This is a genomic window from Arthrobacter sp. P1_B11 (genome assembly GCF_056406715.1).
Genome location: NZ_JBFTZQ010000011.1, coordinates 1 through 111,181 on the forward strand (window position 1 = coordinate 1; position 111,181 = coordinate 111,181).

General features: G+C 64.0%; 95 protein-coding genes and 3 pseudogenes. 46 read left to right on the forward strand and 52 right to left on the reverse strand.

The annotated features are described in order from the left end of the window. The 4 genes and pseudogenes from aspA to AC1D14_RS11230 all read right to left on the reverse strand — a co-directional run. Positions 1-195, reverse strand: a pseudogene (gene aspA / locus AC1D14_RS11215) (aspartate ammonia-lyase); the annotation flags it as partial. A 320-nt stretch (positions 196-515) separates the two neighbouring features. Continuing rightward, positions 516-1,226 carry a FadR/GntR family transcriptional regulator gene (locus AC1D14_RS11220; protein ID WP_230117436.1) on the reverse strand — a complete coding sequence of 237 codons (711 nt, stop codon included), beginning with the start codon at positions 1,224-1,226 and terminating at the stop codon, positions 516-518. A 66-nt stretch (positions 1,227-1,292) separates the two neighbouring features. Continuing rightward, complete coding sequence (locus AC1D14_RS11225; protein WP_476875855.1) at positions 1,293-1,739, reverse strand: SRPBCC family protein; 447 nt, start codon at positions 1,737-1,739, stop codon at positions 1,293-1,295. A 71-nt stretch (positions 1,740-1,810) separates the two neighbouring features. Beyond that, the gene (locus AC1D14_RS11230; protein ID WP_476968488.1) at positions 1,811-3,607 is read right to left on the reverse strand and encodes a RecQ family ATP-dependent DNA helicase; all 1,797 of its coding nucleotides are present in this window, start codon (positions 3,605-3,607) and stop codon (positions 1,811-1,813) included. A 248-nt stretch (positions 3,608-3,855) separates the two neighbouring features. Between AC1D14_RS11230 and AC1D14_RS11235 the strand changes: the two genes are divergently transcribed. The 4 genes from AC1D14_RS11235 to AC1D14_RS11250 all read left to right on the forward strand — a co-directional run bounded on the left by AC1D14_RS11235 (position 3,856) and on the right by AC1D14_RS11250 (position 11,512). After that, the gene (locus tag AC1D14_RS11235) at positions 3,856-4,191 is read left to right on the forward strand and encodes a cupin domain-containing protein (RefSeq protein WP_476875857.1); all 336 of its coding nucleotides are present in this window, start codon (positions 3,856-3,858) and stop codon (positions 4,189-4,191) included. 419 nt (positions 4,192-4,610) lie between these two features. Then, positions 4,611-5,696 carry a TM2 domain-containing protein gene (locus AC1D14_RS11240; protein ID WP_476875858.1) on the forward strand — a complete coding sequence of 362 codons (1,086 nt, stop codon included), beginning with the start codon at positions 4,611-4,613 and terminating at the stop codon, positions 5,694-5,696. A 547-nt stretch (positions 5,697-6,243) separates the two neighbouring features. Beyond that, complete coding sequence (locus AC1D14_RS11245; RefSeq protein WP_476968489.1) at positions 6,244-8,448, forward strand: hypothetical protein; 2,205 nt, start codon at positions 6,244-6,246, stop codon at positions 8,446-8,448. Beyond that, a complete protein-coding gene (locus AC1D14_RS11250) occupies positions 8,435-11,512 on the forward strand; it encodes an FAD-binding and (Fe-S)-binding domain-containing protein (protein ID WP_476968490.1) in 3,078 nt (1,025 codons plus the stop codon). The genes AC1D14_RS11245 and AC1D14_RS11250 overlap by 14 nt, the downstream gene beginning before the upstream one ends. Before the next feature lie 112 nt (positions 11,513-11,624). Here the strand turns inward: AC1D14_RS11250 and AC1D14_RS11255 are convergent, their stop codons facing one another. From AC1D14_RS11255 to AC1D14_RS11305, 11 genes are all read right to left on the reverse strand, one after another. Further along, complete coding sequence (locus AC1D14_RS11255) at positions 11,625-12,320, reverse strand: hypothetical protein (RefSeq protein WP_230117428.1); 696 nt, start codon at positions 12,318-12,320, stop codon at positions 11,625-11,627. A gap of 47 nt (positions 12,321-12,367) precedes the next feature. Beyond that, a complete protein-coding gene (locus tag AC1D14_RS11260) occupies positions 12,368-12,799 on the reverse strand; it encodes a DUF3592 domain-containing protein (protein ID WP_230117427.1) in 432 nt (143 codons plus the stop codon). Between the two features lie 120 nt (positions 12,800-12,919). After that, positions 12,920-14,269, reverse strand: a complete 1,350-nt coding sequence (locus AC1D14_RS11265; protein ID WP_476968491.1) for a hypothetical protein — start codon at positions 14,267-14,269, stop codon at positions 12,920-12,922. 137 nt (positions 14,270-14,406) lie between these two features. Further along, positions 14,407-15,540, reverse strand: coding sequence for a glycerophosphodiester phosphodiesterase family protein (locus AC1D14_RS11270; protein WP_476881674.1), 1,134 nt, complete (start codon positions 15,538-15,540; stop codon positions 14,407-14,409). A gap of 133 nt (positions 15,541-15,673) precedes the next feature. Continuing rightward, the gene (locus tag AC1D14_RS11275; protein ID WP_476968492.1) at positions 15,674-16,366 is read right to left on the reverse strand and encodes a GntR family transcriptional regulator; all 693 of its coding nucleotides are present in this window, start codon (positions 16,364-16,366) and stop codon (positions 15,674-15,676) included. 35 nt (positions 16,367-16,401) lie between these two features. Next, on the reverse strand, positions 16,402-17,856 hold the full coding sequence (locus AC1D14_RS11280) for an NAD-dependent succinate-semialdehyde dehydrogenase (RefSeq protein ID WP_476968493.1): 1,455 nt from the start codon (positions 17,854-17,856) through the stop codon (positions 16,402-16,404). A gap of 89 nt (positions 17,857-17,945) precedes the next feature. Continuing rightward, positions 17,946-19,199: an aspartate aminotransferase family protein gene (locus AC1D14_RS11285; RefSeq protein ID WP_476968494.1), complete on the reverse strand. Its 1,254-nt coding sequence runs from the start codon at positions 19,197-19,199 to the stop codon at positions 17,946-17,948. A 70-nt stretch (positions 19,200-19,269) separates the two neighbouring features. Further along, positions 19,270-20,403 carry an N-methyl-L-tryptophan oxidase gene (solA, locus tag AC1D14_RS11290; RefSeq protein ID WP_476968495.1) on the reverse strand — a complete coding sequence of 378 codons (1,134 nt, stop codon included), beginning with the start codon at positions 20,401-20,403 and terminating at the stop codon, positions 19,270-19,272. Positions 20,404-20,405: 2 nt separating this feature from the next. Continuing rightward, entirely contained in the window at positions 20,406-21,173 is a 768-nt protein-coding gene (locus AC1D14_RS11295; RefSeq protein WP_476968496.1) for an amino acid ABC transporter ATP-binding protein, read from the reverse strand. After that, positions 21,170-22,066: an amino acid ABC transporter permease gene (locus AC1D14_RS11300; RefSeq protein ID WP_476968497.1), complete on the reverse strand. Its 897-nt coding sequence runs from the start codon at positions 22,064-22,066 to the stop codon at positions 21,170-21,172. Before AC1D14_RS11300 ends, AC1D14_RS11295 begins: the two co-directional genes overlap by 4 nt. Positions 22,067-22,113: 47 nt before the next feature. Beyond that, positions 22,114-23,040, reverse strand: coding sequence for an ABC transporter substrate-binding protein (locus tag AC1D14_RS11305; RefSeq protein WP_476968498.1), 927 nt, complete (start codon positions 23,038-23,040; stop codon positions 22,114-22,116). Positions 23,041-23,469: 429 nt separating this feature from the next. On the opposite strand from AC1D14_RS11305, the gene AC1D14_RS11310 reads away from it, so the two are divergent. The 9 genes from AC1D14_RS11310 to AC1D14_RS11350 all read left to right on the forward strand — a co-directional run bounded on the left by AC1D14_RS11310 (position 23,470) and on the right by AC1D14_RS11350 (position 32,452). Beyond that, positions 23,470-24,144, forward strand: a complete 675-nt coding sequence (locus tag AC1D14_RS11310) for a haloacid dehalogenase type II (protein ID WP_476968499.1) — start codon at positions 23,470-23,472, stop codon at positions 24,142-24,144. Positions 24,145-24,170: 26 nt separating this feature from the next. Continuing rightward, the gene (locus AC1D14_RS11315) at positions 24,171-25,448 is read left to right on the forward strand and encodes an NAD(P)/FAD-dependent oxidoreductase (protein ID WP_476968500.1); all 1,278 of its coding nucleotides are present in this window, start codon (positions 24,171-24,173) and stop codon (positions 25,446-25,448) included. 17 nt (positions 25,449-25,465) lie between these two features. Further along, positions 25,466-27,031 carry an aldehyde dehydrogenase family protein gene (locus AC1D14_RS11320; RefSeq protein ID WP_476968501.1) on the forward strand — a complete coding sequence of 522 codons (1,566 nt, stop codon included), beginning with the start codon at positions 25,466-25,468 and terminating at the stop codon, positions 27,029-27,031. Beyond that, entirely contained in the window at positions 27,028-28,122 is a 1,095-nt protein-coding gene (locus AC1D14_RS11325) for a tartrate dehydrogenase (RefSeq protein ID WP_476968502.1), read from the forward strand. Before AC1D14_RS11320 ends, AC1D14_RS11325 begins: the two co-directional genes overlap by 4 nt. A gap of 4 nt (positions 28,123-28,126) precedes the next feature. Continuing rightward, entirely contained in the window at positions 28,127-29,170 is a 1,044-nt protein-coding gene (locus AC1D14_RS11330; RefSeq protein ID WP_476968503.1) for an NAD(P)-dependent alcohol dehydrogenase, read from the forward strand. Positions 29,171-29,382: 212 nt separating this feature from the next. Further along, a complete protein-coding gene (locus AC1D14_RS11335) occupies positions 29,383-30,057 on the forward strand; it encodes a haloacid dehalogenase type II (protein WP_476968504.1) in 675 nt (224 codons plus the stop codon). A 51-nt stretch (positions 30,058-30,108) separates the two neighbouring features. Next, on the forward strand, positions 30,109-30,825 hold the full coding sequence (locus AC1D14_RS11340) for an SDR family oxidoreductase (protein WP_476968505.1): 717 nt from the start codon (positions 30,109-30,111) through the stop codon (positions 30,823-30,825). 31 nt (positions 30,826-30,856) lie between these two features. Beyond that, positions 30,857-32,020, forward strand: a complete 1,164-nt coding sequence (locus AC1D14_RS11345; protein ID WP_476968506.1) for an alanine racemase — start codon at positions 30,857-30,859, stop codon at positions 32,018-32,020. A gap of 51 nt (positions 32,021-32,071) precedes the next feature. Continuing rightward, on the forward strand, positions 32,072-32,452 hold the full coding sequence (locus AC1D14_RS11350) for a RidA family protein (protein ID WP_476968507.1): 381 nt from the start codon (positions 32,072-32,074) through the stop codon (positions 32,450-32,452). An 80-nt stretch (positions 32,453-32,532) separates the two neighbouring features. On the opposite strand, the gene AC1D14_RS11355 is transcribed toward AC1D14_RS11350, so the two are convergent. Then, positions 32,533-34,692: an amylo-alpha-1,6-glucosidase gene (locus AC1D14_RS11355; RefSeq protein ID WP_476968508.1), complete on the reverse strand. Its 2,160-nt coding sequence runs from the start codon at positions 34,690-34,692 to the stop codon at positions 32,533-32,535. Positions 34,693-34,958: 266 nt separating this feature from the next. Between AC1D14_RS11355 and AC1D14_RS11360 the strand changes: the two genes are divergently transcribed. Continuing rightward, the gene (locus AC1D14_RS11360; protein ID WP_476968509.1) at positions 34,959-35,390 is read left to right on the forward strand and encodes an ester cyclase; all 432 of its coding nucleotides are present in this window, start codon (positions 34,959-34,961) and stop codon (positions 35,388-35,390) included. Between the two features lie 122 nt (positions 35,391-35,512). Here AC1D14_RS11360 and AC1D14_RS11365 read toward each other — a convergent pair whose 3' ends face one another. Next, a complete protein-coding gene (locus tag AC1D14_RS11365) occupies positions 35,513-36,595 on the reverse strand; it encodes a hypothetical protein (RefSeq protein ID WP_476968510.1) in 1,083 nt (360 codons plus the stop codon). Positions 36,596-36,849: 254 nt separating this feature from the next. Between AC1D14_RS11365 and AC1D14_RS11370 the strand changes: the two genes are divergently transcribed. Further along, the gene (locus AC1D14_RS11370; protein ID WP_230117421.1) at positions 36,850-38,214 is read left to right on the forward strand and encodes an MFS transporter; all 1,365 of its coding nucleotides are present in this window, start codon (positions 36,850-36,852) and stop codon (positions 38,212-38,214) included. A 64-nt stretch (positions 38,215-38,278) separates the two neighbouring features. Here AC1D14_RS11370 and AC1D14_RS11375 read toward each other — a convergent pair whose 3' ends face one another. The 3 genes from AC1D14_RS11375 to AC1D14_RS11385 all read right to left on the reverse strand — a co-directional run bounded on the left by AC1D14_RS11375 (position 38,279) and on the right by AC1D14_RS11385 (position 40,496). Continuing rightward, positions 38,279-38,863 carry a histidine phosphatase family protein gene (locus AC1D14_RS11375; protein WP_230117420.1) on the reverse strand — a complete coding sequence of 195 codons (585 nt, stop codon included), beginning with the start codon at positions 38,861-38,863 and terminating at the stop codon, positions 38,279-38,281. A gap of 116 nt (positions 38,864-38,979) precedes the next feature. Continuing rightward, complete coding sequence (locus AC1D14_RS11380; protein ID WP_230117419.1) at positions 38,980-39,303, reverse strand: hypothetical protein; 324 nt, start codon at positions 39,301-39,303, stop codon at positions 38,980-38,982. Positions 39,304-39,629: 326 nt separating this feature from the next. Continuing rightward, positions 39,630-40,496: a PhzF family phenazine biosynthesis protein gene (locus AC1D14_RS11385; RefSeq protein ID WP_230117418.1), complete on the reverse strand. Its 867-nt coding sequence runs from the start codon at positions 40,494-40,496 to the stop codon at positions 39,630-39,632. 108 nt (positions 40,497-40,604) lie between these two features. On the opposite strand from AC1D14_RS11385, the gene AC1D14_RS11390 reads away from it, so the two are divergent. Next, a complete protein-coding gene (locus AC1D14_RS11390; protein ID WP_230117417.1) occupies positions 40,605-40,949 on the forward strand; it encodes a TfoX/Sxy family protein in 345 nt (114 codons plus the stop codon). A 25-nt stretch (positions 40,950-40,974) separates the two neighbouring features. On the opposite strand, the gene AC1D14_RS11395 is transcribed toward AC1D14_RS11390, so the two are convergent. After that, positions 40,975-41,145 (reverse strand): VOC family protein, encoded by a 171-nt coding sequence (locus tag AC1D14_RS11395; protein WP_230117416.1) that lies wholly within the window; start codon positions 41,143-41,145, stop codon positions 40,975-40,977. A 33-nt stretch (positions 41,146-41,178) separates the two neighbouring features. Continuing rightward, entirely contained in the window at positions 41,179-41,991 is an 813-nt protein-coding gene (locus AC1D14_RS11400; RefSeq protein ID WP_476881675.1) for an AraC family transcriptional regulator, read from the reverse strand. Positions 41,992-42,065: 74 nt separating this feature from the next. Between AC1D14_RS11400 and AC1D14_RS11405 the strand changes: the two genes are divergently transcribed. Next, entirely contained in the window at positions 42,066-42,578 is a 513-nt protein-coding gene (locus AC1D14_RS11405) for a VOC family protein (protein ID WP_230117414.1), read from the forward strand. Positions 42,579-42,596: 18 nt separating this feature from the next. Here AC1D14_RS11405 and AC1D14_RS11410 read toward each other — a convergent pair whose 3' ends face one another. Continuing rightward, a complete protein-coding gene (locus tag AC1D14_RS11410; RefSeq protein ID WP_476875878.1) occupies positions 42,597-43,070 on the reverse strand; it encodes an MFS transporter in 474 nt (157 codons plus the stop codon). Between the two features lie 232 nt (positions 43,071-43,302). Here AC1D14_RS11410 and AC1D14_RS11415 point away from each other — a divergent pair, with 232 nt between their 5' ends. Both AC1D14_RS11415 and AC1D14_RS11420 read left to right on the forward strand, forming a co-directional pair. After that, on the forward strand, positions 43,303-43,887 hold the full coding sequence (locus AC1D14_RS11415) for a hypothetical protein (protein WP_230117413.1): 585 nt from the start codon (positions 43,303-43,305) through the stop codon (positions 43,885-43,887). Between the two features lie 225 nt (positions 43,888-44,112). Next, positions 44,113-45,627 carry an MFS transporter gene (locus AC1D14_RS11420; RefSeq protein WP_476875879.1) on the forward strand — a complete coding sequence of 505 codons (1,515 nt, stop codon included), beginning with the start codon at positions 44,113-44,115 and terminating at the stop codon, positions 45,625-45,627. Between the two features lie 56 nt (positions 45,628-45,683). Here AC1D14_RS11420 and AC1D14_RS11425 read toward each other — a convergent pair whose 3' ends face one another. Continuing rightward, positions 45,684-46,934, reverse strand: a complete 1,251-nt coding sequence (locus tag AC1D14_RS11425) for an MFS transporter (RefSeq protein ID WP_476875880.1) — start codon at positions 46,932-46,934, stop codon at positions 45,684-45,686. A gap of 379 nt (positions 46,935-47,313) precedes the next feature. Between AC1D14_RS11425 and AC1D14_RS11430 the strand changes: the two genes are divergently transcribed. The 3 genes from AC1D14_RS11430 to AC1D14_RS11440 all read left to right on the forward strand — a co-directional run bounded on the left by AC1D14_RS11430 (position 47,314) and on the right by AC1D14_RS11440 (position 51,266). Further along, entirely contained in the window at positions 47,314-48,207 is an 894-nt protein-coding gene (locus AC1D14_RS11430; RefSeq protein ID WP_230117410.1) for a VOC family protein, read from the forward strand. A gap of 230 nt (positions 48,208-48,437) precedes the next feature. After that, positions 48,438-49,760 carry an MFS transporter gene (locus AC1D14_RS11435; RefSeq protein WP_230117409.1) on the forward strand — a complete coding sequence of 441 codons (1,323 nt, stop codon included), beginning with the start codon at positions 48,438-48,440 and terminating at the stop codon, positions 49,758-49,760. Between the two features lie 198 nt (positions 49,761-49,958). Beyond that, positions 49,959-51,266 (forward strand): NtaA/DmoA family FMN-dependent monooxygenase, encoded by a 1,308-nt coding sequence (locus AC1D14_RS11440; RefSeq protein ID WP_476875881.1) that lies wholly within the window; start codon positions 49,959-49,961, stop codon positions 51,264-51,266. Between the two features lie 11 nt (positions 51,267-51,277). Here the strand turns inward: AC1D14_RS11440 and AC1D14_RS11445 are convergent, their stop codons facing one another. Further along, positions 51,278-52,228 (reverse strand): LysR family transcriptional regulator, encoded by a 951-nt coding sequence (locus tag AC1D14_RS11445; protein WP_230117407.1) that lies wholly within the window; start codon positions 52,226-52,228, stop codon positions 51,278-51,280. Between the two features lie 149 nt (positions 52,229-52,377). Between AC1D14_RS11445 and AC1D14_RS11450 the strand changes: the two genes are divergently transcribed. Beyond that, positions 52,378-53,970, forward strand: coding sequence for an FAD-binding oxidoreductase (locus AC1D14_RS11450; RefSeq protein ID WP_476968511.1), 1,593 nt, complete (start codon positions 52,378-52,380; stop codon positions 53,968-53,970). A gap of 127 nt (positions 53,971-54,097) precedes the next feature. Here the strand turns inward: AC1D14_RS11450 and AC1D14_RS11455 are convergent, their stop codons facing one another. Further along, positions 54,098-55,603, reverse strand: a complete 1,506-nt coding sequence (locus AC1D14_RS11455) for an aldehyde dehydrogenase family protein (RefSeq protein WP_476875883.1) — start codon at positions 55,601-55,603, stop codon at positions 54,098-54,100. A 137-nt stretch (positions 55,604-55,740) separates the two neighbouring features. On the opposite strand from AC1D14_RS11455, the gene AC1D14_RS11460 reads away from it, so the two are divergent. Genes AC1D14_RS11460 through AC1D14_RS11475 form a run of 4 tightly spaced genes read left to right on the forward strand, consistent with a single transcriptional unit; the run spans position 55,741 to position 59,257 of the window. Beyond that, on the forward strand, positions 55,741-56,754 hold the full coding sequence (locus tag AC1D14_RS11460) for an ABC transporter substrate-binding protein (protein ID WP_476875884.1): 1,014 nt from the start codon (positions 55,741-55,743) through the stop codon (positions 56,752-56,754). Between the two features lie 37 nt (positions 56,755-56,791). After that, positions 56,792-57,571, forward strand: a complete 780-nt coding sequence (locus AC1D14_RS11465; protein ID WP_476881679.1) for an ABC transporter permease — start codon at positions 56,792-56,794, stop codon at positions 57,569-57,571. Beyond that, positions 57,564-58,415, forward strand: coding sequence for an ABC transporter permease (locus tag AC1D14_RS11470; RefSeq protein ID WP_476968512.1), 852 nt, complete (start codon positions 57,564-57,566; stop codon positions 58,413-58,415). Before AC1D14_RS11465 ends, AC1D14_RS11470 begins: the two co-directional genes overlap by 8 nt. A 35-nt stretch (positions 58,416-58,450) precedes the next feature. Continuing rightward, complete coding sequence (locus AC1D14_RS11475) at positions 58,451-59,257, forward strand: ABC transporter ATP-binding protein (RefSeq protein ID WP_476968513.1); 807 nt, start codon at positions 58,451-58,453, stop codon at positions 59,255-59,257. A 110-nt stretch (positions 59,258-59,367) separates the two neighbouring features. Here the strand turns inward: AC1D14_RS11475 and AC1D14_RS11480 are convergent, their stop codons facing one another. Beyond that, a complete protein-coding gene (locus AC1D14_RS11480; protein WP_230117400.1) occupies positions 59,368-60,075 on the reverse strand; it encodes a GntR family transcriptional regulator in 708 nt (235 codons plus the stop codon). A gap of 221 nt (positions 60,076-60,296) precedes the next feature. Here AC1D14_RS11480 and AC1D14_RS11485 point away from each other — a divergent pair, with 221 nt between their 5' ends. Continuing rightward, positions 60,297-62,288, forward strand: a complete 1,992-nt coding sequence (locus tag AC1D14_RS11485; protein WP_476881683.1) for a flavin-containing monooxygenase — start codon at positions 60,297-60,299, stop codon at positions 62,286-62,288. After that, the gene (locus AC1D14_RS11490) at positions 62,285-63,781 is read left to right on the forward strand and encodes a carboxylesterase family protein (RefSeq protein ID WP_230117398.1); all 1,497 of its coding nucleotides are present in this window, start codon (positions 62,285-62,287) and stop codon (positions 63,779-63,781) included. Before AC1D14_RS11485 ends, AC1D14_RS11490 begins: the two co-directional genes overlap by 4 nt. 103 nt (positions 63,782-63,884) lie before the next feature. Here the strand turns inward: AC1D14_RS11490 and AC1D14_RS11495 are convergent, their stop codons facing one another. Continuing rightward, entirely contained in the window at positions 63,885-64,976 is a 1,092-nt protein-coding gene (locus AC1D14_RS11495) for a Zn-dependent alcohol dehydrogenase (RefSeq protein WP_476968514.1), read from the reverse strand. A 197-nt stretch (positions 64,977-65,173) separates the two neighbouring features. Here AC1D14_RS11495 and AC1D14_RS11500 point away from each other — a divergent pair, with 197 nt between their 5' ends. The 4 genes from AC1D14_RS11500 to AC1D14_RS11515 all read left to right on the forward strand — a co-directional run bounded on the left by AC1D14_RS11500 (position 65,174) and on the right by AC1D14_RS11515 (position 70,524). Beyond that, positions 65,174-66,259: a zinc-binding dehydrogenase gene (locus AC1D14_RS11500; protein ID WP_476968515.1), complete on the forward strand. Its 1,086-nt coding sequence runs from the start codon at positions 65,174-65,176 to the stop codon at positions 66,257-66,259. A gap of 133 nt (positions 66,260-66,392) precedes the next feature. Further along, entirely contained in the window at positions 66,393-67,901 is a 1,509-nt protein-coding gene (locus tag AC1D14_RS11505; RefSeq protein WP_476968516.1) for a 4-hydroxyphenylacetate 3-hydroxylase N-terminal domain-containing protein, read from the forward strand. A gap of 8 nt (positions 67,902-67,909) precedes the next feature. After that, positions 67,910-69,376: an MmgE/PrpD family protein gene (locus AC1D14_RS11510; RefSeq protein ID WP_476968517.1), complete on the forward strand. Its 1,467-nt coding sequence runs from the start codon at positions 67,910-67,912 to the stop codon at positions 69,374-69,376. Beyond that, positions 69,373-70,524, forward strand: a complete 1,152-nt coding sequence (locus AC1D14_RS11515) for a flavin reductase (RefSeq protein ID WP_476968518.1) — start codon at positions 69,373-69,375, stop codon at positions 70,522-70,524. The genes AC1D14_RS11510 and AC1D14_RS11515 overlap by 4 nt, the downstream gene beginning before the upstream one ends. A 181-nt stretch (positions 70,525-70,705) precedes the next feature. Here AC1D14_RS11515 and AC1D14_RS11520 read toward each other — a convergent pair whose 3' ends face one another. Together AC1D14_RS11520 and AC1D14_RS11525 are read right to left on the reverse strand one after the other, a co-directional pair. Continuing rightward, positions 70,706-72,331, reverse strand: coding sequence for an FAD-dependent monooxygenase (locus AC1D14_RS11520; protein WP_476968546.1), 1,626 nt, complete (start codon positions 72,329-72,331; stop codon positions 70,706-70,708). Positions 72,332-72,382: 51 nt separating this feature from the next. Next, a complete protein-coding gene (locus AC1D14_RS11525; RefSeq protein ID WP_230117391.1) occupies positions 72,383-73,234 on the reverse strand; it encodes a fumarylacetoacetate hydrolase family protein in 852 nt (283 codons plus the stop codon). Positions 73,235-73,862: 628 nt separating this feature from the next. Between AC1D14_RS11525 and AC1D14_RS11530 the strand changes: the two genes are divergently transcribed. Beyond that, positions 73,863-77,336: an Ig-like domain-containing protein gene (locus tag AC1D14_RS11530; RefSeq protein WP_476968519.1), complete on the forward strand. Its 3,474-nt coding sequence runs from the start codon at positions 73,863-73,865 to the stop codon at positions 77,334-77,336. Between the two features lie 54 nt (positions 77,337-77,390). Here AC1D14_RS11530 and AC1D14_RS11535 read toward each other — a convergent pair whose 3' ends face one another. The 3 genes from AC1D14_RS11535 to AC1D14_RS11545 form a co-directional block, all read right to left on the reverse strand. Continuing rightward, on the reverse strand, positions 77,391-77,792 hold the full coding sequence (locus AC1D14_RS11535; protein WP_230117389.1) for a hypothetical protein: 402 nt from the start codon (positions 77,790-77,792) through the stop codon (positions 77,391-77,393). 205 nt (positions 77,793-77,997) lie between these two features. Next, complete coding sequence (locus tag AC1D14_RS11540; RefSeq protein ID WP_230117388.1) at positions 77,998-78,471, reverse strand: DUF4383 domain-containing protein; 474 nt, start codon at positions 78,469-78,471, stop codon at positions 77,998-78,000. A 157-nt stretch (positions 78,472-78,628) separates the two neighbouring features. After that, positions 78,629-78,865, reverse strand: coding sequence for a hypothetical protein (locus tag AC1D14_RS11545; protein ID WP_230117387.1), 237 nt, complete (start codon positions 78,863-78,865; stop codon positions 78,629-78,631). 37 nt (positions 78,866-78,902) lie between these two features. Between AC1D14_RS11545 and AC1D14_RS11550 the strand changes: the two genes are divergently transcribed. The 3 genes from AC1D14_RS11550 to AC1D14_RS11560 all read left to right on the forward strand — a co-directional run bounded on the left by AC1D14_RS11550 (position 78,903) and on the right by AC1D14_RS11560 (position 80,998). Further along, positions 78,903-79,394, forward strand: a complete 492-nt coding sequence (locus AC1D14_RS11550) for a nitrilase-related carbon-nitrogen hydrolase (RefSeq protein WP_476968520.1) — start codon at positions 78,903-78,905, stop codon at positions 79,392-79,394. A 249-nt stretch (positions 79,395-79,643) separates the two neighbouring features. Continuing rightward, positions 79,644-80,234 carry a hypothetical protein gene (locus tag AC1D14_RS11555; protein WP_476968521.1) on the forward strand — a complete coding sequence of 197 codons (591 nt, stop codon included), beginning with the start codon at positions 79,644-79,646 and terminating at the stop codon, positions 80,232-80,234. A 95-nt stretch (positions 80,235-80,329) separates the two neighbouring features. Then, entirely contained in the window at positions 80,330-80,998 is a 669-nt protein-coding gene (locus AC1D14_RS11560; RefSeq protein WP_476968522.1) for a S1 family peptidase, read from the forward strand. Positions 80,999-81,014: 16 nt separating this feature from the next. Here AC1D14_RS11560 and AC1D14_RS11565 read toward each other — a convergent pair whose 3' ends face one another. From AC1D14_RS11565 to AC1D14_RS11620, 12 genes are all read right to left on the reverse strand, one after another. Further along, complete coding sequence (locus AC1D14_RS11565) at positions 81,015-81,632, reverse strand: 4Fe-4S single cluster domain-containing protein (RefSeq protein ID WP_476968523.1); 618 nt, start codon at positions 81,630-81,632, stop codon at positions 81,015-81,017. After that, on the reverse strand, positions 81,625-82,287 hold the full coding sequence (locus AC1D14_RS11570; protein WP_476968524.1) for a ComEA family DNA-binding protein: 663 nt from the start codon (positions 82,285-82,287) through the stop codon (positions 81,625-81,627). Before AC1D14_RS11570 ends, AC1D14_RS11565 begins: the two co-directional genes overlap by 8 nt. Positions 82,288-82,430: 143 nt before the next feature. Then, positions 82,431-82,652 (reverse strand): hypothetical protein, encoded by a 222-nt coding sequence (locus AC1D14_RS11575; RefSeq protein WP_476968525.1) that lies wholly within the window; start codon positions 82,650-82,652, stop codon positions 82,431-82,433. Continuing rightward, positions 82,652-83,080 (reverse strand): hypothetical protein, encoded by a 429-nt coding sequence (locus AC1D14_RS11580; protein ID WP_476968526.1) that lies wholly within the window; start codon positions 83,078-83,080, stop codon positions 82,652-82,654. The genes AC1D14_RS11575 and AC1D14_RS11580 overlap by 1 nt, the downstream gene beginning before the upstream one ends. A 10-nt stretch (positions 83,081-83,090) precedes the next feature. Further along, a complete protein-coding gene (locus AC1D14_RS11585; RefSeq protein ID WP_476968527.1) occupies positions 83,091-84,722 on the reverse strand; it encodes an AAA family ATPase in 1,632 nt (543 codons plus the stop codon). Positions 84,723-85,022: 300 nt separating this feature from the next. Further along, a complete protein-coding gene (locus tag AC1D14_RS11590; protein WP_476968528.1) occupies positions 85,023-85,667 on the reverse strand; it encodes an excalibur calcium-binding domain-containing protein in 645 nt (214 codons plus the stop codon). Between the two features lie 501 nt (positions 85,668-86,168). Further along, positions 86,169-86,837, reverse strand: coding sequence for a class F sortase (locus AC1D14_RS11595; protein ID WP_476968529.1), 669 nt, complete (start codon positions 86,835-86,837; stop codon positions 86,169-86,171). Positions 86,838-86,864: 27 nt separating this feature from the next. Continuing rightward, the gene (locus AC1D14_RS11600) at positions 86,865-87,260 is read right to left on the reverse strand and encodes an excalibur calcium-binding domain-containing protein (protein WP_476968530.1); all 396 of its coding nucleotides are present in this window, start codon (positions 87,258-87,260) and stop codon (positions 86,865-86,867) included. Between the two features lie 422 nt (positions 87,261-87,682). Next, complete coding sequence (locus AC1D14_RS11605) at positions 87,683-87,922, reverse strand: VOC family protein (RefSeq protein ID WP_476968531.1); 240 nt, start codon at positions 87,920-87,922, stop codon at positions 87,683-87,685. Continuing rightward, positions 87,816-88,058, reverse strand: a complete 243-nt coding sequence (locus AC1D14_RS11610) for a VOC family protein (RefSeq protein WP_476968532.1) — start codon at positions 88,056-88,058, stop codon at positions 87,816-87,818. The genes AC1D14_RS11605 and AC1D14_RS11610 overlap by 107 nt, the downstream gene beginning before the upstream one ends. Beyond that, entirely contained in the window at positions 87,977-88,303 is a 327-nt protein-coding gene (locus AC1D14_RS11615) for a VOC family protein (RefSeq protein WP_476968533.1), read from the reverse strand. Before AC1D14_RS11615 ends, AC1D14_RS11610 begins: the two co-directional genes overlap by 82 nt. 471 nt (positions 88,304-88,774) lie before the next feature. Then, entirely contained in the window at positions 88,775-89,413 is a 639-nt protein-coding gene (locus AC1D14_RS11620; protein ID WP_476968534.1) for a hypothetical protein, read from the reverse strand. A 437-nt stretch (positions 89,414-89,850) separates the two neighbouring features. Between AC1D14_RS11620 and AC1D14_RS11625 the strand changes: the two genes are divergently transcribed. After that, a complete protein-coding gene (locus tag AC1D14_RS11625; RefSeq protein WP_476968535.1) occupies positions 89,851-90,927 on the forward strand; it encodes a methyltransferase in 1,077 nt (358 codons plus the stop codon). A gap of 414 nt (positions 90,928-91,341) precedes the next feature. Next, on the forward strand, positions 91,342-91,629 hold the full coding sequence (locus AC1D14_RS11630) for a hypothetical protein (RefSeq protein ID WP_230117379.1): 288 nt from the start codon (positions 91,342-91,344) through the stop codon (positions 91,627-91,629). Positions 91,630-91,982: 353 nt separating this feature from the next. On the opposite strand, the gene AC1D14_RS11635 is transcribed toward AC1D14_RS11630, so the two are convergent. From AC1D14_RS11635 to AC1D14_RS11645, 3 genes are all read right to left on the reverse strand, one after another. After that, the gene (locus tag AC1D14_RS11635; protein WP_230117378.1) at positions 91,983-92,879 is read right to left on the reverse strand and encodes a ketopantoate reductase family protein; all 897 of its coding nucleotides are present in this window, start codon (positions 92,877-92,879) and stop codon (positions 91,983-91,985) included. Positions 92,880-93,044: 165 nt separating this feature from the next. Then, a complete protein-coding gene (locus AC1D14_RS11640; RefSeq protein ID WP_476968536.1) occupies positions 93,045-94,718 on the reverse strand; it encodes a thiamine pyrophosphate-binding protein in 1,674 nt (557 codons plus the stop codon). A 120-nt stretch (positions 94,719-94,838) separates the two neighbouring features. After that, positions 94,839-95,342: an Lrp/AsnC family transcriptional regulator gene (locus AC1D14_RS11645; protein WP_476968537.1), complete on the reverse strand. Its 504-nt coding sequence runs from the start codon at positions 95,340-95,342 to the stop codon at positions 94,839-94,841. A gap of 93 nt (positions 95,343-95,435) precedes the next feature. On the opposite strand from AC1D14_RS11645, the gene hisC reads away from it, so the two are divergent. After that, positions 95,436-96,533, forward strand: a complete 1,098-nt coding sequence (gene hisC / locus AC1D14_RS11650; RefSeq protein ID WP_476968538.1) for a histidinol-phosphate transaminase — start codon at positions 95,436-95,438, stop codon at positions 96,531-96,533. Positions 96,534-96,586: 53 nt separating this feature from the next. Continuing rightward, the gene (locus AC1D14_RS11655; RefSeq protein WP_476968539.1) at positions 96,587-97,999 is read left to right on the forward strand and encodes an amino acid permease; all 1,413 of its coding nucleotides are present in this window, start codon (positions 96,587-96,589) and stop codon (positions 97,997-97,999) included. A 94-nt stretch (positions 98,000-98,093) separates the two neighbouring features. Here AC1D14_RS11655 and AC1D14_RS11660 read toward each other — a convergent pair whose 3' ends face one another. Together AC1D14_RS11660 and AC1D14_RS11665 are read right to left on the reverse strand one after the other, a co-directional pair. Then, positions 98,094-98,288, reverse strand: a complete 195-nt coding sequence (locus tag AC1D14_RS11660) for an LGFP repeat-containing protein (RefSeq protein WP_476968547.1) — start codon at positions 98,286-98,288, stop codon at positions 98,094-98,096. Beyond that, positions 98,222-98,386 (reverse strand): annotated as a pseudogene (locus tag AC1D14_RS11665) (hypothetical protein); the annotation flags it as partial. The gene AC1D14_RS11660 and the pseudogene AC1D14_RS11665, both read right to left, overlap by 67 nt. Before the next feature lie 873 nt (positions 98,387-99,259). Here AC1D14_RS11665 and AC1D14_RS11670 point away from each other — a divergent pair. The 5 genes and pseudogenes from AC1D14_RS11670 to AC1D14_RS11690 all read left to right on the forward strand — a co-directional run bounded on the left by AC1D14_RS11670 (position 99,260) and on the right by AC1D14_RS11690 (position 106,486). Beyond that, complete coding sequence (locus AC1D14_RS11670) at positions 99,260-102,952, forward strand: hypothetical protein (RefSeq protein WP_476968540.1); 3,693 nt, start codon at positions 99,260-99,262, stop codon at positions 102,950-102,952. A gap of 231 nt (positions 102,953-103,183) precedes the next feature. Then, positions 103,184-103,963 (forward strand): annotated as a pseudogene (locus tag AC1D14_RS11675) (DEAD/DEAH box helicase); the annotation flags it as partial. Between the two features lie 143 nt (positions 103,964-104,106). After that, positions 104,107-104,583 (forward strand): hypothetical protein, encoded by a 477-nt coding sequence (locus AC1D14_RS11680; RefSeq protein WP_476968541.1) that lies wholly within the window; start codon positions 104,107-104,109, stop codon positions 104,581-104,583. After that, a complete protein-coding gene (locus AC1D14_RS11685) occupies positions 104,580-105,719 on the forward strand; it encodes a Mu transposase domain-containing protein (RefSeq protein ID WP_476968542.1) in 1,140 nt (379 codons plus the stop codon). Before AC1D14_RS11680 ends, AC1D14_RS11685 begins: the two co-directional genes overlap by 4 nt. Next, on the forward strand, positions 105,719-106,486 hold the full coding sequence (locus AC1D14_RS11690) for an ATP-binding protein (RefSeq protein ID WP_476968543.1): 768 nt from the start codon (positions 105,719-105,721) through the stop codon (positions 106,484-106,486). Before AC1D14_RS11685 ends, AC1D14_RS11690 begins: the two co-directional genes overlap by 1 nt. Positions 106,487-108,025: 1,539 nt before the next feature. On the opposite strand, the gene AC1D14_RS11695 is transcribed toward AC1D14_RS11690, so the two are convergent. After that, positions 108,026-109,087 carry an amidohydrolase family protein gene (locus AC1D14_RS11695; protein WP_476968544.1) on the reverse strand — a complete coding sequence of 354 codons (1,062 nt, stop codon included), beginning with the start codon at positions 109,085-109,087 and terminating at the stop codon, positions 108,026-108,028. 298 nt (positions 109,088-109,385) lie between these two features. Beyond that, positions 109,386-110,720, reverse strand: a complete 1,335-nt coding sequence (locus AC1D14_RS11700) for an MFS transporter (RefSeq protein ID WP_476968545.1) — start codon at positions 110,718-110,720, stop codon at positions 109,386-109,388. Positions 110,721-111,181 lie beyond the last annotated feature (461 nt).

Sequence of the window (111,181 nt, forward strand, 5' to 3'; positions counted from 1 at the left end):
GCGGGCGGCGGCGAGTTTCACGGCGGCCAAGCCGCGGACCAGGTGCATGTTCGTGGACAGCGGCTGGCCGGTGATGGGGAAGTTCTCCACGGCCCGGAGCGTGTGCACACCCCAGTACGCGGCGGCCGGAACGTCCCGGTCGCCCAGGAGATCATGCTCGGAACGGACGTCCGGAGCGGTATTGGTGATGGTCATGATGGGTCCTCACGGCTTCATTGACGGGATTGGACAGAAGTTATTGGTCTGCGGTGGAAGTTATTGGTCTGCGGTGGAAATCAGTGGTCTGTGGGGCCTGGGTGATGGCCGCCGCCCAGGACGCCGAACAGCGGTGCGCCGCATCATGGAGTAGCCGGGCATGCGCCACCGTCAGCAGCTGTTCAGGCAGCAGCGTCCCGGCAAGGTGGCCCGGCAAAGTGGTCCGGGCGGGGCGGATCAAGAACGTAGTTCAAGCAAGGCGGTCCAGACAACAGTGGTTGAGGCAACGCGGAGGCAGAAGGATTCAGCCGTCTCGATGGTTATTTCTCGCCGCCGGGGACGATGCTGACCAGAGCGCACTCCACCCCGTGGAGGTGCCTTGTCATTGCCCGGGACGCTTCCTGTGCGGATCCCCGCTCAATGGCATTGAAGATGCGCGTGTGTTCGGCGTCAGATGCCTTGCGCCGGTCAGCTACCAGGTTGAGGGTGTTCGACTGGTCCGCCATGGCCTCGCGGATGTCTGACAACACGCCTGCAAAGACGCCGTTGCCGCTGCACCGGGCTATGGTGGCGTGGAACTCGGCGTTCAGAAGCACCCAGTGCTGGAGGTCGTCCTCGTCCGCCATCGCATCAAGGATTTCGCGCAGTGCCTCCACATCCTCGGGAGTCCGGCGTTCGGCAGCCAGGGCAGCGGCCGGCACCTCGATGTGGGGGCGCGCCTCCACGAGGTCACGTGCCGAATACTTGCCGAGCTTGAGGTCCTGGGCAACGCGGTCGGCGATGACGAACGTGCCTTTTCCCGTGTACGTTGCCGTCAGCCCGAGTGCGTTGCACGAACGAAGTGCTTCACGGACCATGGACCGGCTCACGCCGTACTGCTGTGCCAGGGATGCCTCGGAATCCAGCCTGGCGCCGACGGGGATCTTGCCGCCTTCGATGGCGTTTCGGAGGGAGGTGAACACGGCTTCGGCGGCGCCGACCCGGATCACCTTGTCTTGTCCAACTGTCCAGCTGTCCAACAGGTTGCTCATGCAAGAAATATGGCACGGGTCACGTCTCCCTGTCAACGTGTGACGGCGCGCCCTGTCGTCGATTTCCTAGGCCCTGGCCAGCATCCGGAGTTTATCGAAGCTCTCGGTCCAGCCGTCCCGGTGCAGGGTAAGGCGCTCCTCCGTCGCGAACCCAGTCTGCGAGAGCGTGAGAAGCATGGCGTTACCTGCGGTCTCAAGGGACAGTGTGACGACGGTTTCACGGTCGTCCGGAGTGGGTTCTTCCCAATGGAACGTATAGACGAGTCGATTCGGCGGGTCGATCTCGAAAAACTCGCCGGCCAGGTGGAACAGATCGCCGTCCGGCGGTTGCATCGACAGGCGGTAAGCGCCGCCCTCGCGGAGGTTGACTTTCGCTTCAGGCGTCGTGAAGCCGCGCGGCCCCCACCATTTCACCAGTTCCGGCGGTTCGGTCAGCAGGCTGAAGATGCGCTCACGGGGCGCATCGAGAGTACATTCCAAGGTCAGAACCAGTCCGCCTGGCTGTTCAGTCATGTTCCGACTCTGGCACCGGACGGTCCCGGGAGTAAGTGGCCTTCCCCTTCCTGATTCGGCGGGGCTGGCTGTCACTTCGCGAGTGTCAGCAGCTTGCCCTCCTGGACGGCCTGCCGGGACAGCGTCTTGTAGCCTTCCTGCTCGAACAGCACGGTGATCACGTCCTCCTCGTGCCGCATCACCAGGCCCGGCCCCCACTCCTTGTGAACAACAGAGGCCTGGAGCGGGAACGGTTCCCCGCCCGCGGCGGCCGCGGCGCCGTCGTCGTAATCCTCCTCGTAGGCGGAGCCGTCGGCGCAGTTGTCGCAGTTGCCGCAGGGCTCGGGGAGGTCCTCGCCGAAGTAGCCCAGCAGGAACTGGCGCCGGCAGGAGTCAGTCTCGGCATAGCCGCGCATCATCTCGATGCGCGAGCGGTCCACGCGCTGGCGCGCTTCGGCGAGTTCGACGGCGCGCTCCACCACCGCGGRCAGCTTGGCGCCGGATTCCAGCCGGATGCCGCGCTTGCCGGTCTTCACGGCGCGCGTCTCCTGCAGCTGGTTCAGCAATCCGGTGAGCTTCCGCGGGGAAAAGCCGGTCTGCTCGGCAAGGGCTTTCTGCTTCAACGGTCCGTCAGCGGCGCGCAGGACAACAAGAACAGCCAAGAGCGATTCCTCGTCCGGAGTGTGCGTGCCGAAGAATTTGCGCAGGCCCAAGTCTTCGAGCCGGTAGTGCAGGACGGCGGCGGCCGGTTCGCCGTCGCGCCCCGAGCGGCCGATCTCCTGGTAGTAGCTGTCCAGGGAATCGGGGATGTCGGCGTGGATGACGAAGCGGACGTTGGGCTTGTCGATGCCCATGCCGAACGCGGTGGTGGCCACCACGAGGTCGAGCCCGTCGTCGAGGAACTGCTCGTGGGCGCGGTCCCGCTCACTCTGTTTCCGCCCGGCGTGGTAGGCCTCTGCGCGCAGCCCGCGCTCGGTGAGCTCAGCGGCGTACGCCTCGGTGTCCTTGCGGGTGGCGGCGTAGAGCAGGCCCGGACCCTTGAGTTCAGCCACCTGCTCCACCACGGCGCGGCGCTTGTCCCGGTCCTCAAGGTGGCGGACCACGTCGAGCCGGATGTTGGGCCGGTCGAAGCCGTGGACCAGGACCAGCGCGTCCTTCATGCGCAGGCGCTGCTGGATTTCGTCGCGGACCGGGGGAGAGGCGGTGGCGGTGAGGCCGACGACGGGCGGGTTGCCCAGCTGCCCACGGACCTCGCCGAGTCGGAGGTAGTCGGGGCGGAAATCGTGGCCCCAGGACGAGACGCAGTGGGCCTCGTCCACCACGAACAGCGAGACGTTCAGGGCGGCGAGGCGCTCCACGGTTTCGGTCTTGGCCAGCTGCTCGGGGGCGAGGAAGAGGAAGACGGCGTCGCCGCGTTCGGCGGCTTCCCAGGCGCCGTTCACTTCGGAATCGCTGCGGCCCGAGTTGATGGCGACGGCGGCGTCCCCGCCGAGGTCCTCGAGCAGGCCGTCCAGCTGGTCCTCCTGCAGCGCGATCAGCGGGGAAACGACGACGGCGGGACCGCCTGCGGGGGCATCCGGGCTTCCGCTGTGGCCGGCTCGGTTTTGGTGCAGGTGCAGCGCGGCCACCTGGTAGATGGCCGACTTTCCGTAGCCGGTGGGCATCACGGCGAGGACGTCGCGGCCGGCGGCGAGCGCGCGCATCCCGGCGAGCTGGCCTTCGCGGAGGTGGGGGAGTCCGAAGGTTCCGGCAGCGAGCTGGCGGAGGCCGGCGTCGTAATCGGTGGTGTTTTCGGTGGGGGTGGCGTTGGTGTCACTGGCGTGGGTGTCACTGGCGGCAGCGGCGGCGAGGGCCTCGGTCATGGTGGCAGCTCCGTGGGTGCGATCCATTGGCCGGGTGTCTTCAGCCGTGGAATCTACCCTAGTCCCAGGTTCGCCGGGCGTCATGTCGGTCCCAGCTCCGGCCGGCACCTCCCTGCCGGCCGCAGTTCATCGGTTCAAGGGTCAGCGGTCAGAGGGGCCGTGGGCTTCGGACTGGGGCGGGGAACCGCCTGTGGGCGTGAACTCTTACGGTGGCCTGGGCGGGCCTGGAGCGATTGCCCATTTCCCTGCGCCCCGCCGGTGGGTACGGTTGCCCCATGCAGAAGATTTCGATTGACGCACTGGCCACGCAGCAGCTCCAGGCTGCAGTTTCGGCCGGCAGCGGGCGGGCTGCCGACACCGTGTTCGGCGGGCACGAGAAGGTGATGCGCCAAACGGTCATGGCGCTCAAGGCGGGGACGAGTCTCAGTGAGCACCAGAACCCCGGCGAGGCAACCATTTTTGTCCTCCGCGGCTCGCTTTGGCTGCGGTCCGGCGGCGAATCCTGGCAGGGCAAAACAGGTGATTTGCTGATCATTCCGGACGGGCTGCACAGCCTGGACGCGGAGGAAGATTCAGCCTTTTTGATGACGGTGGCGAAGATCAGGCAGTAGGCACTGGTGACGTTGGCCGCACCGGCGTGGACAGTGCTGTTTGGACTGTCCGGGCACGTGTAATATCCCTTCAGGGGGCGGAGACGCCGGAGCGTCAAACTGGGGGACATCAGCGCATGTGCAAGCGATAAAGCCGTGTGAAATCAGCCGTGAAAACACTCAAGTGGGATCACTCGTGTCACTTCCGGTGAACTCACTCCTGTGACTCACTGCGCCGTCCTGACTCAATGCGACGTCCGGAACCAGCCAGCCCTCAAAAGCTGAGAGTCCGGACGGTCCCCAGCGCTACCTGCAACCTCCCCTTCCCGCCGAGCCGATGGTCCGCCAAACGGCTCAGCAGCCACCCGCGGCACTCGCCGCAAACCCATCACCCCGCCCAAATCGGTGACCCCTGCCGTCGCCAGCCCGAAAGGACAGCCATGAGCCAGCCCGGCCAGACCCCGCCTCCACCTCCGCCGGCGCCCGACTACACCACCTATGGTGCGCCGGGGTTTTTTGAAGGCCAGCAGAGCCCCGGCGGGTTTGGGCAGGGGCAGTACGCGGGCAAGCAGTATGCTCCGCAGTTCGGGGCGGCTCCGGAGAAGTTCTTCGTCACCACCTGGCTGCTGTCCCTGTTCCTCGGCGGCCTGGGCGTGGACCGCTTCTACCTTGGCAAGATCGGCACAGGCATTGCCAAGCTGCTGACTGCCGGCGGCTTGGGCTTCTGGACCCTCATTGACCTGATCCTCATCCTGGCGGGGAAGCAGCGGGACAAGGCCGGCCGGCCGTTGGCTGGCTATGCGCAGCACAGGGTGGTGGCGATTGCCGTCTCCGCGGTGCTCGTGGTGGGCGGCAGCCTCGTGGGTGCCGTCATCGGGGCCGGCGCGGCACTGGCCATCAACAGCGCCGGCACGTCGCCGATCGTCTCGGCTGCGCCTCTCACGGACGAGTCCGCGGCTCCGTCTCCTTCCGCGTCGGCTGGGGCATCCGAGGAAGCTGTTGCCGGCGATGACCGTCCCCGTCTGATTGCGCAGTCCTTCGCGGGAACCGGCGACGACGTCAAGACTGTGGACCTGAAGGGGATACCGGCGCTGGTGACCTTCACCTGCAAGGCGTGCTCGGGCAACACGGTTCTGGAGACGAACGGGGCCGAAATCATGCTCGTGAACACCGTCGGCGGCTACACCGGCTCCCACCTTGTGGACACCAGCACCGGTTCCGCAACCTCCGAGTTCGCCATCAGCGCCGACGCAGCCTGGACCCTGAAGGTGGAGGATGTGGACGCCGTCCCCACGGCCACCGGCAAGGCAAGCGGGCACGGTGACAAAGTCATCTACTGGGACGCGCCCACCGACAAAGCTGCCATTACCAACAAGGGCGAAGGTCAGTTTCTGGTGGAGGGCTTCGGGGCCGACGCTCCGGAACTGCCGGTCGACGAGGATGGCACCTACAGCGGCACGGTCCAGCTGACGCCCGGCTTCGTGCAGATCAAGTCCGAGGGTGACTGGACGATTACGGCGAAGTAGCGCCTCCGAGCGGCCTCCGCCAGGGTGGATGCCCTGACCTTAACGACGAATGGCCCCGACAGACCTCTGAGTCTGCCGGGGCCATTTTGCATGTCGGAGTCGCAGGCCATCGCCTTTATCGACCGTCAGCAGGCACATTCAACCTGCCAAAACCGCTCTTTCCCTTTATCCGTTACGAGCGCAAAATTAGCCACAACGGCTCCTAAGGTCGGCGAAAACCATGAGCAGAGAACTTTCGAATGCAGCTGCTTCGATACCTGTGGCAATTTCAGAAACCTTCCTCGATCGACACCGGCTGCGAAAAGCCAGGGCCTTACTCCTAGGCATGTTGCTGTCACTTGCCGTGCTATTCGTCCCTGCCGGACCAGGGTTCGTCGTGGGCCGGGCGGACGCAGCACGTGAGACGGCGGGCGCAATCGCCGCACCAGCGCAGCCCCTTCAAGACGCGTGCAAAAAGGCCCAGGAGCTCACGAGCAACAAGAGACCCGCGGATGCGCTGGCGCTTATCGACAAGATTCGCGGGCCAGCGCCTCAACAGGCCCAGACCATGAGCACGGCGTGCGAGGAACAACGGCTCAACGCCATCCTGAAGGCCCAGCAGATGGCAGACGAGCCCCAGAAACCCGAGACCAACCCTGCGAAGCAGGCGGCCAATGACTGGGACCGCTTTGTGAAGAACGTTGCTACCCCGTTGTCAGGTGCGGGGCTGGCGTTGCTTGGCCTTGTGGTTTTCTTTCTGCTCATCGGGAGGCTTCTCGCCTTTGTCCCGAAGATGCCTTTTTTCAAAGTTACTTCTGTGCTGCGGGCAGTGCTGCTATTTGCCGGTCTGGGACTGATATTCGGGGGTTCCTATTGGATAGTTTCCGTGCTGGCGGCGCTGAAAGCAGAGAGTTTAGACGCAGGCACCTTCTGGGCGCTCGCCGGCGTGTGCCTGGTCCCTTTCGCCGGTGCAGCGTCCCTGGCCTTCTATCTCAGCAGCAGGCTTCGCATCTCGCTGGAGGTTCGCGGCGACGACGACGAGCCAAGCAAAGCTGACGCCTCTTATGTTGCCGCACTCCTCGACGAACTTGGCGCCGCACCTCCGCGCGGAATCGAGGTCCCTCAGGGCACAGATGTGTCGGCACTGGGAGACAGCGCCCTCACCGTCGCACTCAGCAACAAGGTTCTGGCGGCGGCCCAAAAGATACTGACTTCAATATTTGGTGTCACGCCGTGGAACGTGGTGGTTTCGCCTGCCAACGAGAATTCGATAACGGTTGCCATGACGCGCAACAGTTGGGCGGTGGCCGCGGCCACCATAGACCGGACGGCACTTGGCCTGCCGGGGAAGGCGGGGGGAGGAGCGGCGCCGGCCGGAAAGGGATCGCAGGCGAAACCGGGCTCTGGAACAGCGTCGGAGCTGCACAAAATGGCTGCCGCCTTCGTGCTCGTCACGCTGGCAGGCAAGCACCACGGATTCGAGGGATTGTGCGGTGCGACGGACTGGCGGAGTCTCGGTTTGCATGACATAGCGACCACGGAGGAATGGGCAGCAGGGGATCCTGGGAGGACGCTCTTGGGTAAGGCCATTGATTTGGACCCGGAGAACATGCTGGCAGAAATAGCGCTGCAAAACCGAATGTACCGGCACGCTACTGACTCACAAACATTCAAGAAGTATGCGGATTGGCTGTCTCACAAGGCCAAAGCGATGAGAAACGACATGGACGCCGAGACCAAGTCGGCGGCGGGCTACACGTGTCTGCTGTACCGGATTGAAATGACCTTCCTGAGCGCAGTTCTCAACTTGCCCGTGACGGACGAATTCAAGGCGCTACGTTCACAAGCCCGGGCACGTGCCCATGATCTGCTGAACTCGCTCGAGCCCGGCAGGCGCGTTCGCGTCCCCGGACCACTGGCTCACGGCATGCGCCTGCATGCTGCACTCGCTTACCACGACCTTTTCGGAGCCGGCAGCGGCGTAGCATCCGACGCGGAAGCCGACGCGGGCGCCAAAGCCTGGGAGAAAATAGCAAGCCCGTCCACTGGCCACCCGCTCCCGTACTTCGTCACTTGGTACAACGAGGCATGCGCCTCACTCGCGCCCGGCGCGGCTTACGCTGCCGCCTGCAGCATTGCCAGGAAGGGCGGACTGGCTAGCGAAGCCGAAGTCACGGAGAAGCTGAGGTATGCCTTTACGATCCCGGGACTCAAGGTATGGGCGCGGCAGGATCCCGAGCTGAAGGACCTCCGTTCCAGCCCGGCCTTTCTTCAGTTTCTGGGCGTGACGGCCCGGCAGGACTTCTGGAAGCTGGAGGCATTCGCGCCCTATGAGAAGCAGCTCCGGGAAGCAGGCCTAGCAAAGCCCGGTGACCTGCACCAGAAGGAAGTGGGGCAGAGTGACATCAGCGCCTACCTTCAGGTAAGCCCCTTGGTCCTCAAACGGCTGTGCAGGCTGGCGGCGCTTGTGCGCCGGGCGGAAGCCGTGCCAGGCAGCGGAGATGCCTGGCACATCTACCCGTTCCGGGTGGAAGTGGTGGGCGCGCTGGTGCACGCAGGGATTGAATCGCCGAAGACCATCCAGGATCCATGGATAGCGGAGAATGCCTCGGACGCGGCTGGCTCCGGCGACCCGGGCCCGTTCATCACAGGGCTAAGGGAAGGCATCAAACAGCGGGTCCTGATGGCACCGGACGCCAGCCAGCTGAAGGCGTGGCTGCGCCAGCTGAAGGAGACACCTGAGGACTACGCTGGCCAATATGAAGCAGACTGACGCTACCGCCGCTACGGACGTCGCCGCCGTCGTACCTTCCGCTGAAGAGTCCGGCACGGTGCATAACGCCGCACAGCAGAAGGTGCTGGAAAGGTTGTCCGCAGCGGGGATCAGCGCCGACAGTTCGCCGCGCCGCCTGGCCGAGTACGCGTACGACGCCTCCAACTACCGGGTGCCGCCGCTGGCCGTGGTGTTCCCGCGGTCCGTGGAGGACGTGGAGGCAGCGCTCGCGGTGTGCCGGGAGACCGGGACCCCGCTCATCAGCCGCGGCGGCGGAACGTCGATGGCGGGCAACGCGATCGGGCCCGGCGTGGTGCTGGACTTCTCCCGGCACATGCACCGGATCCACGGGATCGACGAGGCGGCGGGCACCGTGGCCGTGGATCCCGGCGTGGTGCTCGCCGTGCTTTCGCGCGAGGTGGAGAAAGCCACCGGCAACCGGTTCACCTTCGCCCCGGACCCGTCGTCGAAGAACCGCGCCACCGTGGGCGGCTCGCTGGGCAACGACGCGTGCGGGAACCACTCCGTCCGCTACGGCCGCACATCGGACCACGTGGTGGAGCTCGACGTCGTCACTTCCGACGGCGCCCGGCTCACCGCCACCGCCACGGGCCTGCGCGCCACGGACGCGGCGGACAAAGTTGCGGCGACGCGCGCCGCCGCCCTGACCGACTCGCTTCAGGAGCTGGCGCACAACAATATGGCCGACTTCCGCGTGGAGCTGGGCCGGATCCAGCGGCAGGTCTCGGGTTACCACCTGGACAATCTGCTGCCGGAGAAGGGCTTCAACGTGGCCCGTGCCCTGGTGGGCTCCGAGGGCACGTGCGTGATCGTCACCGGAGCCCGGATGAAGCTGGTGCCCAAGCCGGCCAGTGCCCTGCTGGTGTGCCTCGGCTACGCGGACGTGGTGGACGCGGCGCGGGACATCGAAACCATCCTCGAATTCTCCCCGGCCGCTGTGGAAGGCATTGACGAGGCGATCGTGGACACCATGCGCTTCCGCCGCGGCGAGGGCGCGGTGCTGGGGCTGCCGGAGGGCAAGGCCTGGCTGTACGTGGACCTCGACGGCGACGACCCCGCCGAAGTCGCGGCCGAGGCCAACAGGCTGCTCGAGCGGCTGCGGCAGAACGGGCGCCTCGTGGCGGGCCGGCCCGTTCCCGACCCAACCCAGCGGGCATCGCTGTGGCGCGTGCGCGAGGACGGCGCCGGGCTGTCGTCCCGTCTTTCCACAGGCGGTGAGTCCTGGCCCGGGTGGGAGGATTCCGCCGTCGCGCCGGAGAACCTGGCCGACTATCTGGCGGACTTTCGCGGACTGCTGGACAGCTACGGCCTGCAGGGCGTCATGTACGGGCACTTCGGCGCCGGTTGCATGCACATCCGCATCACGTACGACCTGCGCGCGGCGGAGGGCCGGGACGTGTTCCGTCGGTTCTCGGCCGACGCGGCGCGGCTGGTGGTGCGGCACGGCGGCTCGCTCTCCGGCGAGCACGGCGACGGCCGGGCCCGGTCGCAGTTGCTGCCGCTCATGTATTCGCCGCGGATGCTGGAGGCGTTTGCCGCCTACCGCAGCCTGTGGGACCCGGCGGGCATCCTGAACCCGGGGTCACTCACGGACCCGGACCCGATGGATGAGAACCTGTCGCTGGACGGCGTGCCGGAGCGGGAGTGGCGTACCAGCTTCGACCTCCGGCCGCTGCACTCCGGCGGCGGGTCGGCTGCGGAGACGGACAACCCGGCGCACGCCGGTGGTAGCGGGATCGACCCGTGGGTCCACGCCGTCCAGGGTTGCATCGGCGTGGGCCGCTGCCGCACGGACGCCGGCGGCGTGATGTGCCCCAGCTACCGAGCCACCCGCGACGAGAAGGACTCCACCCGCGGCCGTTCCCGGGTGCTGCAGGACATGGTCCGCGGGGCGCGCACCGTGGAGGAGGGCTGGAAGTCCGAGGAGGTCCGCGAGGTCCTGGACCTCTGCCTGTCCCGCAAGGCGTGCTCCAGCGACTGCCCCACGGGCGTGGACATGGCCAGCTACAAGTCGGAATTCTTCGACCACTACTACCGGGGCCGGATGCGTCCGATCTCGCACTTCTCCCTGGGCTGGCTGCCTCGCTGGCTGAAGATCACCGGCCGCACGGCGCCGCTGGTCAACGCCGTACTGGCCACGCCGCTGGCGAAGGTGGCAGCCACGCTGGGCGGGATGACCACCGAACGTTCCATGCCACGGTTCGCCGGCGGCAGCGAATGGCGCAAGCAGGTTGCCGCGGCCGGCGTGGTGATGCCGGGCAGGAACGGCAGGAGGCACGACGGCGGGACTCGCCTGAGTGCCGGCGGTGCCGGTGCAGTCAATACAGACGACGGCGTGGTGCTGTTCGTGGACACGTTCACCAGGGGTTTCCGCCCCGAGGTCGCAGGCGCAGCTGCCCGCGTGCTTACCGCCGCGGGGGAGCGGACCGAGTGCTCGGCCGACGCGTGCTGTGGTCTGACCTGGATCTCCACCGGCCAGCTCGACACCGCAAAGAAGCTGCTGGGCAAGGCCGCCGAAGTGCTCGACGACGGCACGGACCGCCCCATTGTGGTGGTGGAGCCCAGCTGTGCGGCCGCGCTGCGCAAGGATCTGCCGGAGTTGGTCCACACGGACCAGGCCAAACGGGTGGCGGCACGGGTGCGGAGCTTCGCTTCGCATGTGGACCAGCTGGCACGGGCCGGCTGGTCGCCGGCGCCGTCCGAACCGCTGCCGGAGCAGGTGGTGCTGCAGACGCACTGCCACGAGTACTCGGTTTTTGGTGCCGGAACACAGCGCGCCGCGCTGACCGCCGTCGGCATCACCGACGTGGTGGACGCCACCGGGTGCTGCGGCGTGGCAGGCAACTTCGGCTTCGAGAAGGAGCACTTCGAAGTGAGCATGCTGGTGGCCGAGCAGGCGCTGGCGCCGGCACTGCGCGAGACCAGCGGGGAGTCCGTGGTGCTGACGGACGGCTTCTCCTGCGCCATGCAGGTCAAGCACCTGGACACCGAGCGGCCCGGACGCCACCTCGCCCAGCTGCTCGACCCCGGCATCGCTGGTTGAGCTTGTCGAAACCACCGCTGGTTGAGCTTGTCGAAACCGCATAGGTGACGCCCCTGGGCTGGTCGCCGGATCCCTAACGGAGCTCGCGGGCACTCCTCCCGCTGCGTCGCGGTTAGGCGGCGGGGTGGACGTGGACGATGATGACCTGGACGCCCTTGGCCCCGTTGTAGCGGAGGTCGTAGTTCACCTCAAGGCCAGTGGCGAAGCCCGACGTGATGGAAAAGTCGCTCTTACTGGCCGGGTCGCTCTCAGTGGAGCTGATCCAGCCTTCGGCGGATTCCTTGGCGATGCCGTAGCGCTGCACGCCGTCACGGATGAGCTCGTAGAACTCCTCCCTGGATCCCGCTGTGAGGAAGTACGTGACCTCGCTGAAGTCCGCCCGTGTTTCCCCCGAAAGGAAGCGGATCCTGTCCGTCTTTCCGGTGACCTCCCCGGCCGGACCCACGATCGTGAGATCGATCTTACCGGCACCCTTGGTGTTGATCTCGGGCCCGAAATTTTCGCTGACGCCCACGTTGACGGCAGCTTTCTCCAGAGTCCCAGAACTCATGTCCAGCCGGGCGGTCCGGCTCGCCTTGATCTGCTCGACGCCTGCGTCATCGAGCATGGAGAAGGCGCCGGGGGCGAGTGTAGCCGTCGTTGTGGACGTCCTCGGCCCGCTGGTCACGGTGCAGCCGGTCAGGAGCAGGCTGAACGCCAGCAGAGCGGCCGGGACGGGCGCTCTCCCTCGGAGGCCACCAGCCAGATGCTGTCGGCGCCTGAACTTACGCAGTGCGACTACGGCTGCTGCCGCCAGGATTTTGTTCACGATGTTGCTCCACGAGTTCGCTGTGCTTACGGGTGGCGGAAGGCGGATCAGCCCAGCGGGAAGACGCCGATGAACCAGAACAGGGCGACGGCAAAGACGGCGAAGAACAGACTCAGGCAGCCCAGCGCGGTTCTTGTCTGGGAGGAGACATGGAAAGACTCGTTGGGGTCGGCCGGGTTGTAGGCGACCTCCACCGGCGATCCGGGTACCGGCTGCTCCGCAAACGAGACCTCGGATTCTCCTCCGAACGGCCTACCGTGCTCGTCGGTGAACTGGTACGTGGGCCAGAAGCGCCGGTTGGGCGTCATGTTGCCGGTACCGCCGCTCCAGCCGGCGCGGCTGCCGGTCACGGTGGCCTGCACGCGCGGCCAATCGGCTGCCATCTGCTCGTGCTGTCTGTTCTTCCTGACCGCGTGGATGACGGAGTAAATGACGCCGGCAACGAACAGCGCCCAGATGACGTACAGCACGATTTTCAAGTGATCCCCCAAGGCTCACAAAGCAGTATGTCAGCTTGCCCTGCCTTCGGCAGCCTGCCGCGCCAACGGATGCCCGAGCCTGGCCACGGCACAAAGGCCTGGACAGGCCAAGCCGGGATGTCAGGGTTCTGGTCTGGCGGCGAAAGGCGGCGCGGTCTCAAACCATGCTCTGCCATGCCGGTATCGGAATGCGGATCGGGTATAGCCGGCTGGTCGGAGATCGATGATGTCCTGCGCCCCTGCCTCGGGGCGTAGTGGTTTGTCCCACCACGGGCCGAAGATTGCCGGATCGGCTTCACGCACAGGGGTGACTCCTGGGAAGTCCGCGTCGATGCGGCCGCCGTGCTTCCGGACGGGAATACCGGCAAAGGTGTGCCCGGCAAGGCCGTACAGGAGCAACCGTCTGGCATCCGGGTCTGCAGGTTCCGGCAGATCGGAGCCTGCATCCCACAGCCAGGTTTCCTCAGCGAGTGCGGTGAACTCCGTGGGAGTCAGCTCGTTGATCCGGTCGAGGCCATGTATTGGGCAGTAGTCCGCGGCAGGCACTCCTTCGTTCCACATGAGATCGTTCTCCCCATCGGGGAAGGCCCGGCGGAACTCCGCCAAACAGTTGCAGCCGGGCGCTTCAGCGGCCTCCATCGGCACCTGCCCGGCATCGTTTCTTGCGTATGGCCACCATGACGCCACGCCGCGGCCGGAGGGTATTTCCCAGACCAAGCTCCGTCCCACCCGGCCATAGGCGTACGTCCGCCACACCTGACTGACCGCTTCGGCGATGGCGACGACGCTCGCCGCGGTTCCCGCCGCCGCAAAAAAGCTAGACGACGACGCTTCCCCCAGTTCCTCGTAGGTATGGCCAAGCTCCGTGGGCAACACCCCGAAGGCCAGTGCCCAGCCGCCGCACGCCGCAGCCAGAAACAGCGGAAGCCTCAGCAGGCCACGTAGAAGCGCCCGGTTTCCTGCCCGTACGGCGTTAGGGCCCACCGCCGTCGTGCGTCCCGTGAGGGAAGCCTGCGCGAGACGACAGACCGCACGCAACTGATGCCACGGCCGAGCAGCCGCACTGACGGCCCACAGGGCGGCTGCGGCAGCGCCCAGCCACCACACGACCGCTGACGCATAGCCGTCCAGGGTGTGCGGAATGGCAGCAGCCAGCAACACCAAGGGTGCAGCCACCAGTGCGTATCTGCGGAGCAGGAATCCGACGACAGAAAAACTCAAGGCGAGGAGAATGCTCGCCATCCCGAACATGTCGATGGCGCGGTAGGCGCCGGCCCAGGCAGGATCATCAAGGGTTTCCCACCCGCGGTCCACTATGAAGGCCCCGGCCGTCGTCAGCACGCCGATAAGCCACGCGAAAGTACCTTCCCGACGGACATGGGCTCGCCGCGGAAGTGCCGCCCACGCCTCAACACTGGGCCGCACGATGGCGCTGGTCAGTGCCACCTGCCCCTCCTCATCAATAGACACGGAGACGATCATGCCACGCCTGAGGGGTCTGCGATCCTCAGCGCGCCCAGCCGTTGATGTGGCGGCGTTGAGGAGACAAGTTGGCGGGCCGCCCCCGAAAGGGGACGACCCGCCGTCGTGCGTTGTGGCTGTAAAAGCTATGCGACAGGCGCGTATGCCTTCGGCAGCTTCAGCCCGCGCTGGTCCATGAGCGCACGCAGGCGGGTGGGGTAGTCGGTGATGATGCCGTCCACGCCGAGGTCCATGAGGCGTGCCATGTCCGCGGTGGTGTTGACGGTCCACGGGATGACGGGCAGGCCGAACTCGTGCGCGTCGGCGATCATCTGCGGGGTGACAGAGCGGAACGTGGGGGAGATGACGTCGTAGCCCTGCGCCTTGGCTGCCTTGGCCAGGGAGCCGTCGTAGTCGTCGATGTCGATGCCGCCGAGCTCGGGCGCGGCGCCGGGCTTGCCCACCTGCAGCCACGCGTCGCCGCTGGAGAGGGCCACGAGGGGAAGCTGCGGGGCGATCTTCTTGGTGTAGTTCAGCGTGGACCAGTCGAACGACTGCACGGTCGTGCGGCCGGACATGCCCGCCATGTAGATCTCGGTGACCACGGCCTTGGTGAGCGCCACCGAGCCTTCGCCGCCGGCCTTGCCGTCCTCCACCTTGGTCTCTACGTTGAAGCGGACCTTCTTGGCGCCGTAGTCGCGCACCAGCTGGAAGACGTCCTTGAGTTCGGCGATCCGGTTGCCCTCGATCACCTGCTGCTCCGGGTAGCCGGCCAGCTGCTTGAAACCGCAGTTCAGCGTCTTGATCTGGGCCAGCGACAGCTCGGCCACACGGTCGCCGACATACGGGAACTCGGCATCGCCCGGGGTGGCCGGCGCGGTGTCCGCGCACTTGTCCGCCTGGATGGTGTCGTCGTGCCAGACGATCACCTTGCCGTCGTCGGTTAGGTGGGTGTCCAGCTCCAGCGTGCTCACACCCAGCTTTAGCGAGTTGGCGAACGCGGCCAGGGATTCCTCGGTCCACTCGCCGCGGCCCCCGCGGTGGGCCTGCAGGTCAAAGGAGCCGTTGCGCTCCGTGGTCTTGATAGGGGCGGCGGTGCCTGCAGCGTTCGACGACGGCGTGCCGGCGTCGGCGTTCGGGGCGGCGACGGCGGGGCTCGCCAGCGAGGTGAAGAGGGCGACGGCGGCCGCTGCGGTCAGGACTGTGCGCATGGTGATGGTTCCTCCTGGAAGACGGTGGCCGGCGCTGAGCCGCCGACCCGTCCACAGTATGGAAGCCACGTGGACACCTGAGTGCGGTGAGTTGGACCGCAGGTTAACAAGTGCGCTGACCACATTTTCCCGCCGTGAATGCTGGAGGAGGCCGGGTCCAGATGGACCCGGCCTCCTCCGGTGCAACGCGGACACCGTCCGCTTATGCGGTGACTTCCTCGCCCCTTATCGATGACGTGAGGTCCTCCACCGCCCCTTGCATGTGCCACCTGATCGCCTGCTGAAGGCCCTCATGGTCACCGGCCTCCAGGAGATCCAGGAGCTTTTGATGCTCGTGCACGAGGACGTCCACCCGGGGATAGGCCACCTCGAGGTTGAGGACACACATTCTCGATTCCGCTGCCAAGGTCTCGTAGATCCTGAGCATGCGTGAATTCCCGGTACCAGCGACAAACGTCGTGTGAAATGCCATGTCCAGCTTGGCCAATTCCTGCCAGTTCGAGGAAGCGACATGTTTGGCCATGTCGCTGATGATTCCCTTGAGTTCTTTGCTGGTCTTTCGGATGACGGACTCTCCGGAGTTAAGCAGAATGGCTGCGCATGCCGACTCAACAGCCTCGCGGACCACATAGATCTCCTGTATGTCCTCCATTGAAAGCTCCAGGACAAAGACCCCGCGGTTCCGGTGACTTACCAGGAAGCCTTCCTGGGATAACCGCTGCAGGGCCTCCCTGACGGGACCGCGGGATGTTTTCAACTGCCCTGCCAGCACGGACTCATTGACCTGTTGCCCGGGCCGGAAGACGCCTTGGACGATGTGTTCGCGGAGCTGATTGGCAATGAGCTCCGCCGTGGGCCTGCCCTCCAGCACAAAAAGCCCATCTGATGCCGTCATTGACTTTCCCCCTCTCATTTCTCACTAACCGCCTACTAGGCGGGGATTGCGGTGTACTTGTATTCCAAGAACTCTTCGATGCCGACCTTGCCGCCTTCCCGGCCCAACCCCGACTGCTTGATACCACCGAAAGGTGCAGCGGGATTCGATACGATGCCGGTGTTAAGGCCGACCATCCCCACCTCGAGCGCTGCGGAAAAACGGAGCGCCTTGTCCACGTCCTGGGTGAAGACGTACCCCACGAGTCCCCATTGTGTGTCGTTGGCTAGCCGGATGACCTCATCCTCGCCGTCGAAGGACGTGATGGCCGCAACCGGTCCAAAGATTTCGGTGCGCATCAGCTCGGCATCGAGGGGAACATCGGTCAGGACGGTTGGCTCATAGAAGTAGCCGTTCCGGTCCGCCCGGCTTCCGCCGGTCAGGACACGGGCGCCCTTGGCGACGGCGTCGGCCACCAGACTTTCCACCTTGTCCAGACCGGCCTGCTCAATGAGGGGGCCCACCTCGGTTCCCTCCAGGGCACCATCTCCCACACGCAATTCTGACATCCTCTTCGAGAGCTTCTCGCTGAATTCAGTGGCAAGGGAGCGGTGAACGAAGAAGCGGTTGGCTGCGGTGCAGGCTTCCCCCATGTTTCGCATTTTAGCCTTCATCGCCCCGTCGACGGCCCGCTCTATGTCGGCGTCGGCCAAAACAATGAACGGGGCGTTGCCTCCCAGTTCCATCGAGGAGCGCATGACGTTCTCTGCGGCCTGGCGCAGAAGAATCTTGCCCACGTTAGTAGAACCGGTAAAGCTGACCTTGCGGGCGATGCCGCTGCTCATCCACGGTTCCACCACGCTGGAAGCTGTTGACGTGGTGACAACGTTGAGCACGCCATCCGGAAGGCCGGCCTGCTTGAAGATGTCCGCCAAAGCGAGCGACGTCAGGGGGGTCAACTCGGCAGGCTTGAAGACCATGGTGCAACCGGCAGCTACGGCCGGGGCGATCTTGCGGGCACCCATGGCCAGTGGGAAATTCCACGGGGTTACCAGAACGCATGGGCCTACGGGTTCCTTGGTGATGAGGATCCGGTTGTTTCCGTCAACGGTGGTGGTGTGGTCTCCGCCGATGCGCGCTGCCTCCTCCGAGAACCAGCGGAGGAATTCGGCGCCGTAGGCTACCTCCCCTTTTGCCTCGGCCAGCGGCTTGCCCATCTCGGCGGTCATGATGGCGGCCAAGCGTTCCGTGTTCTCAATGACGAGTTCGTAAGCCCGGCGCAGGATGTCGGCGCGCTGCCGGGGCGTCGACCTCGCCCATTCGGCCTGGACGCGTCCGGCAGCCTCGATGGCACGCGTGGCATCCTCGGCCCCACCATCGGCCACATGAGCAATCACTTCATGGGTAGCCGGATTTTCCACCGGAAAGGTCTCCGACGAACTGGCCTTCTGCCAGGCACCGTCAATGAAGAGGTCAGTGCGAAGAGTGGTGGGGTCAAAGGAGGGGCTCATGTCACGCTTTCAATGGTTGAAGGGAAAGTACGTCCGCCCGGGGCGGCTATGCGGATCGACGTCGAACGTTGGTCCGCAGGGGGTTGGAATCAGGGCGTGCCAACCTTGAGCGCCTGGGTAAATTTGGCGAGGCCGATCTGGATTTCAGCGCTGCTGACATTCAGGGCCGGGATGATCCGGATGACGTTTCCGTGCGGGCCGCAGGTGAGGAGCAACAGCTCTTCCTTGACGGCGGCCTGCTGGACGGCCAGTGCGGTGGCGGCGTCAGGCGTGTTGTCCGCGGACCTGAATTCCACCGCCTGCATGAGACCTCGTCCCCGGACGTCCCCGATTCCCACGATCTCCGTCTTGAGTTCCTCAAGGCCGGTGCGAAGCTCATCCCCGCGAAGGAGGGCGTTTGACACCAGGTTTTCGCGTTCAATGACAGCCAGGGTGGCGACGCCGGCAGCGGCGGCCACGGCGTTTCCGCCGTAGGTGCCGCCCTGCGAGCCTGGCCACGCCTTGCCCATCAGTTCCGCGGAGGCGGCGATGGCCGAAATGGGGAACCCGCTGGCGAGGCCTTTGGCAGTGATGACGATGTCGGGCGTGATGCCGGCCCAGTCGTGGCCCCAGAACTTTCCGGTCCGTCCTACGCCCGCCTGGACCTCATCGAGGATGAGCACAATCCCGTGCCGGTCAGCGCGCTCCCTCAAACCCTGCAGGAAGGCAGGGGGAGTGGGGATGTATCCGCCGTCGCCCAGGACGGGTTCGATGATGAATCCTGCCGTATCTGCCGGGCTGCTGATGCTCAGGAGGAGGTGATCCAATTCCTTCAGGGCGAAGGCAACTGCGGTTTCCTCATCCCATCCATACCGGTAGGCGTGGGGGAAGGGGGCAATGTGCACTCCACCCATGAGGGGAGAGAAGCCTGAACGGAACTTCGTGCCGGCCGTGGTGAGCGAAGCAGCGCCCACCGTCCGGCCGTGGAAGCCACCGTGGAAGGAGATGATGTTGGGCCGCCCCGTAGCCATGCGGGCGAGGCGGACCGAAGCTTCCACTGCCTCGGAGCCGGACGTGGCGTAGAAAACGCTGTCCAGCCCCGAAGGCAGGAATTCTCCGAGTTTTTCGGTGAGCTCAAGCAAGGGCTTGTGCATCACGGTGGTGTACTGGGCATGGACAATCTTGCCCACCTGCTCGCGTGCTGCCGCTACGACGTCGGGGTGGCAGTGACCTGTGCTGGTAACACCGATTCCAGTGGTGAAATCGAGGTACTTTTTGCCGTCGGTCGCGTGAATCCAGCTGCCGGCCGCGTGGTCTACCACGACTGGAGTGGCCTGCTTGAGGATGGGACTGAGAGTTGCCATGGCGTCATACTTTCGTAGGTTTTGTAGATTGTCAACAATTTGCGATCCCTTGGGAAGCTTCCCATGTCGGCTAACGGGGTCGGAACCGTTCGGGCCTGACGAAGTCGAGACCGCTGAAGGTTTGCTTCCCGAGGGCCTCATGGGCTGCGATTTCGCCGAACCCGGAGGCCATCTTGAAGCCCGCCCCGGAGAAGCCGGTGGCACCGTAGATCCTGCTCTTCTCCCTCAGCTGGCCAAGCAGCGCATGCCCGTCCGAGGTATAGAGGTCCGGAAACGCGTCTGAGCGGACGATATTGGGAACGAGTCCGGGGAAGAATTCCGTGACCGTCTCGGTGGTCTCCAGTATTTCGGCGGCCGTCAGCTCCCGAGGCAGGGAATCGGGGCCAGGTGTCGGTGACCCCCTGCCGTCCAGGGTCGCCTTGACGGTGACGCCGTCCACACTGGGCGCCCCGTACATAGACCGGTCCCCTGAGATGCGGATAAAGATGGGGAACCGCTCGGGTGAAAACTCTGCCGCATTCCGCGCAGCGAACCAGGTCAGATAGATCCGGTACGGCTCTGTGGCCTTCTGCAGGTACTCCGGCATGAGCCTCCGCGACCAGCCGCCGGAGGAGACAATGACGCTTTCAAAGGTCCAGGAATTCCCGCCAGACGTGATGATCACGCCGTCGCTGGTTTCCCGGATGCTGTCGATAGGGGTGTTGGGCAGGACGGTCGCTCCGTTGGCCTGGGCGGCAGCCACAGCTGCGGTCACCGCCCGTTCAGTCCACAGAGCACCGCCCCGCGGGTCGAAGACCGCGCAGTCATCGGGCCGGAGATTGTGCTGCGGGTAGCGATCGGCCATTTCCTCGCGGGTCAGGACCTCGTGGGCGGCCCCGGTCAGCCGGGTTGTTTCCAGAAGGTGGGGGATGTACGGGCCGTCCACCGTTCCGATGGAGAGCCCTCCGCAACGGGTCAGGATGTCCTGGCCCGATTCGGCCTCAAGCTCTGCCCAAAGGCGGTGCGAGCGTTCCAGGATGGGGTAGTAATCCGGTATTCCCCGATACAGCATCCGGAAGAGCCGCGTGTCCCCGCCGGCGGCGCTGCGGGCATGACCGGGGGACTGCGCCTCGAAGCCGACAACGTCGTCGGAGAGGCGGGAAGCTTGCCATAAGGCCATACTTCCGATGCTGCCGAGGCCAATGACTGCCAGTCTTCCGTCCATGCTCACAGCACCTTCTCCAGAAAAGCCTGCGTCCGGCGTTCCTTGGGATTGGAAAGAACGTCCCTGGCGTCGCCGCGTTCCACAACGAAGCCGTCATCCATAAAGATCAGGGAGTCAGCGACTTCGCGTGCAAAACCCATTTCGTGTGTGACCACCACCATGGTCATGCCCTTCTTGGCCAGGTCCTGCATTACGCCCAGCACCTCGCCCACCTTTTCGGGGTCCAGGGCACTCGTCGGCTCATCAAACAGCATGATCTCGGGGTCCATGGCCAGGGATCGCGCGATGGCCACGCGTTGCTGCTGCCCACCGGAAAGCTGCGCAGGGTAGTAGTCTCCGAACCTGTCGAGGCCAACATTGGCAAGCAACTGGTGGGCTTGCTTGCCAGCTTCCTTCTTGTCGCCGCGTTTCACCAGCACGGGACCTGCCATGATGTTTTCCCGGGCCGTCATGTTGGGGAACAGGTTGAACTGCTGGAACACCATGCCCACCCTGGTGCGCTGCTCGGCAAGCTTCTTGCGGCTCACCGCCATGTAGGCATGCTCCGTCTCGTAGTACCCGAAGTCCTCGCCGTTGACCTTGAGAACGCCCGAATCGACCGTCTCAAGACCGTTGATGCAGCGCAGCAACGTGGATTTTCCGGAACCGCTGGGTCCGATGATGCAGCAGATCTCACCGCTGGCTATTTCCAGGTCCACGTCCTTGAGGACCGTCTTGGGACCGAACGACTTTCGGATGCCCTTGGCAAGAATTGTTCCGTCGTCACTCATCGGGAGATACCTTCCGGTGCAGTCAAGATAACTTTCTTCGCCTTCCTGGGGAGCCGGGAGGCAGAGCGGGAGTATTTTTTCTCCAGCTGAGACTGGGGATAGCTCAGCACGAGCGTCATGACGAGATACCAGAGGCTGGCCACGATGAGCAGGGGTACGGTCTGGTAATTGCGTGCGTAGATCAGTTGGGCACTCTGGAGGAGTTCAGCAACGCCAAGGACGCTGACCAGCGAGGTTTCCTTGAACATTCCGATGACCTGGTTGCCTGTCGCGGGAATGATCGAGGGCATGGCCTGCGGAATGATGACCTTCCGCATTTTCATAGCGCTGCTCATCCCCAGCGAATCGGCCGCCTCGATCTGGCCCTTGCCCACTGACGAGAACCCGCCGCGGATGATTTCCGCCATGTACGCTGCCTCGTTCAGCGTCAGGCCGATGATCGCAGCAGTGATGGGCGCCATCAACGCGTTGACGTCGATCGCCTGCTGGATGTTGGTGAACGGTATCCCGATCGTCAGGTTGGGATAAAGAGCCGCGATATTGAACCAGAAGATCAGCTGTACCAGAACCGGGGTGCCTCTAAAGAAGGTGATGTATACCGCTGCTGTGGCGGCAACCGGCTTGACGCTTGAGGACCTCATGATGGCCAGTGCAAGCCCCAGGAGCGTTCCCAGCACCATGCTCACCACTGTCAGGGTGATCGTGAGCACCAAGCCACGAAGGATGCTTTCCTGGGTAAAGTACTGGGCAACAACGCCCCATTTGAAGTTGGGGTTGGTGGCAACGGAGAAGAGTATTCCCGCGCCCAACAGGCAGCACACACACCAGGCCACATATTCAAACGGGGTTCGGCGACGGAGCCTCGGCTTGTGTGCCACATTGATCTGGCTCATCTTGGTCTCATTTCCTTCGGAAATCAGGGATTGCATGGAGGCGCCCGTCAGTTGAGCTTGGCGTCGGTGATGCCTCCGCCGGTGAGGCCCCAGTTGTCGAGGGACTTCTTGTATTCAGGGCTGTCAAGGACGGACTGGACGGCCTTCTGAAGTGCAGGGGTCAGTGCAGATCCCTTTTTCAGGCCAACGGACACAGTGTCAACGGTGCGCGTGTTCACCTGCGGCGTCAGGACGGTGAAGGTGTTGGGCTGCTGCTTGTCTGCCCATGCCAGCGCGGTGGTGTCGTAGAAAACGCCGTCTACGCGCTTGGAGGCCAGCTGCGTGAGGGCGTCCTGGACGTTGGGCAGGACGACGCCGTTGATGGCGGGCTTGCCCTTGGAGGTGCAGGTCCATTCGGAGATGTGGGGCAGGTGCACGAGCTGCGAGTTCGAGCCCTTGGTGACGGCAATGTTCTTGCCGCACATGTCATCGTTGCTGATCTTCAGCGGGTTGCCGGCGGCCACCGCAACAGAGACTCCGTCGCTGAAGTAATTGATCATGTCCAGCACCTTCAGCCGCTCGGGGGTGGCGGACATGGTGGTGGCCGTGAAGTCGTAACGGCCGGCATCAATGCCGGGAATGATGGTGTCGAACGCGGTGTTTTCGAACTTCAGCTTGAGTCCGAGTTTTTTGGCCACGAGGCGGGCGATGTCAGGGTTGAGGCCGATCGGCGTCGTGTTGTCATCGGCGAGGAAGGTGGTCGGCGGGTAATGCAGGTCCATCGCGACCGTCAGTTCGCCCTTGTCCTTGATGACCTGGGGGAGCAGCTTCACCGCAGCCTCGTCCGTTGTGACGCCCTCGGAGATGTCAGCGGTATTGGACGTCTTTGAGCTCTCGGTGGACTGGGTCCCGGTGGCTGTTCCGCCACAAGCGCTCAGTGCCAACAGTACGGTGAGTCCTGCGGCAGCGGTGTGAACTTTGTTGCTGGTCTTCATGGTGTTTCCCTTCGAGTGGCTTACGCTCACGGTGATCCGCTGAAATGGTGCACTAAGTCCCAGGGCCGGTCAGAAGATTTCCCTTGCACCGGGATGCGGGGGCCGGCGCTGAGTGCTGGTCTTCCATGCTGATGTGTGATCTGGATCTCTCCGTCTCTAAATGCAATGCAACCACCTAAACTGCAGATTGTCGACAATTGACAGAATGTTTTTTGATTATTTTTTTGCCTGGTGCGGAACCGCGGTCCTTGGGTACTCAGGTCAGAGCAAACTGTTGACAATTGACAATTTTCGGCCCTAGAGTCGGAGTCATCGGGCAACGGAGTGCTGTGTACAGGGGAGAAAACCCGCCACCTCTGCATCGCGCCCAGAGAGACCGCAGCGGGCCGGAACGAGGCCCGGCTGACCACTTCAATGAACGGACAGATCATGGCAAACACCAACTTCCGGCCGGAGTACATCTCCTTCGATTGCTACGGCACCCTCATCAACTTCGAGATCGATTCGACTACCCGCCGCCTGCTCGCAGGTCGGTTGACTGAAGAGCAGTGGCCAGCCTTCAAGGCGATGTTCCGCGCTTACCGTTACGACCAGGTGTGCGGTGACTACTACGCCTACGAACAGGTTCTGCAGGATGCTTTTGACCGTGTGTGCAAGAGGTGGGGCCTTGAGCGCACCGAGGGTGCGGGTGCTCAGTTCGCTGACGCTGTTCGCAAGTGGGTTGCGCATGAGGACGTGCCGGCTCCACTGAAGACCATGGGCGAGAACTACAAGCTCGTTATCCTTTCCAACGCCGACACCAGCTTCCTAGACATCAGCGTTCCCAAGCTCGGCGCCGACTTCCACGCCATATACACCGCTGAGCAGGCCGGAGCCTACAAGCCCCGCTATCAGGCCTTCGAATACATGCTTGACCAGCTGAACGCTTCCCCTGAGGACTTCCTCCACGTCTCGTCGCACACCCGGTACGACCTGATGCCGGCGCACGACTTGGGCTTCACCAACACGGTCTACTTCGACCGTGGCTACGACCCCCACAGCCCTGGCTACAACTACACCACCGTGTACTCCCTCGACGAGCTCAACAAGCACCTCGGTCTGTAAACCGATCCCGAGGCGAAAGGTCACCCGTGAAACTCACCCCATACTGGCTGGACACTGCCGAACCGTCCGCGGATTACCGTCGGACTCCGGTCCCCGAGAATGTCGACGTCGCAATCATTGGCGCCGGATTTACCGGGCTCTCCGCTGCCCTCGAATTCGCCAAGCAAGGGGCGAGCGTGGCCGTCCTGGAACGGCACACCGTGGGCTGGGGAGCATCCGGCCGCAATGGGGGGATGGCAACAACGGGACTGGCCATTAGCTTCAACACGGCTGTAAAGCGCTACGGCGGCACCCGTGCGGTGGAGATGTTCAGGGAATACAACGATGCCATCGACACCATCGAGAAGCTGGTGCACGACAACGGCATCGACTGTGACTACAAGCGGTTCGGCAAACTCTCGCTCGCATTCCACCCGTCCCACTACGAGGGAATGCTGAAGTCCCAGGAGCAGCTGGCCACCCTGGCCGATTACCATGTCACGACGATTCCAAAGTCGGACATCCACAGCGAAATCGGCACGGATTTCTACCACGGGGCCATGCTGGACCCGCTGGGCGCCGGGCTCCACGTGGGAAAGTTTGTGCATGGGCTGGCCGGTGCCGCCGCTGACGCCGGGGCTGTGATCTGTGAGGATGCGGCCGTGACCGAGCTTAAGAAAATTTCGGGCACAGTTCACGATGTCCACACCACACGGGGGATCGTTCGGGCCAAGCAGGTCCTGGTGGCCACGAGCGGCTACACCGGCGGCGTCACTTCGTGGCTGCAGCGCCGCGTGATCCCGGTGGGTAGCTTTATCATCGCAACCGAGCCGCTGCCGGAGGACGTGGTGAACCGGATCCTGCCGAACAGGCGACAGGCCTCTGACAGCAAGATGCTGACGTACTACTTCCGGATCACCCCGGACAACAGGCTTCTGTTTGGCGGCCGTGCCAGGTTTGCCCTGTCCAGCCCGGATTCGGACGTCAAGAGCGGGGAGATCCTGCGCAAGGCCATGATCGAACTGTTTCCCTACCTTTCCAACACGAGGGTGGACTACACGTGGGGCGGCCTAGTGGATCTTTCCATGGACCAGATGGTTCACGCGGGCCTGCACGACGGCCTGTTCTACACCCTCTGCTACAGCGGCCACGGAGTTCAGATGGCGGCACACATGGGAAAGCGGATGGCCAGCTACATGGGCGGCGACAAGTCCGCAAACGTCTGGGAAGGCCTGAAGAACCCTCCCGTGCCCGGCCATTTCGGCCCGCCCTGGTTCCTGCCGTTCATCGGCGGGGCCGCAAAAATCATCGACCGGTTCAGCTAAGCAGGACAAGGACTTTCATGCTTCCCTACACAAGCGTCGCTGAAGCGCGCCCAAAAACAGCACCGGAAACAGCAGAGGAAACAGCCGACAGGCGCGTCAACTGTGCCGGTCTTCCGGGCGGCGCGTTCTTCGAAGGCCAATGGCAGACGGCCCACATGACCCTGGAAGTACGGGACCCGGAAGACGGTGCCCTGCTCGGGCGGGTGTGCACCTCCACGTCCCAGGACGTCCGCCGCGCAATAGCCCACATCCACCGCCATCTCCAGATTGACGAGTGGCCCCTCCGCGCCCGCCGGGAGGCGCTCGAAAAGGCAGCGCGGCTCCTCGCCGAACAGTCTGAGCGTTTCGCCACGATCATTGCTTCGGAAAGCAGCAAGACCATCACCGAGGCTGAGCGCGAGGTGCGGCGCTGCACCGAAACCCTGCGCCTCTCCGCAGCGGCGTCCGCAGAGCTCACGGGGGAGACCCTGGGCTTCGATGACAGCATGGCCGGCGGAAACAAGATCGGCTGGTACAGCCGGAAACCGGTGGGGATCATCGCGGCGATCACGCCCTTCAACGACCCGCTCAACCTGGTGGCACACAAACTGGGGCCGGCGCTGATCGGAGGGAACGGCGTCGTACTCAAACCCTCCAACCGCACGCCGCTCAGCGGGCTGGCCCTTGTCCAGCTGCTGCTGGAAGCCGGCGTCCCTTCGGGACGCATCGCCGCGATTGTCACCGGGCCCGGCGTTGCCGAAGCCCTGGTCACGGACGAGCAGATCGACCTTATTTCCTTCACCGGCGGTCCCCAGACGGCGGAACGCATTGCCGCGGCCGCCGGAGCCAAGAAGATCCTCTCCGAACTCGGCGGCAACAACGCCACCATCGTCTGCGCCGACGCAGATGCGAGAGGCGCAGCCGAGGCGATCGTGGCCGGAGCCTTTGGGGTGGCCGGCCAGAACTGCCTGTCCGTTCAGCGTGTGTACGTCCACATCTCGCTATTCGACGACGTCCTTGAGCACGTCACGCGGGGGACTAGGGCCCTGAAGGCCGGCCGGAAGCTTGACCGGGGCACCGACGTCGGACCGCTGATTTCCGAAGCAGAGGCCCGCCGGGTCGAGGAATGGGTGAGCGAGGCCAAGGCCGCGGGGGCCACAATCCATACGGGAGGGCAGCGCCGGAACGCACACTATGAGCCCACGGTTCTGACCGATGTGCCGCCGAAATGCCGTGTGATCCGCGAGGAAGTCTTCGGACCCGTCGTCAGCATCATGCCCTTCATCAGTGTCGGGGACGCTATCCACGCCGCCAACAGCTCCGACTACGGGCTCCAGGCCGGTGTCTTCACCCAGTCCCTGGACCAGGCGATTGCCATTGCCGATCAGCTCCACGTGGGCGCCGTAGTGATCAACGAAACCAGCGACGTCCGAATCGATTCGATGCCGTTCGGCGGATTCAAGAAATCCGGCGTGGGGCGCGAAGGCGTTCGCTACGCCGTCCACGAGATGACTGAACCCAAAAGCACCATCATCAACCTCCCAGAATCGGGGGCCCGCTGGCAACAGCTGCCCGCCCGCCTGCCAGAGCGGACGATTTCATGACCAGCCACAAGATCGCAGTCATCGCCGGCGACGGCATCGGCAACGAAGTCGTTCCGGCGGCCATCGAATGCCTGGAGCGGATCGCCGGGATCCACTCCCTCGAACTGGAGTTCACGTATTTCGACTGGGGGTCCGACTACTACTCCAGGCATGGACGGATGATGCCCGTTGACGGGCTCCAGCAGCTCGCCAAGCACCACGCGATCTTCCTGGGCGCGGTGGGCTCCCCGGACATTCCCGATACCGAGACGCTGTGGGGGCTCCTGATCCCGATCCGCCGTGAATTCCGGCAGTACATCAACCTCCGTCCGGTCAAAACGCTCGACGGCGTTACGTCACCTCTTGCGGCCGGGCATCCGATCGACCTCCTCATCGTCCGTGAGAACAACGAGGGCGAATATTCGGAAATCGGCGGCCGGATGTGCCGCGGCCTGCCCGAGGAAAGCGCCATGCAGACTACCGTCTTCACCCGGCTCGGCGTCCGGCGCGTCGCAAAGTTTGCCGCACTTCTGGCGTCGGCCAGGCGCGGACAGCTGACCTCCGCCACGAAGAGCAACGGCATTGTGCACACTATGCCGTTCTGGGACGAGGTTGTTGCGGAAACAGTCCGCGAGTATCCCGAGGTGACCCTCATCAGCGAACTGGTCGACGCACTGGCCGCACACCTGGTCCTGAAGCCCTGGACCCTGGACGTCATTGTCGCCTCCAACCTGTTCGGCGACATCCTTTCGGACCTGGGCAGCGCAGTGACAGGTTCCATCGGCCTGGCTCCCAGCGCCAACCTGAACCCGGAGGGCGAGTACCCGTCGCTCTTCGAGCCGGTTCATGGCTCTGCGCCGGACATAGCCGGCAAGGGCCTGGCAAACCCCGTGGGTCAGATCTGGTCCGGAGCAATGATGCTGGAGCACCTCGGACACCCCGAGGCTGCCGCTCACCTGCAGGCCGCGTTCGAGTCAGCCCTGCGGGACGGGTTCGGCACCCGCGACGTCGGCGGAACCTCTTCGACGTCGGAATTCACGGCCGCTGTCCTGTCCGCGATCGATGCCATTGCCGCGCACCAGGCAACCGCCGCCCAAATGGCGGCGCGGTGAAAGCATGCCCACAGTTGCCAAGGCCTACGTGGCCAACTCGGCCGCCTCGCCGCTGCAGCCCGGCATCATTGAACGCCGCGATCCCGGTGACTTCGAGCTGCGGATCGCCATCAAGTTCACGGGGATCTGCCACTCCGACATCCACACAGCGCGGGGCGATTGGGCAGGCGTCACCTACCCGGTGGTGGTTGGCCATGAAATCGCCGGGATTGTGGAGGCTGTCGGAGCGAAGGTGACCCGGTACTCACTAGGCGAACGCGTAGGCGTGGGCTGCTTTGTGGATTCCTGCCGCGAATGCGTGAGTTGCCTAGCAGGCGAGGAGCAATACTGTCTGGCCGGATCGACCAGCACCTACAACTCTGTGGGGAGGAACGGCCTGCCCACAGCCGGCGGCTACAGCACCAGCATCGTGGTGGACGAGAAGTACGTACTACGGATTCCGGAGGGCATTTCGCTCGAAGCCGCCGCGCCGTTGATGTGTGCCGGCATTACCATGTACTCGCCGCTGCGCAACTGGGGCGCCGGACCGGGGAAGCGCGTGGCCATCATCGGCATGGGCGGGCTCGGCCACATGGGCGTCAAGTTCGCAGCAGTCATGGGCGCGGAGGTCACTGTGCTCAGCAGGACTCTAAAGAAGGTCGAGGACGCGCTCCGCCTTGGGGCGAAGCACTGCCACGCGACCTCTGACCCGGCCACCTTCGAGTCCTTAACAGGCCAGTTCGATCTGATCATCAACACGGTCTCTGCCGATATCGAGGTGGACAAATACCTGTCCCTGTTGGCTCTGGATGGCACCCTGGTGCTCGTGGGGCTGCCCGCGGAGCCCCTGACGCAGCGTGCCTGGTCCCTGGCCAGTTTCCGGCGCAGCCTGGCCGGGTCCAAGATGGGCGGCATCCGGCAGACGCAGGAAATGCTCGACTTCTGCGCTGCCCACGGGCTCGGGGCCGAGGTGGAGGTCATTCCGGCCAGAAAGATCAACGACGCCTACGACCGCGTCATCGCCGGGGATGTGCGGTACCGCTTTGTCATTGACGCAGCCACGTTTTGAGCCGAGCTACGCCGGGATCAAATTAAACCGAAAATCCTCTTGCTATAACGAATGATTCTCATTTAGAGTGGGGAGCAGCAACTGTTGACAATCAACAATTTAGCTCGATGGCCCTGGGTTCCCGCGCAGGGCTCGGCCATCCAGGGCTCCCCGGGCCATTCCGCCCCTGAGTTGCCCCATCCCAGTCAAACCTCCAAAGAACGGACCACATCATGGCAAGCACCGACTTCCGGCCCGAGTACATCTCTTTCGATTGCTACGGCACGCTGATCAATTACCAGATTGAGCCGACCACCCGGCACATGCTTGCCGGCCGGGTGCCCGAGGAGCAGATGCCGGCCTTCATGCGGGACTTCCGCAACTACCGTTACGACCAGGTGTGCGGTTCGTACTACGCGTACGAGCAGGTCCTTCAGGACGCGTTCGACCGGGTCTGCAGGAAGTGGAACCTGGAGCGCACCGCGGACGCCGGGGCCCAGCTGGGTGCCGCGGTCCGGAGCTGGGGAGCCCACGATGACGTGCCGGCGCCGCTGAAGACCATGGGCGAGAACTTCAAGCTCGTGATCCTGTCCAATGCCGACACGAGCTTCCTGGATGGCAGCGTCCCGAAGCTGGGCGCCGAGTTCCACGCCGTGTACACGGCCGAGCAGGCCGGCTTCTACAAGCCCCGCTACCAGGCCTTCGAGTACATGGTGGAGCAGCTGAACGCCTCCCCGGAGGACTTCCTGCACGTGTCCTCCCACACCCGCTATGACCTGATGCCGGCGTTCGATCTCGGCTTCACCAACACGGTCATGCTGGACCGCGGCTACGACCCGCACAGCCCTGCCTACAACTACACCACCGTCAATTCCCTCGACGAGCTCAACAAGCTCCTCGGACTCTAAAGGTGTGCTCCGTTGGCGGGTTCGTTCGCTTCCATCCCAAGGAGGGGCGCCATGAGTCGTGAACAGAACGGCAGGGTGGCTCTCGTGACGGGAGGCAATCGCGGAATTGGGTTCGAGATTGCCCGGCAGCTGTCGAAGCACGGCCATCATGTCATTTTGGGGGCCAGGAACAAGGCCAGCGGCGAGAATTCGGCAGCGGAGCTCAGGAGGCTGGGATACTCCAGCTCCGCTGCCGAACTTGACGTCACAGACCGGGGCTCGGTCCGGGAGGCTGTTGCAGCGGCGATGACAGAGTTYGGCCGAATCGATGTGCTCGTCAACAACGCCGGCATCGCCATCGATGGGCCAAGCCACGTGCCGTCAGAACCTGATTTCGAGAAAGTACAAGCCACCCTTGACACCAATCTTTTCGGGAGCTGGGCGTGCGCGGCTGCTGTCTTGCCGCACATGCGGGCTGCCCGTTATGGGCGGATAGTAAACCTCACAAGCGGCATGGCATCTCTAGGGGTGACGTCTGAAGCAGAATCGCCCGCATACCGGATCTCGAAAACAGCGCTGAATATGCTGACTGTCGTCCTGGCGGCAGAGGTCCGCGGAGAAGGCATCCTGGTCAACGCGGCATCGCCCGGATATACGCAGACTGACATGAGTCCGAAGGCGACACGAACCGTGGAACTTGGCGCGGATACTCCCGTCTGGTTGGCCACGCTGCCCGCTGATGGCCCGTCGGGCGGCTATTTTTACGAGCGCTCACCCCTGCCTTGGTAATTGCCAAACCACAGTTCACAGGAGTCAAGACATGATGCGAAATGCCGAATCTTCTCTGGAGGTCCAGCCTCTCGGCGACAGGGGTGCTCTGGGCCAGGCACCGCCTGAGCCGCCACCGGGTATAGAGACGCCGGCGGTGTTTATTGACCTGGATGTCATCGATGCAAACATCCACCGCATGCAGGCCGCCCTGGGCAACAACGGAATCAGCTTGCGCCCGCACATGAAGTCCCACAAGAGTGTCCACCTGGCACGGCGTCAGTTAGAGGCCGGCGCAGTCGGCATTACGGTCTCGAGTGTTGGCGAGGCGGAGGTGTTTGCAGAAGCCGGATTTGACGATATTTTCCTCGCCTACACGGTCTGGGCAGGCAACTCTCGTCGCGCCCGGCGAATTCTTAACCTCCACGAGAAAGTCGGCTCATTCTCCATCGGAGTGGATTCGGTGGCCGGAGCACAACAGCTCGCCCTGGCGACTCAAGGATCGCCGCGCCCGCTGCGGGTGCTTGTGGAGATCGACAGCGGAGCTCACCGAACCGGCGTTCCACCACAGGAAGCCGGCGGTCTTGCCGCCGAATGCCTGCGTCTGCGCCTCGATGTAGCGGGGATTTTCACGTACGCCGGACACGCCGGCAAGTCCAGGGAGGCGCGCCCCGAAGGGGCCGCCGACGAGGTGCTTGCCGCCGAAGAGGCCATCGCGTCTTTCTCGGCCAGAGGAATACCGGTGGGCATTGTGAGCGCAGGCTCCACCCCGACAGCCCTCATCTCGTCCCGTGCGCCGATTACAGAGTCCAGGCCCGGTGAGTACATCTTCAACGATGCCGACAACGTACGCCTCGGGACCTGTGAGAGCCTCGCCGACGTCGGCCTCCTCGTCGCAACAACGGTGGTCAGTACAGCCGTGGACGGCCAGGTGATCATTGACGCCGGAACCAAGGTCCTCGGCAGGGAAGGCAACGCCGAGAAGGGTTTCGGGCTCGTCCCCTCCATTCCCGGCAGTTTGCTGCGCCTGCTGAATGAGCACCATGGATATCTTTCAATCCCCGATGGTGTTGTGCGCCCTTCCGTCGGCGACGTACTGACTTTGGTTCCCAATCACGCGTGCCCGGTAGCGAACCTCTTTGATGAGTATGTGGTGACGCAAGGGGGATCCGATACAGGCCGTTGGCCCGTGGATGCACGAGGCCATCTGTCATAGACGCAAAAGCATTATTCAGTGACTCCAACCGAGAAAAGATCGGAACTTAAGATGACCAAGACCATCCCTGCCATTGAAGGCGTGCAGCCTGGATCCGAGTCTTACTCGCAAGTTGTTGAGGCCAACGGGCTTGTTTTTCTTGCCGGACAAGTAGGAAGTGTCGGCGGCCGACCGGAAACGTACCCGGTCGATTTCGAAACAGAAGTCCGCGCCACGTTTGCGAGCGTGGAAAAGCTCCTGAGCGGTGTCGGGCTCGGGCTCGACGACGTCGTGCGGTGCGTCATCTACCTCACAGACTTCACAGACTTCGCCACCATGGACCAGATCTTCCGCGAAATCTTTCACACCAATCCGCCGGTCAGAGCCACCGTCGGTGTCGCAAGCCTGGCCCGTGACTGCAAGTTCGAAGTGGAGGTCACCGCAACCCGGTAGGCATCTGGACGCAGAATTGGACGTCGTCACCTTCATCAGTCGCGTTATTGGAGGAAGATGAGGTGAGTCCGGTGTGCGCGCTAAGCCTTTCCCCGCCGGCCGACTTGTTCCACGAGTTCCGTCAACCACGGCCGGTGCCCACGGTAAAACACCATCCCTTCGGGCAGCCCCTGAACCGATGGCACGGAATTGGCAATATCAATGGTGATCCGGCCCCCGGCCATGGGCGCGTTGGTGATGTGCAGGTCCCCATAGGCCTCCGGGAGTACGGGATCCATCCAGAACCCTCCGCGGGAGACATGGGTGTCGTACCTCATCAGGCTGGTCACCAGGAGGATTGGAGTGGTCGCTGCCCAGGCCTGCGGGGAGCACGCCGTCGGATAGGGCACGGGTTCGGCGAACTGGTTCCGGCTGAAACCGCAAAACAGCTCTGGCAGCCGGCCGTCCGAGTATTCGGCCGCCTCCAGCAGAGCCGTGGAGATCCGCTGCGCCTGCTCCACGAAGCCGTACCGCAACAGGCCAGCCGCGATGATGGCATTGTCGTGGGGCCAGACTGAGCCGTTGTGGTAGCTGGCGGGGTTGTAGGCGCCCATGTCGCTGGCCAGCGTCCGAACTCCCCAGCCGCTGAACATCTCCGGCGACATCAGCCGTTCGGCCACCAGGGGCGCCTTGTCCTCATCCACCAGGCCGGTCCATAGGCAGTGGCCCATGTTCGACGCACAGGCATCGACGGGCTCCTTGTCCCGGTCCAGCGCGATGGCGTAATACCCGCGGTCGGGCAGCCAGAACTTGTCGTTAAACTCTTCTTTCAGGTGCTTGGCGTGGTCCTTCATGTCCGTGGCGAGGGCACCGTCACCGGCGTCGTACGCCATCCAGGCACGCGTCATGTACGCGTCGTAGACGTAGGCCTGGACCTCGCAGAGCGCGATAGGGGGCTCCGCCAGACGGCCGTCGGCAAAGTTGATCCCATCCCACGAGTCCTTCCAGCCCTGGTTGATCAGACCGTGCTCGTTGAGGCGCTCGTATTCGACGAACCCGTCGCCGTCCTTGTCCCCGTAATCACGGATCCAGTCCAGCGCACGGTCCGCGTGGGGCAGGAGGGCGGCGATGGTGTCCCGCGCGAATCCCCAGCGGCTGACCGATCCGAGGACCAGCACGAACAGTGGGGTGGCGTCGACGCTGCCGTAGTACGTGGACTTGCCGCCCAGGGCCAAACTGCTGGAGACATCGAGCCGGACCTCGTGCAGGATCTTCCCCGGTTCCTCCTCGCTCATCGGGTCCACCACGGTGCCCTGGCGGTCTGCCAGCGTCTGAAGCGTCCCTAGGGCCAGGGACGGATCCACCGGCATGGCCATTTCCGAGGCCCACAGCGAGTCCCGGCCGAACAGGGTCATGAACCAGGGTGCACCGGCTGCCACCACCACACGGTCCGGGTGGTTCGGGTCCTCGATGCGAAGTGCTCCCAGGTCGTCGTAACTGCGTCGCAGGGTGCGTTCGATGGACCGGTTTCCCATCTGCAGCACCGGTATCTTTGCCACCCACTCCTGCCGACGCCTGTCCCGGGGAGACAGTTCGCTCCCGTCAGCATGGACGAACGACGGTGGGGGAGGACTTGCTACCTCGGTGCTGAGCACTGCAGTGAGGACCGTACTCCACTGGCTGTGCGGCGCGACGGACACGCGGTACGTCAGCGCGTCCCGCGTGACGTCGGCTCCAGGTGCCTGTACAAGAATGCCCTTCCGGACATCCTGCCAGACGGCCCGGATGGTCAGCGCATCACCGTCGACGTGCCGGGTTTCGTCCCAACGCCGCTGGATCCGCGCCTCCTTCACCTCAAAGAGGTCCGCGAAATCCGCCTCAACCTTCATGGAAATGACGCACTCGGCTGGCTTCATGGAGTAATTGCGCACAGTGACCTGCTCCTGAATGCCTGCCCCCACTTCCCGCAAGCGCTCCACGATCAACGGGCTGTCCGCATACCCATCCGCGCGTGGAACGCGCCCGGCAAACAATGCCCTGTACGGTTCCTTGGTCTCCGACGCCAGCGGCTCCAGCGGCTGATCATTGATAGTGAGGCTCCATCCGGACAGGATCCGGGTGTCCAGGTGGAAAACCCCGTGGGGATGTTCAGGATGGATGTCCCCGTTCGCTAGGGAGATGCAGAAGGACGATCCCTCGACCAAAGTGACCGTCCCGGCCCCTAACGGGCCAGCCGCAGTGTCAGCATTCCATCCAGCCATTCCGGCCTCCTCAGGAAACTAGCACCCGGCGTGTTGTAGCCCTTGGGTCATGCTGCTGCCGCCACCAATTTCTGCAACAGACGCTACGCTTGCTTGCTCCTGGAGGCCAGATGTCCGTTGGCTCGGCGACGGATTGAAACTTCACGCTTGGGAGCGGCAGCCGGCGTAGAAACGCCCCTTTATTCAGGGTTTCGCCGGGCCATTGACTCCCGGTTTGAACGGCCTACGATGAGGCTCGTCAGGACATTTCGAGGAGGAGATGTGTGATGTCGATTGCTGATGTTGAGCAGCTTGATGACCGCGGGATGGCCGCGTGGGACCAGCATGATGCGGCCGGATTTGCCGGCCTGTTGGCCGAGGATTTTACTTTTTCTGATATTTCCGCCCCGGAGCCCTTCCGCTCCCGAGACCAGGTCCAGTCCTACATGGAAGCCTGGTTTACGGCGTTTCCTGACATGCGTTCCAAGACCACCAACAGGGTGGTGAGCGATGACAAGGTGGCTGCGGAAATTGAATTCACCGGCACCAATACCGGGCCGCTGATGATGGGTGGCCAGGAGATCCCGGCGACCGGCAGAGCAGTGACGGGAACGGGCACGTACTTTGCCACCGTGAAGGACGGAAAGATCGCGACGTTCAGGGCCCACCCGGATGTGGCAGCCCTGATGGGTCAGTTGGGCCTGCTGCCAGGGACCTAAATGCACCGGGGGAGCTCTAGATGGTGTCCGGTATTTCGTGGATGCGATCCGGACGGCGTTCCCGGATATCACAGACAACTTGAGGCTCATGCAGCAGGTCGGCGCAATCCCTGAATAGTCCCTCACAGTGCGTCCGCGGCGGGACTGCCTTGTGCGGCAGTCTCCGTTGCGGAACGAGCAGGACTCCAGGAACTGAGGAGGGCGAGGCCTGCGGCCTCCGCTGCGCTCAGCACCACAGCACCCAGCCACAGCGAAACCGGCCAGCGGATGGCATCGGTCACCGCGAAGGTGACGAGCTGGCCCGTCCACAGCAGCGCCGCGGTTCCTGCGGTGATCGCGGGCAGCCGCCGGCGAAGCCAGGGTTCTGGCACCCGGGCAAGGAGCAGGTCAGCGACGACGGCGGCCACAGTGGCTCCCACTGCTCCGGCGATCGCAAAGGGGTGCAGGCCCACCATCACCACGGGCAGCCACGCCGCAGCGGCCACCAGCATGGTGACGACCCCGCGGGCAGGGCGCCTCGCCGCGGAGAGCGTGAAGAGGAACGGAGCGATGATCAGTGCCGTGGTCAGCAGGTAACTTGCCAGGGTGATGACCACCGGCATCTCCGACTGGTTGCGTCCGGGGCTGCCGAACGGCGTCGGGGTGAAGAGGGCCGTTGGCCCCGGCCGAACGAAGACGGAGACGTAAATCAGGAAGAACGCCCCCAGCCCGGTCATCAGTACGACGGCGAACAGCGCCGCCGGGGTCCACGCCACGTTCCCGCCGGGGCTGGCCGCCCGGGCGCTCCGGACGCCGGTGCCCAGGATGAGGAAGAGGCTGAAGCCCAGCAGCAGGTGGGTGGGGCTGACGAGGGCATCCAGCGAGACCTCGATGCCCAGGAGCTCGTGCCACAGCAGGTCCAGGCTGCCGGCGACAGCGAAGAGGACGAGCCCCACGACGGTTCCCCGGTAGCCGGCCGGAACAGCCTTCGCGAGAGGTTGCCCGGGCACCCGGTTGCGCCAGATCACGACGGCGGTCCAGGCCGCCGTCGCCAGCATGCCGGAGTAGAGGGCTGCGTGCCACGGCGTGAAAAACGTCTCCAGACTGGGCAGGTTCAGGTGTGCCCAGCCGTCCAGGAAGACTGCCAGCAGCAGCCACAGGCCCAGGAGCTCTGTGACGAGGTCGCGGAGTGCGCCCGCTCGTGTGTTGTGCGCCGAATCGAGCATCGTTGCCCACTTCCAGAAGCCATCAGGTGAGGGGATGGTACTGCTGCCGCGGGTGGCTCACAAGGCAAGAATGTCCAACGGCTCGGCGTCGAGGACTCACAGCCGCATACTCTCACGGAGCCTTCAAACGGAGATGAATCACCAGAATCTAATGCGGTTCAGAGCTGGTCGGATCACCACCGGCAATGAGGGTCCGCGGGCGCGCCCGTTCGAAGAGTTCGTTGCGGAACCCTCGTGTGGGGAAGACTGTTGCCGTGAGCAACTCTTCCCGCACCGGCCTCGCCGTGGCCGGCCTCAGCCTGGGCACATCGCTGAACCCCCTGAACTCGTCAATGATCGCCGTCGCCCTGGTGGTGCTGCGAGAGGATTTCAGGCTCGACGTCGCCACGGTCACCTGGGTGATCACCGCCTTCTACATCACCTCGGCCGCGGGCCAGCCGCTGATGGGCAGGCTTGCCGATAGGTTCGGGCCACGGAAGCTCTTCATGCTCGGCATGGCGCTGGTGGCGGTGACCTGTGCGCTGGCGCCCTTTTCGCCCAACTTCGTGTTCGTCTGCATCGCCCGCGCACTAATGGCGCTGGGGACGGCGACGGCGTACCCGAGCGCCGTCGTCATGGTCGGTGCGCTGGCCAGGCAGGCGAACTCAACCTCCACCCGGCCGCTGGGCCGCATCCAGATGGCCAACACATCCGGGGCAGCGGTAGGCCCGGTGGTGGGCGGTCTGCTGGTGAGCCTGGTGGGCTGGCAGGCGCTGTTCCTGATCAACGTGCCGCTGGCGCTGGCCGCCCTGCTTATCGTCCGGAAGGTCGCACCCGCGGACGAGCCGAGGGAGCAGGGCAGCGTTGCCACCCTGGTGCGCGACTCGGACATCCCCGGCATCCTCGCGTTCGTCGGCGCCATGGTGCTGCTGCTCATGGGGCTTCTGAATGCATTGCCCGGGTTCCGCTGGTGGCTGCTGGGCGGCGCCATGCTGCTGGCCGTGCTGTTCGCCTGGCGCGAGCTGAGCTTCGGCAGGCCGTTTCTGGACCTGCGGCTGCTCGGCAGGAACCGTCCGCTGCTGCTGGTGTACCTGGGCTTCACGGTGTTCAGCGGCGTCTACTACTTCGCATTCTTCGGCCTGCCCCAGCTGCTGCAGGAGGCCGCGGGCTACAACCCCGGCCTGGTGGGCGTGCTGATGCTGCCGCTCGCAGCCATGTCGGTAGTCATCACTCCGCTCGCGGTGCGCGCCATCGACCGGTTCGGTGTGCGGCGGGTGCTGATCGCCGGCGTCGTACTTCTGGCGGTGGCGGCAGCGGCACTCTGGCTGCTGACGGCGTCGTTCGCAATCCTGCTCGTGCTGGTGCTGACAGCGTTGATGGGCGTGCCGTACGGCTCAGTCAGCATCGCCTCCAACCAGGGGCTCTACCTCTCCGCCGCGCCGGAGGACAGGGGAGTGGCCGCCGGGATCTTCCAGACCTGCCGGTACGTCGGCGCCATCAGTGCCACCGTGATGATCGGCATCTTTTACGGCACCGGGGTGAACCAGGAGAACTGGGGCCGCATCGTTTTGGTGATGCTGGTGCTGAGCGGAGTGACGTTCGTGGTGTCGCTGCTGTGGCGGGAGCGCAAGGCGGCGTAGGGAGACAGAAGTTGGCTTAACGCCAGCCGGGTCGTGCCCGGTCGATGCAGCCGCGCAAAGCCGGTCAGGTACCGGCAGCCACCATCACCGGCTCGCCGTTCAGATACTCAAGCTGCCAGCCGTCAATGGCATGGTGGTGGGCCAGGTTGAGCACGGCGTTGTCGATGCTTGGCAGGGTGCGGCCGATGGCGCGGCTGAGGCTCACGCGGATGAGCGTGCCGTGGGCGACCACCAGGACGCGGCGGCCGCGGAACTCCTCAGCCAGCGCTTCCAGGGAGGCCAGCCCGCGGCTGGCTGCCTCGTCCTCGCTTTCTGCGCCGCGGAAACCATCGGGGATGCGAAGTCTGTCCAGTTCAGGACCGTCCTGCAGGCCCTCCGCGGGTCCGAAGCTGCGCTCGGTGAGCTCCGGCACCCGCCGGGCTACGCTGAGCCCGAGCCCGGCGGCGATCAGGTCGGCGGTTTCCGCGGCACGGCTTAGGGGCGAGGACACGATCGCATCCCACTCGTAGCCGGACAGGGCGGCGACGGCGTCGCGCGCCTGGCCGCGGCCGACGTCGTTCAGCGGAATGTCGGTGGATCCCTGCAGCCGGCGCTGTGCATTCCAGTCGGTCTGGCCATGGCGGACGAGGGCGAAGGTCGTAAGGGTCATGGTTTCCATTCTGCCTTGACGTCGGCAGGCTTCCCGCCATCTTCCGCCAGCCGGCAGGCCGACGGCGGCAGTTACCAGTGCGAGCATGGAACCGGGGTCCTGCGGCCGGGTTCCGGCTACTGGGCGGAGCGCCGGTTCCGCGCCTGGCGCACCAGCCGGCTGAAGGCAAAGACGAAGACGGCCTCGATCAGCACCATCAGTCCAAGCAACGGCCACTGCCCCTTGGCGGTGAACACAATCGCGCCGGTGAGGACCAGCACGGTTCCAAGGACCAGGGCGTACACGGCGAACCCGAAGGCCACCTTTGCACTGCGCACGCCGGTGCGGAAGCCAAAGCCCAGTGGCTGGCCTCCGGGTAGTCCCGCGACGCGGTCGGGGCCTGCGGGTTTGAGCCGGTCGAACTCTTCCCACGGGTCCCGGTCCTCATGCTGATCGGTCATGCTTCCATTATCCCGCGCAGCCGGAGGCCCCGGGTCGGCCGGGGCTGGGCCCAGACCTTGGTCGACCAGGGACGCGGATGTGTCCACGTGCGTTACGTTTATGCCGCCAGCCTGCTCTGGACCTCCGCTTCGTCCTGCGGAGCCCGGGTGGCGGCCAGCCGTTTCGCCAGGTACTTGGCTTCCCGGCACACGCCGGGAAGGGTTTCCGATGCTGCCGCGAGCGACTGCCGCAGGGGAGGGGAGTCTCTCGGGTCTGCCGGCTAAACTGTCGGCAGCAGCCTGGTCCAGGGGCACTGCAGTCCCGCGTGGATTAGCTCAAGGCCGGCTCATACGATTCGAGAGATCTCGACGGCTTCACCGCTCACGATAATCCCGCCGGACGGAGGAATGTCGACAGTGAGCACGCTTGCGCGGCCGACATGGCTGCCCTGGTGCAGTACGACGCGGCTGGGCGGCTTCACGAGTGAAAGCATTTGGAGGTATCCGCCGAAGGCAGCGGCAGCCGAACCGGTCGCCGGATCTTCGGTGATGGTGCCCACCGGGAAGAGGTTGCGCGAGTCGTACTCGCCCGGTCCAATCTCGCAGAGCGTCGTGACGGTGCCGGCCCAGTTCTGGGCATCCATCAGCGTGCGCATGGGATCTGGGTCGAAAACGAATGAGTCAAACGTCTGTCGTTCTGCGAAGACGAGAATGGGATGCCAGTTACCGGCAAAAGCGATCATCGGAGGGTACTCAGGGTGGAGTTCGTCCTGGCCCACGCCGAGCAAGTCGAGCAGGGTGGTCAGAACAGCGTCGGGGAACTCGGCTACTCGCGGCTCAACGCTTGTGAAGCATGCCGTCACCGCTGCGCCCTTGCCTGCAGTCTCGATCGTGACAGGTCCCACCGCCGTGTCGAAGATAAAGGTCCCCGTGCCGTCACGCCCTGACAGCGCGACGGCCAAAGCGATAGTGGCATGGCCGCAAAACGGCACCTCGGCAATCGGGGAGAAGTACCGGACACGGTTTCGGCGAAAGTCTCCGTCAACCGTCGGCTCGGTGACAAAGACCGTTTCCGCATATCCGATGTCGGCCGCGATGGCCTGCATCCGGGCGTCGTCGAGGCGGGTTGCATCCAGGACAACTCCCGCCGGATTTCCGCCGTCGGGGGTGGTGGTAAAGGCGGCATAACGCAGTACTTCCGTGGTCGGTTCCATTCCGTCATCGTCGCACAGCGTCCGGCCCCTGACCGTCAACGCTGGCCCGGCATGGCCAGCTCGGTCAGGGGGTTGTTCCCCGGGGTCCGGGGGAGGGACGATGATTCCATGCTTCCCGAGGAGCGGTTCCACGCGCTGGCGGACGAATTCAGGGCCAGCCCAGGGGTAATGGTGCCGGGTGAACCGGGACGCCGAGGGTTCGGTTCGTCCGCACTGAAGGTCAACGGCTCGATTTTCGCGATGATTGCCGGAAACCGGCTTGTCGTGAAGCTGCCACATGATCGCGTCACCGCGCTGATCGGGTCCGGGGCCGGTGAACCGTTCGACGCCGGCAAGGGCCGGGCGATGAAGGAGTGGCTTACCGTCACTGCCGACGATGAGGAGTCATGGCTGTCCCTGACCCGTGAAGCCCTGATCTTCGTGGGGTCCGCGCACCATTCCAGCCGTGGATAACCCGGACCCCAGCTCCGGACAGCGGTCAGCCGATCCGCTCGGCCAGGGACACGATGATCCCCTCCGGACCGAGCACATACACCATGCGCCAGACGTGCTCGTACTGACCGATGTCGCCTACAAGCCCGTAGCCGTACGCGGCCAGTCCGTCGGGCGGCCGCAGCATGGCGTTCTTGAAGTCAACGATGTGCGGCATGGGCCCTACTGGTCAGACGTGTTGGGAGAAATGCTAACGCGACGACGTGCTCCGCGCTTGGTCCAGGACGACGGATCGCCGGTACGTGCTTGGCGTGAATCCCAGGGTCTTTTGGAAGTCGTTCGTCAGATGGGCATGATTGGCATAGCCGAGTTCGGCGGCTATCGTCGCGAGGTCCGCCGACGGGTCGGTCCGTGACCGGTCGGCGGCCTCTTGGAGGCGGCGTCTTCGGATGAGCGCGGACGGGCTCAGGCCAATGTACTTCCTCGCCACCCGTTGAAGGGTTCTCGGCGAGACGAACAGACGTGCCGCAACGTCTTCAATACGGGTTACGTCGGTGCATCGTCCGGTAATGTCCATCATCGCGTTGGCAAGAACGCCCTCCTCTGACACCTCTGGACTCTGCGCTTTTAGCCAGCCAGTGAAAGCCTCCACCGCGCGTTGTCGACGTTCCCGTGGTTCGGTCCTGCTCATCGCCTCCGACACGGAGGCATGCAGATCCTCGAGCGGTAGTGGCAGCGTGGCATCCCGCAGGCTCCCCGGATCATCCGTGAAACGCGGAACGAGTGCGGGACGCAGGAGTGCACCAACCGCCCAGCCTCGGCCCGTGAGATCGCGATGTGTTCGACGGGTAGTTGGGCCTGCGAACTCAACGAGATCCTTCTGAACCACAAGGTTGGACGTCGGGAACGCGATCACGTGCTGGCGTGACGTGTGCCCTGGCTCAATGTCCCATTCGGGGATCCAAAACCACTGCACCAGGTTCGTGATGGACTCGGGCGCGGGCACACGGTGAAACGTGGGAAGCCGGGCAGGGTAGAGGATTCCCTTGAACGAACCCACCATGGGAGGACACTCCTTCATCCAAGCTGTCGCAATTCTCCAAGCCGCTGAGCGGACCTGTGCGTACCGTGAGATCTATGACTGATACTACAAGCCCCGAACTGACCGCGGCCGCCGACGGCAAGCACACAACATCCGGCATCCCGCACGGCTTCACGAGCCTCACGCCGTTCCTGGCGATCCCCTCGGCCAAGGAGGCCATCACCTTCTACCAGGACGTCTTTGGCGCACGCACTGTGAATGCCACCGAGATCGGCGGAATCGTGGTCCACGCCGAACTGGACTTCGGCGAGGGGCGGCTCCAAATTGGCGAGCCCAACCCCGACTACCACCTTGTCCCGGCGCCCAACGGCGACGATGACTGCTACTCCGTCGGCTTCTACTGCGCCGATGCGGACGCCCTCGTGGCGCGCGCCGAACAAGCAGGGGCCATCATTCGGGAGCCGCTGTCCACCTTTGTCTCAGGAGACCGGTTCGCCAGCATCCGGGACCCGTACGGTGTGCGCTGGTCCATCATGACCCGCGTCGAGGACCTCTCCGAAGAGGAAAGCACACAGCGCGTCGCCGACTGGGCCTCCAAGCAAGGCTGAACCCATGCATCTCACGGACTAGGCATCCGAGACCCTCACGCCGCCGGCGTGCGGACGGTCAGCCGGCTGCGCCGGGTGACCGCGATTACCGCGAGCAGACCGGTCAGCAGCACGATGATGCCGCCGGCTGCCACCGACCAGCGCCCCGAGTTCCGTGGCGATCCACCCCATGAGCGGCGCCCCAACGGCAGTGCCGCCCTGGAGGACGGCCAGGTAGAGGGCCAGCACCCGCCCCCGAAACTGCGGCTCCACGGAGAGCTGAATGCTGGTGTTGCAACTGTTCAGGAACGTGATGGAGGCGAGGCCCACCGGGATCAGAACTACGGCGTAGAGCCAGAACGACGGCGACACGCTGCCTACCAGCGTGAAGAACCCGAGTGCGTGGGCCCCGCCGAGCAGGAGACGCAGCCGGTGGCCGGAACGACGGGGCCGCGAGTAGGGCGCCGGCCAAGGTCGCGACGGCCATGATGGAGCCCAGTAGCCCGAATTCACGCGGTCCCATTCCGAACTCCGCGGTGGACATCAGCGCGTTGGTGATGCGGAAATTCATGCCGAACGCGCCAAGGAATAGTGCCTAGTCAGTGAGAGCTCGCCACTTCAGCAGCCTGCACCCAGTGACTGCCGCGGCATACGCCGGGGTGACTGGGATAGGCTCGCTTCGGACCGGAACAAGCATTGATTCCAACTGTAAGGGGCGGGGAATTCCTTGGATCTACTGGGGGGCATGAGCCGCGACGAACTCCGCATCTTTTCTTGGGTTGCGGCCACCGTCTTCGCGCTTGTGGCGGGCGTCTGGCGTCCGCGCAGGCTTCATTGGACTGCGCTTGGTTCCGTCCTGCTCTTCGCGGCCCTCAACGCGGGTGCCGGGATCTACGTCCTGAACCATTTCGGTGATTCGCGCTGGTCTGCAGGGGGAGAGCCACCGCTGAGCGCTCCGTCGTTTTCCGGGACGCCTGTCGTGGGGCAGTTTCTGGGCCCCCTAGACTCCGCTCTGAACGGAGTGGTCGGCGGGGTGAACGAGTTCCTGGCATTCAAGCAGGCACTTCCCGTAGCGCTGGACTTCCTTGCCGCGTCCGGCTGGGCCTTGCTGGTGTCGTTCCCGCTTGCGATTCTCGCCGCCAGCGTCAGTTACGCCGTGGCTAGGCGCCGAACGGCGGACTTCGAAAAATACCGTGCCACCGTTGACCAGCTCAAAGATGAGCTTGAGCAGATCAAGCGGCAGATCTCATCAGGGAATTCCGTCGGCACGGCACTTCCTGCTGAAGATGAGGTCACTGATGTGCCGCCCGGACTGACGCACAGAGGATGATACAGGTGGGTGCTGGAGTTGGCGTTAGTCCAATCAGTCCCAGTTAGTTGGCAACCCCGATTACAGCATCAGCTGCTGGCCGCATGTTCGTCCTCGTGGCTTTCCTTGCCGGGGCAGGAGGACGGTGGGAAAATGGGCGGATGACAGGCGACCTCCAATGGAGGAAGAAATGCCAGCAGAACTTCCCGGGCTCAGAACCCAGAATGTTGGGGCGGTGACGGCATTATGACCGAGCAGCCGTTGAAGGCGCGTCGCCTGCGTGTGTCAGACATCAACGTCGTCGACCCTCGCACTCTGCGGAAGGCGCTCGGCGGAACCATCGTGGGCAACACCATGGAGTGGTACGACGTCGGCGTCTTCGGATATCTGATCACCACCATGGGTCCGGTGTTCCTGCCCGAGGCGGACAGGGCCGTGCAGAACCTGTTTCTGCTGGGAACCTTCGGCGCCACGTTCATCGCCCGCCCTGTGGGAGGCGTCTTCTTCGGCTGGCTCGGCGACAAGATCGGCCGCCAGAAGGTCTTGGCCATGACCCTGATGCTGATGGCCGGGGCGACGTTCGTCGTCGGCCTGCTTCCCGGGTACGCGGTGGTGGGCATCTGGGCCGCGGTACTGCTGGTGGTCACCAAGCTGATCCAGGGCTTTTCCACCGGCGGCGAGTACTCCGGCGCCACCACGTTCGTGTGCGAGCACGCGCCGGACCACCGCCGCGGCTTCTTCGTCAGTTTCCTGGACATGGGCAGCTACCTCGGCTTCGCGCTGGGGGCCGGGATGGTGTCCGCCCTCCAGCTGGTCCTGGGCCAGGAACAGATGGAGACATGGGGCTGGCGCATTCCGTTCCTCGCCGCTGGTCCGCTGGGCATCGTCGCCATCTACTTCCGCCTGAAGATCGAAGAGTCGCCCGCCTTCAAGGCCACCCAGGAGGCGGAAGCCGTGGCCGCCGCCCACCACGAGACCGGAGACGAGCTCCGCCCGGTGGGACCGGTGGGGATCTTCAAGGACCACTGGCGCAGCATCGTGCTGGCCATGATCCTCGTGGCCGCCGGCAACACCGTGGGCTATGCACTCACGTCCTACATGCCCACGTACCTCACGACCAACAAGGGCTACGACGAGATCCACGGGACGCTGCTGACCGTTCCGGTGTTGGTGGTCATGTCCCTGTGCATCCCCCTGACGGGACGTCTCTCGGACAGGATCGGCCGCCGCCCCGTGCTCTGGATCGGGGCCGTCAGCACGGTGGTCCTGGCGCTTCCTGCGTTCCTTCTGATCTCGATTGGAACCGTTCCGGCCACGCTCGCCGGCTTGGCCATGGTCGCGTTTCCGGTGGCGTTCTTCGTTGCCATTCTCGCATCGGCGCTGCCGGCACTGTTTCCCACGGCGCACCGCTACTCTGCCATGGGCATCGCCTACAACTTCGCCGTGGCGATCTTCGGCGGCACCGCCCCGTTCATCATCGCCGCGCTCATCCAGGCGACGGGCAACGACCTGATGCCGGCGTTCTACCTTATGGCGACGTCGGCCATCGCGGCTGTCGCCATCTACTTCCTGCCGGAATCCGCCCATCGGCACCTGCCGGGTTCCATGCCCAGCGTGGACTCGGAAGCAGCCGCCCGCGAGCTGGTGGCGACGCAGGACCACAACCCCCTGCTGGAGATGGATACGCTCCCGTTCGACAGCAGCTACGAGGCCGCGGGGGCGTCTCACGCGGGGCAACAGGGGAGGCCGACGGCGGGCTGACGCCGTCATGGACGTCCGCCGCCCCTTTAGTTCTGGGGGATTAAGTTCTGGGGCAATTAGTGCCTGGGCAGTGCGTCCTGGGCTGCCGGTTCCGTGCTTTGGTGCCCTGCCCGGCCGGCCTCTCGGCTGCCTGGCGGATAGGCGTGCCTGCGGCCCGCCAGAATCATCACCAGGGCAGCAGCCACCGGAACGGCGGCCGCTACCGGCACCAGGAGCGGCCCGGCCGTGGTGAGGGCTGCCGCGCCGTAGACCGCCCCGATGGTGATGCCCACCTGGATGGTCAGCACGGTGAGGCCGTTCGCGGCGTCCTTGTAGTCGCGGCCGGCCCGGAGGATGGCGGACTGGTTGTAGATGCCGATCGCGCCGAGGCCGGCACCCCAGACGGCCATGAGCACGATGGCGCCGGGAAGGGTGACCCCGAGCACGGGGAGCAGGAGCATCGAAACGGCGACGGCCGCCGTCGTGATCAGCAGCGAACGGCGCGGCCGTGAATCCACGGTGAGGCCTGCAATCCAGATGCCGACCAGGCCGGAGGCGCCGAGCACCGTGAGGGAGAGGGTGATGGCGTAGTCCGGCAGGCCTGCTTCGCGGATGAACGGGGCGATGTAGGTGAAGAGGGCGAAGTGCGCCATGAGCAGCAGCGGCCAGGCGACGGCCACGATCTTGACGCCGGGCTGGCCGATCGCCTTGCGAAGGGAGGGGCGCGGGGCGTCGGGGATGCGGCGGACTGTGGGGAGAAGCCAGAGCGCCAGGGCGGCCAGGAGGATGCCGGTCCCGGCGAGGATCAGGAAGGATGCACGCCAGCCGAGGAGTCCGCCGAGGGCGGTGCCCACCGGGGCTCCGATGGCCAGGCCCAGGCTGTTGCCGGTGAACACGACGGCGATCGCCTTGCCCACCTTGTGGGCCGGCACGATCCGGGCGACGAACGGCGCCATGGTGGACCAGAGCACGCCGTGGGCCAGGCCGCCCACCAGCCGGGCGGCCAGGGCCGCGCCGAAGTCGGACACCAGGCCGACGAGGACGTTGCTGATGGCGAAGGTCAAAACCAGCACCACGAGCAGCACATTCCGGGGAACCCGCGCGAGCAGCATGGTGGCCGGAATGACGGCGACCACGATGATGGCTGCGTAGCCGGCGGTCAGATAGCCGGCCACAGGTTCGGAGACGTTCAGGCCGGCGCTGATCTGGGGCAGCAGGCCGGAGGGCAGGAGTTCGGTGGTGATGGCGGTGAAGCCGATGGCGGCCAGGACCAGCAGGGCGCCGAAGGGCAATCGGTCACGTGCGGTAGCGGAGGTCGGGGAAGACACGGGTGGTTCCATTCAAGGAGAGGGGAGGAGGGCGGCGCCGGTTGCCGGAGTCCTTCATCAAAGTTACCCGATTTATTCAGCGGGAGGCAGGGTCTGTCAGTCCCTGTCTCGGCGGGAATACCACTCTTGGGCAGGCGCTGTTTATGCTCCGCCGTCCATCAGGCGCATGAACATGGTCCGGTGCAGGATGTTCGGTCAGCACGCTCCGCGGCGGTCGTCCGCCGCAAGGGTTCCGCCGCGCGGCCCCGTCGGCGGACCCCGCACCGGAAGCGATTATACTTTTTCGATAGATAATCGATTCTAAGTACGATAGTATTTTGTAATGCAGGTCCGTTGATGACGCGATCTGAAAGTGCCGCGTAACGAGTAGGAGACAAGGATGTCTTGGGGATTGATCAGCGCCATGGGCCACGTAAGTATTCAGACGACCGAACTCAGTAAATCCGTCTTTGATGCAACTCAGATCCTCGGACTCCGCGAAACGGAGCGGACGTCCGATGCCGTGTATCTCGCTGCCGCTAATGTCCACCACGAACTCGTCTACGTCGAGTCGGATGTCGATGGCGTTGATGGTTTAGGCCTTGTAGCAGCGAATGGCGACGCACTGCGTGAGATCCGCCGGCGCGTGGAGGATGAGAACTTCACTATCGTCAGCAATAATCCCCGCGGTGTTGGTATCGAGGATGGCTTCTCCTTTATTGGGCCCGAAGGCTTCGTGTTCGAAATCTACGTGGGCATGCAGGAGAACGTTTCCCTCCAGCAGTCCTTCGGCCCAGACCGCTACGGGCATGTCAACTTTCACCCCAGGGACGTTGGCGGCATGATGCGGTTCCTGCATCGGGTCCTGGACTTCCGGCTCTCGGACGTCATCGGCGACGACTTTGCCTACTTCATGCGTTGCAACCCTGATCACCACGGCATCGCCCTGGTCCGCGGCGAAGGAACGCTGCACCACCATGCGTGGCAGACGCAAAGCATTGCTGACCTCGGCAAACTCGGTGACAGGCTGAACAAACTCGGCCGGGAGCTGATCTGGGGCCCGGTCCGTCACGGGGCCGGCCACAATATCGCCGCCTACTTCGTGGAAACCTCGGGCGCCGTCGTCGAGCTTTACACGGATCTGGAGCAGATCTACGACGACTCCCGTCCTCCGGTGGTGTGGGGCGAGGACGAGAACTGGTACAACATGTGGGGCGAATACCGCCCCTTGGAGTTCCGCAAGTTCGGGCTTGCTCCGGTGGACCGCCGGTCCCTCAGCAGCCTGCACCACTGACGGATTCCGCGTTCCCATGTCCCAGACCCTTTCCCGGCGCAGATTAAACACTTTCGCCAAAGTTATGTTTAATCGATTGGCCTTCTTCTGTGATCTGCGTCATGCTTGGAAGTGCGAATGAAGGGGTTGCCTCGGGACGTGACCAACAACGCCGTCGGTCACCAAACTCTCACAGCTTTCGAAAAGAGATCACGTTGAACCCGAAAACAGCCCAGAGAAATAAGGGGCCGGTGAATCTGCCCTCGAGCAGGAAGCCAGCAGCGGCCGACTCGCTGAACACCAAGGACATGCGCCGCATCCTCGGCTCCAGTCTCATCGGCAGCATCATCGAGTACTACGACTTCATTCTTTACGCCACCGCTGCATCCCTGGTTTTTGATCGAGTTTTCTTTGCCAACCTCGGTCCGGGTCTTTCCCTGTTTGCCTCCTTTGCGACCCTTGCGGCAGGATACGTTGCCCGGCCCGTAGGCGGCATCATCTTCGGCCACTTCGGCGACCGCCTCGGCCGGAAGCAAATGCTGGTGCTGTCGATGCTCATGATGGGCGGCGCCACCGTCGTTATAGGTTTCCTGCCCACGACGGCACAAATAGGGGTTGCGGCGCCAATTATGCTGGTGCTCCTGCGGATCATCCAGGGCATTGCTGTCGGCGGGGAATGGGGCGGCGCCACTTTGATGGCCTTGGAGCACGCCCCTGCGAACAAGCGCGGCCTCGCGGCAGCGTTCGCCAATGCCGGCGGACCGGCCGGTGGGCTGCTGGCCACCCTGGTCGTGTCCGCTGTATCCGCCCTGACCGGCGACCAGTTCCTGGTCTGGGGCTGGCGGATACCCTTCCTGCTCAGCGCCCTGCTGATCCTGGTTGGCATGATCATCCGCCTCAGGGTGGCAGAGACGCCCGTCTTCCAGAAGCTCGACGCCGAGGCCGCCAAGATAAAGCACCCGCCTCTGTTCGAGGTGCTCCGCCACCATCCGCGCGTCGTTCTGGTCACCCTCGTGGCGACCCTGGGGTTCTACGCCTGCCAGGGACTGCTGACTGTCTGGGGTGTCTCCATGGCGGTGGCAAGCGGCGTTGACCGCTCCGGCGTCCTGAACTGGAAGGGAGTCGCCGCCGTGGTGACGGTGGCCGTTTGCTTCTATTCAGCACGGCTCAGTGACCGGATCGGCCGGCGCGCTGTCCTCACCGGCGCGGGCGTGGCAGCCGTCCTTCTGGCATTTCCGCTGATCATGTTGCTGACGAATGGGACCCTCTGGGGCTTTGCGGTGGCAGTGGTTGTCGGCAACGGATTGGTTCAGGGGGCACTCGCTGGACCCATCGGCGCTTTCATCTCCGAACAGTTCCCCACCGGCGTCCGTTATACGGGAGCGTCCCTGTCTTACCAGGGAGCCTCGATGATTGGCGCGGGCTTTACCCCGATGATCGCCACGGGCCTGGTTCTCGCAGCCGGCGGCGGCGTATGGATGGTGGCCGCGTTCTGGATCGTCATCCTGGCGGCGGGCCTCGTGGCAGTGCGCCTGACGCGTGAGGGCTCGCGCCTCAAACTCGACACAGTCTAGGCATACCCGCACGCGGCACCCTCGGCTGATGCGCCCTGGCGGGCGGTGTCAGTTCGGCGGCGGGTTGTCCGCGGGTAGCATTGTCAATTTTATTGAACTCATAGCGCTGAAACTTCTCATTTACGCGACAACTCATGACTGCCATGCTGGAGGCAGCGAGGCGCTCGGATAGGCGCACATCACGAAAGGAACCAGGCAATGAAGCCTAAGAATCACATGGTGCTCACCACCTTCATGCTGCCCGCGGGCTACCACAAGGACAGCTGGCGGATGGAAGGAAGCCGGGCCGAAGAACTGGGCAACCTTGATTTCGTGGCAGACCTGACCGCCATGGCCGAGGCCGCAAAACTTGACGCCGTATTCTTCGGCGACATCGTCCATGCCAACACGGTGATGCGGGGCGACATCAAGATGAACGGGTTCTATGAACCTATGACCGTGCTCGCGGCTCTGGCCGCCAGGACGAAGAACATCGGCCTGATCGGGACCATGTCCACGTCATTCTCCGAGCCTTACAATCTTGCCCGGCAGCTGTGCGGACTGGACCACATGTCCAACGGCAGGGCCGGCTGGAACATCGTCACGTCGTCGGACGGTTTCAGCAACTACGGTGTGGAGGACGTTCCCGACCCCGCCGTGCGTTACCGGCGGGCCACCGAGTTCGTTGACGTTGTGCAGCGCCTCTGGGACAGCTGGTCCGATGATGCCATCATCGTGGACAGGGCCTCCGGCGAGTACGTGGACCGGAGCAAGCTCAAGGCCATCCGGCACAAGGGTGAGTTCTTTGAAGTCGAGGGCCCTATCAACATGCCACGGTCACCGCAGGGACGTCCCGTGCTGGTCCAGGCGGGATCCTCGGGACCAGGAATGGACCTGGGTTCCTCCGTGGCTGACGGCATCTACACCGCCCAGCCGTTCAAGGAACCGTCCATCGAGTTCTATACCAAGTTCAAGAACATGGTGGCCGAGAAGGGAAGGAACCCCGACGACGTCAAAATCATCCCGGGCATCCTGCCGATTCTGGGCGACACCGAGAAGGAAGCACACGACCTCGCGAACGAGCTGGCCGGCTACGTGCACCTGGGCAACGGCCGCAAGCAGGTGGGCGCCGACCTCAAGATGGACCTTTCCGAGCTGGAGTTCGATGAATCGATCCCGGTCGAGTGGTTCTCCGACGACCCCCGGATGGGTAGCCGCTACCAGATCTACCGCAAGAAGAGTGTTGACATGGGCATGACCTTGCGCGAGCTGATCGTGGATCTGGCCCGCTCCACCGGACACCAGTGGATGGCCGGCACTCCCTCCCAGGTGGCTGACCGCATGGTGGACTGGTTCGAGTCCAAGGCCTGCGACGGGTTCAACCTCAATGCTCCCTTCAACCCGGGCGGATTCAAGCTCATCTGCGACAAGCTGGTGCCGGAACTCCAGGACCGGGGCTACTTCCGGTCCGAGTATGAGGGCACCACGCTCCGTGACAACCTTGGACTCTCACACCCGTCTGCGTAGGGCCACTCGGCTTAGGCCTGCTCAGCAGCGGAGCCGGCGGAACCAAACCGTTCGACGGCGACATCCACCCACGCCTGGGCGCGGGCATTCAGCCGCATGCTCCGCGTCCAGGCCAGCGAAACGGTGGCCGGGGTGCGGGTGTTGACACGGGGCTCCGCAACCCTTTTGAGGACAACCTTCAGCTCCTCGTACGGCGCGTCCAGCATGGGCTGCTGGAAGAGCACAGCAACGCCGCGGCCGCTCGCCACCAGGGACCGGACCGTGGCGTAGCTGCGCGAGCGGTGCCGGATGTCCGGAGTGAGCCCGGCATCCCGGTACATGTCCAGGATGCGCGTGGAAATGGGCGGGGCGTCGAAGAAAATGAGCGGAATGGCTGCCACGTCCCTGAGCGAGACCACCTCTGCCTCACGCAGCGGATGGTCAGCCGGAAGCAGGATGTAGGGCTCCACGGACAGCAGCGGGGCCGTCTTAAGAGCAGGGGAAATGTCCATGTCGTAGACGAAGGCGGCGTCGATGGAACCGTTGAGCAGGCGCTCCTGAAGATCCTCGTGGTAGCCCTCGATGAAATCCACCTCCACGTGTGGGCATTGGCCTGCAAAGTCGGCCAGCATCGGGGGGATGATGGTGGGCCCCAGTGGCATGAAGCACCCGACGGTCAGCGGGCCGCGGATGTCCGTCCTGTCCCTCTTGGAGAGCGACGCGATCTCGTCCGCGAGATCAAGAAGCTGGCGTGCCTGACGGAACACGACGATGCCTGTCGACGTCAGCGTGAGTCCCTTTGACTTGCGCTTGATGCACAGCTGCGCTCCGACGATCCGCTCGAGTTCCGCGATGGACATGGAGATGGCCGACGGCGCCATGTGCAGCCGCCGTGCCGCCTCGCTCATGGTTCCGGTTTCGGCCGCCACCACGAAGTGAAGGACCTGGCGGAGGGTGATCGAGGGGTTGAGGCTGATATTCACATTGTCAATTCTACTGACAACGTTGAGCAGAAAGAGACGATTTACTTGAGAAGCTCTGCTTGTCATCATGAAAGAAATGGCTCCGACCGCCGGCGCCACAGTTATCGCCGCAGCAGCGGCACCCCCTCCCGAAAGTGACGTGAACGTAGATGGACGCCCAAGCCAGATTCCTCGACCAGGCAGAAGCCATTGTCGGCGCCGACAATGTTGTCCGTGCCACGCCCAAAGAGGGCTACATCGATCCGTACCCCCTGAACACCGGCCGGGCGAAGTGGCCGGGCGTGCGTCCCGGGAGCGTGGAGGAGGTCCAGGCGACCGTCCGGCTCGCCAACGACACCGGCGTTCCGCTGTGGTCCTTCTCCAAGGGCAAGAACCTGGGCTACGGGGGACCGGAACCGCGCACACGGGGAATGGTGGCGCTCGATCTGAGCCGCCTCGACAAGATCATCGAGGTGAACGACCAGCTTAACTACGCCGTCATCGAGCCCGGAGTCAGCTTCTTCGACCTTTTCGAACACATCCAGGAGAAGGACCTGAAGCTGTGGATGTCAGTTCCCGCCCTCGGGTGGGGGTCGGTCCTGGGCAACGCGCTGGACCGCGGCTACGGCATGACGCCCATGGGGGACCATGTGCAGTCCATTTGCGGCATGGAGGTGGTTTTGCCGGACGGCGAACTGGTGCGGACCGGAATGTGGGCCATGGAGGGAACGGAACTCGGGCCCATCTTCAAAGGCGGCTTCGGCCCGACCCTGGACAGCATCTTCACCCAGTCCAATCTCGGCATTGTCACCAAGATCGGACTCTGGCTGATGCCCTGGCCGGATGTTTACATCAACGGCGACGTTGTGGTGGAGTGCGAGGAGGACATGCCCAGGTTGGTGGACATCCTGACCCAGCTCCGGCGCGAGGACGTCATCCAGAACAACGCCCTCTGCGGCAACGTGGTGCGGGCGGCCACCATGAACGGTCCGCGCTCGCGCTGGTATGAGGGCGAGGGGTCCATTCCGGACGACCGCCTGGAGGAAATGCGCCAGGAGATGGGCATTGGCCAGTGGAACGCCAAGTTCGCCATCTACGGCGACAAAGGGCTCGCCCAGCGAAGGCTTGAGATCATTCGGGAGCGCTTCGCCGGACTTGAAGGGTTCACCGTCAAAGCCCGTCTCTATGAAGGTGCGGAAGGCGTGCAGGTCGCTTATGACGACATTGCCGACATGGACCGCACGCAGATGGCCGGAGTGCCCACGCTCAAGCCGCTGTCCACGGTGGCATGGGCGGCGGAAAACGGCGGGCATATTGATGCGGCCCCCATCATTCCCGCCCGCGGGGAGGAAGTGTGGGCGTTCTACCGGGAAGCCAAAGAACTGTACCGCCGGTTCGGCTTCGACCTGTACATCGGTTACCACCTGTACCCGCGCCACATGGTGCACGTGACCATGATTTTCTTCGAAAACGACAACCAGGAGCAGCTGGCGCGCGCACGGGCGCTCTACTCAGCCTTGCTGGCGGCTGCCCGCAGCCATGGTTACGCGCCCTACCGCAGCCATGTGGACTACATGGACGTCATCGCCGACGGTTTCGACTACAACAACAACGCCATCCGCCGGCTCCAGGAGACGCTGAAGGACGCGCTGGATCCCAACGGCATCCTGTCGCCCGGAAAACAGGGGGTCTGGCCGCGGCGTTACCGCGAGGTCGGAGCGGAGGCGCCCGACGGCGTCGCGGAGTCGGCTGTCCCGCTGTAGAGCGGCTGTCCCCGGCTTTCCCTTAACGGCGAAAGGGGCCGGACGCTGGTTGAACAAACCAGCGTCCGGCCCCTTCCGCCTGCCTCTTCCGCCTGTCCCTTTTCGCCTGCCCTTTTTCGCCTGCCGACTAGGCGCCGCTGATATTGATCGCGACGGACTTGACCTCGGTGTAGGCCTCCACGCCCTCGCGGCCGTTCTCCTTGCCCCAGCCGGACTGCTTGAACCCGCCGAACGGCATATTCGCATCCATGCCGCCCGCGGCGTTGACCCGCACGTTGCCCGCCTTGATCCTGCGTGCGAACTGGTGGGCCCTGGAAATGTCCTTCGTCCAGATGGTGGAGGAGAGTCCATAGACCGTGTCATTCGCGCGCGCCACTATGTCTGCAACACTGTCCGAATCGCGGAAGGTTGCCGCAGAGAGCACGGGCCCGAAGATCTCCTCCCGGACCACCCTCATGTCATGAGTGGTGTTGCGGAGGATGGTGGGCTGGATGAAGAAGCCATCCCCGGGAACTGCGGCGCCGCCCGTGACCAGCTCCGCGCCCTCCTCGCGGCCGCTCTGGATATAGCCGAGGATCCTTTCGCGCTGCTGGGCGGAAATCACCGGACCGATCTGGGTCTGCGGGTCGGTCCCGGCGCCGATCCGCAGCGCCGTTGCCCTTTGCGAGATTCCTGCGATCACCTCATCCGCCACCGCCTCGTGGACGTACAGGCGGGAGCCCGCAGCGCACACCTGGCCGGCGTTTCCGAAGATGCTCATCGCCGCCCCGTCGATCGCCCGCTCGAGGTCCGCGTCCGGGTAGATGACCACAGGGGATTTGCCGCCGAGCTCCAATGAGACGCGCTTCAGGTTCCCCGCGCAGGAGGCCAGCAGGTGCTTGCCCACGGCTGTCGATCCGGTGAAGGAGATCTTGTCCACGAGCGGGTGGTCCGCGATCCGCTGGCCGGCGACGGCGCCGAGGCCCTGGACAATGTTCAGCACGCCCGGCGGGAAGCCGACCTCCAGGGCCAGTTCACCCAACCGGACCGCTGTGAGGGGCGTGAGTTCCGCGGGCTTGAGCACCACGGTGCAGCCTGCTGCCAGAGCGGGCGCCAATTTGGCGGCGGTGATGGCCAACGGGCTGTTCCACGGAACGATCAAACCCACGACGCCGATGGCTTCCCTGAGCGTGTAGGCGTGCCATTCCCCGGGCAGGGAGACGTTGCGCGTCTCGCCATTGAGCTTTGTCGCCCAGCCGGCGTTGTAGCGGAACGACTCCGCGGCTCCGCCGATTTCGAATGCCCGGGCAATGCCAAGGGGCTTGCCCGTGTTCAGCGTTTCGAGCAGGGCCAGCTCGTCACCGGCGGCGTCGATGGCCTCTCCGAGCTTCCAGATCAGACGGCTCCGCTGCGCCGGCGACATTGCCGGCCACGGACCCGAGTCGAAGGCCCGGCGGGCAGCCTGGACTGCACGGTCCACGTCATCGGCGCTGGCGGAAGCGGAATCCACGAGGTGCTCTCCGCAGGATGGATCGATGATGGACAGCGGCTCGGCTCCGCCTTCCACCCACTCTCCGTCGATCAGCAGGCGCAGCGGCCCGCCCAGCAGGTCCGGCCGGGCAGTGGTGGGGAGGGTCTGGGTAAGGGGCGTCATTGGCTTCCTTCCGGGAGGCTGCTTACTGCGGAATCGGGTTATGCAATCTGTGATGGTTGCCACATCACGTTGTCCAAGATACATTGTTATAGGAATTATGCATTTATTCGCGTCAGTACTCAATGAGGAGATTCTGGATGGAAAAGCACAAACGCCGCTCACTTTTGGCGAAAGTCCTGACACCGGCTGTTGCCGGTCTTACCCTGCTGTCCCTCGCCGCCTGTGGGGCCCCAAGCACTGCTAGCGGTGCCGCCGGCGCCTCGGAAGGCAAGACGTCCATCAAGGTGGTCGTGGCGCCCATCCAGTTCGAAACGGCGTACATCGCCAAGGAAAAGGGCTTCTTCGATGAAGCCGGCCTGAGCGTCGAAATCGTCCCCGGTGCCGATCCCTCGGCCAACCTGGCCCAGACCGTCAGCGGGCAGGCGGACATCACCACGGCATCCTGGGGCGTCATGACCACAGCCACGGCGAAGGGCATGCCGGTGAAGGTGATCTCCGGAAACGGCGTCGTTGATCCCAACGTCGACAATTCCGGAATACTGATCCCCAAGGACAGCGGCATCAAGACCGTCGCTGATCTGAAGGGCAAGAACGTGGCCGTCGTCGGCGTGAACACCGGTGGCGACATCCCGATGCTCCAGGCGGCAGCAGCGGCAGGAATCGACCCCAAGTCGATTACGGAAATCGCCGTTCCCTACGCGGGCATGCAGGCAGCTCTGGAGCAGGGAACGGTTGATGCAGCGTTCGCGGCGGATACCTTCTACCACCAACTCGTCGACGCGGGCTTCAAGAGCATCGCCAGCCCGGTGCGCGAATTCCAGGGCAACATGCCCGTCACCGTCTGGGCTGCCACCGACGCGTGGCTCAAAAGCAACCCCGGTACGGCCAAGAAGTTCAATGACGCAATGGCCAAGGCAGCTAAGTTCTACGCGGACCCGGCAAACGTCAAGGCGATCGTGGACATCACCGCACGGATCAAGCAGGTGGACGCCGCGAAGGTCAATCCCAAGTCCTACGTGCCGGTTAATACTTCCATCAACCTGGTGACCGGACAGGCCGGCATCGACGCCATGAAAGAGCTCGGGTTCGTCAGTAAGCCGTTGACCGCCGAGGCCATGCTCTGGGCCGACGCGCCGCGCTTCACCAAGTAACGCTGCACGGGCTCAGGAACATGACGGAGAGATCGATATGAAGACAAGCACAAAGTCGCCGGACTGGGGTTTGACCACCCAGCGGCTGTTGGCAGTGGCTGCACTCCTGGCCATCTGGCAGGTAATCATCTGGAGCGGCACGCTTCCTTCGATGACGCCAGGAGTCGCCGCCCTTGCGTCCTCCATCGGCGCGTCGCTGGCCTCGGCAACGTTCTGGTCAGCGTTGGCGCAGACCATGACCGCAGCCGTCAGCGGTTGGCTAATCGCAGTGGCAGTTGGAACGGTACTCGGCCTGCTGATCGGCTCCGTCCGCGCGCTGGACCGCTCGACGTCGATCCTGATCGACTTCGGGCGTTCCTTCCCGGTGCTGGCGCTGATGCCGGTGGTCATCATGCTCCTGGGTGCCACAGCCCAGATGGAGACCGTCGTCGTCGCCCTGTCCTGCCTCTGGCCCGTGCTGGTGCAGACAATCTATGGCGCCCGGCGCATGGAATCTGCGGTGGTGGATACAGTGCGGATCTTCCAGATTCCCGCGTTGCTCCGGTTCCGCCGGGTCCTGCTCCCGAGCGCCACCCCCTTCATTGCCACCGGAATCCGGATCTCGGCCTCGATCTCCATCCTCGTGGCCGTCGGCGTCGAGGTGCTCAGTCAGACGCCGGGAATCGGCCGGCAGATCACCCTGGCCCAGCAGGCACAGCGATGGGATTCGGCGTTCGCATACCTCTTCTTCGCCGGGTTGGTGGGTTGGAGTATCGCCAGCCTGCTCAACTTCGCCGAGGGCCGGATCCTCAAATGGAACAGGCAGAACAATGACTGATACAGCCCTTCGTTCGGCACCAAAGCCGGAAACTGAGGCCAGGGCAAGGAGACCGGAAGCGGAGCGCGTGCGCAGCCGTCCCGCCCAGATGGCCCTGAACGTACTGCAACGGGCGTGGCTGATCGTCGTCGTGTTCGCCATTTGGTGGATCGCGTCGGCGGACAGCACCAACGTTTTCATCCCTTCCCTCGAGTCGATCCTGACCAGCCTGGGCCGGGACCTCTTCAACGGCGTGATCGCCGAGGGAGCCGCCTACAGCCTGGGGAACCTTGCTGCCGGCCTCCTGATCGCGGTGGCCGTCGGAATTATCGGGGGACTGATCCTCGGTGAGACGAAACGGCTGCGGGAAATTGTGGATCCGGTCATCCACTTCTTCCGGTCCGTTCCCCAGGCCGCGCTGGTTCCGCTGATCATCGGCGCGTTCGGAATCGGACAGGGGCCCAAGATCTACACGATCGCGTTTGCCTGCATGTGGCCGGTGCTGCTGAACACCATTGACGGTGTTCTGGGCGTCGAACCGACCATCCGGAAGTTCTCCAGGGTCTACCGGATCCCGCGCGGGCTGCATTTCCGCAAGGTGGTCCTCCCGGCCGCGCTGCCGCAGATCGTGGCCGGCGTCCGCGTGGCGCTTCCGATCGGAATCACGGTCATGGTGGTGAGCGAACTTTTCGCCGCCAACAAGGGCCTGGGTTTTTATATCCTCAATTCCTCCGCGACCTTCATGGTGCCCGAGACGTGGGCGGGCGCGCTGCTCGTTGGCGTCATCGGATACATCCTTTCCCTCCTGTTCGTCGTCCTTGAACGCAGGATCCTGAGCTGGTACTTCAAGTCAGGCGCAAAATGACACCCCCGATCCAACAGAAAATTGAAGGAGCTTCCATGGCCATTCAGGCAGCGCCCGAAGAGGTGCAGGTGGCGACGAAGCCGCTGCTCCAGGTCCAAGGGCTGACGATGAGTTACGGCTTCGGTGACTCCGAGAACAAGATCCTGAACGATCTGAACCTCGATGTAAACGACGGGGAATTCGTCTCCATCGTCGGTCCGTCCGGCGTCGGCAAGACCACCCTGCTGCGGTGCCTCTCGGGCCTGATCCAACCCCGGAGCGGCACCGTGAGCGTCGGCGGGGAAGTCATCAACGGCCCCCACCGGGACCTTGCCGTGGTCTTCCAGGACTACAGCCGCTCGCTCATGCCCTGGATGACCACACTGGAGAATGTTGCCTTTCCATTGCAAGGCCGCGGCGTGGGCAAAAAAGAACGGAATGAAACCGCGGAGAAGAACCTTGCGGCCGTGGGCCTGGCGGGCCAGGGCCACAAGTATCCGTGGGAAATGTCGGGGGGCATGCAGCAGCGCGTGGCCATCGCCCGGGCCCTGGCCTATAACGCCAAGGTCCTGCTGATGGACGAACCGTTCGCCTCAGTGGACGCCCAGACCAGGTTCGACCTCGAGGACCTCGTGATCGACCTCCAGGCGACCCTGGGCGTAACCATCATCCTGGTCACGCACGACATCGATGAAGCGCTGTACCTGGCGGACAAGGTGATCGTCTTGGCGGAGAAGCCCGCCACCGTGGTGGACGTGATCGAGACCGGCTTCGGTGACCACCGCGACCAGGTCGAGACCAAGGCGGACCCCCGCTTTGCGGAGGCACGGGCACGCATCCTGCACCGCCTGCGGGACCACTAGGCCCGACGCGGCCCAACTGACAAAGCCCTCCGGGTTCCCTTACTGGGATCCCGGAGGGCTTTCTGCGCCTGCGCCTGGGGCTGGGCTCCCGGGCTAGTACAGCTAGGCGGCTAGGCTTTGGCCTTCTCGCGGACGCTCTCGGCGGTGCCCTCCTCGATCGCGGACTTCAGGATGGCGTGCAGCGTCGTCTCGTAGTGGTTCCGGATGAGCCGGGAGGCAAGCTCGGCATTCCTGTCCAAAGCCGCGGCGAGGATTTCCCGGTGCTCCTGGGCGATGTCGCGGCCCGTGGCGCGGGTGGCGTGGCCCGCCCAGCGGCCGTACAGCTGGGACAGGTCGGACAGTGTCGAAGCGAGGTCGATCAGCACAGGGACACCGCAGGCCTCGAGTAGCTTGGCATGGAAGGCCTGGTGGGCGTGGTTCCAGGCATCCGTCAGCTCGCCGCTCTCGTCGCGGTAAAGGGTCCGCTCCAGCGTGTGGTGGGCTGCGATCAGCTCGGATTCCCACGCCAGATCTCCGCGCTGGACCGCCAGTCCGATCCCGAACTCCTCCGAGACACAGCGCAGTTCGTTGATGTCCTTGATCTCGGCCAGCGAGAGCGTCGGCACGAAGAAGCCACGGTTCGGCTTGAGGGTCACCAGACGGTCCCCCACGAGACGCGTCAGCGCCTCACGGATGACCGTACTGCTGGTCTTGTAATGCTTAGTGAGCGCAACCAGCTGGAGCTTGTCTCCTGCGGCCCAGCGGCCGGCCAGAATGTCATCCCGGAGCGAGTCCCGGATCTGGGTGCTGAGGGTCTCAGATTCGATACTTTTCGACATGTGCATTATTCTACCCGCCGCAGGATAATGTTTTCTTTATTGACTTATGCAATATCGATACTAGACTTGAAGCAGCCCCACGGAGAGACCTCAAGCACAGCAGGTGTCAGGGCGCGGTGGCACGAGACTCCCGCAACGCCGTCGTTGGGGAAAGGCCTCCATGTGCAGGCCGTGCCATCGAAGCCCCCGTAAAGATTCCGTCACCACCAAGGAGAACCGCCGTGACCAACTCCACCACCGAAGCAGTCCAAGCCCGCGAGGAGTGCTCTGTCGACGACCTCTACTGGAGGGACCGGTACGAGCCCATCACGGAAGACGACCAGTTCCTGCGCCAGGTCGTCGACACCTCCGACCTTCCGGCGCTGATGGTGGCGCTTGCGGCAGTAACGGGAGACTTCTCCATCCTGCGCGAGGACCTGCGTCCCCCACAGCCGCCGGCGGAGATCGTCGGCAAGCCGCACGGCGGCATGAGCCCGGAACAGCAGGCACAGGCCCGCGGACTCGCATTCGAGGCGCTTAAGCGGGTGCGCGAGGAGCAGCTGACCAGCGTCGGGATGCTGACCGAGGCTCAGGCCGATGACATCGTGACCTGGATCACCAACGCGGCCAACCCCGAGTACCACCCCATGCTGATGCATGACATGGCCCTGGTGGAGGGCAAGAGCGGCAAGCCGACGTGGGACTTCGATGAGATCGCCGTGGGGCGGGACTTCAGCGTGGCCGTCATCGGTTCCGGGGTCTCCGGCATGGCGGCTGCCTACCGGCTGAAACAGGCCGGGATTCCCTACACCGTGTTCGAGAAGGGGCACACCGTCGGGGGCACCTGGTGGAAGAACACCTACCCGGGTGTGCGCCTCGATACACCGAACTACGCCTACAGTTTCTCCTTCGCCCAGCGTGACGACTGGCCCCAGCAGTTCTCGCAGGGATCGGAGATCTTCGAATACACCCGGCAGGTCGCCGAGCGTGGCGGCATCCTAGGTGAGATCGAGTTCAACACCGAGGTCACTTCCGCCAGCTACGACCAGGCCACAGGACTGTGGAACGTGGACATCATCGACGCCGCCGGCCAGCCGGTCAGCCGGCAGTTCAATGCCGTGCTCTCCGCCGTCGGTCAGCTGGACCGCCCCAAGTACCCGGACGTTCCGGGACGCGAGGACTTTGCCGGCATCCAGATGCACTCGGCCGAGTGGGACAACAGCGTCGACGTGACCGGCAAGCGCGTGGCCGTCATCGGCACCGGCGCCAGCGCCTACCAGATTGTCCCTGCGATCGTGGACCAGGTCTCATCGCTGACCGTCTTCCAGCGCAGCTCACCCTGGATGCTGCCCACCCAGGGCTACTACGCGGACATGCCTGACTCGGTCCAGTGGCTGGTCCGCAAGCTCCCGCACTACGGACAGTGGCTGCGGTTCTGGCAGCACTGGCTCGGCGTCGAAGGCCGGCAGCACACCACCGTGGCGGAACCGGGCTGGGACAAGCCTGGCAGTGTGTCCGCCGTCAACGCGAAGTGGCGCCAAGGGCTGACCGACATTCTGGCCAAGCAGTACCAGGACCGCCCGGACCTGATCGCCAAGGTCACCCCGGACTACATCGTGGGCGGCAAGCGCATGCTCCGGGACAACGGCGTCTGGGCCGAGTCGCTGAAGAAGCCGCAGTCCGCGCTGGTCACCGAGGGCATCGAACGCATGACCCCGGCGGGCATCGTCACCAAGGACGGGGTGCTCCACGAGGTGGACATCATCGTCTACGCCACAGGCTTCCAGGCCTCGCAGTTCCTTGAGCCACTGAAGATCACCGGCCTCAACGGCACCGACCTGCATGACTACTGGGGCGGCGATGCCAAGGCTTTCGCCGGCCTCACAGTTCCGAACTTCCCGAACCTGTTCATCATCACCGGCCCCAACACCGGCCACGTGGTTAACGGCAGCCTGTACTCGATGATCGAATACGGCGTCGAATACATCCTCGAGTCGCTGCGTCTCATCATTGAAAACGACCTCAAGGCCCTGGATCTGAAGCAGGAAGTCCTTGACGCGTTCGTCGCGGGCCTCGATGCGGCCAACGCCACCAAGGCCTGGGGCCATCCCAGCGTGCACACCTGGTACAAGAACAAGTTCGGCCGTGTCTCCCAGATCTGGCCCCACCCGGTACTGGACTTCTGGAAGATCACCCGCACCGTGAACCTCGACGACTACAACCAGCTGGCATGAGCGCCGCTGCAACGGAACCGCTGGCGGGGCTCCGCGCCGGGGAGGCCTTGTACGTCGCGGAAACGGACGACGGCGTCGTCTGCGTCCGCGGCGTCCGGTACGGCGAGCGGCTGGATCCCTCAGACCGCTTCTCCGCGCTGGGTGATCCGTCACCCGAGCGGCCTCAGGCCCCTGCGACGGTGTTCCCGCAGGGTCCAGGATCCCTGGACTGGTTGCTCGGCCCCGCACTGTCCCGGATGCCGCAGAGCGAGGATTCCTTCCTGCTGGACATCTGGGCGCCTGAAGGTGCGAAGGACCTCCCGGTCCTGGTCTTCCTGCCCGGGGGAGCCTTCATCAGCGGCGCCGGGAATGTCCGCTGGTACGACGGCGCCCGGCTCGCCCAGGAGGGCGGCGCCGTCGTGGTCACCGTCAACTACCGGCTGGGTGCGCTCGGACTGCTCGACGGCGCCGGCGGCACTGCGGACCTTGGTCCGCGCAACCTTGCCGCCGGGGACATCCTGCAGGCGTTGACATGGATTCACCGGAACATCGCCGCGTTCGGCGGCAATCCCTCGGCCACCACCCTGGCGGGGCATTCGGCAGGGGCGTGGTACGCCTACGTGCTCAGTTTCGCCGAGCAGGCGCGCGGACTGTTCAGCCGGACCGCCCTGTTCAGCCTGCCCTGGCAGCCTCCTTTGAATGCCGCGGAGTTCGACGAGCGGTCCAAGATTTTCGCCGCCGCCCTCGGCGCCGTGGACGGTGTGGGGGACGGTTCGCCGGAATCCGCGGCTACAGCCGGGGAGATCCTGGCCGCCCAGGCGGCGGTGTCCAAAGCCTATGCGGGCAGGGGACTGGGCCTGATGCCGGCCGCCGACGGGGAGCTGGTTCCGTCATGGGCCATGGACTTCGAGGCCGCGGCGGCCGCAATGCATGTGGACGCGCTGCTGTTGAGCAGCACCGATGATGAAGCCGCCGCGTTCCTGTACGCCCTGCCCGTCCAGGCCGTCGGACCGGAACAGCTTGCCGGCTTCGTCGGTGCGCACTTCGAAGCCGCCGCCGAGGCACTGTCTTTCATTGAGGAACGGCATCCCGGGGCGACGAACCACGCGAAGCTGGTGGAGGCCATGAGCCTGCACCAGTTCCGGCTAGCCGCCACCGAGCTTGCAGGCCAGGCGGACCGGGCCGGAATCCCGGCCACGCTGCTGCGGTTCTCCGTGCGCAGCAGGCTCGACGGCGCCGGCGCCCCGCACTGCTTCGAACTTCCGTTCCTCTTCGGGAACCGCGCGGACTGGCAGGATGCGCCGATGCTCGAGGGGTTCCCCGGGGACGTCTTCGACTCGGTGTCGGACCGCGTGCGAGCGCTGCTGCTCGGCTTCGTCGCCGACGGCGTGGCGCGGACGCCCGAAGGCCACGCCGTGCCGTCTTTCGATCCGAGGAGCCCGGCACTGTATGCGGTGACCGAAACCGGCGGTGAGGCGGCCGGCGTCGAGCCTGAACTGCGGCCACGGCGCTAAGTCCGCCGCAACTGCCGGAAACAGCAACTGCCGGAAACACCAGTGGAGCCGTCCGAAAGGGCGGCTCCACTGGTGTTAAGGGGTCTGTGCGGATCCGAGGGACTCAGAAGTGGGTGATCACCGAGCGGGCCACTGAACCACCGCGCAGCAGGTCGTAACCCTCATTGATCTGGTCCAGCGAGATATGCCGGGAGACCAGTTCATCCAGCTTGAAGCGGCCCTGCAAGTACAGTTCCGCGTACATGGGGATGTCGATCTTGAGGTTGGTGGAGCCCATGGCCACGCCACGGATGCCCTTCTGCTTGCCCATCAGGTCGCCGAAGGGAGTCACTTCCAGGCGAGTTTCGGGTTTCTGGACACCGATCAGGAACGCGGTGCCGCCGATGTCCAGCATCGCGACGGCGTCCATCGCTGTCTGTTTCAGGCCGATCACCTCGAAGGCGCAGGTGACTCCGCCGCCGGAGAGGTCCTTGACGGCCTGCACGGAGTCCCCGTCCCCGGCATTGACGATGTCCGTGGCACCGAAGACCTTGGCGAGTTCGAGCTTGCCCGGCTGCAGATCGATTGCGATGATCCTGCGCGCGCCGGCCAGGGCGGCACCCTGGATGACGTTGAGGCCCACCCCTCCGCAACCGATGACGGCAACTGTATCTCCGGGACGGATGCGCGCCGAATTGATGGCCGCCCCGGCCCCGGTCACCACCCCACAGCCCAGCAGGGCGGCGCGGTCGAACGGGATGTCCCTGCTGACAGAGACCACCGTATTCTCGTGGACGAGCACCTGCTCGGCGAAACCACCGACGCCGATGAACTGAGTCAGTGCGTCGCCGTTGCGGCTCAGCCGCGGGCCCTGGCCTGGGGTCCGCTGGGTTTCCTGTGGATGGCGGCACTGGTAGGGCCGGCCGGTCAGGCATCCCCGGCAATGGCCGCAGCTGTGGATCGGCGAGGACACCACGTGGTCGCCGACGCGGAACTCCGTGACGTCCGGGCCTACTTCGGCCACCACCCCGGCGATCTCGTGGCCGAGCAATGCGGGCACGGGGAATCCCACGTTGGTCTCGGCCACATGCATATCGCTATGGCACAAGCCGCTGGCGCGGACGTCGATAAGCACCTCACGGCCCATCGGATCGGCGATGTCGATGTCCTGGACTTGGAACGGCTGACCTACGCCGTCGAGCACTGCTGCTTTCATGACCGTTTGTTCCCCTCAATGAATGAGCCGGGATGACCGGCATGGACGTGACTCAGGCCACAAATATAAATATAGTGGGTAGTGAAGTGCAAAATAACCAGATTATCGATTATTAGTCGCATTTTAACGGGCGCAGTCCACGCACATCACGTAAGTGCATCACCACGCAAGCTCGCCACCAGACAAGGGAGTCAACGATGAAAGCTGCAGTCATCAACGAAATTAACGGCCGTTTTGATGTGGAAGAGATCAGCATCGGGGATCCGGTGGGCCGCGAGGTCCTCGTGGAGGTCAAGGCTGCCGGCTTGTGCCATTCGGATCTGCTCGTCGCCTCGATCGACCGCGGGCGCCCGCTTCCCATGGTTGTTGGACATGAAATGGCCGGCATCGTTGCCGCCGTCGGTCCTGACGTCCGGGACCTCGCCGTCGGGGACCACGTGGTTGGCTCCGAAGTGAAGTTCTGCGGGCATTGCGAGGAATGCCTGGCCGGCCACAGCTACCGCTGTGTCAATCCCGGCGAGGTCTCCCGGCCGCTCGCTGCCGGGTCCAAGCTGCGCAGGGGCGGCGGGGATGTGCACGCCTTTGGCGTCGCCGCCTTTGCCGAGTACACCATCTGCCACGCCAACACCCTGGTGCGGATCCCCAAGGAACTGCCCTTCCCCCAGGCTGCCGTGCTCAGCTGTGCGGCCATCACCGGTGTGGGGGCGGCACTTAATACGGCGAAGGTCCAGCCCGGCGACACTGTTGCCGTCATCGGGCTGGGCGGCATCGGCCTCAATATCCTGTCCGGCGCCAGGATCGCCGGGGCCACCACCATCATCGGCGTCGATGTGCATCCGGCCAAGCTCGAACTGGCCGCCCGCTTCGGCGCCACCCACGTGGTGAACTCCAGCGAAGAGGATGCTGTGGCGAAGGTGCGGGGGATCAGTGGCCGCGGGGTGCATCACTCCTTCGAGGCAATCGGACTGGGGGTAACCCAGGCCCAGGCCATCGAGATGACCCGTGTGGGCGGCGGCGCCTACTTCATCGGCATCCCGCAGGGCGCGCCCCTGGAGGTGGACGTGCTGCGCTCACTCATCGCCTCGCAGCGGCGAATCCAGGGCGTCTACATGGGATCGAGCAACATCCGCCGGGACATTCCGATGTACGCCGAGCTCTACCTGCAGGGTCGCCTGAACCTCGATGACCTGGTGGCCCAGGAAATTCCGCTCGAGGGGATCAATGACGCCTACCGCCTGCAGGAGTCCGGTGCGATCGCCCGCAGCGTCATCACGTCGTTCTGACCGGAGCGGGCCAGCAGGGCATTGCCAAGTTCACCCTTTTTATATAAAATCAATCAAAGAATGCATTTTCATCTCACAATGTTGTGAAAGTTCCCAGGTGCCAGCACTGGTGCCAGCCAAGAAGGAGTTCAAAGTGACAGCACGCACCGGAGCAGAGTACAAGCGGGGCCTGGATGACGGCCGCGAGGTATGGCTGGGCTCGGAACGCATCTCGGTCCTGGAACACCCGGCCTTCAAGGGTTCCGTCGAAGGCATGGCCGGCTACTTCGACTACCAGCACAAGTACGCGGCGGACTGCCTGACCACCCATCCGGAGACCGGCGAGGCCATGAATGTGAGCCTCTCGCTGCCCAGGAGCGCGGAGGACATCGCACTCCGGCATCGCGCTTTCGACCGCCTGGCCCGGTACTCCAACGGCATGCTGGGCCGCACGCCGGACTACGTCAATGTGGTCCTGGCCGGGCATGTGTCCCGCAAGGACATCTTCGACCGCTCCGGGGATCCGGTGTACCACCAGCGGCTGGCGGCCTACCACCGCGAAGTGATCGAAAAGGACCTCGCGCTGACCCACACCATCGTGCATGCCGCGATCGACAAGAGCGTCGGCGAACTGCAGGGCATGAACGAGGAACTCACCCTGCGCGTGGTGGAGCGGACCGAGCAGGGCCTGATCGTCAAGGGCGCCAAGATGCTCGCCACCCTCGGGCCGATCGCCGATGAGCTGTACGTCTACCCCGCAGTACCCATCCAGAAGGGCTTCGAGGAGTACGCCATTTCCTTTGCCATACCGGTGGCCACGCCGGGCGTCGTCGCCGTCTGCCGGGACCACTACGGCGTGGACGCCGATGTAGCGGACAAGCCGTTCTCTGCCCGATTCGACGAGCAGGACGCCGTCATCATCTTCGACGACGTCCTGGTGCCCTGGGACCGCGTGTTCATCGACGGTAACCTGGACGTCTACAACTCCATCAACGCCGGCACCGCGTCAGGCAACACGCAGCAGCAGACGGCCATCCGCGCCGCCGTGAAGCTGGAGTTCGCCTACGACCTGTGCACGCAGATCGCCAAGGTGACCGGCACCGAGAACAAGCCCGACGTCGGCGCGATGCTCGGCGAGATCTACACTTACCTGCGCCTCACCCGCGCGGCCATCCACTCCGCGGAAATGCGGGCCTCGGACTGGGGCGGCGGAGCGTTCTTCTGCCATGACGACATCAGCTCGCTGCGGGCCATCATGCCCGGCTGGATGATCCGGATCAACGAAATCATCAAATCCATGGGCTCGCACAACCTGCTGGCAACCCCCACGGGCGGTGCCTTCAACGATCCGCGCCTGGGCCCGCTGCTGAAGAAGTACCTGCCCGGCGCGAACGGCATCAGCGCCCAGGAACGCGCCCGCATCATGCGCACCGCCTGGGACTTCGCCGGCTCGGCACTGGGCAGCCGGATCGAGCTCTACGAACGTTTCTATCTTGGCAGCATCGGCCGCGCCCGCGCCCTGGACCACCGCAAGGCCCAGGCCGCCGGGGAGACCGGCGCCTACCAGGCGATGTTCGAGGAAATCGACGGCATCCCCGCTGCGGACGACGGCTTTCCTGCCGCGTCCGCCAGTGACCGGATCGCCGTTGGGGCGCGGGGCTAGGTTCCGCCATGACAGCGCAAATAGCAGAGGCCGCCGGCCGCGGAAACGGCCTCGAAAACGGCACTGAAAACATGGCGGGCACAGTGGCCCGGCACGTCGCAGAGACCAGCTTCGAGGCCCTCGACGCCGGCACCGTGGCCCGGGCCAAGATCCGGATCATCGACTCGCTGGGCAACATCGCCGCAGGCCACCGCGCCCAGGGCAACGGCGCCGTCCTGGACCTCGCCCGCCGCTGGGGCGGCGCGCCGGAGTCACGGGTGCTGGTCCACGGCATCCGCCTCCCGGCGCACAATGCGGCGATGGTCAACGCCGTGATGATGCGGTCCTACGACTTCGAGCCGATCGGTGCCGAATACGAGGACCAGACGCAGTCCGCCGCCCACATCAGCGGGACCACGGTACCGGTGGCCCTGGCCGTCGCCGAGCAGCAGCGCTCCTCGGGCCGGGACCTGCTCACCGCACTGATCCTGGGAGACGACCTCACCTCCCGCCTCGCCGCGGCGTCGGGCTTTGACGTCTACAGCGGCCAGGACAACACCGGCACCGTCAACGGCCTCGGCGGCACCGCCGTCGCCGCCAAACTGATGGGGCTGGACGCGGACCAGGTCCGGAACGCGCTGGGAATCGCGGTGAACCAACTGTCCGGAACCGTGGCCAACATCTTCGACCAGACCCTCGCGTTCAAACTGCCCATAGCCTTCGCCGCCCGCAACTCCATTGTGTCCGCGGAGCTGGCGCAGGCCGGGTTCACCGGGCCGGCGGACGCCATCGCGGGTCCGCACGGGTTCCTGGACATGTACTGCTCGTCACCGGCACCCGAGAAGGTGACCCGCGGGCTCGGCCGGGCCTTCTATGCAGACTGTGTGATCAAGCCGTGGTCCTCGTGCCGGGCCAGCCACCCCTCACTGGACGCCTGCGTGCGGCTGGCCACCGAGAACCGGCTCAACGAGGATGAGATCGAGGAGATCCTCATCCATGTGACCCCCCGGACCCTGAAGGGTTTCGTGGGCCAGCCGTTCGTGATCGGGGAATGCCCGGAGGTTTCCGGTGCCTTCAGCATCCGCTTCACGGCCGCCACGGCCCTGATGTACAGGACGGTCCGGCCGGAACACCTCACGCTGGAGCATATGCAGGATCCGCGGCTGCTGCGGCTGCTGGACAAGATCCGGCTGGTTGATTCGCTGCCGCCGGCGGAATCGCTCACCGCCGAAGTGGAGCTGCGGCTCCGGGACGGTTCCGTGCTCAGGACCAGGACGGACGTGCCCAAGGGGGACATCTACGCCAGCCCGATGAGCGAGGCGGAGATCCTGGACAAGTACTACGCCAACGCCGAGTTCGGCGGCAGGACCCCGCGCAGGAATGCCGAGGAAGCGGTCCGGCTCGTCCAGCACCTTGAGGACCTGGACAGCCTGGCGCCCCTCATCAAACTCTTCACACCCGACTTTTCAGCACTAAATCCCAGGAGGATGAAATGAATACACCCCAGGTTGCACCCACCGCGGAGATCACCGTCGATCCCGCCGCTTTCCGTCACGTCGTGGGCCATTTCGCCAGCGGCGTCACGGTGATCACCACGGTTGTGGACGGCGAGCTGTACGGAACGACGGCGTCGGCCGTGTCGTCGCTGTCCATGGAGCCTCCCATGATGCTCGCCTGCCTTAACCGCTCCAGCTCCACGCACGACGCCGTGCTGAAGGCCGGAGTGTTCGGCATCAACATCCTGGCCGAGGACCAGAGCGACCTCGCCATGAAGTTCGGCCGCAAGGGCGGAGATAAGTTCGACGGCGTCTCGGTCACCATGTCGGCCGAGGGCGTTCCCATGCTGGACGGCGCCCTTGCCACCATCGTCTGCCGGGTTGCGGAAACCCCCACCGGTGGCACGCACACCGTGTTCCTTGGCCAGGTTACGGATGCCAAGGCCACCGCAGGGGAGCCGCTGGCGTACTTCCGCGGCGCCTTCGGTCGACTGGAACGGGTCAAGGAGCTCGCGGCCTACGACGCCGTGCGTGACTGGGTGCTGGGCCGGCGCACCCCGCTGCACCAGGCACTGGATCCGGTGGAGATCGCTGAACAGGCCAAGTCCGATCCGCACAACGTCCACAACGCCCTGGTTAAGTTGACGGCCGAATCCCTGGTCATCCGCGGGGACAGGGGCGAATTCCTGCCCGCGCCCATCACCCGCCAGCTGACGGACAGTGTCTACGACGGCCGCCTCACTATCGAACTCGGCGTCCTCGCCAGCCACTTCGGGAAGTTCACGGACGAGGACATCGCGGAATTGAGCCGGCTCACCGACGAGCTCGCACTGCTGCGCCAAGGCGGCCAGGAAGCCCTGGACAAGTTCCTCAAGACCAACGCGAAGTACCACAACCGCCTGGTCAGCGTGGCGGGCTCCGCCCAGCTCACCGACGCCTTCCGCCGCCTCGGAATCGGCACGGTCTGGCGCGAGGCCCTCAACAGCGAGGAGTGGGCCCGGAAGATGGACCACAGCCACATCGTCGAGCTCACGGCGGCGCTGAAGGACCACGACTACGAGCGGGCGGCGGAAGCGCTCCGCCTGCACACGTCCTTCGGCAAGCAGTTGGCCAGCGACGTGATTGAACGCCACGGCGGCGAGGTGTAAGCAGCAGATTCAAAGCCCGACGGCGGGGCCGCACCCAGGGATTCCGATCCCGGCGGGTGCGGCCCCGCCGTCGTTCTGTAGCCGATGTTCTGTACCGAGCGCACTTTGTACAGGAACAGCCTGGGACAGCAAAAGAGCGGGGAGGCCACCTAGCCTCCCCGCTCCCTTGTTCCCGTATTTGTCAGCGTGTAGCAGGCGCGGCTGATTCGGCGTGCCGCAGGAGGTTCAGCTCCGGCACATAGGCGGCCAGCGCGTCAAAGGCCGCCTGCTCGGTGTCCGGGGTGGTGGCTGCTGCGACGTAGCGGTCGGGCCGCACAACGAGGGCTACGCCGCTGCCGGCAACAGCCTTGAATGCACCGCTGGTGTCGGTGACTGCGGTGGTGACGCACAGCGCAAGGGGAGAGCCGCCGTCGTCGTTCCCTTCAGTGCCGTCCCCTTCAGTGCCCAAGCGCCGGACTTCAATGGCTGGGCCGCCGTCAGAGGGGAAATGCAGCAGTGCCCACCCCGTACCGAGGACGGTGTCCAGCGGGACGGCGTCGCCGGTGGGCAGTGTGACCTGCGGCTGGGACAGCGAGCGGCCCACCAGCGCGGCCGCTGCCTTCGGGACACCGGCGCCCGGGGCCGCCACACAGCCGTCGGTGAAGTGCGGCTGCTTGAGGAACTTCATGCCCGCGAGCCATGCCTTGGCGGCCGGAACGATGCCGGACGCGGTGATGGCGGCGTCGCGGATGGCGGTGAGCGCGGGGTTGACGTTCATCACCACTGTGCCGATCCGGTGGGAAAGGCGCACCATGTCCACCGCGTGCGGGCGCCGCTCGGCCTGGTAGGTGTTCACCAGTGCCTCGGTTCCGGTGCCCTGGACGGTGGCGGCGATTTTCCAGGCGAGGTTGGCGACGTCACGGATGCCGGCGTTCAGGGCCTGGCCGGCGAACGGGGGCATCATGTGGGCTGCGTCCCCCGCGAGGAGCACGTGCCCCACGCGGTAGTTCAGGGCCACGCGCTGGTGGGCAACGTAGACGGCAGCGCGGCGGATGTCCGCCGCGACGATCGTCTGGAACGGCGCGATCAGCCTGATGATGGCCTCCGGAGCGGTCACCGCCGCGGCCTCCTCACCGGGGAGGAGCATGAACTCGTAGCGGCGGCGGCCGTGAACTCCGGGGACCACCACGACGGGACGTGTCCCGTTGCAGTGGAACTCGGAAAACCGTTCCGGTTGGCCCGGGGTGTTGATGATGTCCACCACGATCCACTTCTGGACCTGGGTGGAACCTTCCATCGGGATGCCGAGCTGGGATCGGACCGGGCTGCGGCCGCCGTCGCACGCCAGCACCCATTTGGAGCGGACGGTGTGCTTGCCGTCGTCGTCGATCAGCACCGTGTCCGCGTGCTCGGGGCCGTCCGTGATGCGGAACGCCTCAGTGTTGAAGCGGACGTCGATCAGCGGACGGGCCCGGGCGGCCTCCAGGAGCAGTGATTCCATCACGGGCTGGTCGAACTGCGATTTGCCGGGCTGGCCCAGCCGAGGGCTCGCCGGGTAGACCTCCGCCAGCAGCTGTTCCTTCCGGCCGAAGTAGCGGGCGCCCGTGTCCATGAGCATCTCTGGCGCCAGCCGGTCCAGAATGCCGATCTGCTGCATGACCCGCAGCGTCTCGTCGGTTGCGCTGATGGCCCGCGGTTCGTCGCTTGTCCCGGCATGGCGTTCAACGAGCATCACTTTGACGCCCTGGTCCGCCAGCAGGTTCGCCGCGGCCAGGCCGATGGGGCCTGCCCCGATGACAACCACGTCTGTTTCGATGATTTTGTCCATGCCGATCAAAGTTCCGTTCCTTGAGGAGTGCAGTCGGGGGAGCCGGGCAGGTCAGGAGACGAGTTCCACCGTGTTTTTCAGGGTGCCCAGGCCGGTGATTTCCACCTCGACCACGTCCCCTTCCGAGAGCAGCCCGGACGGTTCCATGAACAGGCCCACGCCGCCGGGGGTGCCGGTGACGATCACATCGCCGGCGGAGAGCTTGGTGAAGCCGGTGACGTAGGCGATCAGCTGCGGAATGGTGAAGTACAGATCGGCCACGGAGGCCTTCTGGCGGATGTCGCCGTTGACCCGGGTTTCCAGGGTGAGTGCGTTGACGTCGCCCAGGTCGGCAGCCGGGACGAGGTAGGGGCCGAAGCCGCCGGTGCCGGGGAAGTTCTTGCCGGGGATCCACTGGGAGGCCGCGAGCTGCCAGTCGCGGACGCTGAGGTCGTTGTAGGCGGCATAGCCGGCAACGTAGTCAAAGGCGTCGTCTTCGGCGACGTGGAACGCATCCTTGCCGATGACCAGGGCCATTTCGCCTTCGTAGTCGAACTTGGTGGTTGTGGCAGGCATCTGGGCCGGCTGCAGGTGGCCCATCTGGGAGTCGGCGAAGCGGGTGAAGATGGTGGGGGCCTTCTGCTCCGTCTTGCCGGACTCTTCCTGGTGGCTGCGGTAGTTCACGCCGATGCAGATGACCTTGCCGGGATCCGTGACGGCGGGGAGGAACTCGATGTCCGCCTCCTCGCGGGACGGGGCGCTGCGGAACTCTTCACCGACGGTGCCGAAAATGCCCTGCTCGACGGCGGCGCGGAGTGTGCGGGCAAGGTTGGCTCCGCTGGGGCCGAGATCGTAGGCCCGTCCGTCGGCGATGATGCCCCAGGTGGGGGAGCCGTCTGGGGATACGAAGCTTGCGTAGTTCATGATGGTGGTTCCTTTCGCGGCGGCGGCGCGCCGGGGAGGTGATGCAGTCCCTCCCTGTCGGCGGCTGTGCCGGGCAGGCGGAATGTGCATCCTTAAACAAGGAATACATTATCTTGGTTTTACGCATTATGGCTAGGCCGTGGGTGGAATCCCTAGTAGCAGGGCCCGGCGGCGAGCTTCGCCACGGTGATACCGCTGGCAATACGGCCGGCAGCCAACGCGATCACCTCCGGCGGACCAGGTTGCGACGCATCAACCCCCTTCTTAGGGGGTGGGAATGAGCTTTTTGCGGGTCGACTCCCATTTTTTCCTAGGGCGCGACGCTGACAGTGGGATGGTCCTGAAGTTGGTGGTTTGGGAGCCCCGCTCAGGACTACCGGGCCCGATGCACTTAACTGCACCGGACACGGCGCCAAGTCCAACGACGGTCTGAAGCAGGTCTCAAACATGCGCGATCAACGGGAAACTGGGGCGTTGACTCGCGCCTCGGCTACAAAGGTGTCCTCCAGGCGCTTCGGCGGCCACGGTTCCTCATACGGGGCCGGCAATGTTTAACGACGCCGCCAAGGGAGAAGGACGCTCGCGGCGCTCTTTGCCGCTGCAACGCCGACGCGCGTGGAGTGCTCTTGTGTCGGCAGCCCTTGCATTCGCCGGCCTGTCCGTCAGCGGAATCGCCGCCGCGGACGTCGGCACGATTGGCCGCGACACGCTTCGGACCGGGTGGGATAGCACCGAGAGCACGCTCTCGCCGTCGTCCGTCTCGTCCTCGAACTTCGGCAAGCTGTTCTCCACTGCGGTGGACGGACAGGTCTACGCCCAGCCACTCGTTGTCGGCGGCACCGTGATTGCCGCGACGGAAAACAATGCCGTTTACGGGCTGGACAGTGTCACAGGGGAGACGAAGTGGCAGCGTTCCCTCGGGCCGGCCTGGCCGGCGTCGACCGTCAGCTGCGGTGACCTCACGCCCAACATTGGAATCACCTCCACTCCGGTGTTCGACCCGGAAACAAACAGCGTCTTCCTTCTGGCGAAGACGAACGACGGAGCCAGCCCGCAACTCCCGCACTGGTACATGCACTCCCTCGACCAGGTGACCGGGGCGGAGAGGCCCGGGTTCCCCGTCCTCATCAGCGGCGCCCCCACCAACGATCCGACCCGCCCCTTCAATGCGATGACCGCCATGCAGCGGCCCGGACTGCTGCTTATGGACGGGGTGGTGTACGCGGGCTTCGCCAGCCACTGCGACTACACCCCCTTCGTCGGCTACGTCATCGGGGTGTCCACCAGCGGACGGCAGACAACGATGTGGGCCACGGAATCAGGGAACGCCAACGCGGAGGGCGGAATCTGGCAGTCCGGCGGAGGGCTGGTATCCGACGGCCCCGGTCAAATCCTGTTCGCCACCGGGAACGGCATCTCCCCGAAGGCTGGCCCGGGCAACATTCCTCCCAGCACCCTGGCGGAATCGGTGGTCAGAGTCCAGGTTGGAAGTGACGGCAACCTGAGCCCAACCGACTTCTTCAGCCCCGCCAACAACCTCAAGCTGGACCAGAGCGACGCCGACCTGGGTTCCGGGGCCCCGGTTGCCATCCCTGACGGCTATGGCACGGCCGAGCACCCGCACCTGCTGGCACAGGTCGGCAAGGACGGGCACGTCTACCTGCTGGACCGGGACAATCTGGGCGGCATGGCGCAGGGGCCGGGCGGAACCGACGCAGTCCTCGACGCAGCCGGACCGTACAACGGGGTGTGGGGACGGCCCGCGTTTCTCGGGACGGCCGACGGCGGGTATCTCTACACCGTCGAGAACAGGGGTTTTCTGCGCGCGTTCAAGCTTGTGCCGACCAGCACGGGCGGGATCCTGCTCGCCTCCGTCGGGACGTCCGCAGGCACATTCGGGTACACCTCCGGCGCGCCAGCGGTGACCTCTTCCGGCACGGACGGGTCCTCCGCCCTTGTCTGGGCGGTCTACTCCACCGGAGCAACCGGGGTCAATGCGGAACTGCGGGCCTACCGCGCCCTCCCTGACACCACCGGGTCCCTCCAACAGGTGTTCAGTGCCCCGTTAGGCACAGCCGCCAAGTTCTCCTCGGTGGCCACTGACAACGGTCGGGTGTACGTCGGCACCCGCGACGGCCACGTGCATGGCTTCGGCGCCCCGACAACTGCAGCCGTGGGCGCGGCGGACACCGACCTGGGCGCAGCCGAAGTGGGCGCCACCCAGACCGGCAATGTCACGATCACCGCCACCCGGGCGGTGACGCTCAGCTCCGTCACAACAGGGGCGCCGTTCGGGATCGGAGCTTCGAGCAGCCTGACCGGCACCCTGCAGAGTGGCGATAGCCTGACCGTCCCGGTGACCTTTTCGCCGACAGCTCCCGGGCAGGCTGACGGGACGCTGGCCGTCACGACGGCCGACGGCGAGACCGTGCTCCTGGGCATCCACGGCGTCGGCACACGAGACGGCCTGGGCGCCACCCCCGCCGCGCTCCTGTTCACTGACGTGCCGACCCTGACGAGCAGCCAGCAAACTGTCAACATCGTCAACAGCGGTGCGACCGTCGTCGAGATCACCGGCGTCACCCTGCCGGCCAACGCGGAGCTTAGCGTCGACCCGACCACGCTGCCGGTAGCGGGCCAGCAGATCCAACCCCTCGCGTCGGTTCCGGTGTCTGTGACCTTCAGCCCCACGACGGCGGACCCGGTGGCCGACTCGCTGGTCATCGTCAGCGACCGCGGTTCCGTGACCGTGCCGCTGACCGCGACCGCCGTGTCCGGCACGGCGCATCTGGAGATGCCGCCCTCGCTGGACTTCGGTGACGTCCCCGTCGGAACATCGGCCACGGCGGACTTCACCATCCTCAACACCGGCAATATCCCGATGGTGATCACCAAGGCGAAGGCGCCGCAGGGCGACTTCTCGACGACCGCGCCCATCTCCGAGGGCCTCACCATTCCGCCAGGTGAATCCGCGTTCCAGAGCGTGACCTTCACGCCGACGGCCCTCGGGCAGGCCGGCACACAGGACACCTTCTATCTGATCACCACCGATGACGGCCAAGGCGCGCTGAAGGTGATGCTCACCGGCAACGGCACCGACGACCCAATCGCCGTCAAGGCACAACAGATCAGTGCTGGCCGCCCCGCGTCGTCCCTCGGGCGCGCGCTCACCGGACAGTACGCCGTTGCGGATGGCAAGTGCCAGGACTTTGTCAGCGGGGTGATCTGCTGGTCACCGGCGACTGGTGCGCATGAGGTCCATACAGCGATCTACACCAGCTACAAGGCCGCGGGCGGCGCCACGGGCATGTTCGGCTTCCCGACCACCGACGTGACGGTCACGCCGGATGGGGTGGGGCGGTACAGCAACTTCTCCGGTTCGGGCGGGACCTCGATCTACTGGTCGCCGAAGACCGGTGCGCATGAGGTGCACGGTGCCATCCGGGCCTTGTGGGCGTCGCTGGGCTCGGAGAAAGGCCTGCTCGGCTATCCGACCACCGACGTGACGGGCACTGCGGATGGGGCGGGACAGTACAGCCACTTCTCCGGTTCGGGTGGGGCCTCGATCTACTGGTCGCCCAAGACCGGCGCGCATGAGGTCCACGGGGGGATCCGGACCAAATGGGCGGCCCTGGGCTGGGAAAAAGGGCCGCTCGGCTATCCAACCAGTGACGAGAAAGGCACTCCGGACCGGGTGGGGCGGTACAGCCACTTCTCAGGTTCGGGTGGTGCTTCGATCTACTGGTCGCCGAAGACCGGCTCGCATGAGGTTCACGGAGCGATACGGACCAAGTGGGCGGCGATGGGCTGGGAGAAGGGCCCGCTCGGTTATCCGCTGACTGACGAAATGGGCACCCCGGACCGGGTGGGGCGGTATACCCACTTCTCCGGTTCGGGTGGGGCTTCGATCTACTGGTCGCCGAAGACCGGCTCGCATGAGGTCCACGGCGCGATCCGGGCCAAGTGGGCGGCGCTGGGCTGGGAGAAAGGCCGGCTCGGCTATCCAGTCACAGACGAGTACTCCGTTCTTGGCGGCCGGGAATCGGATTTCCGCGGCGGCCGGCTGGTCTGGAAGGCGCGGACAGGAGTAATTAGCGGATAGCGTGAAGGGTCCGGCGTTGGGGCGGAGGCAGGATTGGAACCGGTCGACGTCGCTCTACTTCCACTCGAAAAGGCGGCCTTCGGACTTGCCGTCCGCCACCTGGTACTCGAACAAGACTGCGATCCCGTTGAGGCGGCTCAACTCGTCTGAAGTGGTTTCGTAGAACAATGCACCCCGCCAGGTGAGTTGACCCGGACCGGTGAAGCTACCGACCCCGTGGCCGGTGAAGGTGGCTGTCTGCCCGCTTGCGGTGACCACAAATCCGTTTCCGTTGCCGACGACTGTGCCGCTGGGACGAATCGTGCCGACATAGGTGACATTGACGTCAACTTGCACACCGCAGAGCGTGCCGACCTGATGGTCGGTCACTTCGGTGCGCGGACCGCGGCCAGTGTCTTCCAGAACCCGCGTGCTGATGGTCTCGCCGTTGAGTTCCCCGATTTGTTCTCCGAGCATGATGATCTCCTTGCCAGTTGGATCGGTGGCTGGACCGGAACGACTGCCACGTCAACGTGACGTTCCAGTCCGGATCAGCCGGGAATACGCATCCGTGTTCAGGCTGCATCGGGAGCCGCGGACGCAGAGGGCAGACCGTCCCCGGTGCAGATTTCCCGCCCGGGGGACGGCCGCCGTCGTCGGTTATTCAGAACCGTGGGTGGCGCTATGTGGCGCTTCCCCTCGTCCTCTCCATCGCATCCCTGCCGAGCCAGAGGCCCAAACCGATCATGGCGACGCCGAGGAGCAGATGCAGCCAATTGTCGGCAGTGTTAAGCGGGACAAAGTTGGCGCCCCCGTCCATGTCAATGAACAGGCCGTAGATCCACAGAACCACGTAGACAGCGCCGCCGCCGAGCAAGAACCAGCGGGCCATCTGGGCGGTCCGGGCCATTGCAATGCCGGCCGCGCCGAACAGCAAATGGACGATGTTATGCAGTACGGACACCTGGAAGACTCCAAGCAGCATTGCCCCGGACTCATGTCCGGCAAAGTTCATGGCGCCGTAATTGGTAGTGATTCCCGGGATGAACCCGAGGACTCCAACCAGCAGGAAAACCGCACCAAGACCCATGGCGGTGTTGTGGAGGGACAACCCCATCATGTGGTGGTGCTCGGTGGGGTGTGAAGCGGTAGTCATTGGTCTGCCTTTCACGCTGGTTACCGGCTCTTCAGATGGAGAACCGGCCTCGCGGCAGGAGTCGCCGGACTTCTGCCGACGCCCAAATCCTACTCCTGAAAACCGCGCCTGTGCAGGGAATAAAGGGGCTTTCCAGAGCATTCCGGGCGGCCGTGTTCTAGGCAGGGGAGGAGGAGGCGGATCCGCCCTCGGCCAGGCCCATGAACATGGTCCGGTGCAGGATGTCCACGTGCTTGCGGGCGACCTCGGCTTCGTCCCATTGGCCGGCGCGCAGGGCTGCCACGAGCGCGACGTGGTCGCAGTTTGATTTGTGCAGCAGCTCGATCGAGTAGGGGATGAAATAGGCATAGAGCTCGGCCAGCGTCTCGTGGTAAACCTCGACGGCGGTCCCCAACTCCGACGCGCCAGGTGGACCGGCCTACAACACGCTGGTGGCCTTCGGGCCGGACGGCACCCGGCTTGCGTTCTACCGGAAGATCCACCTGTTCGACGCGCAGGGCTTCGGGGAGTCGACGTTCATGACGCCGGGCCCGTCCACGGACCCGGTCGTCTTTGAGTCCGGGGGAGCGGTGTTCGGGCTGATGACCTGCTACGACCTGCGGTTCCCGGAGCTGGCCCGCTCCCTGGCCGACGCCGGTGCGCAGGTGCTGCTGGTCTGCTCGTCCTGGGTGCCGGGCACGCATAAGACCGAGCAATGGCTGGCCCTCAACGCCGCCCGCGCGATCGCGAACAGCGTGTACGTGGCGGGGGTGTGCCAGGCGCCGCCCGTCTCCGTGGGGCGCACCCTGCTGGTGGATCCGATGAGCTATGTTGAAGCGGATCTTGGGCTGGAGCCGTGGGTTCGGGCGGTGGATATCTCGCTCGGGACGGTGGCGCGGGTGAAGGAGCAGTTCCCGATGTTCCGGCAGGGGCGGCTGGGGTAGGGCAGACGCTGGACAAACGTCTGCGTTCCGCATGACAGGGTCGGGTCCTCTGCATGTCGCGGGCCCGATTCTTTGTGGTCTTTAAGGACCCCAACGTACTCCTAGACTCCGGAGGCTTGGCCTCGCAGGGCGGGAAGGCACTTTTGCCCGTCATCTGCAAGTCAAATGCGCTGACACGTTGGTACGGCCACTAGAATCTCAAGATTAACGGCGGTTGCCGCAAGAACACGATGAAAAGAGCCCGGGAAATTGGATGAGTCACACCTGCTTGCGGGCGGCGGTTTGGCACCTCGCCCTTACCGAGCCGCCCGCCGTTGGCCCTTCGTGGTGGCCATCGTTGTCTTGTCTCTCATGGTTGCAGGGCTGGGCGCCGGGTTCGCTTATTCCACGTACTCCGCGCAGGAGTGGCGATCTTCTGCCAACGAGACATCCGACGACCTCGCTGCCATGACCAAGCAGAAGGATGGCTTCAAGAGCGACGCGGAGGATGCACAAGCGCGCCTTGATGCCGTGAACAGTGAACTCGCGGATACGCAGCAGAAGCTTGCAGGTGTAACCACTGACTACAACACGGCGACTAACCGCGTCCGTTCCCTGGCCGATGAAAAGGCGCAGGTGAGCGATGATGCTGCCATGATGGCGACCTTGGTTGCGATGTCCCAAGGGGTGACCGAGGAGATGGACACTTGCATCAGTGACCTCCAAAAGCTCCAAAAGTACTTGGTCGATTTCTCCTCATACGACGCGCAAGCACTGATTACATACGCAAGGCAGATTAACGACGGCTGCAATAAGGCCAGGGCCGACAGCGAGGCCCTCTCCAAGAAGTTGGCGGGTTGAGAACTCACACTGGTCCAGCCGCTTGGCTGCTGTTGATCGGAGTCTCATGCGCAGGGCTGGCTGGGTGCGGACTTGCGCCGGTACCGCCACCTCCGGTGACTTCCAGCGCAACTCCGGCAGATTCGGCGAGCGATCCGTTGCCGACACGCAGTGCGCCGCCGACGCACTCGGTCGATCAGGTGGCAGCGCATGGTTTTACGGATTACGAACGAGCGGCGTTGCGCGTGCGCAATATTGGTTGTGAGGGTGTTGCAACAGGGTCAGGGTTTGCGATCTCTGACCACGTATTCATTACCAATCGCCACGTGATCGGTGGTGCGGCGGTTCTCCAAGTCAGTACCTTTGACGGTCATGACATCGACGTCACCACGGCCGGAGCCGCCGTCGTAGCTGACCTAGCCTTGGTCTGGACAAAGGAAGCGTTGCCCGCGACGATTGGTCTGGCCACCGCGAACCCTGATGTGGGAACGAACGTTACAGCCGTTGGCTACCCGTTGGGTGGACCACTGACTACAAGTCACGGACAGGTCTTGGGTTATGCCCCAGACCCTGTCGGGTGGTCATCAGTTCCCATGCTCGTAAACGATGCCCCGATCGAGCATGGCAGTTCGGGAAGCCCACTCATAAACGACGCGGGTCGGCTGGTTGGTGTCGTCTATGCTTCCGATGGCGACCGATATGCGGTACCTGTAGAAACTCTGATCCAAGTCCTGAACGACCCACACAACTACGCCGGTTCTGCAAAGTGCGATGGTGTTCCCTGACGGGACCTTGGCCGAATCAAGTCCTGCGGAACCTTCTGCTTGTTTCGGTTGAGTCCAACAGATCAGCGAGGCCATTTTCATTTAGGAAGCCTGCCACCTCAATGGAACCGTCAGGGCTGATGCGGACATCGATCCTATTGCCGGCGATCTCTGGACGGTAGGTCTTGTAACGATCAGTGAGGTGGATGAAACGCTGGTTGCTGGAGCCCACCAAGGCCCGACGACCCTCCGGATTCCAGGCTTGGTATGGTCCGTCGACCAGCAAATCGGTAGAGGCGAGGAGCGCCCCCGTCGGCTCACCCCGACGCCGCAGGGAGTCGTACTCGTAGCCGGAGAATGCGATGACTCCGAGTCCCCGTGCCTGTGCTGCGCTGGCTAGAGCTGCGCCGCCTGCCGGCTGGTCAAAGGGCTCGCCGCCAATGAGCGTCAGTCCTTCGACGCCTGCGCTTACGGCCTCGTCGACAATTTCTGAGACACGCGCTTCGGCTCCGCCGTGGGGATTAAACAGGTGGGGATTGATACAACCCCTGCACCGGATGCTGCAACCCTGAAACCAGATGGCCGTCCGCAGGCCTGGGCCTTCGGCGGTGGTGCCGTGCAGAACACGCCCTACCCGGATATGTCCGTCAGTCAAAGAGCCGGCGGCCTGACTGCGCGCCGGCGCTAGGCGGCTGGGGCTGCGGCGGCGTGTGGCCGACCGCCGGGGTTCCGAAGGCGAGGCTGGTCCGGTGGGGAATGAGGAGATGAGGTGGCACCTGGGCTTTGGACATGAGCTGCTCGAAAGAACTGAAGTTTCCGGTTGCCTGCCGCGTTTCAACGATGCGGTTGGCCGTCGCGGCGTCGACGCCGAGCGCGGCCTGGAGGTCCTGTGCGGAGGCCGAATTTACGTCGAGGCCTCCAGTAGGAGTCGGCGTGGAATATGACCCTGGTGCTGCGGGGGATTGGACGGCCGGGGCCTGGAGAGGGAATGACGCCTGGGGTGTCGGGGTCGCCAGCGCTGTGGCTGCAGCTGCGTTCGGATCGTAGCCGCGTGCCGGTGAGGCGTTCACCGGTGGCTGTGATGCGGCCGCCTTGGCGTACCATTTCACGTCGCTGGCATGCGCCTTCCAGAGCAGCCATTTCTTATTTGTGATGATGGCTGCCGTGACGCCGCCAGCGAAGGTGATGAAGTAGATCCATCCCCAGATGTCGCTTGCGACCGAGTGAATGGGGTGTTCCTTGGTTCCGGAATCAAAGGTGCTGGTCGCCGCCATGAGGCCGATACCCAGCACCAGGAAACCGACACCCATGCCAATCCAAGTCTTGTTCCTGGCTTTTATGCCCCGTATGAGGAAACCGACGCCGGTGAGCAAGCCCATGGAGAGGATGCTCCAAAGGATGCCCGCACTGTTGCGTAGGCGCCAAGTGCGTGAACACAGTTTTTCTTCGGGGGTCATCGTCCGTTGTCCGTTTCGTGCCGTAGTTGTTGGGCGGCAACCTCTTGGTTGACCGTCTGGTAGTAGGCCGGTGTTAGCCGTGAGTCTGCAATCACTGTGTGGGGCAGCAGTGCCTGTATCGCCGCGAGGTCATCGGTGCAGCTCGGTCCGGGGCCGCTGGCTTCGGCGGTAATGGATCCTGAGGCTGAAACGGTTACGGTTATGGTCTTCTTGGTCATCATGTCGCCTGTTCGAAAACGAGTTGAACTTCTCCATTKGCTGCCGTCTGTGACACGAGCACCATTCCCATCTCAGCGGCCCGGGCGTGCAGCGAGGCTACTGTCCGTTGTTGAAGCAGACCTCCCACGCTCATGTCCAAGGCTGCCAGCAGGTTGTCAGTGGCCTCGCCCGGGGCGTTGTCGACCCGGCCTAGGAACACCTCCCCGATCCGCTGGAAGGTGATCCGGCCATATGGGCTGTTGCCGGTGACGCGCCCCTCGGCAACACTGAGGTCGCTGGCGCCCATGGCGAGGAGTGCCTCTTGAAGGAGCTGTTGGTCCGTGATTCGAGTGGTCTTGCATTTCTCGCATAGGTCCGTGCTGCGGGCCTCGCGGATAGCGGCGATTGCTGCGATTCCTATGGGGATGAGGAGAACTTCGAGGCTCATGCTGTCCCGCCTAGAAGTCGATCTGCCGGCCGCCACGCCAAGAATTGACGTCGGCGGTAGTGGAGGTGCCGCTGGTCGAGTACTCTTCCCTGGCGCTGATGGAAGTGGCAGCCACGGCGCGCGTGGATGCCCACTCGCGGATGCCGTTTATTTGTTCAGCCTGGGTGACAGACAGCGGAACCGTGTTGGCGATGGCTTTGCTCAGGTCTTTCTCGTTGAGCATGCGCCGCTCTGAGAAGGCTTCGAAGCATGCGCTGACGGCAGCTTCGGCGATCTCAGCGCCGGAGAAGCCCTCGGTCTGCTCGGCGAGGAAGTCAAGGGGGCGGTCAGTGATCTCGAAGTCGCCGCTGGCAGCGGATGTCTCGGTGAGCCGTTTTTGCAGCTGGATGCGCCAGATGTGCACCCGTTCTTCCTTGGTGGGAAGGTCCACGAAGAAGATCTCGTCGAAGCGGCCTTTACGCAGGAACTCCGGCGGTAGGGAGTCGATCTTGTTGGCGGTGGCAATGACGAAGACCGGGTTTTTCTTTTCCTGCATCCAGGTCAGGAAGGTCCCGAAGACGCGCTGGCTGGTTCCGGAGTCTCCGCTCCCGCTCGAGCCGAAGCCCTTCTCGATTTCATCGATCCACAGGATAGAGGGGGACACGGCCTCGGCGAGTCTGAGGGCGCCGCGCATGTTTTGTTCGCTGGAGCCGACCAGGCCGGAGAAGACCCGTCCGACATCAAGGCGGAGCAGCGGTAGGCCCCACAGTGTGGCCATGCAGTTGGCTGTGAGGCTTTTGCCGCACCCCGGGACGCCGGTTATGAGGACGCCCTTGGGTGCCGGGATGGACCAGCGCTGGGCCTCGGGCAGCCACGATCCGTTGCGCTTGTTCAGCCATTTTTTGAGGTTTTCCAAGCCACCGACGTCGTTCAGGGTTCCCTCGGGGGAGATGAATTCCAGCAGCCCGGACTTTCGAATGGTTTGCCGTTTCTCATCCAAAACTAGGGCGATGTCCGAAGCGTCCAGCCGGCGGTCTGAGGCGATGGCCCGTGCAAAAGCGTTCTCGGCCTCGCCGAGGGTCAGGCCCTGGGCGGCTTGGATCAGTCGCTGGCGGTCATCGGGGCTGAGATCGACGACGATCGAAGCGGCATTCGCCCCGACTATTTCCTCCAGTACCCCTTCAATCTCCCCGGCGGTGGGCAGGGGCAGGTCGACCACCGTGACTTCCTTCTCCAAGTCGGTCGGAAGCGTCAGACCGGGGGAGGCGATGATGAGCGTGTGCGGCACTTCGCCGGTCCGAAAAGCCGTAGCCGCGTCCTGCACCGCGCGCACCATCGTGGGTTCGGCCGGCCGGCCCTGTGCTCCGAGGAAGTGGTGGAGGTCGAAGAACACAAATATGGTTGGCTCGGGAGCCTTAACGGCTTCGGCCAAGGCGGCGTCAGGTGCCGTCGGCTTGCCTGACTGCCCGGGGGAGTGGAGCCCCTTGGAAACGGTGTAGGCAACGACCCGGCGTGGACGCCGCAAGTCAGGGCTCGACGCAACAGCTTCGGCTGCGGCTAGGACGCGATTGCCCTCGTGGGTTTCCACCAAAAGAATCGGATGCCGTGCCCGGATGAGCTCGACCAGAGTCTGGCCGAAGACTAGCGGCGTCTTTGCATTCACTTGTTGCCCCCGTAAATTCTGTATCTCAACTTTGGGAATCTTATCTCAGCCATATCGCAATGGGTCCAAATTGCCGGGGTTTTCCCCCATCGCTGCAAAATTTGCATAGCCTAACGAAAAAGTGCCCCCGAGAGTCATCAGCAATGTTCAGCGATGAGTAGTTTCGAGCTGCAAGTTGCACACGATAAGGCGGGTCCGCTGCATATAGCAGCGGACCACGTCTTTGGGCGCTAGCCGTTCCGCACTACGCTCAGGTCCATAGTCATTTCATCAGCCGTCACGAGTGCAGGGACAGGGCGACTATTCGCAGCCGATTCCGTCGCCGTCACGGTCAAGATGGGCTGCGTATCCGGGGGTGCCTGCGTAAACCGGCGCAGCCCCCGCGGCCCTGGCAGCGGTGCAGTTCTTGTAGTAAACGGAAGCAGGTGCAGGTGCGGCGGGTACAGCCGCCTGCTGGGCGGCCTGCTCTGCGGCAGCCTGCTGCGCGGCGCGGTCTGCGGCCGCTTGGGCCGCCGCAGCCTGGTCTGCTGCGGCCTTTTCGGCGGCGAGCTTGTCAGCCGCTGCCTTTGCCGCTGCTTTTTCGGCGGCGAGCTTGTCAGCCGCAGCCTTGGCGGCGGCCTTTTGCGCTGCTGCCTTGTCGGCCGCGACCTTGGCCGCTGCTGCTCTAGCCTTCGCCTCCCGCGCTTCCACGAGTTTATGGGACTCTGCTTCGGAGAGCCACACGAACTGGGCGTCGCTGCCCTCTGTGCAGATGAAGATTTCGCCGTTGTATGTCCGGGACTCGTCGACCGTCGAACAGGTGGTCTGAGTCGGATTGGTTTCAGTTGGCCTTGCCGTGGCCGTAGCCTGCTGTTCGGTCACGAGGGCTGCCTTGCTGGCGTCAGCGCTCGGGGCAGCCCCTGCTGCCACCACGCCGCCCAGCATAAACACAAGGATCCCGGACACTGTGACTGCCAGTGCGCTCTTCCGGTGCGGAAGGCCTACCCAAGAACGCCGCTTAAAGAGCCATGCGTAAAGACCAGTGAGCCCAGCAATAATGCCCACAAAAACTAAAATACCTGCAAAGCCACCAGTAAGGGCGGCGATCAGGAGAATGAAAAGCACAATCGCTGCAACTACCCAGAAAAGTGGTGTCGGGCGCCAGCCAGTTTTCGGGCGCGCGGGCATAGCGGAGTTATCGTTCATAGTTCCCCCAGGAATAGTTATTGTGGCGAGTGAGCGGTATCACGCTAACGGCCGGGACTCAAGGGAGCCGCAAGAAAGCCGCAGGTTTCGCGAAGGCCCTGCGCGAGCGACGTGGACGCGCGTCAGGCGTCTGCAACAAGAAGAAGGTCAAGCGGTGGTTTGGTGTGGGCACCAAACCACCGCTTGTGAAATTTCAAACCATGCAGGTCGTTGCCTGATGTCGTTGGAGGCTAACCTTTTCGTTGCTGATCGGACGAGCTCTTAAGTGCTGAATTTTGCGTAGACAACATAATTGTCGTCGAACAGACCAGTGGCCGGGTCGTAACCATCACATGTAATGAGCCGAAGCTCCGGGCCTTCGGTGTTTCCGTAGACGGTCTGTGTAGGGAACGCGTCCTTGGAGTATTGGTCAGCATGATCAAATGTGAAAACGCTCGTGGTTCCATCCTGACGGGCAACCCTGATGAGGTCACCGGCTTTGAGGTCGCGAAGGTGCGCGAAGACGCCTGGACCTCCGTCGGTTGCATTGACATGTCCTAGAAGGACGGCGGGGCCGCGCTCGCCAGGTGTCGGGGACCGACTGTACCACCCAGCCGGAGCGCCCGGACCGTCGGGCGGCACTTCCAGCGATCCGTCCCCGTTTAGGCCGAGACTTAGCAGTTCGGACTCGATGCCAGCAGAAGGAACGCTGACAGAAACGGGGTCCGATGCGGGCAAAACCTTCGTCGGCGCAGAGGTACGGTGCGCTGAGGGCACCGAAGTCTCGATGGGAGCAGCAGTCTCGACGGGAGATGCAGGCTTAGCAGTAGCTGCCGCCGGCATAGCGACCGTCTGCACTGAAGCTCCCGCTGCACAGCCAGTTAGAAGTAGCAGAGCGACCGCCACAGACGCCAGCTGGCATCTGCGGCGGGCGCTGGTTGAGCTAGTCATACGACGCGTTATTTCCGATCCGGCAGCTTATGCCTGGACGGACGCGCGGCGGCGCACGATCATCGACCCGGCCACCGCGGCGACGGCAAGGCCACCAAGCGCGAGGAAGTCCGTGCCGTTGTTTACAGACTGAGCAACGCCAGTGTTAGCGCCACCTACGGGCATCTGGCTTACCTGTGCCGGGGCCTGCGCCACAGCAGCCGGAGCGGGAGCGACCTGAGTGGTTCCGCTGCCGAAAGCGGAGTTTTCACAAGCGATGCCGTCGTTGTCGCGGTCAAGGTGCGGACCGTAGCCCGGTGCCCCTGCGGGAATGTTGTAGGCGCCTGCCGCTGCTGCTGCAGTGCAGTTCGGGAACGCCGTGGTTGTCGCGTTGGCCGGGGCAGCTGTCATCGCTGACAGTCCGACCACTGCTGCTACTGCCAAGACAGATATGCTCTTCTTCATTTAATTGTCCCCATACTTCTGGTGCGTGCCTATGCAGGGCCAGCGCAGGACCATTAGTGAAGGGGGAGTCTGCAGCTAGCACGGCGGGCGAGTGATATTGGCATCTGCCTTGCAAGTTATATCAGCAGGAATGGTTGAAGTGTCAATGTGACGCAGAGCGCTTGTCGTGTCGGCCTCACGGTTCAAGGCAGGGGCGTCTAGCGCCGGGTTGGGAACTCAGGGCAGCTGCGCGGAAGACTGTAGCCGTGAGCAACTCTTCCCGCACGGGCGTTGCCGTGGCCAGCAGCGCTACGACATGATGCCGGGGTACTACCTGATGCTTACGGCGGCCATGGCCGCCGTCGCCATCTACTTCCTGCCCGAATCCGACTGGACGCGCGTCCAGTAGCCGAGGCTATGCGTCAGCGCGGGGTGAGGACGCAAAACTCGTTGCCCTCTGAGTCGGCGAGGCACACCCACGGCACATCGCCCTGGCCGACATCGGCGTCAGTGGCGCCGAGAGCCCGGAGCCGGGCCACCTCTGCCGCTTGATCATCACCGGGGTACGGCCTCAGGTCGAGATGGACACGGCCACACGCGGTGTTTACGGCGGGCGTGCCAAGGAAACGGCCCGACACCCTTGGCCGAACGCATCCTCGCATTATCGTCGGTCACTTCGTGCAGGATCCAGTCCATCGCCTCGCTCCAGAACCGGGCTATGGCCCGCGGATCCGCACAATTGACCACCACCGCGGCGATCGGCCCGGTGTCCCGGTAAATCGACCGGGGCTCCAACACGCGGAACAGGTTGCCCTCCGGGTCGGCCAAACCGTCCACGGCACATCACCTTGGCACACGTCGGCGGGCGTTGCACCCAGCTCCACCGCGTGCGCGACTAGCTCAGTCTGATGCGCCTCAGAGGTGGTGGCGAGGTCGAGGTGCGCGCCGTACCTCACCGTCTCGGGATCCGGCACGGTGACGACATCGACGCAGACGGCGACGGGTTCCGGCCCGGCGAAGCCCGCGGGTTCAACATTTGTCACACCGGGTCCCTCGCTTGAAACACCCCAGCCGAGCGCCTCCGCCCAAAACCGGCCGCGCGCGCTGAGTCATCCCGAGGCTTGAAATTCACCTGAACAAGTCGCAGCGCCATGCCGCCCGACCCTGTACCCAGGTAATGCCCGATATGGGAGGCACGCCCTGGTTGTCGTGGCTTAGTGCTGGGACACCGTTTCCTTGACTTCCGGCTCTGACCAGCCGGAGGCCTTGCGACCCGGCGGGTATGCGTGCTTCCGGCATGCGAGCATGATGACAAGAGGGACGACGACCGGCAGGGCCGCCGCGACGGGAACCAGGAATGGACCGGCGAATTTGCCCCGTCCATGCCGGCCGGCATCGCGCCCTGCGGGCCTACCCCTCCCCGCTGACCGGTTCGGGGCCCGAACTAAACGAAGGTGGTGTAGTTCCACGGATACCAGGTTCGTGCCTCTGACCGGGGACGAGTTCTCAAATCCTTACGTGGATGATGCCGGGGCGCTCTCAATACCGAAGTGCCACAGTGCAGCGTCCAGGTCCGCAGCGCGCCACCCTCGTGAGTCTGCAGCAGCGCGGATCACGGCCGACATGTTGTCGTAAGAGGTGTCCTCGATACCGGCGGCCTCGGCCACTCTTCGTATCCGCACATCAGTAGTCACCCCCGTTGAGAGTCCACTGAGACTGTCGATGTAGTCCAGCGTCTTGGGGCTCACATGACGTACAGCTGCGAGGGCATCACGAACAACCGGCCTTTCTGCTGGGTCAGTGAGTCTGGCGCGGAGTTCCTCTACAGTTTCGATCCCCTGATCCTCAAACACACACGTTAAGTCGTCTATCTGAGCGAGGCGGCCCGGCGATGGCCAATCGATGACGTCCGAGAGGGTTCCCGTAGCAAGACGTTTCCGGAACCCACTTGTGGTTCTTGCATCTGGCCATGAGGCAACCAGAGCGTCAACGCGCGGCTTTACGGTTGCCTCGTAATTTTGGCGTCGCTGCAAGGAGGCATCGACAATGATCGCTCCGATGGAAGCCCAACCACGGCTAACCTCAGTCGAGGCGTCGATGCCGCGGGAGTCAATGAAGGCTAGGAGTTTGGCGGTGTCGCCATCGATAGTCATAGGTGAATACTTCCACGGAACAAGGCGATCCCTGAGTGTCGCCGTCATCCACGTACGACGACGGCACCCGGTTTGGCCGGGGAGTTCACGTCGGCTGCGTGATCGCCCAGCGCAGATCGGATACTGCCGCGGTTGCGCCGCTCTCGGCCACGGCACACCTGTATCCTGACAATGCAGGTTGAATGGTTCCAGCGGCCATCAACCAAGCTCGGTTCGCGGCCGGATGACGGTCCGGAATCTTGGGCGTAGCCATCCACGTTGTCGAATCACCGCCGCAATCGTCAGTCTCCGATTGGCCCCCCGGACTCTTGGAATGGATCCTTATCACTACCGACACGCCAGCTCCCTTGGGAATCCCGACGCCGGTCCTCAAGCCCGCGCGCACGGCTGCGATGAATGATCCCGCCGTCGTGACCTGGGCCGAGGCTGGTGAGAGCATGACCGCGCGATGGCGTTCGGCGAACGGCAGACCGGCGCCGACGCGCGTCGAAGTGGTCTCCGACTCTCTCACGGCCGATGATGCGAACCGGATGGCGTCACAGGGGATCGCGATGCTCTGGCACGGTGACTTCCACAACGCACGGCAGATCCTCAACGCCCTGGACCGGCGGATGGGCGCCGGAAAGAAAGAGACCGCAGCAACTCCGGCCGATAAGTTCTATCGGCACCGCCAGTCCCGCTCGCACCGTGCACGCGTTCTCGGCCTGCTGCTGATTCCTCTTGATCCGGGTCCGGTGGTGCCGCTGCGCCGCGCACCGGACATCCGGCAGGCCGCCGCTGAAGCGTACGGTGATATCGGCGAATCTTCCATTGTGTCCCTGCATGAGCTTGTCGGGGCCATTGGCGCCCACGAGTGGCGCCGTAATGGCGTCCACGTCGATGCCCTGCAGGGCCGCATCCACCCGCACTATGGCACGTTCTTCCCCACCCGGAGCGAGTATGTGGATCTCGTGGCCGCCGCTGCACTTCCCTCTGACACGCTGGCGTTCGACGTCGGAACCGGCACGGGGGTGCTCGCTGCCGTCCTCGCCCGCCGTGGCGTCCACCGCGTGGTGGCGACGGACAATGAACCGCGTGCAATCGCCTGCGCCGCTGAGAATTTCCGGAACCTCGGCGTCCAGGACCGTGCTGAGGCCGTCCTGACCGACATGTTCCCGCCCGGGCGGGCACGCCTCATCGTGTGCAACCCGCCCTGGATTCCGGCCACGCCGCATTCCACCCTGGACAACGCCGTCTACGACCCCGGGAGCAGGATGCTGTTCCGCTTCCTGAACGGACTCTCCGACCATCTGGAACCGGGCGGTGAGGCCTGGCTTGTCCTCTCCGACCTGGCCGAGCACCTTGGCCTGCGGACGCGTGACGATCTGCTGACCGCCATCGCGGCGGCTGGGCTGAAGGTTGTGGAACGGCTAGACACCAAGCCAACGCATCCGAAGGCATCGGACCGCGACGATCCCTTGTTCGAGGCGCGCACGGCCGAGGTCACCTCGCTGTGGCGGCTTGTTCGCCGATAGTCCGGTGCGATAGGGCGTAGCCGTCAGGTCACCTGGCCAGCGACCGCGGTCGGGGAGTACGACGGCGGCGCGTGGGCTGGGTGCCGACGACGGCTCTGCGTGCCGCCCCAATGAGCGATTCGAGGTCGGACAGGCCCGTGAGGAAACCTCCGTGGCCGGAGGCCAGCACCAGGGTGCGGCCGTCCTCTACCGCGCGGGTTGCCCCGACGGCGCTGGCAACGTGAGTCTCCCCACCTTATTTTGAGTAGCTCACATTAAGCCGTAAAATTAGGTACAGGCCACCGTAGCCCTTGAGTACCGCACCGGTGAACATACCCGGGCCAGTGGGGCAAGCGACACGACGCGCAACCGCCCTCCTGCTTGAGCGGCACAAGAACCTGTATGGCCCTCATCCCGAAACCCCACGGAGAACCCATGACTTTGCTGACCGAACGCCCCGCAACCTCCTCATCCACCACCGAAACCACTCTCACGAACGCTACCGGCATCACTGTCGCTGACACCGCAGTGCGCGGCGGCAGCTACGTGACTCTCCCCGCCGGCAGCCTCCCCGTCGGCGTCGAGGGCAGCTATGTCACCGTCGCCGGCGGCCGAAACTTGCCCCCCGTCACCCGTGGCAGCTATGTCACAGTGGACGGCACTCCCGTTGTTGCCGCCAGCGTCATCGAGGGCAGCTACGTATCGCTTCCAATGGCGGCATAGGGTCCAGCGGCCTGCGGGGGATAGCACCGCCGGGCATAAAAAGGAAGCCGACGGCGACACTGGGTGTCGTCGTCGGCCTCCTTTTTCGTGCCAGCCGGGCAACTACCCCGCCACCGCAGCCTTCGCGGCCCGGGAGGCCTCCATCCATTCGCTCAGCCACGGGGCCCGGACGCTCGACGTGATGCGGCAGTCGGCCACGAAGGTTCCATTGGGGGGTCCTAGACGCGAGTTCTGCTGGGAAGAGGGTCTTGTCCGGTCTTGTGGCAGCGGGAAGAGCACGGCGTCGCCGGTTGATCAGCTCGCCGGCTCTTGACCCTGGCTCCGCCGCCTGCTGGCCGCGCCGGAGTGGTGGTTCAGGTTGGAAGGCTGGCCCTGATCTGGATGAGGGTGAGCTCCAACAGTGGCGTCGGGACGTTGAGGCTGCGGGCTCTGCCTGCAAGGTCGCCGAGGATGTGCTCGGCTTCCGATGGGAGCCCTGCGCTGAGGTCTCGGTACAGGGAGGAAGTGAACGCCGATCCCGGTTCAGTCAGGATACCGACCGCCTGCGCATGACCGGCGTCGGAAACGGGATGTCCTGCCGCCGCCGCCACCGCTTCGGTTTCACTGATGGCCTCCAGGATCCTGGACCGCCCGCCGGCCTCGATGATCCGTCCAACCGGGGCCCGGAACAGGCAGTTGACGATTCCCGCGGCCGCGATGAATACCCATTTCTCCCACAGGGCGCCGGCTACGTCGTCCACTACCGAGAAGTCGACGCCGGGCACGTCCAGAGCCTCGGAAACATCCGTAGGGACAAGGTTTCCGTTGAGCCCGCCCACCGTGAGGGAAGTGAGGGGCATCTGCTGGCGGACCACATCGCCGTCAAGAGTGGCGACGATCCGGGCCAGGCCGCCGAGCACGTGGCCCGGGTACAACTGCTCAAGCCGGTCCACATGGGCCATGCCGTTGAGGATGGGAATGATGCTGGTTCCAGCCCCCACGAAAGCGCCAAGCTCGCCGAGTACGCCCTCGACCGCGGTGGCTTTGACCGTGACGAGGATCAGATCGAAGGCCTCTGACCCGTCCGGTGCCGTGATGGTTTTTACCGGGTGCGTCCGGTCAGCGGTGGGGGAGATGAAGCGTAACCCGTCGCGGCGAAGGACGTCCTGCTTGCGCGGCCGCACCAAATAGGTGACATCCCGTCCCCCTTCCTGCAGGAGCGTGCCGAACGCCCCGCCTGTGGCTCCGGCTCCGACGACGAGTATCCGCATGGGTACATACCTTTCCGGGGTGGTTTTCAAGGATTAACCGGAAACAGGAGCCTGGAACAGCAGATGAGGCTTTGTATCCGATGTTCCAAGGCTAGGGGTTTCAACGGGACTGTGCGGGTGGCATTCGCCTGGCATGCCTGATCACTTCGTTATCGCCAGGGTTAGCTAGCCCGCCACCGCCGCCTTCGCCTCCTGCTTGGCCTTCATCCACTCGCTCAGCCACGGGGCCCGGACGCTCGACGTGATCCGGCAGTCGGCCACGAAGGTTCCCTTGGCTCCGGCGTCGATCCAGTCCGTGAGCGCGGAAAGGTCCGCCAGGGAGCGGATGATCGCTGACTCGGCACCGAGCGCGCGGGCGATGCCGCTGAAGTTCACCTCGGGGATCAGCATGGGCTTTTCGGTCAGGCCCTGGGAGCCGTACTGGTGGATTTCGGCTCCGTAGGCGGCATCGTTGTAGATCACAACGACGGCGCTGCTCGCCGCACCAATGAGCGATTCGAGGTCGGACAGGCCCATCAGGAAACCGCCGTCGCCGGAGACCAGCACCAGGGTGCGGCCGTCCTCCACTGCGCGGGCTGCCCCGACGGCGCTGGCCAGGCCGAGCCCGATGGCCTGGTAGGCGGTCCCCACCATGACCAGGTCCTGGGGGCGCGGGATGCGCCAGTACATGGGTGCCCAGCCGACGAAGTGCCCACCGTCCTGGACCACCGTGCGGCGCTCCGGCAGCACCGAATCCAGTGCCGTGGCAAGGGAGCGCGGGTCCAGCCGGCCGTCCGGGGTCTCGTCGGAGCCTGGATGGTGGGCCGGTCCCTCGGCCAGGCGCTTGCGCGCTTCCCCGCGCCAGGCTTCTGCGCGGCTGGCGTCCGGCGAGGCCGTGCCATCCAGGATCCGGAGTAGGCGTCCCGCAGCAGACTTCACGTCCGCGCTGACGAAGGTGTCCACCCGGGGGTGCGTCGGCTGCAGGGCGGCATCGATCTGGATAACGGTGCTGTCCGGGCCGAGCAGGTGCCCGAACCGCATGGTGAAGGGGCTCAGGCTTGCCCCGGCCACGAGGACCACATCAGCCTCACCCATGAGCCCGGCCGCGGTGTCCGTGCCGAAGCCGCCCGCGACGCCGAGATACCCCTCGCCCTGGAGGAGGTTGAGCGCCAGGGCGGTTCCGGCGGTCAGCGCGCCCAGGCGGTCGGCAAGCTCCCGGAGCTCCGGGCCGGCGCCGGCAAGATGCGCACCGCGGCCGGCGAGGATCAGCGGCCGCTTCGCCCCGGCGAGCAGCCGGGCTGCCTGCCCGAGTCCGCCGTCGACGTCGTCCGTAAACTTTGGTGCCGACGGCGCGGGAAGCGCTTCATCCGCAGCCTCGAGTGCCGCGAGGTCGTAGGGAATGGCAATGACGACGGCGGTCCGCTTGGTCAGAGCGTACTCCACCGCCTGCTGCGTGATGGAGCCCGCGGCGTCGCGGGTGACGGTGAAGGTCGCCGCGCCGAGGCCCGCGGCGATTGCCGCCTGGTCCACGTCCTGAGGCCGGGCGCCGCTGCTCGGGGCGTCCCCGGTGACCAGCACCACGGGGATCTGGGCCTGGACCGCCTCGGCGAGGGCGGTGAGTGCATTGGTGTAGCCGGGGCCGTAGGTGGTGGTGCCCGCTGCGAGGCGTCCTGACGTCCGGTAGTAGGCGTCGGCCGCGGCGATGGCGGCGCCTTCATGGCGGACGGGGGAGAAGCGGAGGCCCAGCTTTTCCGCGGCGTCCAGGAAGTAGACGTTTCCGTTGCCCATGACGCCGAAAACATCGCTGAGATAGCTGCTGAGAACCTGCGCCACGCGGCCGGAGACGGTAAGTGAAGTCATGCAGGAATCTTGTGCGCTGGTTCACAGATAGGCAAGAGAGTCGAGTTGGATTGGGATATTTATCAGGCGAGTGCCAATTGAACTGAAAATATGCCCACTTGTGGCCTGCATCACCCGCGTTTAGTTGGCAGGGCGGGATTCCTGCTCCGACAGCCGGCTCAGGAGGCCGTCGTAGCGGGGCGGCATGAGTTCCAGGACGGAAATGGCCGTGCTGGTCCGCTGGATCCCCTCGATTTCCAGGATCTCGTTGGTGATCCTGTACAGGTCGGCCGTGCTGCGGGCCACGACCTTGGCCATAAGGTCCGCGTCCCCGGTGGTGGCGTGCACCTCGATGACCTCCGGGATCGCGGCGAGCCCGTCTTCCACCGCGCCTGTCCGCGTCTGGCTGATGGACAGCGAGAGGAAAGCCATGAGGTCATAGCCAAGTGCGGCGGGATCCAGTCTCCGGCTGAAGGAGCGGAGGGCGCCGCTGCGCTCGAGCCGTGCCAGCCGGGCGTGGATCGTGTTCCGTGCGACGCCGAGGGTCCGCGAGAGTGCCAGGGCGCTGGCTTCGGGATCCTTGTCGAGGGCCAGGATGATCCTGCCGTCGAGGGAATCCACGGTGCGGGGGCTCGGGATGGTCATATTTTCACCACAGACGCTAGAAGTTGAGCAGAAGTCCCAATGGGTTGAGCGTATCTTGCACTGTGGGCGGGGTCACAATCATGATCAGTCCTCATGACCTGTGATCAGCTCCTGACCGCACCGGACACATCGCTCCCCACGCTTCGTGGCGCTGTGGCCGGACTTCCGCCCTACGTCCCGGGCCGGCGCAGCGCCGGCCTGGACATTGCAGCCCTCGCCAGCAACGAAAGCCACTACGAGCCACTGCCCGCCGCCGCCGCTGCGGTGGCCGCAGCGGCCGGTACCATGAACCGCTACCCCGACAGTGCCGCCGTCGAACTCCGCGAACGGCTTGCCCGCCACCTCGGCGTTACGGCCGGAGAGGTGGCAGTGGGACCCGGCAGCGTCGGCGTCCTCCAGCAGATCATCACCGGCCTTTGCGACGCCGGAGATGAAGTGATCTTCGCGTGGCGCTCCTTCGAGGCCTACCCCATCCTGGTTGAGCTGGCAGGCGCCCGGCCGGTCCGCATCCCCCTGGACGGCGCTGAGGGCCACGACCTCGATGCCATGGCCGCGGCCGTCACTGCCCGCACGAAGGTCATCCTGCTCTGCACCCCCAACAACCCGACCGGCGTGCCGATCAGTCATGAACGCATCGAGGCCTTTCTGCAATCCGTCCGCTCGGACATCCTTGTGGTGGTCGACGAGGCCTACGTGGAATACGCCGAAGCGGGCAGCGGCCCCGATTCCCTGGCGCTCTACCGCCAGTACCCGAACGTTTGCATCCTGCGGACCTTCTCGAAGGCGTACGGACTCGCCGGCCTGCGCGTGGGATACGCCGTGGCGGCACCGGACATCGCCGAGGGACTGCGCCGGACAGCCATTCCCTTCTCCGTGAGCGCGCTGGCCCAGAAGGCGGCCATCGCTTCGCTGGATGCGGGGGAGGAGATGGAAGCCCGCGTCGCCGCCGTCAAGTACGAGCGCGCACGGATGGCCGCGCAGCTGGAAGCCCAGGGCTGGAAACTCCAGGCGAGCCAGGGCAACTTCCTGTGGATCCGTGCCGATGAAAGCCTTCGGGCGAGGCTGGTCTATGCGTTTGACCGCGCGGGCATCCTGGTCCGGGCGTACCAGGGGGACGGTGTGCGGATCACCGTTGCCGACGCAGCCTCCAACGATCGCGTGCTCCGGCTCCTGGAAGCCCACACGGCCTGAAAACCGACTGACCTGAAATCCCATCCGTTCCACCTACAACCAGAGGACTCTCCATGGAACAACAGACAATGACGTCTGCCCGCCCCCTGGGCGACGCACTCAAACCCCGCCAGCTCACGATGATGGGCCTGGGAAGCGCCATCGGCGCGGGCCTCTTTATCGGCTCCGGCGCCGGCATCCAGGCGGCCGGCCCGGCCGTGCTGATCTCCTACCTCGTGGCCGGCACCCTCATCATCCTGGTGATGTGGGCCCTCGGCGAGATGGCCGCCGCCAATCCGGACAGCGGTGCCTTCTCCGTCTATACCGCCAAGGCCTACGGGCCGGTGGCCGGCGCCACGGTGGGCTGGCTGTGGTGGCTGCAGCTCGTGGTCGTGATCGCGGCCGAGGCGCTCGGTGCGGCAGGCCTGCTGGCCACCATCTTCCCGGCGCTGCCGGTGTGGCTGATGGCGTTCGTGTTCATCGTGGTGCTCACTGCCGTGAACCTCACCAGTGTGAAGAACTTCGGCGAGTTCGAGTTCTGGTTCGCGCTGCTCAAGGTGGCGGCAATCGTCGGGTTCCTCCTGGTGGGCGCGGCCCTGCTCTTCGGCTGGCTGCCGGGCGTCCAGTCGCCGGGCCTGTCCAACTTCACGGGTGCCGGATTCGCACCCAGCGGTTTCGCCGGTATTGCCACGGCACTGTTCGTGGTGGCATTTGCGTTCGGCGGCACCGAGATCGTCTCCGTGGCGGCAGCTGAGACCGCCGAGCCCGCCCGCAGCGTGAAGAAAGCGGTCCGCACGGTGCTGTGGCGCATCCTGGTCTTCTACATCGGCGCCATCTTCGTTATTGCGGCTGTTGTTCCCGTCGGTTCGGCGGGGCTGAAGAGCCCGTTCGCCGCGGTGCTGGATGCGGCCGGCATGCCTGGCGCAGCCACAGCCATCACCCTGGTGGCCGTCGCAGCGCTGCTCTCCGCCCTCAACGCCAACCTCTACGGTGCCTCACGGATGGCGTACTCCCTCGCGGAGCGGGGTGAAGCACCACGCCTGCTTGCCTCCGTGTCCAAGGCCCGGGTCCCGGTTGTCGCAGTCCTGGCCAGCGTCGCCTTCGGCGTTGTCACGGTGGTGCTGGAGCTGGCTTTCCCCGAGAAGGTCCTTCCCGTCCTGCTCAATATTGTGGGCTCGACCTGCCTGCTGGTGTGGACGTCTGCGCTCTTGGCCCAGCTCGCATTGCGCCTCCGCGCCGACCGCGAGGGGACGGTGCTTCCGCTGCGGATGCCCGGGTTCCCGTGGCTCACCGGCTTCGGTCTCCTCATCCTCGCGGCGATCTTCACGGTGGGCTTCATCGGCGAGGATTCCCGTCCCCAGCTCTTGAGCACTTTTGCACTCGTGGCGCTTCTGGCGGTGGCGAACTGGCTGCACCACCGGAACGGGAAGGTTGCGCCGGTTGTCGAATCTTCGGATGGTGCCAAGCAGCCGGCTCTTATCGACTGAGTCAGCGGGCGGGTATCTACATTCCGAGTTAGAACAGTGCGGGCGCGTCGGCTTTTGACCGACGCGACCTCACTGTTCCCACTATCAGCGTGCGTTACATACGGTTGACGACGGTGCCCACTGTCGGCCGCCAAGTGATTTGGCCGCCTCGGAAGTCCTGGGCAATGCCGCCACTGATGCTGTATTCGTTGCTAACGGGGTAGCCGAGGAACCCTTTTCCCAGCCCAGTGCTGCGTAGGCTTGCCGGATCGCGCCTGGGTTGATGTGCGCACCGGTGGTCGGGGACCAGTAGATAGTGCCGCGTTCGTAACTGCGGTAAGCGCCGTCGGCGCGAAGCCCGGCCACCTCCGCGCCGACGGGGCTACCGAGCGCTAGGGTACCGCCGATGGAAACATATTTAACGGGTTATGTGGCGACCAGCAAAAAAACCCCCATTCCCCCAAGGAACGGGGGTTTTCTTTATGTCTTTACAACCTCTCCCACTTCACATTCAACGCAATAGCTTTGGTGCGAACAGTAACGGACGAGGGCGGACGCCTTAGCGGCGACGTTTACACGTGCCGAATTACTTATTCGGTCAGAGGAGCCTGGCTGGCAAAGATTCGCGCGAGCTTGTGTGACGCGCGGACCGGGAGGCAGCGGCCGCAGGCCCGCGCGCACGCGACGACGCGCGGGTCCGGATTGTGGGCTCGGGCTGCTTCATCGGCGGGCGGCCCGCCTCAGGCGCTGGCCTGCTCGGGGCGTGGGCTCTGGCCGCCGCCCGATACAGCCTCGCAGCGAAGTTCACGCGGACCTCAGCCTCCGGGTCGTTCACGAGGACGCGGACATGCTTAACTTTAGTTCTCGGCGTCGAAGGCCGCGTTGCGCGGTCCCTTACGTGATCGCCGCGGGCCTCGGTGTCCACTGCAAGCCAGGGCGCGAGGGAGAAGGGCGCACGGATATCCGCCGATATCCGCCGAGGTTTCGTGGGGCGCCAATCGTAGGAAGCGGTCGGCGGCGAGAAGGGCTTTACGGGCCGCGGTGCAGCGGGCTTCATGCCAGCGGGAGGTGTAGGTGGTGGACAATGGGGTCCTTGCTATGGGGTATTGCGGGTGGAGCGTGCGCAATGCTCACTCCTAGAAGGTATGCAATCCCTGGATCATTAAAGGACCGATTGTAAGTGAAGCTCGCGACTCAAGTCGAAACTGATCAAGCAACCCAGGCAGAGCGGGCGGACCGAGTATAAGCTGGAATTTTTGGTGGTACAGAAGATGGGGGCGAATGATGGATAGGTATCTGTTCGAGAACTTGGGGCCGGAAAAGTTCCAGCATCTGTGCCAGGCGTTACTCATCAAGGAACACCCAAATCTTCAATGCTTCCCCGTCGCACAGCAGGATGGCGGTCGAGATGGCCTTATTCGGGGCAGCAGTGCTGGTTCAGTGCCCACCGTGGTGGTGCAAGTTAAATACAAACGGCGGGATGAGGGTGAGTCCGCTGATTGGATGATCAAAGCCCTAGAGCTTGAGAAGCCGAAAGTTGAACGTCTGGCTCACAAGGGTGCTCAGCGCTACATCATGATGACAAATGCGCGCCCCACCGCACACGAGGAATCGGGTCGTATTGATAAAGTTCAAGCTTGGATGGACGCGAACCTCCCCATTCCCGCGATTTGTCTTTGGCGGGACGACCTTGATCGCCGGATAGAGGAAAGCGAATCTCAGTTAAAGCTCGCCTACCCGGCCATTTTGACGGGGGAGGACACTCTCACCCTCATCGTTGCAGCTCAAATTGGGCGGGATCGTGAACGAATATCTCGTACCCTCAAGTCGTTCGTCCGGGAGCAGTATCGCAAGGATGCGGAGGTCAAGTTTCGCCAGACGGAACTAGCCAACTCATTACTTACCCTTTTTGTCGACGTCCCAGTGGATATCTCACCTCTCTTTGGGGAGGAGCCTGGCAGGAGATTTCCTGCTGCAACACTGCGCAGCGTGCGGAGACTGTCTTCCAAGAGAGACTTCGAAAACGTGGCCTTGCCCGCCTTTCCTGTGCAGACGGATTCCGCGACCGCCAACGCCGCAGATTTCTTGCTCGATAGCGAAGTGCAGGTAGGCCTTCCTTGGGTTGTTCTTGAAGGTGCCCCAGGTCAGGGCAAATCCACCCTCGCTCAATACATATGTCAGGTTCACAGGGCTCAGTATCTAGGTGAGACCGAGTTTCTAAGTCAGTTGGCACCGAGGCACGGCCAATCTTCGTTCCGTTTGCCGGTGAAAGTTGATTTACGAGACTTCGCCGCTTTTCTGGACGGACGTCCAATTCGTGGTCAGGAAGAGCCGCATGGAGGACCTAAGACGTTAGAACGGTTCTTGGCGGCTCTCGTTTCCATTCAGTCGGGAGGGTTGGAGTTCTCGGCCGATGACTTGGTCGAGACGGCAACCCATGTGCCGATCCTTCTTTTCCTCGACGGGCTGGACGAGGTTGCTGACCTCAAGCTTCGTCGAACATTGATCGATCGAATCTCTGAGGGACTCAACCGTCTGAAGGAAAACGAAGCGAGTATTCAGGCTGTTGTAACCAGTCGCCCATCCCTTTTCGGTACGAGTTCTCAGTTGCCCAAAACCTTCACCAGACTGAGTCTGGCCCCGATCTCTGCGGAGACCATTACGGAGTACGCCGCGAAATGGACGATAGCGAAGAACCTGTCGGAGGAGCATGCAGCTGAAGTGAAGATGATCCTTCACGACAAACTGGCGTTGGCCCACATCAGAGAGCTGACTCGAAACCCGATGCAATTGGCTATATTGCTCAGTCTCATCGATTCCGTCGGCTACTCCTTACCCGATGTCAGAACGGACCTGTACAGGGAGTACATGAAGCTGTTCATGACCCGAGAGGCCGAGAAAAGCGCAGGTGTGAAGCAGCACCGGCACTTGTTGTTGGAGATAGTCGAGTATCTAGCTTGGCGACTCCAGTGCGAGGCGGAATCGAATGGGTCGACGGGCGCAATAAGTCACGACGAACTGCGAGGAATCGTAGCGGAGCGCTTGCAAGCGAACCAGCAGGATACCGCGATACTAGACGATCTTTTCTCGGGTGGCATTGAACGCGTGTACGTGCTGGTACAGAGGATCGAGGGTCAGTACGAGTTTGAGGTACAACCTTTACGCGAATACTTCGCAGCAAAATATCTCTATTCGAGCGCTCCGGGGAGTCATTTTCGGAACCGCGTTGTCCACGGAGATCGCGCTCATCGCTTTGAAGCCATTGCAGTTAACCCGTATTGGGCAAACGTAACGCGGTTCTATGCTGGGTTTTATGAACCGGGCGAGATCGGGGCGCTCAGCTCGAGCCTGCGGGAATTGGCTAAGTCGAAAGATCTTTCCGTCTCCGTAAATGCAAGGAGTATCGGAGCCGCCTTGCTGGCCGACTGGATTTTTAGGTCTAAGAAGTTCATACAGGATGAGGTCATTGATCTCGTTTTCGACAACCTTGGAGTAAAACTCGCTTCGTCCTCGGCGCTGCCGGGATTCGTAGGTGCTTCCCTCGATGCAGAATGCGGAAGGCAGCACTTTGCGGAGGTCATCTTTAACAATCACATCACCCGCTCCGGAGCTGGCGTTACTGACGACCTGTGCAAGTTGCTTAGTGAGAATGGCGGGGAAGGCTTATCGAGCAAGTTCCAGTCCTGGATCAACGAGGTGAACGGACCCGAACGAACTAGACGATTCACGATCGCCTGTAAATCTGGAGGCTTTGCGTGTGCTCGGGGAACTGGAATCGACGCCTTCGTAATATCGGACGAGCCCAGTCCCTCAGAGTTACGGCTACGGGCACAAGCTGTTGTGCAGTACGCCCCAAACCTACTTAGTGAGTCCGCGTCACTAGCTGAGGCGGCAACGAATTCCCTATTGGAGTGGGGCGGGTACGATTCTAATCGCCAGACAAATGACATCGCCCTGCTCGCTGGAATCCTCACCGGGCCTTTCCAACGACGGCGCCCGATTCGAAACTCGTCCTCCAACCCTAAGACACAGTTGGCGGATTACCCGGGCAAGCAATCGGTTCAGTCCGTTCTGCAGAGTCTGACGGAACTCCGCCCGAGTGGCGGAGCCGACGACAAGGAAGGCGTCTATAGCAGGCTGCGAAATCAGTTTTCGATTTTACACGAAGCTTTTGGTGACGAGTGGGCAATTTATAGGAAAGCCGTACTTATGGCTGGTGCGGTTAATATATCAGAGAAAGCTGGTGATATCGCTGTTACTAATGCCAACACGCCGCTTATAGACAAGGCTTTCGCGGGCCGGGCCTGGCGTGGCAGGACGTCTTGGTGGGAGGAGCGCTTCTCAGCTACAGAAGGCGCGGAGCGTCTATTCTGGATTGCGCTTCTGCTGGCTTGGTCGCCTAGTAGGACGATCAGTAAGCTCCTGCCCACACTTAATGACCAGATAACTCGGCTACTGCAAGAGGACCGCGAGCGGCTACTGGAGGTTGTAGCGGCCGCGCATCAAATCTATGAAATACGAGGCCTTAGAGGCAGAAACCCCATAAAGACCCTGAGTGGTAGCGAAAGCGAGCTCGCCCACGTTCTTTTTGCAGCATTTGGCGACGTGCAACGACCTTATACTCCCGAGCAAACGGACATCGACAAGCTGAACAAGATGCTCAAGGACCATGACCTCGTAAAGAAAGCTCAGGGTTTTCCTGGCTGGAATTCTCTGACGCCTAGAAAAATCAACGATTGGTTGAGCTTTTTCTCCGAAGCTTGGCGCGCACATTCCCTAGAACTTGTCGATGTCCTTTTCCGCTACCGATATGGGGGCGAGAGGATGAACCTGAAGGTGGCCGAGAAGGTGCTGCGCAGCTGCGAAGACTATTCCTCCGAGCTAGTTGCGGACGCCTACTTGGCGCTGAGGTCTGATTACAAGCCCGTACCGCTACAGCAGGTGGCAGCAGAGGGTGAATGGACCTACGACTGACTGAACAATGATGCCGCCTAATTCTCCACGCCCTATGCCCTCGTGAAGCCCCAGACTTGCGCGCAATTTGAGAAGGTAAGCCCCTTCGAGGCTGGGGATATCGGGGGTGTAACCCCACCCACTGAGGGCGGTGGGCGCCGCGCTCGGTCTGCAGACGGTGCCCACCGTTTGCTCAGTTACTCTGCGTGCAAGTTGCGCGGAGGAATGCAGCCGTATCGATTTTAATTCTGTGCCAACTTCCAGTCGCTGTCCTCGCTCGGTATTGAACAGCTGGAGCCGGACTTTTTCGACGTCGTCGTGATCGATGAGTTCCACCACGCCATGGCGCCCACCTACCGCCGGCTGCTGGACCACCTGCAGCCGCCGCAGCTCCTCGGACTCACCGCGACTCCGGAACGCGGCGACGGCGTCGACGTCGCCAAGCAGTTCTTCGACGGCCGCACTGCTAGCGAGCTGAGGCTGTGGGACGTCCTGGACGCCGACCTGCTGGTGCCGTTCCACTACTTCGGCGTCTCGGACGACGTCGACCTGAGCCAACTGGAATGGAAGCGCGGCAACTATGACACCGCACAGCTGAACAACCTCTACACCGGCAACGATGCCCGCGCCAAGGTGATCCGCGAACTCCGCGACAAAATCACCAGCACGGACCAGATGCGGGCCATCGGCTGCTGCGTCTCGGTCCAGCATGCCCACTACATGGCCGAAGTGTTCAACCGGGCAGGCATCGCTTCCGTTGCGGTCGACGGCAGCACCGACAACGCCGACCGCGCAGCGGCGCTGGAGCGCCTCCGCCGACGGGAGATCAACTGCATCTTCGCCGTCGACCTCTTCAACGAAGGCCTGGACCTGCCGCAGGTGGACACCATCCTGCTGCTCCGGCCCACGCAGAGCGCCACGGTCTTCCTCCAGCAGCTGGGGCGTGGGCTGCGCCGTGCCGAGGGCAAGGCCGTGCTGACGGTCATGGATTTCATCGGCCAGCAACGGCGTGAGTTCCGCTTCGATCTGCGCTGGCAGATAGCGTGAGTTGGTACTCGTGTTCCGGGTTGTTGGTATTGCTGTTCCGGTGAGTTGGTACTGCCGTTCTCTGTGGGTGCTGCGCTGTGGGTGAGGTGGTGCACTGGGCGCCGCCTCTTCCTATGTGAGGAGGCAGCATGGCCGATTTCAAGGCCATTATGACCTTGGCTGTTGCTGGTCGTAGCTATGACGAGATCGTTGCGGTGGTGGGGTGTTCACGCCGTGACGTGGCCGCGGCGAAGAAGACGATCGCGGCTTACGGCTTTACCGCCGGGCAGATAGGGGCGATGTCTCCGCAGGAGATCGCCCGGTTGTTTCCCGATGGCCGCAAGAGGGTCACGGAGTTATACGAACGCCCGGATTTTGATCGGGTTCTGGCTTCGATGCGGGAGAACCGGCACTTTACTCTCCAGCAGGCCTGGAGCAGGTACTTGGCCTCGAGTACCGCGAACGGCGGGAAGAAGTACGGGTATTCACAGTATTGCGCCCTGTTCGCCGACCATGCCCGGGTGAGCGATGTGGTGGCGACGCTGCACCACGAGCCGGGCCGGGCGATGCTGGTGGACTGGGCCGGGGACACCCTGGGGGTTGTGGATGCGGTCACCGGGAGGTGACTGGGGTCTATCTGTTCGTGGCGGTGCTGCCGTATTCCGGGGCGGTGTTCTGCCATGGGTACACGGACATGACATCGGCGTCCTGGACAGCCGCCCACGTGGCGGCTTTCTCGTTCTATGGCGGGGTCCCGCAGCTGGTGGTCCCGGACAATCCGGCGACCTCGACCCACCGGCCGAAGCGGGGCGAGTCGGCCCGGGTGCTCAACGCCCGGTACCAGCAGCTGGCCGAGCATTATTCGACGGGGATCGTGCCGGCCAGGGTGAAACGCCCCCGCGATAAGGCTGCGGCCGAGTCGGCGGTGAACGTGGTGAACAAGCGGGTGATCGGCTATCTGGCCGAGGAGGTCTTCACCACGGTGCAGGCCCTGAACGCGGCGATCGGGGCCCGGCTGGTCGAGATAAACGAGCAGATTCCCCGGGCCGATGGCAGCACCCGGTGGGAACGGTTCACCGCCGATGAGTCCGGCCTGCTCCAGGCGCTGCCGGCCGACGGGTTCGACTCGGTGGAATGGAAGCAGCTCAAGGTCGGACGGAATTACCACGTCAGCTGCGATTCCCAGCATTACTCGGTGCCCTACACCTACGCCGGGCAGCTGCTGCGGGTCCGGCTCACGTCCACGACGGTGACCGTCTTCGACGGGGACCAGGTCATCTGTGAGCATGTCCGGCGGCAGGGCCGGAAGGGCCAGTATTCGACCGATGTCGCGCATGCCCCGACCCGGCACCGGGGTATCGACGGGCTGTGGTCCAAGCGGTGGTTCACGGACCGCGCCCGGGGCTTCGGACCAGCCACCGAGGCGGTCATCGCCGGGATCATCGACCGGCACGCCGTGGAGGCCCAGGGCTATCTGGACTGCCAGAACATCCTGGAGTCCCTGGGCAAGCGGAACAAGGCCCGCCTGGAGGCAGCCTGCCAGGTCCTGCTCGACACCGGTCAGGGCCCGGGAACCTACAGCACGATCAAGCGGATCATGGCCACCATCGACTCCGACACCAAGAAACCCAGAACCATCACACCGGCGGCGGCCACCCGAAAACCCGCCGGCGGCGCTGACCCCGGCGCAGGCATCCAGGCGGCGGTGCACCTGCGCTCGGCCGAGCACTACCGGCGCGGCGGACAGGGAGGCCAGGGCTGATGTTCACCAGCGAGGACCACGAGAAATTCCGTACCCTGCGCATCGCGCACCTGGCCGTGCGGTTCGAGGAACTGATCACCGACGAGGCCAATGACGAGCTCACTCCCGAGCAGATCTTTCTTACCGCGGTGGACGACGCACTCCAACAGCGCCGGGCCCACAGGATCGACAAGCTCATCCGGGCCGCCAGGTTCCCCATCCCGCAAGCCTCGGTCGCCGAGATCAACTACCAGGAAGGACGCGGAATAACCCCGGTGCGGATGAAGCGCTACGCCGCCCACCAATGGCGCCAGGACCCCACGAACCTGCTGGTCATCTCACCGACCGGTGGCGGCAAGACCTACCTGGCCTGCGCGATCGGGATCGCCGCCTGCCAGAGCGGACACACCGTCTCCTATACCCGGATGGACGACCTCGCCCGCCGGCTGGTCATTGCCCGCGGTGACGGCATCGGCCACCAGAAGCTGCTCAACGAGCTCTCGGACGTGGACCTGCTGGTCATCGATGACTTTCTCACCGTCGGCAYCGACCCCGAAGCAGCCAACGACCTCTTCGCGGTCCTAGCCAACCGGGAACACCGTCTGCCCACACTCATCGCTTCGCAGTCCGGCCCGGCCTACTGGGTCGAGGCCCTACCGGACCGGGTGGCCGCGGACTCGATCGTGAACCGGMTCGCTAACAACGCCCGCCAACTCAACCTCGGCGACGTGGACATGCGACGACTCCGCGACGATACGGCCCGGGCGCAACCGGGCCACTGGGAATAGACCCGGCCCAGAACATGGTGCCGGCCCCGAGCAAACAAGCGAAGGGCCGGTACCAAGTCCCCAGAACCCCGGTACCAACTACCCAGACCAGCAGTTCCAACAAAAGCTATCTGCCACCCGGAGGCGTAAACTAAATCGGTGAGGAACGCGGCGAAGGGGACGATCATCAGGCCGATGTTGATGGTCAAGGGATCGCTCAGCGGTCGAACAAATGATGTAGGCGATAACCCGCTACCAGCCTCCCAGCGGGCGTCCTGCCGATCTAGGACAGGAGGGCACGCCCAGGGGTGGGCGTGTAGGTTCCGCTCGCTGCCAGGCCGACGGCGATTCAACTAGAGGACGAGCGCCGTCCCGTCATTGGCAGGCTTCAGCCTTGAGGAGCATGAAAGTTCGGTGGGGAAGCATCCGCCCCAGCGCCACAACGGCGGCCGCATCTATCATCTGGATTTGATCCGATGCGCCTGAACTCTATTGGTTTCCTGCATACCCCAGTCCGTGCCCGCTTCACCGGATGGGTTGGGGGCGAAGAGTTGTAACTGCGGGTCACTGTCGCCGCGTCGGGGGTGACAGAAGTCCGGAACGGCCCCAGGCGGGATATCAGGACCAGCAGGAGAGCGAGTGTCGCGAAGATCCAGCCGCTGTGGATAGCGTCGTGCATGCCGTTGGCCGTGATCAGGACGGCACCGATGGTGCTCCCGGCCAGGACGCCGACATTTCCCGCGGATGCAAACAGGCTCGTGACAACTACGGGGCCTCGGGCGCTGAGGAACTCGTCGATACCTGTCTGATCATCATTCCGGCGGAGTCGGCGGCCCCCAGGCGAGAAAGATAGGAATTAGTTCGATGAAGGAAGCGGAACCGAATGTCATGAGGATGAGGTAGGCCACAGAGAGCACGATCGGAAAGAACAAAGCGGTCCGTAACAGGCTGCGACCAGCAATCGGCCGGCTACGAGATTGCCACGACCCCGCCAAGACCAAGACGACCAAGAAAATGACGCAGCTCCCCAAGGACTCCCCGAGCATCTTCTGGCCAGTACTGATAGCGGACCTATCGTCAGCCTCTACTCTGCCTATCTCATGAGATAAATCATGTGGCAACCAATGAGACCGCACTTCCCTTTACACAAACAACTTGTCAGGCTCTCGGTCGGCAGGGCTCCCAGATGCCGTACTCGACGCTGCACCGGCGGAGCCGAGAGCTACGGTCGGCGGGCCAAGATCAGCGGGCCCGTCCCTGTCGACTTACGTTGACCATGACAAAATCGGTGTGATGCTTGGGACCATTCACCGAGGCTCTCCACGACGACTTGCGTGCTGTGAGACACGGTGTCTTCTACTTTCCTGGTCTATGCCTGGGCGACATGGCAGCGCGAAGCTCTCAGGCTGAGTCCTTGGGGGCCTTTGGACGCTACTACCGACGGTACGAGGATGGACCATTGAAATTGCAGCACGAGACGTCTGCGACCAGAAATCCACGGTCTACCCGCCCGGCACGTTGACCTCGGAATTGGGCCGGGCAGCAACGGCAATGGTCCTTTCAGTCTGCGATCGAAAGGCGGTACGTCGTCCGCGCCGTCCCCGAAAAGAGCGATTCTTTCTCCCCCGGGGAGTAGGGGGAAGCGATCAGTTTAAACACGTTCCAAAGAGTGACGTAGTCGCAGAGCGCGCGGTCCACTGGAAAGTTGCTCTCGAACATGCACCGCTCTGGGCCAAACGTATCGATGCAGAAGCGCAGGTCAGAAGCCCAATAGTCTACGATCCGCTCTGCTTTCATCGGCCCTCCAGTGAAGAGCTCTGGGCCCGAGAAGGCGCGCATCCCGATGGCACCCAGTTTGAGGACAACGTTAGGCCGGCGACTCACCGCGATCATGTGCTCGCGCCACTCGCGACGAACGTCGTTACGGGAGCCGGCATGTCGCCCGGTCGTCGCAGGCCCACCGAGGTGATCCAGCACAACAATGAGGTCTGGATTCGCGGATGCAAAATTTGCTAGCTCAGGCAATTGGTGGAAATTGAGCCACGTGTCGAAGCTGAGGCCTCGCCGTGCCAGTTCAGCGGCGCCGGCCAGGAAGCGGGGCTCAGCAAGCAAACCGGCCGGCGGTCGTCGGTAAGTTGCGTATACACTCGGGTCCGCATCCCAAGCTACTGAATGTCTGATCCCTTTGAACCGCGATCCTGCCGCCTCAAGATGCGCCTCCAGCACCTCTTCGACGGCACTGCCTCGCATCAAATCCGCGAAGCCAACGATGCCTTGGCACAGCCCGTCGTGGAGTTCCAGGGCAGCGATGGTCTCACTCTCCCCCACCGGCATCAGGTGCTCTGGCCCGTCGTCGCGGTACAACGACGAGCACTCGACGTACACCGACCCGACGATTCGGTGCCCGGAAGTCGCGTCATGTCGCAGATCAGCATAGGAGTAGGGCGGGCAGTCGGGCAGCGGCGTGCCCTTTTCCGCCTGTTGACCAGGACCTGCTGCCACAGAAACTACGCCTCCCGTGCGAGGCCAGAGGTGGTGGTGTGCATCGATTATTTCGATTTCCGGATCGACGACCTGAACCTTAGCCACGGGTACCGCCGTCCCGTTGTCCGCCTCGTCCACCGATCTTCCATATACTGCCTACGACGACAACTGACCTTCTCATGTTTGCGCTCCTTGCTCATGGGAAATTGGTGCCCTTTGGAGTCCGGAAGGATGGTCCCGGTTAAAAAGGGCCAAACGTCGCTACCCTTTACTCCCACGGCAAACTAATAGCTGCTGATCCACCAGGGTGGAAGGCTTTCTGATTTGGCACAGACCACCATGTAGTTCGTCGATAGGGCTCTTCACCCGTGGCCACGGGTGAAGGGCCGTCCTATAGCCCGGTTCTAGTTATGGGAAACTGGTTGCCTTTGAATCGTCACTCCGGTAGGGATCGGTTGTTTGTTTCACGGATGAAGTAAGCCCCTATTGCCGAGGGGAGGACCACCGCCATCATGAGCCATGCAGGCGAGTAGAGATTTCCGGTTGTGCTGACGAGCCACTGTGCGATGTAGGGTGTTGGCCCGGCGATCACGGACACGATAAGACCCATCGAAAGTGCGAAGCCAGTGTATCGGATTCGGGTCGGGAAGGACTCCAGAACCGGGGCCAGCTGAGTTCCGGTTCCCAGCCCCTGCACGACTGCAATGAGCACGAGGCCGAAAGTGGGAAGAATGTAGCCGCCCATCTGGATCAGCGCGAAGGCTGGATACGCTGACACGAGGGTTACGACCGCGCAGGCAAACAACATCGGGCGCCGCCCGAAACGGTCTGACGCTAGGCCAGCGATGGGTTGGACCGTGATCATGACGATGACCGCGATGGAGATGCAGGTTAGCGCCCCTCCGCTGGAGAGTCCGACCGACTTTGTCAGGTATGACGGCATGAATGTCAAGAGCAGGAAACCAGGGACCTGAACAGGCAGGTTGAACAGCGTGGCGCGGCCCATCATCTTCCAACCGGCGGCATTGCTGACAACGGCTTTCAGCGGGCTCCGGCTCTTGGCACCCTCCTGCTCGATATTGTCAAAGACTGGCGTTTCTTCGAGCCGGGCTCGGATGTAAAGCCCGACCGCGCCCATAGGTAGAGCAATGAGGAACGGGATTCTCCAGCCCCAACTCTGCATTGCCTCAGCGGATAGCGTCGCCACAAGAAGAGTCGCGACCAGCAAAGCCACAAGCTGTGCGCTGATGACGGCGGCCGATAAAAAGCTTGTCTGGAAGGCCCGGCGGTTGTTTTGCGAGTACTCGCCGATGAAGATTGCGGCACCCGGCATTTCACCACCTGCTGAGAGTCCTTGAACGAATCGAAGAAGACACAGCATCAAGGGCGCCCAAATTCCGGCTGTTTCAAAACTCGGAAGCAGCCCGGTTAGGGCGGTGGCCACAGTCATCGTGATGATGATTGCCGCCAACGTTCGTTTGCGGCCAATCCGGTCGCCAAGAGGACCCCACAACAGCCCCCCAATAGGGCGAGCGACGAATGCCAACGCAAAAACTGCGAAGGTCTGGAGAAGGCCTGCAGCTTCATTGGAGCTCGGGAAAAAAATTACGGCCATAATCGAAGCCAAAGCTCCAAACGTCACCAGGTCGAAGTACTCAACAAACGTTCCGATCGACCCGGCCATCAGGACTTTCTTGGGCACTCCCTTGTCGGGTTGTACCTCTCGATGGGTTAGCGATTTGGAGATGCTTTCGGCTCCGGTTTCGGTCATGCGATCTCTCCTTTGAGAAGCAGGAATTGTCAAAAACGGGGCGGCACCGTTCTAAGTTGGCGGGAGCATTCAGCCACAACCCCCACCCCAGTCCCCACAACGATTAATGCCGAAAAACCATCAGGTCTCCCTGCGCCGTACGGTGACGTGAACGCCCGTCCGTAATTTCGTACACTTGGAATGCTAGGGTCAGTGATATCCTCTGTCAAGAGCGCGCGTTGACTCGTAGAAAACCTCCGCGTGGCCGGATACGTTGCCTCATCTGAAAACCTCCGCGGAGCGGCGTGGTGGACGGCCTTGGGAGCGGATGCGGGCTATGCCCGTTTTCATGGAGCTAACGATGGCCCAGCGGCAAGCTGTGACGAAGAAGAAAGCCCTCGCCTATAAGAGCGCCGACCGCTCAGGGAAGACCCGGATCCTGAACGAGCTGGTCGAACTGACCGGCTGGCACCGCGACTATG

Coding starts and splice junctions, on each gene's coding strand:
- AC1D14_RS11670 (WP_476968540.1), top strand. CDS start 99,260: ATGATGGATAGGTATCTGTTCGAGAACTTGGGGCCGGAAAAGTTCCAG.
- AC1D14_RS11630 (WP_230117379.1), top strand. CDS start 91,342: ATGACTTTGCTGACCGAACGCCCCGCAACCTCCTCATCCACCACCGAA.
- AC1D14_RS11500 (WP_476968515.1), top strand. CDS start 65,174: ATGAAAGCTGCAGTCATCAACGAAATTAACGGCCGTTTTGATGTGGAA.
- AC1D14_RS11300 (WP_476968497.1), bottom strand. CDS start 22,066: ATGAGCCAGATCAATGTGGCACACAAGCCGAGGCTCCGTCGCCGAACC.
- AC1D14_RS11400 (WP_476881675.1), bottom strand. CDS start 41,991: ATGGTGGGTTCGTTCAAGGGAATCCTCTACCCTGCCCGGCTTCCCACG.
- AC1D14_RS11335 (WP_476968504.1), top strand. CDS start 29,383: ATGGCAAGCACCGACTTCCGGCCCGAGTACATCTCTTTCGATTGCTAC.
- AC1D14_RS11350 (WP_476968507.1), top strand. CDS start 32,072: ATGACCAAGACCATCCCTGCCATTGAAGGCGTGCAGCCTGGATCCGAG.
- AC1D14_RS11285 (WP_476968494.1), bottom strand. CDS start 19,199: ATGGCAACTCTCAGTCCCATCCTCAAGCAGGCCACTCCAGTCGTGGTA.
- AC1D14_RS11465 (WP_476881679.1), top strand. CDS start 56,792: ATGAAGACAAGCACAAAGTCGCCGGACTGGGGTTTGACCACCCAGCGG.
- AC1D14_RS11345 (WP_476968506.1), top strand. CDS start 30,857: ATGATGCGAAATGCCGAATCTTCTCTGGAGGTCCAGCCTCTCGGCGAC.
- AC1D14_RS11655 (WP_476968539.1), top strand. CDS start 96,587: ATGGAACAACAGACAATGACGTCTGCCCGCCCCCTGGGCGACGCACTC.
- AC1D14_RS11235 (WP_476875857.1), top strand. CDS start 3,856: ATGCAGAAGATTTCGATTGACGCACTGGCCACGCAGCAGCTCCAGGCT.
- solA (WP_476968495.1), bottom strand. CDS start 20,403: ATGGACGGAAGACTGGCAGTCATTGGCCTCGGCAGCATCGGAAGTATG.
- AC1D14_RS11325 (WP_476968502.1), top strand. CDS start 27,028: ATGACCAGCCACAAGATCGCAGTCATCGCCGGCGACGGCATCGGCAAC.
- AC1D14_RS11440 (WP_476875881.1), top strand. CDS start 49,959: ATGAAGCCTAAGAATCACATGGTGCTCACCACCTTCATGCTGCCCGCG.
- AC1D14_RS11220 (WP_230117436.1), bottom strand. CDS start 1,226: ATGAGCAACCTGTTGGACAGCTGGACAGTTGGACAAGACAAGGTGATC.
- AC1D14_RS11405 (WP_230117414.1), top strand. CDS start 42,066: ATGACTGATACTACAAGCCCCGAACTGACCGCGGCCGCCGACGGCAAG.
- AC1D14_RS11415 (WP_230117413.1), top strand. CDS start 43,303: ATGAGCCGCGACGAACTCCGCATCTTTTCTTGGGTTGCGGCCACCGTC.
- AC1D14_RS11380 (WP_230117419.1), bottom strand. CDS start 39,303: ATGACCGATCAGCATGAGGACCGGGACCCGTGGGAAGAGTTCGACCGG.
- AC1D14_RS11540 (WP_230117388.1), bottom strand. CDS start 78,471: ATGACTACCGCTTCACACCCCACCGAGCACCACCACATGATGGGGTTG.
- AC1D14_RS11635 (WP_230117378.1), bottom strand. CDS start 92,879: ATGCGGATACTCGTCGTCGGAGCCGGAGCCACAGGCGGGGCGTTCGGC.
- AC1D14_RS11450 (WP_476968511.1), top strand. CDS start 52,378: ATGGACGCCCAAGCCAGATTCCTCGACCAGGCAGAAGCCATTGTCGGC.
- AC1D14_RS11240 (WP_476875858.1), top strand. CDS start 4,611: ATGAGCCAGCCCGGCCAGACCCCGCCTCCACCTCCGCCGGCGCCCGAC.
- AC1D14_RS11680 (WP_476968541.1), top strand. CDS start 104,107: ATGGCCGATTTCAAGGCCATTATGACCTTGGCTGTTGCTGGTCGTAGC.
- AC1D14_RS11700 (WP_476968545.1), bottom strand. CDS start 110,720: ATGACCGAAACCGGAGCCGAAAGCATCTCCAAATCGCTAACCCATCGA.
- AC1D14_RS11475 (WP_476968513.1), top strand. CDS start 58,451: ATGGCCATTCAGGCAGCGCCCGAAGAGGTGCAGGTGGCGACGAAGCCG.
- AC1D14_RS11515 (WP_476968518.1), top strand. CDS start 69,373: ATGAATACACCCCAGGTTGCACCCACCGCGGAGATCACCGTCGATCCC.
- AC1D14_RS11495 (WP_476968514.1), bottom strand. CDS start 64,976: ATGAAAGCAGCAGTGCTCGACGGCGTAGGTCAGCCGTTCCAAGTCCAG.
- AC1D14_RS11330 (WP_476968503.1), top strand. CDS start 28,127: ATGCCCACAGTTGCCAAGGCCTACGTGGCCAACTCGGCCGCCTCGCCG.
- AC1D14_RS11620 (WP_476968534.1), bottom strand. CDS start 89,413: ATGACTATCGATGGCGACACCGCCAAACTCCTAGCCTTCATTGACTCC.
- AC1D14_RS11645 (WP_476968537.1), bottom strand. CDS start 95,342: ATGACCATCCCGAGCCCCCGCACCGTGGATTCCCTCGACGGCAGGATC.
- AC1D14_RS11245 (WP_476968489.1), top strand. CDS start 6,244: ATGAGCACGGCGTGCGAGGAACAACGGCTCAACGCCATCCTGAAGGCC.
- AC1D14_RS11355 (WP_476968508.1), bottom strand. CDS start 34,692: ATGGCTGGATGGAATGCTGACACTGCGGCTGGCCCGTTAGGGGCCGGG.
- AC1D14_RS11640 (WP_476968536.1), bottom strand. CDS start 94,718: ATGACTTCACTTACCGTCTCCGGCCGCGTGGCGCAGGTTCTCAGCAGC.
- AC1D14_RS11480 (WP_230117400.1), bottom strand. CDS start 60,075: ATGTCGAAAAGTATCGAATCTGAGACCCTCAGCACCCAGATCCGGGAC.
- AC1D14_RS11420 (WP_476875879.1), top strand. CDS start 44,113: ATGACCGAGCAGCCGTTGAAGGCGCGTCGCCTGCGTGTGTCAGACATC.
- AC1D14_RS11595 (WP_476968529.1), bottom strand. CDS start 86,837: ATGACTAGCTCAACCAGCGCCCGCCGCAGATGCCAGCTGGCGTCTGTG.
- AC1D14_RS11305 (WP_476968498.1), bottom strand. CDS start 23,040: ATGAAGACCAGCAACAAAGTTCACACCGCTGCCGCAGGACTCACCGTA.
- AC1D14_RS11570 (WP_476968524.1), bottom strand. CDS start 82,287: ATGGGTGTCGGTTTCCTGGTGCTGGGTATCGGCCTCATGGCGGCGACC.
- AC1D14_RS11320 (WP_476968501.1), top strand. CDS start 25,466: ATGCTTCCCTACACAAGCGTCGCTGAAGCGCGCCCAAAAACAGCACCG.
- AC1D14_RS11520 (WP_476968546.1), bottom strand. CDS start 72,331: ATGGACAAAATCATCGAAACAGACGTGGTTGTCATCGGGGCAGGCCCC.
- AC1D14_RS11275 (WP_476968492.1), bottom strand. CDS start 16,366: ATGACGGCATCAGATGGGCTTTTTGTGCTGGAGGGCAGGCCCACGGCG.
- AC1D14_RS11250 (WP_476968490.1), top strand. CDS start 8,435: ATGAAGCAGACTGACGCTACCGCCGCTACGGACGTCGCCGCCGTCGTA.
- AC1D14_RS11280 (WP_476968493.1), bottom strand. CDS start 17,856: ATGAGCCCCTCCTTTGACCCCACCACTCTTCGCACTGACCTCTTCATT.
- AC1D14_RS11390 (WP_230117417.1), top strand. CDS start 40,605: ATGCTTCCCGAGGAGCGGTTCCACGCGCTGGCGGACGAATTCAGGGCC.
- AC1D14_RS11455 (WP_476875883.1), bottom strand. CDS start 55,603: ATGACGCCCCTTACCCAGACCCTCCCCACCACTGCCCGGCCGGACCTG.
- AC1D14_RS11575 (WP_476968525.1), bottom strand. CDS start 82,652: ATGACCAAGAAGACCATAACCGTAACCGTTTCAGCCTCAGGATCCATT.
- AC1D14_RS11625 (WP_476968535.1), top strand. CDS start 89,851: ATGACCGCGCGATGGCGTTCGGCGAACGGCAGACCGGCGCCGACGCGC.
- AC1D14_RS11365 (WP_476968510.1), bottom strand. CDS start 36,595: ATGCTCGATTCGGCGCACAACACACGAGCGGGCGCACTCCGCGACCTC.
- AC1D14_RS11470 (WP_476968512.1), top strand. CDS start 57,564: ATGACTGATACAGCCCTTCGTTCGGCACCAAAGCCGGAAACTGAGGCC.
- AC1D14_RS11490 (WP_230117398.1), top strand. CDS start 62,285: ATGAGCGCCGCTGCAACGGAACCGCTGGCGGGGCTCCGCGCCGGGGAG.
- AC1D14_RS11430 (WP_230117410.1), top strand. CDS start 47,314: ATGTCTTGGGGATTGATCAGCGCCATGGGCCACGTAAGTATTCAGACG.
- AC1D14_RS11460 (WP_476875884.1), top strand. CDS start 55,741: ATGGAAAAGCACAAACGCCGCTCACTTTTGGCGAAAGTCCTGACACCG.
- AC1D14_RS11375 (WP_230117420.1), bottom strand. CDS start 38,863: ATGACCCTTACGACCTTCGCCCTCGTCCGCCATGGCCAGACCGACTGG.
- AC1D14_RS11310 (WP_476968499.1), top strand. CDS start 23,470: ATGGCAAACACCAACTTCCGGCCGGAGTACATCTCCTTCGATTGCTAC.
- AC1D14_RS11385 (WP_230117418.1), bottom strand. CDS start 40,496: ATGGAACCGACCACGGAAGTACTGCGTTATGCCGCCTTTACCACCACC.
- hisC (WP_476968538.1), top strand. CDS start 95,436: ATGACCTGTGATCAGCTCCTGACCGCACCGGACACATCGCTCCCCACG.
- AC1D14_RS11510 (WP_476968517.1), top strand. CDS start 67,910: ATGACAGCGCAAATAGCAGAGGCCGCCGGCCGCGGAAACGGCCTCGAA.
- AC1D14_RS11605 (WP_476968531.1), bottom strand. CDS start 87,922: ATGCGAGGATGCGTTCGGCCAAGGGTGTCGGGCCGTTTCCTTGGCACG.
- AC1D14_RS11395 (WP_230117416.1), bottom strand. CDS start 41,145: ATGCCGCACATCGTTGACTTCAAGAACGCCATGCTGCGGCCGCCCGAC.
- AC1D14_RS11225 (WP_476875855.1), bottom strand. CDS start 1,739: ATGACTGAACAGCCAGGCGGACTGGTTCTGACCTTGGAATGTACTCTC.
- AC1D14_RS11535 (WP_230117389.1), bottom strand. CDS start 77,792: ATGCTCGGAGAACAAATCGGGGAACTCAACGGCGAGACCATCAGCACG.
- AC1D14_RS11295 (WP_476968496.1), bottom strand. CDS start 21,173: ATGAGTGACGACGGAACAATTCTTGCCAAGGGCATCCGAAAGTCGTTC.
- AC1D14_RS11525 (WP_230117391.1), bottom strand. CDS start 73,234: ATGAACTACGCAAGCTTCGTATCCCCAGACGGCTCCCCCACCTGGGGC.
- AC1D14_RS11360 (WP_476968509.1), top strand. CDS start 34,959: ATGTCGATTGCTGATGTTGAGCAGCTTGATGACCGCGGGATGGCCGCG.